The organism is Moorella sp. E308F (assembly GCF_006538365.1).
Lineage (GTDB): Bacteria > Bacillota > DSM-521 > Neomoorellales > Neomoorellaceae > Neomoorella.
In genome coordinates, this window is the sequence record NZ_BJKN01000002.1 from 1 (window position 1) to 115343 (window position 115343).

General features: G+C 57.1%; 121 protein-coding genes, 1 tRNA gene and 1 riboswitch (1 of these 123 running past the window's edge). Of the genes, 112 read left to right on the forward strand and 10 right to left on the reverse strand.

Features of this window, described 5'->3' with window-relative positions; genetic code table 11:
- From E308F_RS06385 to E308F_RS06530, 30 genes are all read left to right on the forward strand, one after another.
- Positions 1-431, forward strand: a 431-nt coding sequence (locus E308F_RS06385) for a PASTA domain-containing protein (RefSeq protein WP_141264134.1), incomplete at its 5' end; no start/stop codon positions are given.
- Between the two features lie 170 nt (positions 432-601).
- Entirely contained in the window at positions 602-2101 is a 1500-nt protein-coding gene (locus E308F_RS06390; RefSeq protein ID WP_141264135.1) for a UDP-N-acetylmuramoyl-L-alanyl-D-glutamate--2,6-diaminopimelate ligase, read from the forward strand.
- A complete protein-coding gene (locus E308F_RS06395) occupies positions 2095-3492 on the forward strand; it encodes a UDP-N-acetylmuramoyl-tripeptide--D-alanyl-D-alanine ligase (protein ID WP_141264136.1) in 1398 nt (465 codons plus the stop codon). Before E308F_RS06390 ends, E308F_RS06395 begins: the two co-directional genes overlap by 7 nt.
- Positions 3485-4441, forward strand: coding sequence for a phospho-N-acetylmuramoyl-pentapeptide-transferase (mraY, locus tag E308F_RS06400; protein ID WP_141264137.1), 957 nt, complete (start codon positions 3485-3487; stop codon positions 4439-4441). The genes E308F_RS06395 and mraY overlap by 8 nt, the downstream gene beginning before the upstream one ends.
- A 25-nt stretch (positions 4442-4466) precedes the next feature.
- Complete coding sequence (murD, locus tag E308F_RS06405; protein WP_141264138.1) at positions 4467-5873, forward strand: UDP-N-acetylmuramoyl-L-alanine--D-glutamate ligase; 1407 nt, start codon at positions 4467-4469, stop codon at positions 5871-5873.
- On the forward strand, positions 5848-6942 hold the full coding sequence (gene ftsW, locus E308F_RS06410; protein WP_141264139.1) for a putative lipid II flippase FtsW: 1095 nt from the start codon (positions 5848-5850) through the stop codon (positions 6940-6942). Before murD ends, ftsW begins: the two co-directional genes overlap by 26 nt.
- 36 nt (positions 6943-6978) lie before the next feature.
- A complete protein-coding gene (gene murG, locus E308F_RS06415) occupies positions 6979-8100 on the forward strand; it encodes an undecaprenyldiphospho-muramoylpentapeptide beta-N-acetylglucosaminyltransferase (RefSeq protein WP_141264140.1) in 1122 nt (373 codons plus the stop codon).
- Between the two features lie 147 nt (positions 8101-8247).
- The gene (murC, locus tag E308F_RS06420) at positions 8248-9654 is read left to right on the forward strand and encodes a UDP-N-acetylmuramate--L-alanine ligase (RefSeq protein WP_141264141.1); all 1407 of its coding nucleotides are present in this window, start codon (positions 8248-8250) and stop codon (positions 9652-9654) included.
- Between the two features lie 2 nt (positions 9655-9656).
- Complete coding sequence (gene murB, locus E308F_RS06425; RefSeq protein ID WP_141264142.1) at positions 9657-10565, forward strand: UDP-N-acetylmuramate dehydrogenase; 909 nt, start codon at positions 9657-9659, stop codon at positions 10563-10565.
- 18 nt (positions 10566-10583) lie between these two features.
- On the forward strand, positions 10584-11843 hold the full coding sequence (gene murA / locus E308F_RS06430; protein WP_141264143.1) for a UDP-N-acetylglucosamine 1-carboxyvinyltransferase: 1260 nt from the start codon (positions 10584-10586) through the stop codon (positions 11841-11843).
- A gap of 212 nt (positions 11844-12055) precedes the next feature.
- Positions 12056-12763 carry a cell division protein FtsQ/DivIB gene (locus E308F_RS06435; protein ID WP_216364480.1) on the forward strand — a complete coding sequence of 236 codons (708 nt, stop codon included), beginning with the start codon at positions 12056-12058 and terminating at the stop codon, positions 12761-12763.
- Positions 12764-12769: 6 nt separating this feature from the next.
- Positions 12770-13099 carry a small basic family protein gene (locus tag E308F_RS06440; RefSeq protein WP_141264145.1) on the forward strand — a complete coding sequence of 110 codons (330 nt, stop codon included), beginning with the start codon at positions 12770-12772 and terminating at the stop codon, positions 13097-13099.
- Between the two features lie 90 nt (positions 13100-13189).
- On the forward strand, positions 13190-14422 hold the full coding sequence (gene ftsA / locus E308F_RS06445; protein ID WP_141264146.1) for a cell division protein FtsA: 1233 nt from the start codon (positions 13190-13192) through the stop codon (positions 14420-14422).
- Between the two features lie 50 nt (positions 14423-14472).
- On the forward strand, positions 14473-15534 hold the full coding sequence (gene ftsZ / locus E308F_RS06450; RefSeq protein WP_141264147.1) for a cell division protein FtsZ: 1062 nt from the start codon (positions 14473-14475) through the stop codon (positions 15532-15534).
- A gap of 169 nt (positions 15535-15703) precedes the next feature.
- Positions 15704-16618 carry a sigma-E processing peptidase SpoIIGA gene (gene spoIIGA, locus E308F_RS06455; RefSeq protein ID WP_172613867.1) on the forward strand — a complete coding sequence of 305 codons (915 nt, stop codon included), beginning with the start codon at positions 15704-15706 and terminating at the stop codon, positions 16616-16618.
- 12 nt (positions 16619-16630) lie between these two features.
- Entirely contained in the window at positions 16631-17359 is a 729-nt protein-coding gene (gene sigE, locus E308F_RS06460) for an RNA polymerase sporulation sigma factor SigE (protein ID WP_141264148.1), read from the forward strand.
- A 131-nt stretch (positions 17360-17490) separates the two neighbouring features.
- Complete coding sequence (gene sigG / locus E308F_RS06465) at positions 17491-18261, forward strand: RNA polymerase sporulation sigma factor SigG (RefSeq protein WP_172613926.1); 771 nt, start codon at positions 17491-17493, stop codon at positions 18259-18261.
- A gap of 58 nt (positions 18262-18319) precedes the next feature.
- A complete protein-coding gene (gene spoIIR, locus E308F_RS06470; RefSeq protein WP_172613868.1) occupies positions 18320-18937 on the forward strand; it encodes a stage II sporulation protein R in 618 nt (205 codons plus the stop codon).
- A gap of 101 nt (positions 18938-19038) precedes the next feature.
- Positions 19039-19308 carry a PRC-barrel domain-containing protein gene (locus tag E308F_RS06475; protein ID WP_141264151.1) on the forward strand — a complete coding sequence of 90 codons (270 nt, stop codon included), beginning with the start codon at positions 19039-19041 and terminating at the stop codon, positions 19306-19308.
- A gap of 42 nt (positions 19309-19350) precedes the next feature.
- Positions 19351-20172, forward strand: coding sequence for a peptidoglycan editing factor PgeF (pgeF, locus tag E308F_RS06480; protein WP_141264152.1), 822 nt, complete (start codon positions 19351-19353; stop codon positions 20170-20172).
- Between the two features lie 5 nt (positions 20173-20177).
- On the forward strand, positions 20178-21149 hold the full coding sequence (locus E308F_RS06485; protein ID WP_141264153.1) for an HlyD family efflux transporter periplasmic adaptor subunit: 972 nt from the start codon (positions 20178-20180) through the stop codon (positions 21147-21149).
- Between the two features lie 77 nt (positions 21150-21226).
- Positions 21227-21913: a YggS family pyridoxal phosphate-dependent enzyme gene (locus E308F_RS06490; protein ID WP_141264154.1), complete on the forward strand. Its 687-nt coding sequence runs from the start codon at positions 21227-21229 to the stop codon at positions 21911-21913.
- Positions 21914-21938: 25 nt separating this feature from the next.
- Complete coding sequence (locus E308F_RS06495; RefSeq protein WP_141264155.1) at positions 21939-22382, forward strand: cell division protein SepF; 444 nt, start codon at positions 21939-21941, stop codon at positions 22380-22382.
- An 18-nt stretch (positions 22383-22400) separates the two neighbouring features.
- Positions 22401-23201 carry a pyrroline-5-carboxylate reductase gene (proC, locus tag E308F_RS06500; protein ID WP_141264156.1) on the forward strand — a complete coding sequence of 267 codons (801 nt, stop codon included), beginning with the start codon at positions 22401-22403 and terminating at the stop codon, positions 23199-23201.
- A 5-nt stretch (positions 23202-23206) separates the two neighbouring features.
- Positions 23207-23473, forward strand: a complete 267-nt coding sequence (locus E308F_RS06505; RefSeq protein WP_141264157.1) for a YggT family protein — start codon at positions 23207-23209, stop codon at positions 23471-23473.
- A gap of 12 nt (positions 23474-23485) precedes the next feature.
- Complete coding sequence (locus E308F_RS06510) at positions 23486-23992, forward strand: DivIVA domain-containing protein (protein ID WP_141264158.1); 507 nt, start codon at positions 23486-23488, stop codon at positions 23990-23992.
- Between the two features lie 9 nt (positions 23993-24001).
- Positions 24002-26782, forward strand: coding sequence for an isoleucine--tRNA ligase (ileS, locus tag E308F_RS06515; protein WP_141264159.1), 2781 nt, complete (start codon positions 24002-24004; stop codon positions 26780-26782).
- Positions 26783-26886: 104 nt separating this feature from the next.
- Positions 26887-27489, forward strand: a complete 603-nt coding sequence (gene pduL / locus E308F_RS06520; protein ID WP_141264160.1) for a phosphate propanoyltransferase — start codon at positions 26887-26889, stop codon at positions 27487-27489.
- Positions 27490-27597: 108 nt separating this feature from the next.
- A complete protein-coding gene (locus E308F_RS06525) occupies positions 27598-27849 on the forward strand; it encodes a DUF5665 domain-containing protein (RefSeq protein ID WP_141265199.1) in 252 nt (83 codons plus the stop codon).
- 16 nt (positions 27850-27865) lie between these two features.
- Positions 27866-28615, forward strand: a complete 750-nt coding sequence (locus E308F_RS06530; protein WP_141264161.1) for a TraR/DksA C4-type zinc finger protein — start codon at positions 27866-27868, stop codon at positions 28613-28615.
- Here E308F_RS06530 and E308F_RS06535 read toward each other — a convergent pair.
- On the reverse strand, positions 28612-28815 hold the full coding sequence (locus tag E308F_RS06535; RefSeq protein ID WP_172613377.1) for a DUF1540 domain-containing protein: 204 nt from the start codon (positions 28813-28815) through the stop codon (positions 28612-28614). The two genes, E308F_RS06530 and E308F_RS06535, sit on opposite strands and share 4 nt — an antisense overlap.
- Positions 28816-29190: 375 nt before the next feature.
- Here E308F_RS06535 and thiD point away from each other — a divergent pair, with 375 nt between their 5' ends.
- From thiD to E308F_RS06630, 19 genes are all read left to right on the forward strand, one after another.
- Positions 29191-29985: a bifunctional hydroxymethylpyrimidine kinase/phosphomethylpyrimidine kinase gene (gene thiD, locus E308F_RS06540; protein ID WP_141264163.1), complete on the forward strand. Its 795-nt coding sequence runs from the start codon at positions 29191-29193 to the stop codon at positions 29983-29985.
- Between the two features lie 2 nt (positions 29986-29987).
- Positions 29988-30440, forward strand: a complete 453-nt coding sequence (lspA, locus tag E308F_RS06545; protein WP_141264164.1) for a signal peptidase II — start codon at positions 29988-29990, stop codon at positions 30438-30440.
- Positions 30437-31375 carry an RluA family pseudouridine synthase gene (locus E308F_RS06550; RefSeq protein WP_253260421.1) on the forward strand — a complete coding sequence of 313 codons (939 nt, stop codon included), beginning with the start codon at positions 30437-30439 and terminating at the stop codon, positions 31373-31375. The genes lspA and E308F_RS06550 overlap by 4 nt, the downstream gene beginning before the upstream one ends.
- Position 31376: 1 nt before the next feature.
- Positions 31377-31616: a putative signal transducing protein gene (locus E308F_RS06555; RefSeq protein WP_141264165.1), complete on the forward strand. Its 240-nt coding sequence runs from the start codon at positions 31377-31379 to the stop codon at positions 31614-31616.
- Entirely contained in the window at positions 31606-32451 is an 846-nt protein-coding gene (locus E308F_RS06560; RefSeq protein WP_141264166.1) for a DNA methyltransferase, read from the forward strand. Before E308F_RS06555 ends, E308F_RS06560 begins: the two co-directional genes overlap by 11 nt.
- A 10-nt stretch (positions 32452-32461) precedes the next feature.
- Complete coding sequence (locus E308F_RS06565) at positions 32462-33400, forward strand: AEC family transporter (protein ID WP_216364481.1); 939 nt, start codon at positions 32462-32464, stop codon at positions 33398-33400.
- Between the two features lie 93 nt (positions 33401-33493).
- Positions 33494-34873 (forward strand): hypothetical protein, encoded by a 1380-nt coding sequence (locus E308F_RS06570; RefSeq protein WP_141264168.1) that lies wholly within the window; start codon positions 33494-33496, stop codon positions 34871-34873.
- A 4-nt stretch (positions 34874-34877) separates the two neighbouring features.
- Positions 34878-35888: an ABC transporter ATP-binding protein gene (locus tag E308F_RS06575; RefSeq protein WP_373995954.1), complete on the forward strand. Its 1011-nt coding sequence runs from the start codon at positions 34878-34880 to the stop codon at positions 35886-35888.
- A gap of 4 nt (positions 35889-35892) precedes the next feature.
- A complete protein-coding gene (locus E308F_RS06580; protein ID WP_141264170.1) occupies positions 35893-36654 on the forward strand; it encodes an ABC transporter permease in 762 nt (253 codons plus the stop codon).
- A 65-nt stretch (positions 36655-36719) separates the two neighbouring features.
- Positions 36720-36890, forward strand: coding sequence for a twin-arginine translocase TatA/TatE family subunit (gene tatA, locus E308F_RS06585; RefSeq protein WP_141265201.1), 171 nt, complete (start codon positions 36720-36722; stop codon positions 36888-36890).
- A gap of 31 nt (positions 36891-36921) precedes the next feature.
- Positions 36922-37992, forward strand: coding sequence for a DUF1786 domain-containing protein (locus E308F_RS06590; RefSeq protein ID WP_141264171.1), 1071 nt, complete (start codon positions 36922-36924; stop codon positions 37990-37992).
- Positions 37993-38125: 133 nt separating this feature from the next.
- Entirely contained in the window at positions 38126-38692 is a 567-nt protein-coding gene (pyrR, locus tag E308F_RS06595; RefSeq protein WP_141264172.1) for a bifunctional pyr operon transcriptional regulator/uracil phosphoribosyltransferase PyrR, read from the forward strand.
- 105 nt (positions 38693-38797) lie between these two features.
- Positions 38798-39721, forward strand: a complete 924-nt coding sequence (locus E308F_RS06600) for an aspartate carbamoyltransferase catalytic subunit (RefSeq protein WP_141264173.1) — start codon at positions 38798-38800, stop codon at positions 39719-39721.
- Positions 39721-41016 (forward strand): dihydroorotase, encoded by a 1296-nt coding sequence (locus tag E308F_RS06605; protein WP_141264174.1) that lies wholly within the window; start codon positions 39721-39723, stop codon positions 41014-41016. Before E308F_RS06600 ends, E308F_RS06605 begins: the two co-directional genes overlap by 1 nt.
- A gap of 106 nt (positions 41017-41122) precedes the next feature.
- Entirely contained in the window at positions 41123-42211 is a 1089-nt protein-coding gene (gene carA, locus E308F_RS06610) for a glutamine-hydrolyzing carbamoyl-phosphate synthase small subunit (protein ID WP_141264175.1), read from the forward strand.
- A gap of 1 nt (position 42212) precedes the next feature.
- Positions 42213-45428, forward strand: coding sequence for a carbamoyl-phosphate synthase large subunit (gene carB, locus E308F_RS06615; protein ID WP_141264176.1), 3216 nt, complete (start codon positions 42213-42215; stop codon positions 45426-45428).
- A 37-nt stretch (positions 45429-45465) separates the two neighbouring features.
- Entirely contained in the window at positions 45466-46188 is a 723-nt protein-coding gene (pyrF, locus tag E308F_RS06620) for an orotidine-5'-phosphate decarboxylase (protein WP_253260422.1), read from the forward strand.
- A gap of 4 nt (positions 46189-46192) precedes the next feature.
- On the forward strand, positions 46193-47080 hold the full coding sequence (gene hslO, locus E308F_RS06625) for an Hsp33 family molecular chaperone HslO (RefSeq protein WP_141264178.1): 888 nt from the start codon (positions 46193-46195) through the stop codon (positions 47078-47080).
- A 263-nt stretch (positions 47081-47343) separates the two neighbouring features.
- Entirely contained in the window at positions 47344-47970 is a 627-nt protein-coding gene (locus E308F_RS06630; protein WP_141264179.1) for a flavodoxin family protein, read from the forward strand.
- On the opposite strand, the gene E308F_RS06635 is transcribed toward E308F_RS06630, so the two are convergent.
- Positions 47967-49361, reverse strand: coding sequence for an aminomethyltransferase family protein (locus E308F_RS06635; RefSeq protein ID WP_141264180.1), 1395 nt, complete (start codon positions 49359-49361; stop codon positions 47967-47969). The genes E308F_RS06630 and E308F_RS06635 overlap by 4 nt on opposite strands.
- Before the next feature lie 397 nt (positions 49362-49758).
- Positions 49759-51513 (reverse strand): Rqc2 family fibronectin-binding protein, encoded by a 1755-nt coding sequence (locus E308F_RS06640; protein ID WP_141264181.1) that lies wholly within the window; start codon positions 51511-51513, stop codon positions 49759-49761.
- A gap of 130 nt (positions 51514-51643) precedes the next feature.
- On the opposite strand from E308F_RS06640, the gene E308F_RS06645 reads away from it, so the two are divergent.
- The 10 genes from E308F_RS06645 to E308F_RS06690 all read left to right on the forward strand — a co-directional run bounded on the left by E308F_RS06645 (position 51644) and on the right by E308F_RS06690 (position 61284).
- The gene (locus tag E308F_RS06645) at positions 51644-54415 is read left to right on the forward strand and encodes a cation-translocating P-type ATPase (RefSeq protein WP_141264182.1); all 2772 of its coding nucleotides are present in this window, start codon (positions 51644-51646) and stop codon (positions 54413-54415) included.
- Between the two features lie 76 nt (positions 54416-54491).
- A complete protein-coding gene (dapF, locus tag E308F_RS06650) occupies positions 54492-55337 on the forward strand; it encodes a diaminopimelate epimerase (protein WP_141264183.1) in 846 nt (281 codons plus the stop codon).
- A gap of 106 nt (positions 55338-55443) precedes the next feature.
- Positions 55444-56616, forward strand: coding sequence for an LL-diaminopimelate aminotransferase (locus E308F_RS06655; protein ID WP_141264184.1), 1173 nt, complete (start codon positions 55444-55446; stop codon positions 56614-56616).
- A gap of 12 nt (positions 56617-56628) precedes the next feature.
- Complete coding sequence (locus tag E308F_RS06660) at positions 56629-57507, forward strand: YicC/YloC family endoribonuclease (RefSeq protein WP_141264185.1); 879 nt, start codon at positions 56629-56631, stop codon at positions 57505-57507.
- 16 nt (positions 57508-57523) lie between these two features.
- Positions 57524-57799, forward strand: a complete 276-nt coding sequence (gene remA, locus E308F_RS06665) for an extracellular matrix/biofilm regulator RemA (RefSeq protein WP_141264186.1) — start codon at positions 57524-57526, stop codon at positions 57797-57799.
- Positions 57800-57881: 82 nt separating this feature from the next.
- On the forward strand, positions 57882-58085 hold the full coding sequence (rpoZ, locus tag E308F_RS06670; RefSeq protein ID WP_141264187.1) for a DNA-directed RNA polymerase subunit omega: 204 nt from the start codon (positions 57882-57884) through the stop codon (positions 58083-58085).
- Positions 58082-59314, forward strand: a complete 1233-nt coding sequence (gene coaBC / locus E308F_RS06675; protein WP_141264188.1) for a bifunctional phosphopantothenoylcysteine decarboxylase/phosphopantothenate--cysteine ligase CoaBC — start codon at positions 58082-58084, stop codon at positions 59312-59314. The genes rpoZ and coaBC overlap by 4 nt, the downstream gene beginning before the upstream one ends.
- 4 nt (positions 59315-59318) lie before the next feature.
- On the forward strand, positions 59319-60506 hold the full coding sequence (gene metK / locus E308F_RS06680) for a methionine adenosyltransferase (protein WP_141264189.1): 1188 nt from the start codon (positions 59319-59321) through the stop codon (positions 60504-60506).
- A 40-nt stretch (positions 60507-60546) separates the two neighbouring features.
- On the forward strand, positions 60547-61107 hold the full coding sequence (locus tag E308F_RS06685; RefSeq protein WP_141264190.1) for a YdcF family protein: 561 nt from the start codon (positions 60547-60549) through the stop codon (positions 61105-61107).
- A gap of 102 nt (positions 61108-61209) precedes the next feature.
- A tRNA-Thr gene (locus E308F_RS06690) sits at positions 61210-61284 on the forward strand.
- Positions 61285-61561: 277 nt separating this feature from the next.
- Here the strand turns inward: E308F_RS06690 and E308F_RS06695 are convergent.
- Positions 61562-61915, reverse strand: coding sequence for a hypothetical protein (locus E308F_RS06695; RefSeq protein WP_141264191.1), 354 nt, complete (start codon positions 61913-61915; stop codon positions 61562-61564).
- Between the two features lie 217 nt (positions 61916-62132).
- On the opposite strand from E308F_RS06695, the gene E308F_RS06700 reads away from it, so the two are divergent.
- From E308F_RS06700 to yfcE, 26 genes are all read left to right on the forward strand, one after another.
- Positions 62133-62381, forward strand: coding sequence for an AbrB/MazE/SpoVT family DNA-binding domain-containing protein (locus E308F_RS06700; RefSeq protein WP_141264192.1), 249 nt, complete (start codon positions 62133-62135; stop codon positions 62379-62381).
- Positions 62371-62808: a type II toxin-antitoxin system VapC family toxin gene (locus E308F_RS06705; RefSeq protein ID WP_141264193.1), complete on the forward strand. Its 438-nt coding sequence runs from the start codon at positions 62371-62373 to the stop codon at positions 62806-62808. Before E308F_RS06700 ends, E308F_RS06705 begins: the two co-directional genes overlap by 11 nt.
- A gap of 143 nt (positions 62809-62951) precedes the next feature.
- Positions 62952-64328, forward strand: coding sequence for an FAD-binding oxidoreductase (locus tag E308F_RS06710; protein ID WP_141264194.1), 1377 nt, complete (start codon positions 62952-62954; stop codon positions 64326-64328).
- 177 nt (positions 64329-64505) lie between these two features.
- On the forward strand, positions 64506-66944 hold the full coding sequence (gene priA, locus E308F_RS06715; protein WP_141264195.1) for a replication restart helicase PriA: 2439 nt from the start codon (positions 64506-64508) through the stop codon (positions 66942-66944).
- A gap of 19 nt (positions 66945-66963) precedes the next feature.
- Positions 66964-67431, forward strand: coding sequence for a peptide deformylase (def, locus tag E308F_RS06720; protein WP_141264196.1), 468 nt, complete (start codon positions 66964-66966; stop codon positions 67429-67431).
- A gap of 2 nt (positions 67432-67433) precedes the next feature.
- The gene (fmt, locus tag E308F_RS06725) at positions 67434-68369 is read left to right on the forward strand and encodes a methionyl-tRNA formyltransferase (RefSeq protein ID WP_141264197.1); all 936 of its coding nucleotides are present in this window, start codon (positions 67434-67436) and stop codon (positions 68367-68369) included.
- Positions 68360-69166, forward strand: coding sequence for a DUF116 domain-containing protein (locus E308F_RS06730; protein WP_141264198.1), 807 nt, complete (start codon positions 68360-68362; stop codon positions 69164-69166). The genes fmt and E308F_RS06730 overlap by 10 nt, the downstream gene beginning before the upstream one ends.
- Before the next feature lie 15 nt (positions 69167-69181).
- Positions 69182-70543 carry a 16S rRNA (cytosine(967)-C(5))-methyltransferase RsmB gene (gene rsmB / locus E308F_RS06735; protein WP_141264199.1) on the forward strand — a complete coding sequence of 454 codons (1362 nt, stop codon included), beginning with the start codon at positions 69182-69184 and terminating at the stop codon, positions 70541-70543.
- Positions 70544-70722: 179 nt separating this feature from the next.
- A complete protein-coding gene (locus E308F_RS06740) occupies positions 70723-71229 on the forward strand; it encodes a hypothetical protein (RefSeq protein ID WP_141264200.1) in 507 nt (168 codons plus the stop codon).
- Positions 71219-72082 carry a sensor histidine kinase gene (locus tag E308F_RS06745; protein ID WP_172613869.1) on the forward strand — a complete coding sequence of 288 codons (864 nt, stop codon included), beginning with the start codon at positions 71219-71221 and terminating at the stop codon, positions 72080-72082. The genes E308F_RS06740 and E308F_RS06745 overlap by 11 nt, the downstream gene beginning before the upstream one ends.
- 84 nt (positions 72083-72166) lie before the next feature.
- Positions 72167-72808, forward strand: coding sequence for an accessory gene regulator ArgB-like protein (locus E308F_RS06750; protein ID WP_141264201.1), 642 nt, complete (start codon positions 72167-72169; stop codon positions 72806-72808).
- A gap of 26 nt (positions 72809-72834) precedes the next feature.
- On the forward strand, positions 72835-72969 hold the full coding sequence (locus tag E308F_RS06755) for a cyclic lactone autoinducer peptide (protein ID WP_141264202.1): 135 nt from the start codon (positions 72835-72837) through the stop codon (positions 72967-72969).
- Positions 72970-73091: 122 nt separating this feature from the next.
- Positions 73092-74159, forward strand: a complete 1068-nt coding sequence (gene rlmN, locus E308F_RS06760) for a 23S rRNA (adenine(2503)-C(2))-methyltransferase RlmN (protein ID WP_141264203.1) — start codon at positions 73092-73094, stop codon at positions 74157-74159.
- Positions 74159-74908 (forward strand): FhaA domain-containing protein, encoded by a 750-nt coding sequence (locus E308F_RS06765; protein WP_141264204.1) that lies wholly within the window; start codon positions 74159-74161, stop codon positions 74906-74908. Before rlmN ends, E308F_RS06765 begins: the two co-directional genes overlap by 1 nt.
- An 18-nt stretch (positions 74909-74926) precedes the next feature.
- Positions 74927-75409: an FHA domain-containing protein gene (locus E308F_RS06770; protein ID WP_172613371.1), complete on the forward strand. Its 483-nt coding sequence runs from the start codon at positions 74927-74929 to the stop codon at positions 75407-75409.
- Positions 75363-76073, forward strand: coding sequence for a Stp1/IreP family PP2C-type Ser/Thr phosphatase (locus tag E308F_RS06775; protein WP_141264206.1), 711 nt, complete (start codon positions 75363-75365; stop codon positions 76071-76073). Before E308F_RS06770 ends, E308F_RS06775 begins: the two co-directional genes overlap by 47 nt.
- Entirely contained in the window at positions 76042-77322 is a 1281-nt protein-coding gene (locus E308F_RS06780) for an FtsW/RodA/SpoVE family cell cycle protein (protein WP_172613870.1), read from the forward strand. Before E308F_RS06775 ends, E308F_RS06780 begins: the two co-directional genes overlap by 32 nt.
- Positions 77319-78704, forward strand: coding sequence for a peptidoglycan D,D-transpeptidase FtsI family protein (locus tag E308F_RS06785; RefSeq protein ID WP_141264207.1), 1386 nt, complete (start codon positions 77319-77321; stop codon positions 78702-78704). The genes E308F_RS06780 and E308F_RS06785 overlap by 4 nt, the downstream gene beginning before the upstream one ends.
- 4 nt (positions 78705-78708) lie before the next feature.
- The gene (pknB, locus tag E308F_RS06790) at positions 78709-80556 is read left to right on the forward strand and encodes a Stk1 family PASTA domain-containing Ser/Thr kinase (RefSeq protein ID WP_172613369.1); all 1848 of its coding nucleotides are present in this window, start codon (positions 78709-78711) and stop codon (positions 80554-80556) included.
- A 10-nt stretch (positions 80557-80566) separates the two neighbouring features.
- Entirely contained in the window at positions 80567-81433 is an 867-nt protein-coding gene (gene rsgA / locus E308F_RS06795) for a ribosome small subunit-dependent GTPase A (RefSeq protein ID WP_141264208.1), read from the forward strand.
- A 3-nt stretch (positions 81434-81436) separates the two neighbouring features.
- On the forward strand, positions 81437-82090 hold the full coding sequence (gene rpe / locus E308F_RS06800; protein WP_141264209.1) for a ribulose-phosphate 3-epimerase: 654 nt from the start codon (positions 81437-81439) through the stop codon (positions 82088-82090).
- A gap of 44 nt (positions 82091-82134) precedes the next feature.
- Positions 82135-82252: riboswitch (FMN riboswitch) on the forward strand.
- Positions 82253-82336: 84 nt separating this feature from the next.
- Positions 82337-83467, forward strand: a complete 1131-nt coding sequence (gene ribD / locus E308F_RS06805; RefSeq protein WP_141264210.1) for a bifunctional diaminohydroxyphosphoribosylaminopyrimidine deaminase/5-amino-6-(5-phosphoribosylamino)uracil reductase RibD — start codon at positions 82337-82339, stop codon at positions 83465-83467.
- Complete coding sequence (locus tag E308F_RS06810) at positions 83452-84102, forward strand: riboflavin synthase (RefSeq protein ID WP_141264211.1); 651 nt, start codon at positions 83452-83454, stop codon at positions 84100-84102. Before ribD ends, E308F_RS06810 begins: the two co-directional genes overlap by 16 nt.
- 25 nt (positions 84103-84127) lie before the next feature.
- Positions 84128-85342 carry a bifunctional 3,4-dihydroxy-2-butanone-4-phosphate synthase/GTP cyclohydrolase II gene (locus E308F_RS06815; RefSeq protein ID WP_141264212.1) on the forward strand — a complete coding sequence of 405 codons (1215 nt, stop codon included), beginning with the start codon at positions 84128-84130 and terminating at the stop codon, positions 85340-85342.
- A 329-nt stretch (positions 85343-85671) separates the two neighbouring features.
- Positions 85672-86139 carry a 6,7-dimethyl-8-ribityllumazine synthase gene (gene ribH / locus E308F_RS06820; RefSeq protein ID WP_141264213.1) on the forward strand — a complete coding sequence of 156 codons (468 nt, stop codon included), beginning with the start codon at positions 85672-85674 and terminating at the stop codon, positions 86137-86139.
- Positions 86140-86148: 9 nt separating this feature from the next.
- Positions 86149-86712 (forward strand): phosphodiesterase, encoded by a 564-nt coding sequence (gene yfcE / locus E308F_RS06825; protein ID WP_141264214.1) that lies wholly within the window; start codon positions 86149-86151, stop codon positions 86710-86712.
- A 49-nt stretch (positions 86713-86761) separates the two neighbouring features.
- Here yfcE and rpmB read toward each other — a convergent pair whose 3' ends face one another.
- Positions 86762-86950 carry a 50S ribosomal protein L28 gene (gene rpmB, locus E308F_RS06830; protein ID WP_062282574.1) on the reverse strand — a complete coding sequence of 63 codons (189 nt, stop codon included), beginning with the start codon at positions 86948-86950 and terminating at the stop codon, positions 86762-86764.
- Positions 86951-87084: 134 nt separating this feature from the next.
- Here rpmB and E308F_RS06835 point away from each other — a divergent pair, with 134 nt between their 5' ends.
- The 4 genes from E308F_RS06835 to E308F_RS06850 all read left to right on the forward strand — a co-directional run bounded on the left by E308F_RS06835 (position 87085) and on the right by E308F_RS06850 (position 90347).
- Positions 87085-87321, forward strand: a complete 237-nt coding sequence (locus E308F_RS06835) for a DUF1858 domain-containing protein (protein WP_141264215.1) — start codon at positions 87085-87087, stop codon at positions 87319-87321.
- A gap of 6 nt (positions 87322-87327) precedes the next feature.
- Positions 87328-89370: an ATP-dependent DNA helicase RecG gene (recG, locus tag E308F_RS06840; protein WP_141264216.1), complete on the forward strand. Its 2043-nt coding sequence runs from the start codon at positions 87328-87330 to the stop codon at positions 89368-89370.
- An 86-nt stretch (positions 89371-89456) separates the two neighbouring features.
- A complete protein-coding gene (locus E308F_RS06845; RefSeq protein ID WP_141264217.1) occupies positions 89457-89852 on the forward strand; it encodes a hypothetical protein in 396 nt (131 codons plus the stop codon).
- 126 nt (positions 89853-89978) lie between these two features.
- Positions 89979-90347 (forward strand): alpha/beta-type small acid-soluble spore protein, encoded by a 369-nt coding sequence (locus tag E308F_RS06850; protein ID WP_141264218.1) that lies wholly within the window; start codon positions 89979-89981, stop codon positions 90345-90347.
- 37 nt (positions 90348-90384) lie between these two features.
- On the opposite strand, the gene gpr is transcribed toward E308F_RS06850, so the two are convergent.
- On the reverse strand, positions 90385-91362 hold the full coding sequence (gpr, locus tag E308F_RS06855) for a GPR endopeptidase (protein ID WP_141264219.1): 978 nt from the start codon (positions 91360-91362) through the stop codon (positions 90385-90387).
- A 118-nt stretch (positions 91363-91480) separates the two neighbouring features.
- Between gpr and E308F_RS06860 the strand changes: the two genes are divergently transcribed.
- The 5 genes from E308F_RS06860 (at position 91481) to E308F_RS06875 (ending at position 93688) form a co-directional block, all read left to right on the forward strand.
- Entirely contained in the window at positions 91481-91648 is a 168-nt protein-coding gene (locus E308F_RS06860; RefSeq protein ID WP_141264220.1) for a DUF2197 domain-containing protein, read from the forward strand.
- Between the two features lie 61 nt (positions 91649-91709).
- Positions 91710-91991, forward strand: coding sequence for a CC/Se motif family (seleno)protein (locus E308F_RS16725; RefSeq protein WP_277997636.1), 282 nt, complete (start codon positions 91710-91712; stop codon positions 91989-91991).
- Between the two features lie 19 nt (positions 91992-92010).
- The gene (trxA, locus tag E308F_RS06865) at positions 92011-92337 is read left to right on the forward strand and encodes a thioredoxin (protein WP_141264221.1); all 327 of its coding nucleotides are present in this window, start codon (positions 92011-92013) and stop codon (positions 92335-92337) included.
- An 11-nt stretch (positions 92338-92348) separates the two neighbouring features.
- Positions 92349-92537, forward strand: a complete 189-nt coding sequence (locus E308F_RS06870; RefSeq protein WP_141264222.1) for a hypothetical protein — start codon at positions 92349-92351, stop codon at positions 92535-92537.
- A gap of 116 nt (positions 92538-92653) precedes the next feature.
- On the forward strand, positions 92654-93688 hold the full coding sequence (locus E308F_RS06875) for a molybdopterin-binding protein (RefSeq protein WP_141264223.1): 1035 nt from the start codon (positions 92654-92656) through the stop codon (positions 93686-93688).
- 6 nt (positions 93689-93694) lie between these two features.
- Here E308F_RS06875 and E308F_RS06880 read toward each other — a convergent pair whose 3' ends face one another.
- Genes E308F_RS06880 through iorA form a run of 3 tightly spaced genes read right to left on the reverse strand, consistent with a single transcriptional unit; the run spans position 93695 to position 97317 of the window.
- The gene (locus E308F_RS06880) at positions 93695-94954 is read right to left on the reverse strand and encodes a phenylacetate--CoA ligase (RefSeq protein ID WP_141264224.1); all 1260 of its coding nucleotides are present in this window, start codon (positions 94952-94954) and stop codon (positions 93695-93697) included.
- Between the two features lie 2 nt (positions 94955-94956).
- On the reverse strand, positions 94957-95535 hold the full coding sequence (locus E308F_RS06885) for an indolepyruvate oxidoreductase subunit beta (RefSeq protein WP_141264225.1): 579 nt from the start codon (positions 95533-95535) through the stop codon (positions 94957-94959).
- Entirely contained in the window at positions 95536-97317 is a 1782-nt protein-coding gene (gene iorA / locus E308F_RS06890) for an indolepyruvate ferredoxin oxidoreductase subunit alpha (RefSeq protein ID WP_141264226.1), read from the reverse strand.
- 494 nt (positions 97318-97811) lie between these two features.
- Between iorA and rsmD the strand changes: the two genes are divergently transcribed.
- Positions 97812-98390: a 16S rRNA (guanine(966)-N(2))-methyltransferase RsmD gene (gene rsmD / locus E308F_RS06895; RefSeq protein WP_141264227.1), complete on the forward strand. Its 579-nt coding sequence runs from the start codon at positions 97812-97814 to the stop codon at positions 98388-98390.
- Positions 98368-98883 carry an ATPase gene (locus E308F_RS06900; protein WP_141264228.1) on the forward strand — a complete coding sequence of 172 codons (516 nt, stop codon included), beginning with the start codon at positions 98368-98370 and terminating at the stop codon, positions 98881-98883. Before rsmD ends, E308F_RS06900 begins: the two co-directional genes overlap by 23 nt.
- Here the strand turns inward: E308F_RS06900 and ylbJ are convergent.
- Complete coding sequence (ylbJ, locus tag E308F_RS06905; protein ID WP_172613872.1) at positions 98868-100100, reverse strand: sporulation integral membrane protein YlbJ; 1233 nt, start codon at positions 100098-100100, stop codon at positions 98868-98870. The genes E308F_RS06900 and ylbJ overlap by 16 nt on opposite strands.
- 169 nt (positions 100101-100269) lie before the next feature.
- Between ylbJ and E308F_RS06910 the strand changes: the two genes are divergently transcribed.
- From E308F_RS06910 to E308F_RS06985, 16 genes are all read left to right on the forward strand, one after another.
- Positions 100270-101466: an acetate/propionate family kinase gene (locus E308F_RS06910; RefSeq protein WP_141264229.1), complete on the forward strand. Its 1197-nt coding sequence runs from the start codon at positions 100270-100272 to the stop codon at positions 101464-101466.
- Positions 101467-101499: 33 nt separating this feature from the next.
- Positions 101500-102045, forward strand: coding sequence for a YceD family protein (locus E308F_RS06915; protein WP_172613366.1), 546 nt, complete (start codon positions 101500-101502; stop codon positions 102043-102045).
- Between the two features lies 1 nt (position 102046).
- Positions 102047-102232: a 50S ribosomal protein L32 gene (gene rpmF / locus E308F_RS06920; protein ID WP_141264230.1), complete on the forward strand. Its 186-nt coding sequence runs from the start codon at positions 102047-102049 to the stop codon at positions 102230-102232.
- A 128-nt stretch (positions 102233-102360) separates the two neighbouring features.
- A complete protein-coding gene (gene fapR / locus E308F_RS06925) occupies positions 102361-102954 on the forward strand; it encodes a transcription factor FapR (protein WP_253256519.1) in 594 nt (197 codons plus the stop codon).
- Between the two features lie 17 nt (positions 102955-102971).
- Positions 102972-103991 (forward strand): phosphate acyltransferase PlsX, encoded by a 1020-nt coding sequence (plsX, locus tag E308F_RS06930; RefSeq protein WP_141264232.1) that lies wholly within the window; start codon positions 102972-102974, stop codon positions 103989-103991.
- On the forward strand, positions 103976-104992 hold the full coding sequence (locus E308F_RS06935) for a beta-ketoacyl-ACP synthase III (RefSeq protein ID WP_141264233.1): 1017 nt from the start codon (positions 103976-103978) through the stop codon (positions 104990-104992). The genes plsX and E308F_RS06935 overlap by 16 nt, the downstream gene beginning before the upstream one ends.
- Positions 104993-104997: 5 nt before the next feature.
- Complete coding sequence (gene fabK / locus E308F_RS06940; protein ID WP_141264234.1) at positions 104998-105936, forward strand: enoyl-[acyl-carrier-protein] reductase FabK; 939 nt, start codon at positions 104998-105000, stop codon at positions 105934-105936.
- Positions 105937-105959: 23 nt separating this feature from the next.
- Positions 105960-106898: an ACP S-malonyltransferase gene (fabD, locus tag E308F_RS06945; protein WP_141264235.1), complete on the forward strand. Its 939-nt coding sequence runs from the start codon at positions 105960-105962 to the stop codon at positions 106896-106898.
- A 1-nt stretch (position 106899) separates the two neighbouring features.
- On the forward strand, positions 106900-107649 hold the full coding sequence (gene fabG, locus E308F_RS06950) for a 3-oxoacyl-[acyl-carrier-protein] reductase (protein ID WP_141264236.1): 750 nt from the start codon (positions 106900-106902) through the stop codon (positions 107647-107649).
- A 32-nt stretch (positions 107650-107681) separates the two neighbouring features.
- Positions 107682-107915, forward strand: coding sequence for an acyl carrier protein (acpP, locus tag E308F_RS06955; protein WP_062282528.1), 234 nt, complete (start codon positions 107682-107684; stop codon positions 107913-107915).
- Positions 107916-107973: 58 nt separating this feature from the next.
- Entirely contained in the window at positions 107974-109209 is a 1236-nt protein-coding gene (gene fabF, locus E308F_RS06960) for a beta-ketoacyl-ACP synthase II (protein WP_141264238.1), read from the forward strand.
- 60 nt (positions 109210-109269) lie between these two features.
- Positions 109270-109971 (forward strand): ribonuclease III, encoded by a 702-nt coding sequence (gene rnc, locus E308F_RS06965; protein ID WP_141264239.1) that lies wholly within the window; start codon positions 109270-109272, stop codon positions 109969-109971.
- Positions 109972-110077: 106 nt separating this feature from the next.
- Positions 110078-110338: a stage V sporulation protein S gene (locus tag E308F_RS06970; protein ID WP_141264240.1), complete on the forward strand. Its 261-nt coding sequence runs from the start codon at positions 110078-110080 to the stop codon at positions 110336-110338.
- 57 nt (positions 110339-110395) lie between these two features.
- A complete protein-coding gene (gene smc, locus E308F_RS06975) occupies positions 110396-113959 on the forward strand; it encodes a chromosome segregation protein SMC (RefSeq protein WP_141264241.1) in 3564 nt (1187 codons plus the stop codon).
- A 43-nt stretch (positions 113960-114002) separates the two neighbouring features.
- Entirely contained in the window at positions 114003-114560 is a 558-nt protein-coding gene (locus tag E308F_RS06980; protein WP_253256364.1) for an RNA polymerase sigma factor SigX, read from the forward strand.
- A protein-coding gene (locus E308F_RS06985) for an anti-sigma factor family protein (RefSeq protein ID WP_141264242.1) crosses the window boundary here: on the forward strand, positions 114523-115343 show its 5' portion. The gene runs 295 nt beyond the window's last position; the window shows 821 of its 1116 coding nt (coding positions 1-821); it begins with the start codon at positions 114523-114525; its stop codon lies beyond the right edge, outside the window. Before E308F_RS06980 ends, E308F_RS06985 begins: the two co-directional genes overlap by 38 nt.

Consider the following 115343-nt stretch of genomic DNA (forward strand, 5'->3'; position numbering starts at 1 on the left):
TACCGCCCCAGTATGACAGCGAGCAGAAGGACCAGGAAAAGCCCCCGGCGCCGGTTACCGTACCCAATGTCGTCGGCCTTGACCTTGCTGCGGCCCGGGCTGAACTGGATAAGGCCGGCCTGGCCGTTCGGGTGGAAGGCAGTGGAGGACAGGTAATTGCCCAGGTGCCTAAAGGAGGAGCCGTCGTCCCGGCGGGAACCCATGTGATCCTGTACCTACAGGGCGATCCCGACAGGCCCCGGGTACCGGATGTTGCCGGCCTGCGGATTAGCGAGGCGGCGGAAATCCTCGAGGCTTATGGACTGGGCCTGGTACCGGAAGGGACCGGCCAGGCGGCCGAGCAGGATCCTCCCCCGGGAACAGTTGTCTCCCATGGCACAAAAGTAAGGGTCAAGTTCTTTGAACCATCCCTGGAAGCACTGGGACCGTAGTATAATAGCCCGGCGCTTGCGGCGCCGGGCTAAAACCATTCCAAGGTTAAATTGCCAGCAGATGGTAAAAATATAGCTAAACCACTCAGGGCAGGTAGGGGCGGGGACATATCCCCGCCAGAAGGCACCATTTCTGGCAGAACCCTTTTTCCGAGGAGGAACATTTTGCAGTGACCTTGGAGGAATTAGTAGCTGCTATAGATGTTATAGATTGCGGCGGCGAACAGCAGGTTCCCCTTACCGGGCTCCATTATGATTCCCGGCAGGTGCAGCCTGGTTTTCTTTTCGTAGCCATCAAAGGCTTTAAGACTGACGGCCACTTATATATAAAGGACGCTATAGCTAGAGGCGCGGTAGCCATCGTCCTGGAGGAGGAAGTCTCCTTGCCACCCGGCGTGGCCTGGGCACGAGTAGGTAACAGCCGCCGGGCCTTAGGTATGCTTGCGGCCCGTTTCTACGGTTATCCCAGCCGGCGGTTGCGCCTTATCGGAGTAACCGGCACCAATGGCAAGACTACGACCACCCACCTCATCCAGGCTACGCTGGAGGGCGCCGGCCGGCCTACCGGTTTGCTGGGCACCATCGGCAATCGCCTGGGCGATAAGGTCTTGCCGGCCGCCCACACCACCCCGGAAGCCCTGGACTTGCAGGCCCTTCTGCACCAGCTGGTTAACCTGGGGGCTCAAGGAGTGGTCATGGAGGTATCCTCCCATGCCCTGGCCCTGCACCGGGTGGAAGGGGCTGAGTTTGACGTGGCGGTTTTTACCAATTTAACCCAGGATCACCTGGATTTCCACCGGGATATGGAGGACTATTTTAAAGTCAAAGCCAGTCTTTTCCAGAACCTGGGCCAGGGTGTTAAAGGAGGACCCAAATACGCCGTCATCAACGGCGATGACCCCTACAGCGCCCGCTTAAAAACCTTGATCCCGGTACCCGTGATTACTTATGGCTGCAGTCCTGAATGCCAGGTCCGGGCCCGAGATATAAATTTGACAGCGGGCGGTGCTACCTGCCGGGTGACCTGGCCGGAGGGAGAAACGGAACTCGAACTCCAACTTACCGGTCGCTTTAATATTTACAATGCCCTGGCGGCTTTTACCGTAGCCTGGCGGGAAGGCATTGACCACGTGGCGATTGTGAAAACTTTAGGAGAAGTCAAGGGTGTACCCGGCCGCCTGGAGCAAGTGCGCCAGGGTCAGCCCTTCAATGTAGTCGTCGATTATGCCCATACCCCCGACGGCCTGGAGAATGTCCTCCAGGCGGCCCGGCAGGTAACCAAGGGGGATTTGATTGTTGTTTTCGGTTGCGGCGGTAACCGGGATCGGGGCAAGCGTCCCCTGATGGGTAAAGCAGCCGTCCGATTAAGCGATTACTGCATTATTACGTCTGACAACCCCCGCGATGAAGATCCGGAGGCCATAATTGCCGATATTCTTCCCGGGGTAGAGGAAGTACCCGGCGCCAGCTACCAGGTGGTGGTGGACCGGCGCCGGGCCATTGCCGCGGCCCTGGCGCGGGCCCGGCCGGGGGATATGGTGGTTATTGCCGGCAAGGGTCACGAGACCTACCAGATCGTCAAGGGCCGGATCCTGCCTTTTGATGATCGCCAGGTAGCCAGGGAAGAACTGGCAGCCCTGGGTTATACCGGGGAGGGAAGTTCATGTTAGCGGCAAAGGCCGGGGAAATATGTGCCGCCGTTCAAGGCCGGCTGGTTGGCGGGGAAGTGACAACCACGGTCAGGGGCGCCAGCACTGATAGCCGTTCCATCAAGCCGGGGATGCTTTTTATCGCCCTTAAAGGGGAGCGCTTTGACGGCCATGACTTTATCGGGGCGGCCCTGGCCGCTGGAGCGGCGGCGGCCATAGGTGAACACTTCCCGGCGGAAATAGTGGCCGGCCGGCAGCCGGAACAGGTCCTGATTCAGGTGGAGGACACCCTTAAGGCCCTGCAACGGCTGGCCGCTTTCCACCGGCAGAAAAATTTTAACGGTCCTCTCATCGCCGTTACCGGCTCCAGCGGCAAGACCACGACCAAAAATCTGGTGGCCGCTGTGTTAAGTTCGGGAATGAAGGTTTTAAAGACCCCGGGCAATTTTAACAACGAGATTGGCCTGCCCCTGACCCTTTTGAGCCTATCACCTGAACACGAGACCGCCGTGGTAGAGATGGCCATGCGGGGCCGGGGAGAGATAGCCGCCCTTTGTGCTATCGCCCGTCCCACCATGGGCATCATAACCAATATCGGTACGGCCCACCTGGAACGCCTGGGTTCAGTGGCCAATATCGCCGCGGCCAAGGGGGAACTTCTGGCCGCCCTGCCCCCCGGAGGGGTGGCCATTTTAAACGGCGACGACGAATGGTGCCGTAAGCTGGCAGCTACCTGCCCCTGCCGGGTAATCTTTTACGGTATCAGGAGCCAGGCGGATGTCATGGCCCGGGACATTACCGTCCTGGGAGCGCAGGGCACGATCTTTACCGCCGTTTTTCCTGAAGCAGAGATCCGGCTGCAAATACCGGTGCCGGGCCTGCACAATGTTTACGATACCCTGGCCGCCCTGGCCGCCGGTTACACCTTAAACCTGGCTCCGGATACCATGACCGCGGGGCTGAAAAACTGGCCGGCTGAAAACTTGCGTCAGGAGATGCGGCCGGGACCGGGGGGCTGCCTGGTTTTTAACGATGCCTACAACGCCAATCCCGAGTCCATGCAGGCCGCCCTCCAGGTCCTGGCCGCTCTGCCGGGCCGCAAGGTGGCCGTCCTGGGGGATATGCGCGAACTGGGACCCATGGCTCCGGCCCTCCACCGGGAGGTGGGCAGGTTTGCCGCTGGATTAGGCCTTTTTCGCCTGGTTACCGTAGGGGAACTGGCCCGGGAAATAGCTGCCGGGGCAATAGCCGCCGGCATGCCGCCGGGACAGGTTTTCAGCTGCGCCAGTCACAGGGAAGCAGTGGGGCACCTGCTGGATCTAGGGGCCGGGGATGTCGTCCTTTTTAAGGGCTCCCGCCTGGCGGGGATGGAGCAGGTCCTGGCCGCCTGGGAGGGGGAGGCCGATGGCTGAGGCTTTAAAAGCCCTGGGCCTGGCGGCGGGGATTACCATAATCCTGGGGCCAGCGGTAATTGCTATTTTAAAACGTCTGAAGGCCGGGCAGACTGTTCGCGATGACGGCCCTCGCCGCCACCTGGCCAAAACCGGTACCCCGACCATGGGTGGCATCTTATTTTTAACCGGCTTGACCGCCGCTTCCCTGGTAATGGCCCCGGTTTCACCGTTAATGTTATCGGCTCTCATTCTAACCTGGGGTTATGCTTTGATTGGCCTTGCTGACGATGGCTTGAAGGTAGTTTGCCACCGCCCTTTAGGCCTTTATGCCCGCCAGAAGCTGGGCGGCCAGGTGTTCCTGGGCCTGGTAGCCGGCGTGGTGGCCATGCTCTGGCTGGGCCGGGGCAGCGCCCTCCAGGTGCCTTTAACCGGTTTAACCCTGGACCTGGGCTGGTCTTACCCGCTGCTGGCGGCCTTGCTCATGGTGGCTACAACTAACGCCGTTAACCTGACGGATGGGCTGGACGGCCTGGCGGCCGGCATTACCCTGTGGGTGGCCCTGGCCTATGGCCTTATAGCCCTGGCTGCCGGGCAGCGGGAGATGGCAATATTTGCTGCCGCCCTGGCGGGAGGATGTCTGGGTTTTTTAGCGTATAATTTCCATCCGGCGAAAGTTTTTATGGGTGATACCGGTTCCCTGGCCCTGGGGGCGGCCATCGGTTTCCTGGCCATCATGACCCGGACGGAACTGGTATTGCCGGTCCTGGGCGGGGTTTACGTTATCGAAGCCCTTTCGGTGATCCTCCAGGTAGCTTCCTTTCGCCTTACCGGCCGGCGCCTCTTTCGCATGAGCCCCCTGCACCATCACTTTGAACTGGCCGGCTGGCCGGAAACGAGAGTAGTGCTTTTTTTCTGGGTCCTGGCCATAGTTCTGGCTGCAGCCGGGCTTTATGTTTTAACTATTTAAAAGTGGACAGGAAGAAGGTAGAAAAATGTCCTGGCAGGGCAAGAAAGTACTGGTAGTAGGCCTGGGTAAAAGCGGCCGGGCGGCAGCAGCCGAATTGGCCCGCCTGGGCGCCAGGGTTACGGCCTGTGATCACAAATTGCTGGAGGGGGAAGAATTAGATGCTTTAAGCAGGGCCGGGGTGGAGCTTATCTTAGGCCGCTACCCGGAAGTAGCTTTGCTGCAACCCCACCTGGTGGTAACCAGTCCCGGTGTACCTTCCTGGGAACCGCCCCTGGCTGGGGCGCGGCAGCTGGGGATTCCCATATGGAGTGAACTGGAGCTGGCCTACCGCCTCCTGCCGCCGGGGGTAAAGATAGCAGCCGTTACCGGGACCAACGGCAAGACAACTACCACCGCCCTGTGCGGGCAGATCCTCCAGGATGCCGGCCTGCCGGTGGTAGTAAGGGGCAATATCGGCATTCCCCTGGTAAAGGAAATAAAGGAGATAGCTCCGGGAGGCTATGTCGTTTGCGAGGTCAGCAGCTTCCAGCTGGAGACCGTAGCCTCTTTCCGCCCGCGGGTGGCGGTGATTTTGAATATTACCCCGGACCACCTGGACCGCCATGGCGATTTAGCCGGCTATATAGCCGCCAAAGCTCGCCTCATGGCCTTCCAGGAGGCGGGAGATTTTGCCGTTTTAAATTACGATGATCCCTTAACCCGCGATCTGGCTGATAAGACGAAAGCCCGGGTATTATTTTTCAGCCGCCGGCAGCAGCCGGAGCCGGGTGCCTTTCTTAAAGACGATGTAATCTACGCCAACCTCGGGCACGGGGAAATCAGGTTGTGCCACCGGGCAGAGCTTTCTTTAAAAGGCGCCCATAACCTCGAAAACTGCCTGGCAGCTTCCCTGGTTGCCCTGGCTCTGGGGGTAAAGCCGGAACAGTTAATAGCCACTCTAAAAACCTTCCCCGGTGTTCCCCACCGCCTGGAACGGATAGCCGAAGTGGACGGTGTCCTCTATATTAATGACTCTAAAGGGACGAACCCCGAGGCGACCATGAAGGCTATTGAGGCCTATCCCAACCCCCTGGTCCTTATTGCCGGGGGGAGGAATAAAGGCAGTGACTTTACTCTGCTGGCTCAGAAAATGGCCGGCCGGGTCAAGTACCTGGTCCTGGTGGGCGAAGCGGCTTGCGACCTGGAGCAGGCTGCCAGGAGGGCGGGGATTGAGCATATCTACCGGGCCTCTGATTTTAAAGATGCCGTCCTTAAGGCAGCCCGACAGGCCTCCCCAGGGGACATCGTCATGCTCTCGCCGGCCTGCGCCAGCTGGGATATGTTTAAAAACTACGAAGAACGGGGCGACCTGTTCAAAAGTATAGTACGTGAACTGGCGGAAAACAGCTACGGAGGAGGTAACCATCATGCGCCGCAGGGCGGGGCCCGTTGATTTCTGGATCTTACTGCCATGTGTGCTCCTGCTCGGGATAGGGATTATCATGGTTTTTAGCGCCAGCGCCCTTACTTCCTCCTACAACTATGGCGACCCCTACTACTTTTTAAAACGCCAGCTGGCCTGGGCGGCTATAGGCCTGAGCGGGCTTTTTTTTACCATGCAGCTTGATTATATCTATTTGCGCCGCCTGGCAGCTCCTTTCCTGGGGTTGGCCGTTATCCTTCTGGTGCTGGTCCTGATTATCGGCACCGCTTCCCGGGGTTCGGCCCGTTGGCTGGGGGTGGGCTCCTTAAGTTTCCAGCCTTCGGAAACTATAAAACTGGCCATGGTCATCTTCCTGGCAAGCAGCCTGGCCCAGAACCGCCAGCGTCTCCATTCCCTGGTGCAAGGGATAGGACCTTATCTCGCCCTGATGGCCATGGTGTGTCTCCTTATCCTGGCCCAGCCCGACCTTGGCACAGCTGTGGCCGTGGCCGGGACCACCTACTTCATGCTCATGGTAGGGGGGGCGGATAAACGTTACCTGGCCCTGCTGGCGGTCCTGGGGGTGGCGGCGGTGGCCCTGGCCATTATCATTGCCCCCTACCGTATGGCCCGTTTTACCGCCTTTCTAAACCCCTGGGCCGACCCCCGCGGGAATGGCTGGCAGACGATCCAGTCCCTGCTGGCAATTGGCTCCGGCGGCCTCTTCGGTACCGGTCTGGGCCAGGGGCGGCAGAAGCTGTATTACCTTCCGGAAAACCACACGGACTTTATCTTCGCCATTTTAAGCGAAGAGCTGGGGTTTATCGGCGCCGCCCTGGTGGTAATCCTCTTTTTAATCCTGGTCTGGCGAGGGTTCCATACCGCTTTTAAAGCTCCCGATGCCTTTGGGAGCCTCCTGGCCGCCGGCCTGACCATAATGCTGGCCCTCCAGGCCCTGATCAATATGGGGGTGGTCACGGGGATGCTGCCGGTGACGGGCATCACCTTGCCCCTGGTGAGCTACGGGGGTTCTTCCCTGATTTTTACCTTGCTGGGTGTCGGTATTTTGCTCAATATATCCCGCTATGCCCGGCACTAACGCGGTGGCCGGTGCTGGTTTAGAGGTGAACTACCCTTGCGAATTATTATTACCGGCGGGGGGACCGGCGGTCATGTCTACCCGGCCTTGGCTATTGCCCGGGGCCTGCACCAGGTACGGCCGGAGATAGAATTATTGTATATTGGTACAGGTAGGGGGCTGGAAGCCGATGTCGTTCCCCGGGCCGGCCTGCCTTTTGCAACCATTACCGTCCAGGGGCTGGAACGGCGCCGGATCTGGAAGAACGTCCCCGCCCTGGCGAAAATAGCCCGGGGCCTGGGAGAAGCCTGGTTCCAGGTGCGGCGCTTCCGACCCGATCTGGTTGTAGGTACCGGCGGCTACGTTAGTGGCCCGGTGTGCCTGGCCGCTGCCCTGCAGGGCATACCGGTGGTTATCCATGAACAGAATGCCTTTCCCGGCCTTACCAACCGCCTGCTGGCCAACATGGCCCGGGCCGTTTGCCTCACCTTCCCCGAAGCGGCAGGAAGTTTCCCCCGCCGTGCCCGCCTGGTAACAACCGGCCTGCCGGTGCGGCCGGAAATTCTCCGGGCCGACCGCGGCGTTAGCCGCCGGCAGTTGGGCCTCCCAGAAAATCAGTTCTTCATAGTGGTTGTCGGCGGCAGCCAGGGGGCCCGGAGCCTCAATCAGGCCATGTTGCCGGTACTGAAAGAATTGGCCGGGCGGCCTGATGTGAGTATACTTCAGGTAACAGGGCGCCGTGACTATGAAGGATACCTGCAGCAGGTGCGGGAACGGGGAATAGACCTGGACAAATATGGAAATATTACCATCAAGCCCTATGTTTATGACCTGGAGCATGCCCTGGCGGCGGCTGACCTGATAATCGGACGGGCAGGGGCTTCTTTTTTGGCGGAAATACTGGCCAGGGGCTTACCTTCAATCCTGATTCCTTACCCTCATGCTGCCGCCAATCACCAGGAGTATAACGCCCGGGCTGTAGCCAGGAAAGGGGCGGCCATTCTCATCCTGGACCAGGAACTGAAAGGCGGACGTCTCCATCAGATAATTAACCATCTCCTGGCCGATCGCGGGCGCCTGCAGGCCATGGCAGCAGCAGCGAAGAGATTGGGCCGGCCTGATGCCCTGGAGGCCATATTAGAAATAATTTTAGCCGAGCTGGAAAGGTATAAACGTTAATTCTAACGCAGGACAAGCCTGTATCCCGCCCCGGGAGTTGTCCTCCCATGCTGGGAACCGGCTGCACTCTTCTCAGGCACCTGTTATGCAGGCCATGCATATGATGCAAATGTAGCAGCCAGGGCGGGAGCAGCTTCGCGGAGGGAGATGAAAGATTTGGAAGCAAGGGGGTGGACCCACTTCGTCGGTATTGGTGGGGTGGGTATGAGCGGCCTGGCCCAGCTGTTGCTGGTCCAGGGTTACCGGGTATCAGGCTCGGACCCCAAGGAAAATCAATTTACCCGGCAACTGGCAGCACAGGGTGCCGTAATCTACCATTGTCATGAAGCAGGGAATATAGCTCCGGAAGTGCAGGAGGTTGTTATCTCCTCGGCAGTGCCGCCGGATAATCCGGAAATTATTGCCGCCTGCAGCCGAGGTTTACCCGTTATCAAGCGCGGGGAACTGTTGGCGCGGTTATTTAACGCCCGGCGAGGTATTGCTGTGGCCGGCGCCCACGGTAAAACCACTACCTCTGCAATGGTAGCCCTGGCCCTGAAGGAAGCCGGCCTGGATCCAACAGCCGTTATTGGCGGTTATGTCCGTGAGTTTGATGGTAATACATTGCCGGGGAGGGGACCTTATTTCGTAGCCGAGGCCGATGAAAGCGACGGTTCGTTTTTATGGTTAAAGCCGGAAATCGCCCTGGTAACTAATATCGAGAGCGATCACCTGGATCATTACGGCAGCCTGGAAAGAATCGTCGCCGCCTTCGCCGCATTTTTGGACCAGGTCCGTCCGAACGGCAGGGCCGTTTTGTGTACCGAAGATCCCCGGGTGGCGCTGCTTGCCAGGGGATGCAGGCGGGCGGTAATTACTTATGGCTTTAATGGCGAGGCCGACTACCGGGCCAGCAAGGTAACCTTACAGGGCCTTGGGGGACGTGCTACCATATATTACCATGAACGCTACCTGGGAGAACTCGTTTTAAAGGTACCGGGGCGTCATAATATTTTGAATGCCCTGGGGGCCATTGCCGTAGCTCACCAGGTGGAAATACCCTTTCCGGTCATTGCCCGGGCCCTGGAGGCTTTTCGTGGTGCCGGCCGCCGCTTTGAGGTCCTCTGGGATGATGGTGCTATCCGGGTGGTTGATGACTATGCCCACCACCCGACGGAAATTGAAGCTACCCTGGCGGCGGCTAGCCAGGTGGGAGCGCGGCGGGTGGTAGCCGTCTTCCAGCCCCACCGTTATACCCGGACCTACCACCTCTACCGGGAATTCGGGCGTGCCTTTAACCGGGCTGATATTGTCATTATCAATGACATATATGCAGCCGGGGAAAAACCCATGGATGGGGTAACTTCCCGGCTTATCCTGGACGAAATCAAAAGAAACGGCCACCCGCAGGTTTATTACCTGCCTACCCTGGAAGAAACCATGGCTTTTCTAAAAGAATCCTGTACTGCCGGGGACTTGATTTTAACCATGGGAGCCGGGGATGTGTGGCAGGTAGGGGTTCAGCTGGCCCGCTTCCTGGCTGCAAAACAGGCTTTTTGCGAGGTGGGCGCTTGATCATGCATCTAGCGTCCCTGGCGCGAGAACTACAGCAGGGTTTACAGGGAGAAGTGTTGATCAACGAACCTCTGGCCCGCCACACGACCTGGCGCATAGGCGGGCCGGCCGATTTGCTCGCCCGGCCGGCAACCGGAGAAGAATTTGATTTCTGCCTGGATTTTGCGCGACGAAAGGGTTTACCCCTGCATATTATGGGTAACGGCTCCAATCTTTTAGTGCGGGACGGCGGTGTCCGCGGCCTGGTAGTCCAGACCAGAGCCTGGCGCCAGGTTGTGGTCCTGGACCAGGTCATAAAGGCCTGCGCCGGCGCTCTCCTTGCCCGGGTGCTGGAGATCGCCGTCCGGCATGGCCTGGGGGGCCTGGAGTTTGCCGCCGGTATTCCGGCCACCATAGGCGGGGCCGTGATCATGAATGCCGGTACTCCGGAGGGCTGCCTGGGAGATATTGTCCGCGGGGTGGAGGTAGTTGCCCCTGACGGCAGCCGGCGTTACCTGGAGGGCCAGGATATAACCTTTAGCTATCGTTCCACTTCCTTACGCCGGAATGAGACGGTTGTTGTTGTCGATTTGGCAATGACTGCCAGGGACCCCCGGCTTATCAAAGAAAGGGTGCAGGCAAATCTTGAGCGTCGGCGGGCCAGGCAGCCCCTGGAATGGCCCAATGCCGGCAGCGTCTTTAAAAACCCGCCGGGCTATTATGCGGGTCAGCTCATTGAAGAGGTGGGGGCCAAGGGGTGGCTGGCCGGCCAGGCGCAGGTGTCAACCAAACACGCTAACTTTATCATTAACCTGGGCCGGGCTACTGCTGCCGATGTCCTGGAACTCATAGCCAGGATCCAGGAGGCTGTAGCCAGGGCTTTCGGGATCAACCTGGAACTGGAAGTGGAAGTTTGGGGTGAAGGCCTGTAGCTAGGGGAGGGGTAGGCCTTGGAGGAGTGTCTGGTTATCAATGGGGGGCGGCGCCTGGAAGGGACGGTGACCGTCAACGGGGCCAAAAATGCGGCCCTCCCTATTATGGCGGCCATGCTCCTGGCGACAGGGGAGTGCACTTTGCGGCGCGTACCAAACCTCCAGGATGTTGCCGTGATGGCGGCCGTCATTCGCTCCCTGGGGCTAAAGATAGAACGAAGTAATACAGCCCTGCATGTGAGTCCGGCAACGGTAACCTCGCCCGAAGTAGCGGCAGAATTGATGCGGCAACTCAGGGCTTCCAACCTGGTTATGGGACCCCTCCTGGGGCGTTACCACTACTTCCGGGTTCCCTATCCCGGCGGCTGTGCCATCGGCTCCCGGCCCATGGATCTGCACCTGAAAGGTTTCAGGGCCATGGGCGCTGAAGTAACGGAAAATCAGGGCTACATTGAAGCCAGAACGACCGGCCTCCAGGGAACTTCCTTCTATTTGGACTTTCCCAGCGTCGGGGCGACGGAAAACCTGATGATGGCCGCCGTCCTGGCTGAAGGGGTTACCATCCTCCACAATGCCGCCCGGGAACCGGAAATCGTTGACCTGCAGAATTTCTTAAATAGCCTGGGAGCGCGGATTCACGGCGCTGGCCAGGATACCATCCGCATTGAAGGGGTTAAGGAGCTTAAGCAGGCAGACTATGAGATTATTCCGGACCGGATTGAAGCCGGCACCTTCCTGGCGGCAGCAGCCGGAGCCGGCGGCGATGTTTTTGTAAAGGATTGCCGGGCGGAACACCTTCTGGCCGTCCTGGCCAAGTTAACGGAGATGGGGGCGAAGATTACGGTTAAAAGGGACGGCATTCGCCTCAAGAGCCCGGCACGATTAAAGGCCGTCGACTGCAAGACTTTACCCTACCCGGGTTTTCCTACCGATATGCAGCCCCAGCTCATGGCGTTGATGACGGTAGCCAGCGGGACCAGCGTCCTGGTGGAGAGCATTTTTGAAAATCGTTTTAAACATGCTGCTGAATTGCGGCGCCTGGGAGCCGATATTAAAATTGAGGGGCGGGTGGCAGTAATCAACGGCGTCCCGGGTTTAAGCGGCTGTCCGGTGGAAGCTTCCGACCTGCGGGCCGGGGCGGCCCTGGTGATTGCCGGCCTCATGGCTGAAGGGCAAACCCGGGTAGAAGGCGTTGCCCACCTGGATCGGGGCTACGAACAACTGGAAGTACGCTTAAGCAGTTTGGGGGCGGATATCCGGCGGCTAGAGGGGAGGTGAGAAGTGGGAGATGGGAGGCAAAAAATTTGGAAGGAATTAGCTATGCCAATCCCTTCCATAAAATTCCACCTCTCACTTCCCACTTCTCACCTCCCCTTACTGGACAGGCCTGCATTTTCTGGTATAATGGCAGTAAATGAGGTGGGTAAATGGTTATCCAGGCCCATTCACCCCGCGTTTACCGGCGGCGCCGACAGCGGATGCGCCGAATATTGTTTTTCTTATTAACGGTAACGGCCTTATTTTATTTTATCCATTCTGGTTTCTTTAGCCTGGAAAACATAGAGATTAAAGGAAACGAGCATATCCCCAGGGTTGAACTGGAAAATTTAATAGGCGTGGCCAGGGGCATTAACCTCTGGCAGGTGGATACTTCGGCAATTGCCAAACGACTGGCCACCCATCCCCTGGTGGCCAGGGCCAGGGTGAGCCGTCACTGGCCGCGAACCTTGGTCGTTCAGATCGAGGAAAGGACACCGGTGGCTATCCTGGTGCAGGATGGCAGCTTTTTACTCGTTGATGGCAGTGGTGTAGTCATGGAAAGAATACCGCGCATAGGCCACCTGCAGCTGCCCCTCATTTCCGGCGTGGGCAAGCTGGAGAATACCGGCCCCGGCAGGGAGATTAATCACCCCGGCCTGCAGGCTGCCCTGGCAGTGGTCCGGCAGGTGCCACCTGACGATTTAAACCAGCTTCAGGAGATAATAGCCTCTTCCCCTGATAACCTGCAGTTGATCTGGGCGGGCAATATCCTGGTTAAGTTTGGCGACGAGCAACAGGTGGCGGAGAAGCTCAGCAGGCTCCATGAAGCCCTCCGGGGCCTTGCCGGCAGGGAGGCTGTTGAGTATATTGATGTTAGTTTTGCGGGACCGCCGGTAGTAAAATTTAATCAGGTTGAAAAACAGGAGAAGAAGGGATGAAAAAAGATGTGGATACCCTTAATCGGCCTTATCTTTGGGGTATTGATTGGCCTCATGATACCCGTAAAGGTACCGGTTGTCTACAGCAAGTATATGTCGGTGGCCGTCCTGGCAGCCCTGGATTCCGTTTTTGGGGGCATTAGGGCCAACATGGAGGATAATTTTGATAATGCCATCTTTCTCACGGGTTTTTTTTCCAATACTTTGCTGGCGGCCTTTTTAGCTTATATAGGTGATCAGCTGGGGGTTGAGCTGTATCTTGCTGCCGTTCTGGTCTTTGGCATGCGTTTATTCCAGAACCTGGCTATCATCCGGCGCCACCTGCTGAAAAAGTGAGAAAATCTATTTGCAAAAAAAGGGAAAGCGAAAGTTATGTTGAATTCTCCTTCTTAATAGAAGCCCCGGGGAGCCTGGAGGTGCCAGAGTTTGCCCAAGGATAACGTGGTGGTCGGTCTCGATATAGGCACCACCAAGGTGGTTGCAGTTGTGGCGGAAATCACGCTACAGGGCCGCCTGAACATCATCGGCCTGGGGGAAACACCGTCCGGAGGCTTGCGTAAAGGTATAATTGTGGATATAGAAAATACAGCCCGGGCCATTGAAAAAGCGGTGGAACAGGCCGAGCGCATGAGCGGTTGTCATATTTCTTCGGCCTTTGTTGGCCTGACAGGTCCCCATATTGGCTCCGTTAACAACCGCGGGGTAGTAGCCGTTACCGGCGAAGACGGTGAAGTAGGGCCCGAAGATGTGGAACGGGTCCTCCAGGCAGCCCGGGTAATCCCCCTGCCGGCCGACAGGAGGATTATCCACGTCCTGCCGCGCCAGTATATTGTTGATGGCTATGATGGCATCATGGACCCCATCGGCATGAGTGGTTCGCGCCTGGAAGTGGAAACCCAGATTGTCACCGCAGCCGGGGCCGCCGTCCAGAACACCATAAAAAGCGTGCAGCGAGCCGGCTTGGCAGTTGATGAACTGGTTTTGAATCCCCTGGCCTCGGCCGAGGCGGTACTCCAGCAAGCAGAGAAGGAGCTGGGTACCGTTGTGGTAGATATCGGCGGGGGGACGACGGAAATCGCCGTAATCTCCCAGGGGTGCCTGTGGTTTGCCGCTGTTCTGCCCATAGGGAGCGAGCATATAACCAGTGACCTGGCAGTAGGTTTACGCACCCCCCTCACTCAGGCCGAGATCATTAAAAAGGAACATGGTTGCGTCCTGGCGGAGCTGGCAGCGGAAAATGAATTTGTTGAGGTGCCGGCAGTAGGGGGCAAGGAGAAAAAGCGGGTACCCAGGAAGATGCTGGCGGCCATTATCGAGCCCCGGGTAGAGGAGATTTTTAACCTCGTTCGCCGGGAGATTGACGGCTCCCATTTCCAGGGCCTTTTACCGGGAGGAGTGGTTTTGACAGGAGGCGGTGCATTACTCGAAGGAATAACCCAGCTGGCAAGCGAAGCCTTAGCCATGCCGGTCCGCCTGGGCTGGCCAGAGAACAGCGGTGGGCTGGCCGATATGGTGGCTTCTCCGGCTTATGCTACAGCTGTAGGCCTGGTGAATTACGGCGCCGGTCGCCTGGCCCATACCCAGGCGGCCGCCGCACGCGAGGCTATCTGGGAGAACTTCTGGTCACGGCTAAAAAACTGGTGGCGGGAACTTTTTTAATAAAAACATGAAAAATATTATGGCCATATCGTGTTAAAGGAGGAGTTCGGGTGCTGGAATTTGAGGACGGTGATCTCAATCAATTTGCGGTCATTAAAGTGGTGGGGGTAGGTGGAGGTGGCAGTAATGCTGTTAATCGCATGATTGCTGCCGGCCTGCGGGGAGTAGAATTTATCAGCGTTAATACAGATGCCCAGGCACTGCGCCTTTGCCAGGCAGAACAGAAGATCCAAATTGGTGCCAAGCTGACCAAGGGCCTGGGGGCGGGGGCCAATCCCGAAATTGGTAAAAAGGCAGCTGAAGAAAGCCGGGAAGAGCTGGCCCAGCGTCTGCAGGCGGCTGATATGGTTTTTGTCACTGCCGGCATGGGCGGCGGTACAGGTACCGGGGCGGCCCCGGTGGTGGCCCAGATCGCCAAGGAGGCCGGGGCCCTGACTGTTGGCGTTGTTACCCGCCCCTTTAGCTTTGAAGGCCGGAAACGGGCCAAACAGGCGGAGGCCGGCATAGAGGAGTTAAAGACAAAGGTTGACACACTGATTATTATTCCCAACGACCGGTTGCTGCAGGTAGCCGATAAGCAGACCTCTATCCTGGAAGCCTTCCGCATAGCCGATGATGTGTTGCGCCAGGGCGTCCAGGGCATTTCCGACCTTATTGCCGTGCCCGGATTGATCAACCTGGATTTTGCCGATGTCAAGACCATTATGAGCGATGCCGGTTCGGCTCTGATGGGTATCGGTAGGGCTACTGGGGAAAAAAGGGCTGCGGAAGCAGCCAGGATGGCCATATCCAGCCCTTTGCTGGAAACCTCCATTGAAGGGGCTCGCGGTGTGCTGCTAAATATTACCGGGGGCACCAACCTGGGGCTCCTGGAAGTTAATGAGGCGGCGGAAATCGTGGCCGCGGCGGCCGACCCGGAAGCGAACATAATTTTTGGTGCCGTCATTGATGAAAGCTTGAAGGATGAAATCCGCGTTACCGTCATTGCTACCGGTTTTGAAACCGTGCCGGCAGCCCAGAAAGAGGCAGCGGCAGCCCGGGATGTGGATCTCAATATTAAGCCCTTTAATATTGACGACCTGGACATACCGGCCTTCCTGCGGCGCAGGTAATTGTCTTTTAAACCTGTTACCTTTAGGGTAACAGGTTTTTTATTACCCATTAAATGACAAAATTTTCCATGAGGAGGTTATATAATAAGTTATAGTTATGAAACTGCCATAATACTCATATCATGGTAATAATTAGCCTAACCTCCGGGAAAGGGAGGCTGATCTACCTGTGGTTTATTTAGATGTCCTGCTGGCCATTAACCTGGTAATGGATTACTTAATCCTCTGGACGACGGCCAGGCTGGGACAGTTGGCGACAACCGGCTGGCGGCTGCTCGCCGGAGCAGCGGTAGGAGCAGTTTATTCCCTGGTCATCCTGTTTCCCGGTGGCGAGTGGGGTCAGTCTCTGCTTGTTAAGATTTTATTTTCCCTCGTTATGGTCGTGGCAGCCTTTTATCCTTTAAACGGGCGGCGGTTTCTCCAGGCCCTGGTCTATTTTTACCTGGCGGCCTTTGCCATGGGAGGGGCGATGCTGGGGGCTATTTACCTAACCGGCGGTGAGGCGGCAACACCGGTGATGGGGGGAATGATGGTTCTGTCCCAGAATATCCGTTACCCGTGGCTGCTGGCGGCCGTGGCTGCTGCCGGGCTGCTGGCCGTTCTTGGGACAAACTGGCTTAAAAAAAACTTCTGGCAGCAGGTACTGCGCCTTAAGGTGATCATAACCTTTGCCGGCCGGCAGCGGGCCTTAAAGGCCCTGGTTGATACCGGCAACAGCCTGCGCGATCCCCTTACCCAGAGGCCGGTAATTATTGTCGAATACAGCGCCCTTCAGGGCCTTCTCCCGGAAGAAATTATTAAACACTACAGCAGCCAGGAGGAGACCGACCTGGAAAGCCTGGTAAAGTCCCTGGCCGGCTCGCCCTGGGCGACAAGGCTCCACCTGCTACCATATCATTCCCTGGGCCGGAGCCATGGTATGTTGCTGGGCCTTAGACCCGACGAAGTAATTGTCATCACTAACGAACGCATGATTAAGATAAAAAACGTCATTCTGGGCCTGTACAGGGAAAGGCTGTCCACGGAGGGGAATTATTGCGCCTTATTACACCCAGATTTGCTACAAGCCAGTATGGGCCTCTAGGGGGGAGAGCTCGTGCGGGAGCTGTTTGTAATTGCTAAATTAAAAATCCAGGCGTTTTACAGCCACCTGGTAGCCAGGTTGAAATGGTTGGGCGAAGTTTTTTATGTCGGCAGCAGTGAAACCTTACCGCCCCCCCTTTCCAGCGATGAAGAATCCGACCTTCTCCTGCGCCTGGAGGACGGCGACGCCGGTGTAAAAACCGTCCTTATCGAGCGCAACCTGCGCCTGGTAGTCTACATCGCCCGCAAATTTGAAAATACCGGCGTGGGGATTGAAGACCTGGTCTCCATTGGTACCATCGGCCTTATTAAAGCTGTCAATACCTTTGATCCCAAGAAGCGCATCAAGCTGGCCACCTATGCTTCCCGCTGTATTGAAAATGAAATTTTAATGCACCTGCGGCGTAACAATAAAACACGGGCCGAGGTTTCTTTTGACGAGCCGTTAAACATTGACTGGGACGGCAATGAGCTTTTGCTTTCCGATGTCCTGGGGACGGAAAACGATATTATTTATAAATCCATAGAAGAAGAGATCGACCGCAAGCTCCTGCAGATGGCCATGCGGAAGCTCTCGGCCCGGGAGCGCAAGATTATGGAATTTCGCTTTGGCCTCCTGGACGGCGTGGAAAAAACCCAGAAGGAGGTAGCCGACATCCTGGGCATCTCCCAGTCCTACATTTCCCGCCTGGAAAAACGGATTATCAAACGCCTGCGTAAAGAGATCGCCAGGATGGAATAAAATGTCCGCCCTACTTTTTCCGGGAGCTTAAATAGCTCCCTTTATTTTGCCCTTTTGCCGGTCCCGTATAAAAGCCGGGAGGCATGGTAATAATTATGCCAGAGCCACCGTCAGGAGGTTTCTCGCCAGTGATGCTCAATAAAGTAGAAATTTGCGGTGTGAATACCTCCAAGTTGCCCTTGCTGACCAGCGAGGAGATGCGGCAGCTTTTTGAGGCCATGCAAAGGGGGGAACCGGAGGCCCGTGAAAAGCTCATTAAGGGTAATTTACGCCTGGTATTGAGTGTAATCCAGCGCTTTACCAACCGCGGCGAGTATGTCGACGACCTTTTCCAGGTGGGCTGCATCGGCCTGATGAAGGCCATCGATAACTTTGATCTGAGCCAGAACGTCAAGTTCTCCACCTACGCCGTACCCATGATCATCGGAGAGATCAGGCGTTACCTGCGGGATAATAACCCCATACGGGTCAGCCGTTCTTTAAGGGATATTGCCTACAAAGCTCTCCAGATAAGGGATGCGCTGGTAAATAAACTGGCCCGGGAACCTTCGGTAGCGGAAATAGCCAGGGAAATCAATCTCCCCCAGGAAGAAGTAATCTTTGCCCTGGATGCCATCCAGGAACCGGTATCCCTCTTTGAGCCCATCTACCATGACGGCGGCGATCCCATATATGTTATGGACCAGATAGGTGATGAAAAAAACCAGGATGGCAGCTGGCTGGAAAACATAGCCATCCGGGAAGCCATGAATAAATTAAACCCCCGGGAGCGCCTGATTTTATCCCTGCGCTTTTTTGAAGGTAAAACCCAGATGGAGGTGGCCGATGAAATCGGCATCTCCCAGGCCCAAGTTTCCCGGCTGGAAAAAGCTGCCTTGCAACATATGCGCAAGTATATATAAGAAGCCGGCAGCCGGCGGTTCGATTTCCTATTTACGGAGGTGGCAAGGAGTGTCTTTATTGAAGAAGTCGATATTATTCTTTGTCCTGGCCGGCTTATTATTCCTCGGCGGGGACGCGGCCTGGACGGGCAGAAAGACAGCAGTACCGGCCTATAATTCCCATAACTTAATCCGGCTCCACGTCATTGCCAACAGCGATACCGTTGCCGATCAGGAGCTAAAACGCCATGTCCGCGACGCCGTTCTCACCAGTATAGGCCGGAACCTGGCGGTAGCCGGGGATATCGGCGCCGCCCGGCGGCTGGTGAGCAGCAATCTGGCTGCCATTACCGCTGCAGCCGAGACCCAAATCCGGCAGGAAGGACAAAATTATACCGTGAGGACGGAATTCGGGGACTTTGCCTTCCCCACCCGAGCTTACGGGGATATAACTCTCCCGGCGGGAAACTACGAGGCCGTTCGTGTGGTGATTGGCGCCGGGAAAGGGGAAAACTGGTGGTGCATCCTGTTTCCACCTCTCTGCCTGGTAGATGTCACCGGTAAAGTAAATGCCGGCTTCTTTACCAGCCGGCAGGTAATGGCCGGGGAGGAAGGCCCGCCAAAAGTCCGATTGGGCTGGAAAATCCTAGAGATATGGCAATCCTCACGCCACCGCCTGGCGGGATTGCGGCCTTAAACCAGCAATGCTGGTTTTTCTTTTTTGGCCTTCGAGCTATATGTAGCTCATATAATTAAATATAACAGGAAGGCCCCGGGCTACAGCCGGAGGTGGTGACCGTGATCCGGGTGACCGAACTGCGCCAGCGGGAGGTAATTAATGTCATTGACGGGCGGCGGCTGGGGACAATTAAAGATATTGACCTGGACCTGGAGGCCGGACGGGTAAAAGCTTTAATCGTACCTGGACAGGGAGGCAGGTTTTTTTTCTTTTTCGGCCGGGAAGAAGATTTAATTATCCCCTGGGAAAATGTGGTTAAAGTAGGAGTTGATGTTATCCTGGTAGAAAGTTATAGCTGTACATCCCCCGTGCACCGGGAAAAGGCTTAAGGAAGGGCGGCCTTATGTTATAATAAAGGCGGGGGGATTCTTTTGGCGCCCTTTATCAGGGAGAACAAGGAAGGAATTGGTTACTGGCGGGTTGCCTTTTTAGAAGAGCAGGCGCCGGTGAAGGCTTTTTATAGCAGTCGTGCCGGTGGTGTCAGCCAGCCGCCCTATAGCAGCTTGAACCTGGGCTTGCATGTTGGCGATGAACCGGCAGCAGTGCTGGTCAACAGGCGAAGGCTGGCAGGGGTCCTGGACCTGCCCCTGGAGGGCTGGGTTGTCGGTGAGCAGGTCCACGGCAACAAGGTGGCCCTGGTGGCCCGGCAGGACGCCGGTCGGGGTGCCGTGGAACTGGCGGCGGCCCTGCCGGGTGTTGATGCCCTGGTGACGGCTGCACCGGGGATTACCCTGGTTGGCTTTTATGCCGACTGCGTTCCCCTTTACTTTGTTGACCCGGTAAAGGGTGTTATCGGCCTGGCCCACGCGGGCTGGAAAGGGACAGTTTTACAGGTGGGGAGCAAGGTGGTGGCCAGGATGGCAACTGAATTTAACAGCAACCCGGCTGACCTCCTGGCAGCTATCGGTCCGGCTGTAGGGCCCTGTTGCTACCAGGTAGATACGCGGGTGGCTGATGCGGTCAGGGAGCACCTCCCCTGGGCCGCTGAAGTTTTAATCCCGGATGGACCCGGCCACTACCGCCTGGACCTTCCCCGGGCCAATTTTCTGGAACTCCTGGCCGCCGGACTAAAGCCGGAACATATTGCCATAGCCGGTCTCTGTACCTGCTGCCAGGCAGATGCTTTTTTCTCTTACCGGGCGGCCGGTGGCCCCACCGGGCGCCAGGCGGCTTTATTATCCCTCTTGAGGTAGATACTATGAAGACAGCTTACAGTCCAGGCCTCCCGGCCCGGCCGCGGCAGCGCCGGCGGTGGAGGCGTATTATCTTGCCGGTACTGGGCTTGCTTCTTTTTACCCTTGTGGCCTGGTTGGGTTTTAAGGAGGCCTTCCAAGCTATTGCCTGGCACCTTTTAAAGGTCGAACGAGTTGATTACGGCGTCCTGGAGGACAATCTCTCTCTGGAGGTTTTTATTGCCAGGGAAGAGCAAGTTCTGATAGCCCCGGCGACAGGAACCCTGGTCCCGGTAGTCCCCGAAGGGGAACGGGTCCCGGTGGGAGCTACCATTGCCCGGATATTGCCAGTAGCCTCCACTCCGCCGGGGCAGGAAACCCTGGAAATCGAAGCCCCCTTTCCCGGCCAGGTTTCCTACCAAACCGATGGCCTGGAAAAGGCCATCCAGCCCGCCACCATTGGCAATATACAATATCAGGAACTAAAGCGCCTGGTGGAACTAGCCGCCCCGGTGACGGCTGGGGGTCAGGTGAAAGCCGGTACGGCCGTTGGCCGTCTGGTCAATAACCTGGCTCCCCTGGTAGTATATGCCCCCCTGGAAGAGTTTCCACCTGGCTGGCAGGCTGGCAAAAGAGTAACTCTTAAACTGCCGGGGGACGGGGACGAGGTGCGAGCCAGCATTACCCGGTTGCAGGATGAAGGTGAGCAAAAGGCCGTTCTCATGACTATCACTTCCTGGGATGAGCGCTGGCTGACCCCCCGTCGGCTGGAAGTAGCTGTGGTATTAAACCGTTACCGGGGCACAATATTACCTGCGGCTGCTTTGATTAACGGGCCGGGAGGGGCAAAGGGGGTCTACCTTCTGGCAGCGCGGGGAATCAAATGGCAGCCAGTTACCATTACAGGTCGGGTAGGGGATAGGGTAGCCGCCCAGAACCTGGAAGCCGGCGCGGAAGTCATTGTCAACCCGGGTCTGGCCCGGTGGCTGGTAAAGTAGCGGTGTTACATTTCGCCAGTTCAGCAGGATTCATTATAAAGATGTAGAAATTAAAGAGGATTGACGGAGGAAAAAAGATGGTCAACCTGGCAGAAAATATCGCTTTGGTACGGGAAAGGATAGCCGCTGCCGCCCGCCGCAGCGGGCGGCAGCCGGAAGAGATAACCCTGGTGGCGGTGACCAAAACCATTTCCCCGGAACGTATTCAGGAGGCCGTAAGTTTGGGCCTCAAAGACCTGGGAGAAAACCGGGTCCAGGAACTCCTGGCCAAGCAGCCCTACATAAGCGGTGTCAGCTGGCACCTCATCGGTCATCTCCAGCGCAATAAAGCCCGCCAGGTATGGGATAAGGTAACCCTGATCCATTCGGTCGACAGCCTGGAACTAGCCCGGGAACTGGACAGGCGGGCCGCGGTTGCCGGTCGCCGGGTTAACATCCTCGTGGAGGTTAATGTGGCCGGCGAGGAGAGTAAATTCGGCCTGGCACCCGAGGCGGTAATCCCTTTCATCCGGGAGCTCACAGGGTTTACCGGCCTGCACGTCCTGGGCCTGATGACGGTAGCTCCCCTGGTAGATGATGCCGAAGAGGTGCGGCCGGTTTTTCGCCGACTGGCAGGCTTACGGCGGGAGGTGGAAGCCCTGCACCTGCCGGGAGTAGACATGCGTTACCTTTCCATGGGTATGACCAACGATTTTGAAGTAGCCATTGAAGAAGGAGCCAACATGGTGCGAATAGGCACGGCCATCTTTGGCGCCCGGGTATAATTAATCTGCGGCGGAGGTGAGGGATATGGCCTTTTGGGATAGTTTACTTAACTGGCTGGGTTACGGCCACGAAGAAGGTTCCCAGGGCACATACAATCAGGTCAAGGAATGGGAATTGCCCCCGGCCCCATCTAGCCCCGGTAAAGCTAAACTGGTAAGCTTGCCGACGGCGCGCCAAACTTTACGCTTGGTAATTGCCCGGCCCCAGTCCTTTGACCAGGCGGCAGCTCTGGCGGAAAACTTGAAAAACTACCGGCCGGTAATTGTCAATGTCGAAGCCCTGCCGGTTGACGAGGCGCGGCGGATTGTCGACTTTCTAAGCGGGGCTACCTATGCCCTGGGGGGACGGGTGCGCCGGGTAACGAGCGGCATCTTTTTATTTACTTCCAGCAATATTGATTTGAGCGGTGACCTGGAAGAACAGGTGGCGGGCGGTATCAGCTGGTTGGAAGCAGCTGGCCGTAAATAGCAGGGAGGATTAAATGTTATGGAGGGTAATATTGGCTTTCTGGGTGCCGGCGCCATGGGGGAGGCCCTGATTCGCGGCCTGTTGCAGAGCCGCCAGATACCTGCGGCAAGGATCCTGGCCTGGGACATCCGGCGGGAAAGGCTGCAGGAACTGGAGGGTACTTATGGCCTGCAGACCGTGGTCGGCAGGGAAGAGCTGGCAGCAAGGGCGGATATTCTTATCCTGGCTGTCAAACCACAAAACGTGAAGGAGGCCCTGGGTGGCCTTATAGTCGGAAAGGAAAAACTGGTAATATCGATCATTGCCGGCGTTACCCTGGCCAGGCTGGCCTCTTACCTTGGGGAAGTGCCGATAGTGCGGGTGGTACCTAATACCCCCGCCCTGGTAGGGGAGGGCATGACTGCCCTGGCGGCCAACAAATTTGTGCAGCCGGAAGCTCTGGAGAAAGCTCTGGCCATTTTCCGCTCCGTCGGCCGGGCTATAGTTTTACCGGAGGAACAGCTCAATGCCGTCACCGGTTTAAGCGGCAGCGGGCCGGCCTATATTTATATGCTTATTGAAGCCATGGCCGACGGTGGCGTGCGCCAGGGACTTGCCCGGTCGGTGGCTTTAGAGCTGGCGGCCCAGACCGTCCTGGGAGCGGCGCGGATGGTACTGGCCACCGGCGAGCATCCGGGGGTTCTGAAGGATAAAGTGACTTCGCCGGCGGGGACCACTATTGCCGGCCTGACTGTTCTGGAAGACCGGGGTGTGCGGGGAGCCATTATCCGGGCGGTAGAGGCAGCCACCTTGCGCGCCGAGAGCTTAAGTAAGGAGTAGAGTTCATGCAAACTTTATTACTGCTAATCCGAACTGCCTTTGAAGTACTAAATTGGCTGATTATTGCCCGTATCCTCATATCCTGGTTTCCCCATGACCCCTATCATCCTGTTATGCGCTTTATCTACGAAGTTACAGAACCGGTCCTGGCCCCCTTTCGCCGCCTCATGCCGCGTACCAGTATCCCCATTGACTTTTCCCCTATAATAGCGGTCCTGGTTTTACAGCTGGTAGAACGCTTGCTCATCAGTTTTATTCTGCACCTGGGATAGGAGGGGGATACAGTGCTGACGCCGCTGGACATCAACAAAAAAGAATTCCACCGCTCCTTTCGCGGCTACAGCTGCGAAGAGGTCGATGAATTCCTGGAACAGGTCTTGCGGGACTACGGCCAGGTTTACCGGGAAAACCAGGAGTTACGGGAGAAAAACCTGCGCCTGGCGGAGGAACTGGAGCGCTATAACAAACTGGAGCAAACCCTTAAAGATGCCCTGATCATGGCCCAGCAAACGGCCGATGAGATGCGCCAGAACGCCCAGCGGGAAGCCGGCCTCATTGTCCAGGAGGCGGAGAATAAAGCTAGGGAGATTTTAAACCAGGCCCGGCTGCAGGTGGAAAAGGCCGAGCGCTACCGGAGCGACCTGGAAGCTATGGCCGCAGCCTTTAAAACGCGACTGCGTTCTTTCCTTCAGGCCCAGCTGGAACTCCTGGCCGCTGAGGAGGCAGCAGCTTCTACTGTTGCTGATAGCCAACCGGGCGAGGAAACTATTTTTGAAGAGTTTAAGGAGTGACGACGTTAAGTGGATTATAGCAAAACCTTGAATCTTCCGCGGACCGATTTTCCCATGCGGGCCAACTTGCCCCAGCGGGAGCCGGAGATCCTCAAATTCTGGGAAGAACAAGATATTTACCGACAGGTACAGGAAGCCAACAAAGGCAAACCCAAATTTATTCTCCATGACGGGCCGCCCTATGCCAACGGCCATATTCATCTGGGGCATACTTTAAATAAAATCCTCAAAGACATCATCGTTAAATATCATTCCATGAACGGCTACGATGCGCCCTATGTCCCGGGATGGGATACCCACGGCCTGCCCATTGAGCAGCAGGCCATTAAAGACCTGGGGCTCAACCGTCGGGCCATTGATGTCGTAGAGTTCCGCAACCGCTGTCGCGATTACGCTTTAAAATACGTCAACATCCAGCGGGAGGAATTCAAACGCCTGGGTGTCCGGGGCGACTGGGAACACCCCTATCTTACCCTGGAGCCGGAATACGAGGCCATCCAGATCGGCGTCTTTGGGGAGATGGCCAAAAAAGGTTATATCTATAAGGGGCTTAAGCCGGTCTACTGGTGCACCGATTGCGAAACGGCCCTGGCCGAAGCCGAAGTCGAATACGGCGAGAAGCGTTCGCCCTCTATTTATGTCAAATTCCCCGTAATCGATGCCCGCGGCCTTTTTGAGGCGGAGGGAAGCTCTGTCGTCATCTGGACGACAACGCCATGGACCCTACCGGCCAATGTAGCCATTGCCCTGCACCCGGAATTCAAGTACGTCCTGGTCCAGGTGGGGGATGAACGTTACCTCATGGCAGAGGAGCTTTACCGCCAGGTATTTGAATTGCTGGCAATTAAAGATTACCAGGTGGTGGCTGCCTTCACCGGTGCCGAACTGGAAGGGGTCGTCTGTCGCAACCCCCTTATGGAGAGGGATTCGGTCGTTATCCTGGGCGAACACGTTACCCTCGAACAGGGTACCGGCTGCGTCCACACGGCCCCAGGCCATGGCCTGGAGGACTACGAAGTAGGCATGCGCTATAACCTGCCGGTGCTCTCACCCCTGGATGACCGGGGCTACTTTACCCCCGAAGCTGGACAGTTTGCCGGCCTGTTCATTGAAGATGCCAATAAAGCCGTGGTTAAGGAGCTGGAAGCCAGGGGGGCGCTGTTGCATTTCGCCTTTATCAAGCACCAGTACCCCCATTGCTGGCGCTGCAAGCATCCTGTTATCTTCCGGGCCACGGAGCAGTGGTTTGCTTCCATTGACGGTTTCCGCCAGCAGGCCCTGGCTGCCATTAAAGAAGTAAAGTGGATTCCGGCCTGGGGCGAAGAACGTATTTACAACATGGTGGCCGAGCGCAGCGATTGGTGTATCTCCCGCCAGCGGACCTGGGGCGTACCCATTCCTATCTTTTACTGCGTAGACTGCGGCAAAGAAATTATCAACGACGCCACTATCAGCCATCTACAGAAACTTTTCCGGGAATTCGGTTCCAATGTGTGGTTTGCCCGGGAGGCGCAGGAGCTGGTGCCGGAAGGGTTGAAATGCCCTGCCTGCGGTGGCCGTAAATTCCGCAAGGAAACGGATATCATGGACGTATGGTTTGATTCCGGTTCCAGCCACGCCGCCGTGCTCACCACCAGGCCGGAACTGGGCTGGCCGGCTGACCTGTACCTGGAGGGCAGTGACCAGCACCGGGGTTGGTTTAACTCCTCCCTGTCGACGGCAGTGGCCACCCGGGGCCGGGCTCCTTACCACCAGGTTCTGACCCATGGTTTCCTGGTAGATGAGGAAGGACGCAAGATGTCCAAATCCCTCGGTAACGGCATCGACCCGGCGGATGTCATCCGGGAAAAGGGGGCCGATGTCCTGCGTCTGTGGGTGGCTTCGGCCGATTACCGGCGGGATGTAGCTGCATCACCCGGCATCATGCAGCAGCTGACCGAGGCTTACCGTAAAATCCGCAATACCTGCCGGTTCCTGCTGGCCAATCTTTACGACTTTGATCCCGGAAAAGATAAGGTAAGCCGGGAGGAAATGCTGGAAATAGACCGCTGGATAATGGATAAACTCCAGCGCCTGGTGGCCAGGGTCACGCAAGCCTATGAAGATTATGAGTTCCACGTGGTCTACCATATCATCCACAATTTCTGTGCCGTAGATTTAAGTGCTATTTACCTGGATATCATCAAGGACCGCCTCTATACCTGGCCGGCCGCCTCAAAAGGGCGGCGTTCGGCCCAGACGGTCCTTTATGAAACCATTAACGTGCTGGTACGACTGTTAACGCCGATACTCGCCTTTACCACGGAAGAAATCTGGCGTTATCTGCCGGCAACCCCCGGCAAGCCCATCAGTGTCCAGCTGGCCGGCTGGCCGCAGGTGCAGGATGCATTCCTGGATGACGAGCTGCAGGCCCGGTGGGATAAGATTTTGCAGGTACGCGATGTTGTTACCCGCGCCCTGGAAAGAGCCCGCCAGGAGCAGGGCCTGGGCAATTCCTTAAATGCCGCCGTCCACCTTTACTCTGATTCCGGGTTGTACCGGTTCCTCCAGTCCCTGGAGGGGGAGCTGGCGACCATTTTCATTGTTTCCCAGGCCGTTTTGCACGCTCCGGGAGAAGAAGCTCCGGCCACGGCCTTTGCCGCCGAAGACCTGCCCGAACTCAAGGTCGTGGTCGAGAAGGCCCCCGGTGAAAAATGTGAACGCTGCTGGATGGTCAGCTCTACCGTAGGCCGGGATAGCGATCATCCCACTCTGTGCGAGCGCTGTGCAGCCGTTTTGCGCCAGGCTTAAAATACAGCCATAAAAACAGAAGAACTGGCTATACTAAAAAAGCGGTTAACTTGCTGCCCAAAGATCGAGGCAGAAGTAATAAGAGGAAAGGAAGGGCAGGGACGGTGAGGCTATTCCAGGCAGAAGACTTTTTGCCCGTGGAAGTTCCGGTGGGGGTTTCCGGCCGCCATATCCATCTCTGCCGGGAGGATCTCGAGGCCCTTTTTGGACCCGGTTATGAACTGACATTGTACCGGGAGCTCAGCCAGCGGGGGGAATTTGCCGCCAGGGAAACAGTTACCATCGTCGGCCCGCGCGGCGTTCTGGAGGGTGTACGGGTTTTAGGTCCGGTCCGGCCTTACTCCCAGGTGGAAATAGCTATGACCGACGGTTTCCGCCTGGGATTAAAGCCGCCAGTAAGGGAATCCGGCGACCTGGCTGATACGCCCGGCATAGCTGTGGTCGGTCCGGCCGGCGCCATCAACCTGCGCCGGGGGGTCATTCTGGCCGCCCGCCACATCCATATGGAAGAAGACCGGGCCAGGGCCCTCCACCTCCATGACGACCAGCTGGTCCGGGTTTGGGTGCCCGGGATAAGGGGCATGATCTTAGATAACGTTATTATCCGGACCAGCCCCCACTACCGCCTGGAGCTGCACCTGGATACCGACGAAGCCAATGCCGCCCTGCTGTCCGGCGGCGATAAAGTCAAAATCCTGCGTCCTTGAAGCAGGATTTTTTATTTTGGGTACGGGGAAAGCTATAAAGGAGTTTTTTAGGAGGAGTAAACCCTATTGGTTGATAATGAAAAGACAGCCGTTTTTCTGGCCGAAAAGATGCAGCAATTAATAACCGCCATAGAAAAAGCCAGCATCGCCGAGTGGATAGAACTCTACCGCCGGCCCTGGCGGCTCCTGTACCTCAACTTTGCCGCCGGGGTGGCCAGGGGCCTGGGTATAGCTGTGGGTTTTGCCATCCTGGGCGCCATTGTGATCTATATCATCCGCGAGCTGGCCCTGCTCAACCTTCCGGTCATCGGTAAACTCATTGCGGAAATTGTCCGCATGGTCCAGCAGGAGGTTTATTAAACTGGGAGGCTTTCATATGGATGCAAAATCCTTAAAGCATTTTCGCAGGAAATTGCTGGAAGAAAAGAAAAAGCTGCAGGAACAAATAGATTCCTTTAACAGCGGGGGATTGCGGGAGCCCCTGCTGGAGTCCACCCAGGAACTGTCCCGTTACGATAACCACCCCGGGGATCTCGGCAGTGAGGAATTCGAGCGCGGCAAAGACCTGGCTTTGAGGGATAACGCCCGTATCCAGCTGCAAAAGATAGACGATGCCCTGGAAAGCATCCAGGATGGGACCTACGGCTACTGCCGGGTGTGCGGTCGGGAGATACCCCGGGAACGGCTGGAGGCCATACCCGAGACAACCCTGTGTCTGGAGTGTCGTAAAAAAATGGAAGGGGCAGGAGACATCAACCATCGGCCCATCGAGGAGCAGGTTATCCTGCCTCCCTTTGGCGGCCAGGTCTCCGATCCCTATCAAAAGCACCCGGACGAGGAGGAAGCCCTCATGTATGATGGGGAAGATACCTGGCAGGACCTGGCCCAAACTATTGAACACGCCTCCGAATCCCGTAGCGGCGCCTACTTCGGCCCTCTGGATCTGGATGAAGACCAGGGCTATGTTGAGCCGGTAGATGGCATCCCCTATTTTAAGGGTGCCGAAGGTATGTTTTATGAAGATACCGGGGCCTACATTGATGATGAAGGGTCTCCGGAGGAAAAGGTAATTGGCGATGCTGGCTGGGACCGGGTGGTGCGTGATGGAGACGAAATAGATAGTTAGTCATAGGGTATAGTTTCCAGGGTATCATTGGCCTTGCCAAAGGAAAAGACGGTGGTGGTATCCTTTTCCGGCAGCAATCGTTGAAAATCGCCGCAGTTGGTATCCAGGCCGTTCCTGGTGATGTGAATGGTCTCCAGCTTGCAGAAACCGGCCCCATCGTGGTGGACGCAGATATCTACCTCACAGTATATGCGGAGCAAAGTAAATCCCTCCTCCGAAAATAACTCTATCGCAGGCTGGCATTGTCTCGCTCGCTACCTGTGCCCTTGTGGAGCGCTCAGCACTCACTAAACTCAGGTACCTCCAAAGGTAGTGCGACTGCAAAAACCCAAGAACTGGTTGCTGTAACTTGGTTACTGTGAGTGCTGGGCCGCTTATTCGGCATCCTTGCCTTTAGAACTCGGCCGAAGGCCTCTTTGTTTTCGGCCCCGCTTATCATCCCTGGAGCTTCGCCTGGGCTGCTTCGCCACTCGGTAGAAGCTCACTCGCTCCAGACAAAAGCCACCCCTCAAAAGTAGTTTACCCATAACGGCTGACGTGGTATGATAGAGAACTAGAGAATGGGGGAGAAGTTTATGCACAAGGCTTTGACCATTGCCGGATCCGATTCCGGGGGCGGAGCCGGTATTCAGGCCGACTTGAAGACCTTTGCCGCCCTCAAAGTTTACGGTTCCAGTGTGATCACTTCTGTGACGGCACAGAATACCTTGGGGGTGCAGGGGACCTTCGACCTGCCGCCGGAATTTGTCGGCCGGCAGATGGATGCCGTTTTAAGCGATATCGGTGCGGATGCCGCCAAAACCGGGATGCTGGCCAATGCCGGTATTATCGAAGTCGTAGCTGCCAAGGTTAAAGAGTACGGAATAAAGAATCTGGTCATTGACCCGGTAATGGTGGCCAAGAGCGGCGATCTCCTGCTGGCCCGGGAAGCGCGCCAGGTTTTGCAGAAAAAACTGTTTCCCCTGGCCCTGGTCATTACCCCTAACCTGGATGAAGCCGGCGTTCTCACGGGGCGCGAGATTAGCAGTGAAGATGAGATGGTAGCTGCAGCCCGGGAGTTACATGACCAGGGCGTACCCTATGTTTTAGTAAAGGGAGGGCACCTGGCCGGTGCGGCAACTGATATTCTCTTTGACGGCCGGGAAGTCCGGCGTTTTTCCGCTCCCCGCCTGGATAACCGCCACACTCACGGGACGGGCTGTACCCTGTCGGCAGCCATCACCGCTTTCCTGGCCCGGGGTTTGACGGTACCCGCAGCGGTAGCGGCGGCCAAGGAGTATATCCAGACGGCCATCAGCCAGGCCCTTGCCGTAGGTCAGGGCTGCGGGCCGGTACACCACCTGGCACCTTATTATTCCTGGGGGGATTGAGCGTGCCCTTTTTGTTGCTGGTAGCTCTGGTCCTGGGCATTGACCAGTTGAGCAAGTATATTATCCGGGTCAATTTCCAGCCCAATGAGAGCCTGCCGGTAATCAATTCAGTTTTTCATTTAACTTACGTCAATAATCCCGGGGCGGCCTTTGGCCTCCTGGCCTATAAAACACCGGTTTTTGTGACCGTGACCCTGCTGGTGGCGGTTGTCATCCTGGTGGCCTACCGCTTCCTGCCTCCGGACCGCATCCTCTTGCGCCTGGCCCTGGCCCTGATGCTGGGCGGCGCCCTGGGTAACCTCATTGACCGCCTGCGCTTTGGTTATGTAGTTGACTTCCTTGATTTCCGCATCTGGCCGGTTTTTAACCTGGCTGACATGGCTATCGTTGGCGGCGTTATTCTCCTCTGCTGGGAACTTTTGGGGCCGGCAGGTGAACAGGGGAAGAGCCTGTGAGCCGTCGCATAGAGCTGGAAGTCACCCCGGAAGACAGGGGAAAACGGCTGGATTCCTGGCTGGCCGGGAAGCTGGAAGGGGTATCCCGTTCCCGCGTCCAGCAACTGCTGGATGCCGGCAAGGTTGCTTTCTCCGGAGGGGGAAGGCCGAAAGCCAATTACCGCCTGCGGGGTGAGGAAAAAATCCAGGTCAACCTGCCGGAGCCGGTGCGGCTGGAGGTAAGACCTGAACCCATCCCCCTGGACATCCTGTACGAAGATGAGGATGTTATTGTCGTCAACAAGCCCCAGGGCATGGTCGTCCACCCGGCTCCCGGCAATGAACATGGCACCCTGGTCAATGCCTTATTGTACCACTGTGGTGATCTGTCGGGTATAAACGGCGTCCTGCGGCCGGGCATAGTCCACCGCCTGGATAAAGATACCTCCGGCATCCTGGTGGCAGCTAAAAATGATGCGGCCCACCTGGGCCTGGCGGCCCAGGTAAAGGCCCATAGCATGAAAAGGGTTTATCTGGCCCTGGTCCACGGGGTAGTAACCGAGCCCCGCGGCCGTATTGAGGCGCCCATTGGCCGGCACCCTGTCGACCGGCAGCGCATGGCGGTTACTGACAAAAATTCCCGGGAGGCCATCACCCATTACCGGGTTCTAGAGCAGTTTGACCGGTATACTTTGCTGGAGGCGCGACTGGAGACGGGGCGCACCCACCAGATCCGGGTGCACATGGCCTTCCTGGGTCATCCGGTGGTAGGTGACCCCAAGTACGGCCCCCGCCGCTGCCCCTTTGACCTGCCGGGGCAACTCCTGCATGCCGGTTGCCTGGGTTTTAACCACCCCGTACGAGGCGATTACCTGGAGTTTACGGCACCGCCGCCGCCGATTTTTTTACGGGTTCTGGAAAACTTAAGGCGGGAGAAAAGGGGAGAGGGTAGATAAGATGCCTGACGGATGGGTTACTGTGGCCGTGAAGGAGAGGGTAGAAGCCCTGATGATCCAGGGTTTACTGGCGGCCGCCGGCCTGCCGGTGCGCCTGCTGGGAGAGCCCTTGGGAAACATTTACGGTTTAAATATAGGCCCCCTGGGGCTGGTCCAGGTTCAGGTGCCGGCGGGGGCTGCCGGGCAGGCGCGGGACATCCTGGCGGCAAGATTCCGGGGTGAAGCAGCCCATGACCGGTAAACATCAGAACCGCCTCAACGACCTCGACGGCCGGGAATGGCTGTACTGGACCGACACCCTCTACATTACCACCTATCCCCCCGATGCTACCCATCCTTTACGCAAACAACACGGGGCTATGAAGCCACCGGAGGTCATGGCGGAAATTATCCGTTTTTTTACTAAAAAAGATGAACTCGTCCTGGACCCCTTTGCCGGCGTGGGGGGAACCCTCCTGGGGGCGGCCCTGGCCGGGCGGCCGAGTCTTGGTTTTGAACTCGACCCCCGCTGGGTAGCCATCTACCGGGCCATCCAGAGCGATTTTATCATTGCGAATGGGGTTATCTGTCGCCGGGAAGAGGCGGTTGCCGGTGGGGAACCCCTGACCGGGGAAATGCGCGAGGGCGACTGTCTGTCCCTGCTAAAGGAATTACCCTCCGCATCTGTTCCGGCGGTAATTACCGATCCTCCTTACGGGATTAACCATGGCGCTACAGGCTTCAGTAAGGAGACCAACTTTAATATGCTTTCTCCTTGGCTGGAAAATGACCTGGGCCGGGCCCCTGACCTGCCCAGTTTCCTGGGGCGCCTGCAGGAAATCGGGCAGGAGATCCGGCGGGTACTCATGCCCGGCCGCTACCTGGTCATGCTGGTGGGGGATCGTTACCAGCAGGGAGAATATGTTCCATTGGGCTTTTTAGTGGCCCAGGCCATGCGTGAGATCGGTTTCAAATTTAAAGGGCTGAAGATCTGGTCCAACAAGGCCACCCGCCGCCACCTTAAGCCCTATGCTATAAAATCAGTCTTCGTACCCAATATCACCCACCAGAACATCCTTATCTTGCGGAAGGAATGAAGCAAAGTTGATGCAACTACTGGCTGTCGGGGCCCAGGTGGGTGCCCTGTTTTTCTATGTCCTTTTGGGTTTCCTGGGGCGCCAGCGTAAGATTTTAACCGCCCAGGGCGACAAAGTCATTTCTGACATTATTTTTTACTTTACCATGCCTGCCCTTACCATCACCTCCATGAACCTCAAGGTTTCCGGCCAGGAATTAACAAACGCCTTTCTGATCCTGGCCGCCGCTGTGGTACTGGTCCTTGGATCCTACGCCTTGTGCGCCCTGGCAGGGGCCTGGCTGCGCCTGCCCTTAAAGACGAATTATGCCTTTCGCTTTACCACCGCCTTCGGCAATGTGGCCTACCTGGGCTTCCCGGTGGCCTACATTCTCTGGGGCCAGCTGGGGGTCTTTTATGCAGCCATGTATGCCCTGGGCCACAATGTCCTCTTCTGGACTTTAGGTGTCTGGTTAATGCAGGATCACCAGGAACACAAAGGCCTCGACTGGCGCCAGATTTTGAACATCAATGTCCTGGCCATTATCCTGGGCCTGGTCCTGGCCCTCTTCCATTTCCAGCTGCCGCCCCTTATTTTCCGTCCCCTGGATGGGCTGGGCCAGGCTACCATACCCCTGGCCCTCTTCCTGGTGGGTTCCATGCTGGCCGAATCTCCTATCCGTACCCTGGCCGGCAAAAAGATAGTTTACCTTATAGTGGCAGTCAGGTTGATAATCTTACCCCTCCTGGCCCTAGGGGCTATGTTCCTTGTCCCGGGCTGGGATAAGAATGTCCGCCTGCTGGTGATTATGGAGATGGCCATGCCAGCAGCTGCCATTGCCCCGGCTGTGGCGCGGAAGTATGACGGCGATTACAACCTGATCTCCGAAGGGGTGGTGGCTACCACCCTGGTTTCCCTGTTAACCATCCCTCTCTGGGCCTGGTTGTTAAATTACCATATATTGACATAAAGTTCCATTTTTCTGGCAGGAAAATCCAGCATGGGTGTCATATATTACCAGTTAAATAATGGTTAATACTAAAAACTGGAAGAGGTGACACCCGTGGCCAAAAAACCTAAAAATGCCCCGGCTCCCAAGATAACTAAAGTTAAAGTAACAGGAAAACTGGATTCCCTTACCGACCTGCTTAAATTACGTTTATTCGAGTACTCGCCCCAATCGATGGACGAGCTAGTCCAGGAAGCGCAGCAGCACCTGCTGACCAGCCATAATCTGGCCAAGATCCAGAAAAACGTGAACCGCTGCTTGACCAAGAACCCCTGCTTTCGCAGTGAAGGCAAGGGATTGTGGTGCCTGCGCCTGGACGGATTGAAGGAAAACGATGCCGCTCACCGCGTCCTTCAGGCCCATGGAGATGCCCTGCGTTTAAGTGAAATCAACGCGGAGTTAAAGGAAGCCGGCAAGCCGGAAGTACCGGGAGAACAAAAGCTGGTAGCCGATGGCCGTTTCTTGCGGCTAAAAGACGGCCGCTGGGGCCTCATCCACTGGGCCTATGTCGAACCGGAGCCGGCGGGAGATAAGTCCCCGCTCCAGCCGGTAAATGCGGCCGGGCCTACCGGTAACGGCCAGGAAACGCAGTCTCCGGGATCTCCAACCAGAACAGCGCCAGGCAAGGGCGGCAGTGGTCCCCAGTTAGTGGAAATGCCCCGGGCCGGCGAGCAGATTCTCCCCCTGGCCAAACCGGCACCAGCGGCTAAAGAAGGCGATTTTTGGGACAAGTTATTCCCCCTGAAGCACACCGGCGAGAAGGCGTCGCCACCGGCGGCCCCGAAATTTACGCCGGTAAAGAACGCCACCGTGGAACCGCCGGCCTGGGAGGAAATAGCCGCCGGGGCCGAAGCCGCCGCCCTCACTCTGGAAACAGAAAAGTTAACCCCGGCCCCCAAGGAATTTAGCCTCATTAACGGCGGTAAGGCTGCCGCCGGCCGCCAGGTGGAGCAAAAGGATGAAGAAAAAGAAAAGCTGCGCCAGGAAATAGAAGACCTGCGCCAGGAGAATAAAAACCTGTTAAGCGATCTGGAAAAACTCCACCGGCGTAAGGAAGAATTGCGCCAGGAGCTCACCCAGATAGAAGAACAGCTGGTAAACTTAAGGGTTGAGCGGGATACCTTGAAGAAAAGGGTCAGCCACCTGGAGACCCGCCTCATGCAGCTCCAGGGAACCCTCAATAAAACCGTCAGCGATGCCCAGGCCGAACAGGCGCGCCTGAAGCAACAGCTGCGGGAGCAGGAATACCGCCTCCAGACGACTCTCATCGCCAATGAAGACCTGGAACGGACGGTGGCCGACCTGCAGAAGGAACGGCAAGAGTTAAAACGCCAGCTCGCCTTCTGGCCGGTGCGCCTGGCCTTACGCCTGGCGGCTCTCTTCGGTTTTAGCCTGCCCCGGGAGAGGACGCGGGCCAGGGCCTACAGCCGCTAGGCCCTTGCTAAAAATGGCAATCATGGCTTATAATATTATTAAACTTCACCCCGGCGAAAGCGGGGTATTTTTATTGAGGCAGGGTGGATTGGCTTTGACGGATGTTGTCCGGGCGCGGGGCCTGGTAAAGAAATATAACGGTTTTACGGCTGTCAAGGGGATAGATTTTACGGTCCGTCCCCGGGAGTGCTTCGGCTTTTTGGGACCCAACGGCGCTGGAAAAACCACCACCATCAAAATGATCCATTGTTTTACCCCTGTGACTGCGGGTAGTTTGGAAGTGCTGGGCTATGACGTGCGCCGCCGGCCGCGGGAAATTAAGGCCCGGCTGGGGGTAGTATCCCAGGAGGATAATCTGGACCCGGAGTTAACAGTAAAGGAAAACCTGTTTCTCTATGCCGGCTATTTCGATATCCCCCGGGGGGAGGCCCACAAACGCGTCCAGGAACTCATGGCCTTTGCCGGCCTGGAGGAAAAGGCCCATATTGAGGTCGAGCACCTTTCCGGGGGTATGAAGCGGCGCCTGGCCATTGCCCGGGCCCTGGTAAATAAACCGCAGCTTTTAATTTTAGATGAACCCACCACCGGCCTGGACCCGGAAGCCCGCCACATGATCTGGGAGAAATTGCGCCAGCTAAAAGCGGCCGGTGTAACCCTAATTCTCACTACCCACTACCTGGAGGAGGCGGCCCAGCTGTGCGACCGGCTGGTCATTATGGACCGGGGGATAATCCTGGAAGAGGGGTCGCCCGGAGAGCTGGTCGAGCGCCATGTCGGCCGGGAAGTCCTGGAACTGGCACCGGTAGACGGCGAAGCCGGGTCCATTTTAACCCTGGTGGGTGGCAGCATCCTGGCCCACCAGACCATAGGCCGGACCCTGTATTTATATACCAGCGACGGCCGCGAAGTCTGGCGGCAGGTCCAGGGCTTAAACAGTAAATTCAGCCATATGAGGTTAAGGCCGGCGACCCTGGAAGATGTTTTCCTTAAGCTAACCGGGAGGGGCCTGAATTAATAAGATGGATATCTCTTACCGTGCCTGGAAAGTTTTCTGGCGTAATTTTGTCGTCTTTCGCAAAACATGGCTGACCAATATTATGTTCAATTTCCTGGAACCACTCCTTTATCTTGCAGCCATGGGTTACGGTATGGGCTATTACATTCCGGCCATCAATGGTATGAGCTACCTCCAGTTTCTAGCCCCGGGGCTGATTGCCTCTTCGGCCATGTGGGCTACGGCCTCCGAGTGTACCTATGACAGCTTTGTCCGCATGAAGTTTCAAAAGACCTACCATGCCATTGTGGCGACCCCGGTGAGCTTGGATGAGGTAGTGGTGGGGGAAATGCTTTTTGGGACCTTTAAGAGTGTCCTCTATGGTACGGTAATTTTACTGGTGATTTCCCTTCTTGGCCTGGTGCAATCGCCAGCGGCCTTGCTGGTGCCCCCGGTCCTGGTGTTATGCGGCTTTGCCTTTGCCGAACTGGGGATGATCTGGACCGGCCTGGTACCTAAGATTGATACCTTCAGCTACTTTTTCACCCTGATTATTACCCCCATGTTTCTTTTTGCCGGAGTTTTCTTTCCCCTGGATGCCCTGCCGTTAATCGTCCAGCGTCTGGCCTGGCTGATCCCCCTTTACCATGTGGTGGAGCTGGTACGGCCCCTGGTCCTGGGGCAGTTAAGTCCGGAACTCCTGGTCCATGTAGCCTGGCTGGTAGTTTTTATTGCCATTTTTTTCTACCCGCCCCTTTACCTCTTGCGTCGGCGTTTAACGGGCTAGCAGGTTGTCCCGGAAGGGAGAATATGTTATCCTGGGTATAAGGTTAAAAAAGGGGGGCAATAACCATCGTAACCCTCGGCACTTTATTCAGCCCTTACGCATGGATACTCATTATCCTGGCGGCGATAATCATCTTTGGTCCCAAAAGGTTGCCGGAACTCGGTCGCGGCCTGGGCCGGACCATCAACGAATTTAAAAAAGGCCTCAAGGCTGACGACAATCCGGAGAAGAAATAGGGCATCCCATCCCCTGTACGGAGGTGGCAAAATGCTAAGCCGGCCTTTACTGGCCATAGACATCGGCGGCGGCACCCAGGATATCCTGCTCTACCGTCCGGACCAGCCCCTGGAAAACTGCGTCCAGCTCATTTTACCCTCGCCAACAGTAATCTGCGGCCGGCAGGTGGAGGCAGCCACAGCCGCCCGCCGGGACGTCTTCCTTACCGGTTACCTTATGGGTGGTGGAGCCCTGGTAGGAGCTTTGCGCCGCCACCTGGCTGCCGGTTTAAAAGTCTATGCTACGGCCGCAGCAGCGCGGACGGTTTATGACGACCTGGATAGGGTGCGGCAACTGGGCATTGAAATAACCGAAGAACCGCCCGGGGATGCAGTAACCATTAAGACGGGCGATGTTGATCTTGATACCCTGGCCGGTAGCCTGGCTCCCTATGGCGTCAGCCTTCCAGCGGAAGTGGCCATAGCCGTCCTGGATCACGGCGAGGCGCCGAAAGGCACGAGCGACCGCTTCTTTCGTTTTCAGCACTGGCAGCGCTTTGTTGCCGGCGGCGGCCGCCTGGCAGACCTGCTTTACCGGGAGCCGCCGCGTTATCTAACCCGGATGCAGGCCGTACAGGAGCAGGTACCGGGGGCCTGGCTCATGGACACCGGCGCGGCCGCCCTGTGGGGTGCCCTGTGCGATGCCAGGGTAGCGGCCCATAGCAAGGAAGGGTTGATCGTTGTCAATTGCGGCAACCAGCACACCATTGGGGTTCTCCTCCAGGAGCAGCGGGTATGGGGCCTGTTTGAGCATCATACCAGCTGTTTAAGCGGCCACAAGCTGGCTAGTTTTGTTGAAAAGTTGAGGGCCGGGGAGCTTACCAATGAGGAAATCTTTAATGACGGCGGCCACGGATGTTATATTGATCCCGGTTACCGGCCGGGTGGGGGCTTCCGTTTCGTTGCCGTAACGGGTCCGCAGCGCCGGCTGACCATACACCAGGATTACTACTGGGCCGCTCCTTATGGTGACATGATGCTCAGCGGTTGCTTCGGCCTGGTGGCCGCGGTGGCCGGTGACATCGGTAAAATTGCCCTTGACAGGGGACAAACTTTGGGCTAAACTACCATCTTGAAGGTCCTTTTAAGTTAGTCCGGTGAGGCTAGCAAGGGAGTAGTATAGGTATACTAGTGGTATGCTAAGCCTGCGCCAACCTTCATGCGCAGGTTTTTTAATGCCCGGAGGAGGGGTTAAGATGGAGCTGGCGGTCAAAGCCAGGATCATGGATGCCGATAAGCTGCGCCGGGCCCTGACCCGCATAGCCCATGAGATCCTGGAGCGCAACCGCGGGACAGGAAACCTGGTCCTAATCGGCATCCGGCGGCGGGGCGTGCCCCTGGCCGAACGCCTGCAGAAACTCATTGAGGAGATTGAAGGGGTGAAGGTACCCTTAGGTATTCTCGATATCACCCTCTATCGCGACGATCTCACTACTTTGAGCGTCCAGCCGGTCGTTCACCGTACTGAGATCCCCTTTAATATCAACAGTAAGAAGGTGGTCCTGGTGGATGATGTCCTTTTTACCGGCCGGACGGTCCGGGCGGCCCTGGATGCCCTGATGGACCTGGGCCGGCCGCAGAACATCCAACTGGCAGTAATCGTTGACCGGGGGCACCGGGAATTACCAATTCGCGCCGATTATGTGGGGAAAAATGTCCCGACTTCCCGTAAAGAAGAGATAGCCGTTCAACTTAAGGAAATCGACGGTGTCGACCAGGTGTTGATCAGGGAACTGCCTCAAGCAGCCGATGTCAGTCCTTGAAATTAGTCCCGCGAGGCTAATAAGGACGGGCGGGAGCAGTCCTCCTTATTAGCCAGTAAGCTGATAAGGAGTTTTTTTATGCCCGGGAAACGGAGGGATTTTGCTATGCGGTTACAACATAAAGACCTGCTGGGGTTAAAGGACCTTACAGCGGAAGAAATTGAACTCATCCTGGAGACAGCAGCCCCTATGAAAGAGATTCTCGGCCGCGATATTAAAAAAGTCCCTACTCTCAGGGGCAAGCTGGTTGTCACCCTTTTCTACGAACCCAGCACCAGGACGCGGACTTCCTTTGAACTGGCCGCCAAGTACATGGGCGCCGATACGGTGAGCATCGCTACCGCCACCAGCAGCATCCAAAAGGGCGAGTCTTTAAAGGATACGGCCCGCACCTTGGCGGCCATGGGAACCGACGCTGTCATCATCCGCCACAGCGCTGCCGGCAGCCCGGCGCTTTTGGCCCGTACCATTGAGGCTTCGGTTTTAAATGGGGGTGACGGCATGCACGAGCATCCTACCCAGGCCCTGCTGGACATGTTTACCATCAAAGAAAAACTGGGCGGCTTTAAGGGCCTAAAGGTGGCCATCCTGGGGGATATCCTTCACAGCCGGGTGGCCCGTTCCAACATCTGGGGCCTGACTAAAATGGGAGCGGAAGTCCGGGTAGTCGGCCCGGCGACCCTGATGCCCCCCGAGGTGGAAAAGCTGGGTGTTAAAGTGTATTACAGCGCCGAAGAAGCTCTCAAAGACGTGGACGTCATTAACGTCCTGCGTATCCAGAAGGAGCGGCAGAAGAAGGGCCTCTTCCCCTCGCTCCGGGAATATGCCCGCCTGTATGAATTAACTCCCCAGCGCCTCAAACTCGCCCGGCCCGGCGCCTTGGTGCTGCACCCCGGTCCCATGAACCGCGGCGTGGAGATTGCCCCGGCGGTAGCCGACGGCCTGCAAGCGGCCATTAACGAACAGGTTACCAACGGCGTGGCCGTACGCATGGCCCTGCTTTATCTGCTGATTGGAGGTGCCAACTGATGGCTATTTTAATCAAAGGCGGGCGCGTAATTGACCCGGCCCAGAATCTGGACGCCCGGCGCGACCTGCTCCTTGAAGGAGATAAAATCGTTGCTCTGGAAGCCGACATCACCCCCACAGCGGGTACAGAGGTAATTGCGGCAGAGGGTAAAATTGTTACCCCCGGCCTGATTGATATGCATGTTCATTTACGTGAGCCGGGGTACGAGCAGAAGGAGACTATTGCCACCGGTACCCGGGCAGCGGCTGCCGGGGGGTTTACGGCTGTGGCCTGCATGGCCAATACCAATCCTGTGGCCGACAGCGCCAGCGTCATAACCTTTATCAAAGAAAAGGCGCGGCAGGAAGGGGTAGTCCGGGTTTATCCCGTAGGTGCCCTGTCCAAAGGGCTGGAAGGTAAGGAGATAGCGGAAATCGGGGAACTGGCGGCGGCCGGCGCAGTAGCTATTTCCGACGACGGCCACCCGGTAATGAACGCCCTGGTCATGCGGCATGCCCTAGAGTATGCCAAAATGTTCAACCTGCCGGTAATTAGCCACTGTGAAGATACCAATCTGGCTAACGAAGGTCTCATGCATGAAGGCATTTTGTCTACTATCCTGGGCCTTCGGGGGATACCGGCGGCGGCGGAGGAGGTGATGGTCGCCCGGGATCTTATCCTGGCGGAAATTACAGGAGGAAGGCTGCACCTGGCCCACGTCAGCACGGCAGGTTCCGTCCGTCTCCTCAAAGAAGCCAGGATGCGAGGTGTTAAAGTAACGGCTGAAGCTACCCCCCATCACCTCTGCCTGACGGACGAACTGGTCCAGAGCTATGACACCAGCACCAAGGTCAACCCGCCCCTGCGGCCGGCGGACCACGTGGCGGCCGTCGCAGCGGCCCTGGCGGCCGGGGAGATTGATGCCATCGCTTCCGACCACGCTCCCCATGCCGATGAGGATAAAGATGTAGAATACGATTACGCTCCCTTCGGTATGGTAGGCTTAGAGACGGCCGTGCCTCTGGTGGTGACGGAACTGATTCTGCCCGGCAAATTGACCTGGCTGCAGGCGGTACAGGCCTGGACGGTAAATCCGGCCCGGATTTTAAATGTACCCGGGGGCAGCCTGGCGCCGGGAGGGGTAGCCGACGTGACCATCATTGACCCGGAGTTGGAGAAAGAAGTCAATGTCAACGAATTTTACTCCCTGGGTCATAACTCGCCCTTGCATGGCCGCAAGCTAAAGGGCTGGCCGGTAGCGACCATCGTCGGCGGCCGCATCGTTATGGAGCAGGGGAAGGTCATAGAGGATTGACTTATGAGGGCCAACAACCCCGCCACGAAGGCAAATAATTTGGCGAAAGAACCTAACCTCTCCTGCAAGAAGATATCGAAACGTTATTTTAGAGGAGTGAACGCCGGTGCAAGGTTTTTTGGTGCTGGCAGACGGTACGGTTTTTACCGGCGAGGCCTTTGGCTATCCCGGCTACTGCCATGGCGAAGTAGTTTTCAATACCAGCATGACCGGTTACCAGGAAATCCTGACCGATCCCTCTTACTGCGGCCAGATTGTTGTCCTCACCTATCCCCTTATTGGTAACTACGGTATTAATGCTGAGGATTGGGAATCCGAAGGCCCCCGGGTGGCTGGCTTTATCGTCCATGAAGCCTGTCCCCGGCCCAGCAACTGGCGGGCCACCGGGGATATCGACCATTATTTAAAAGAAAACCGCATCCCGGCCCTTCAGGGGGTAGACACCCGCGCCCTTACCAGGCACCTGCGTCGCCATGGTACCATGCGGGGCATCCTGGCCACAGGAGAAGTTGACGTGGAGGAGCTAAAGACCCGGGCCGCCATGGAGCCACCTTTAAGCGGCCCCAAACTGGTGCCGGCCGTGACCAATAAGGAACCTTTTACGGTTGAAGGCGGCGAGCGCCGCATCGTCCTCTATAATTTCGGTGTCAAGGAGAATATCATCCGCTGGCTCCATCGCGTGGGCTGTACGGTCATGGTCATGCCGGCCCGGAGTACGGCGGCTGACATCTTAGCCACCCGGCCCCACGGGGTGGTCATCTCCAACGGCCCGGGCGACCCCAAGGATGTACCTTACGGCGTGGCTACCATCCGGGAACTCCTGGGCAAAGTACCTATGATGGGCATCTGCCTGGGCCATCAGCTTCTGGCCCTGGCCCTGGGGGGTGATACCTATAAGCTCCCCTTCGGTCACCGGGGCGGCAACCACCCGGTCAAGGATTTAAGTACCGGCCGGGTCTACATCACCTCCCAGAACCACGGCTACGCCGTCCGGGCTGAAACACTACCGGGAGAAGTGGCCGTCTCCCATATCAACCTTAATGACGGTACCGTTGAAGGCTTGCGTCACCGGCAGTTGCCTATCTTTTCCGTCCAGTACCACCCCGAGTCTTCTCCGGGCCCGACGGATTCCGAGTACCTTTTTCATGAATTCATTCAGATGGTAGATGGCAATCGGAGAAAGGAGGGCCACTGAGATGCCGGTTAAACCCGGGTTAAAAAAGATTATGGTCATCGGTTCCGGGCCCATTATCATCGGCCAGGCGGCGGAATTTGATTACGCCGGTACCCAGGCCTGCCGGGCTTTAAAGGAAGAAGGAATGGAGGTTGTCCTGGTCAATTCCAACCCGGCCACCATCATGACCGACCGGGACATGGCCGACCGCGTTTACCTGGAACCCCTGACCCTGGATTTTGTAGCCAAGATCGTCCGTAAGGAGCGGCCCGACGGTCTGATCCCCACCCTGGGGGGGCAGGTAGGGTTGAACCTGGCCCTGGAGCTGGCCGAAGCCGGCGTCCTGGAGGAAACCGGGGTAGAGCTGCTGGGAACGTCTTTAAAGGCCATCCAGCGGGCTGAGGACCGGGAGCAGTTCAAGGCCATGATGCTGGAACTGGGGGAGCCGGTACCCGAGAGCCGGATTGTCAACACCGTCGAGGAAGCCCTGGCCTTTGCCGGGGAAATCGGCTACCCCGTCATTGTGCGGCCGGCCTATACCCTGGGCGGTACCGGCGGCGGGGTGGCCCGGAGTGAGGCGGAGCTGGAGGCCATCGCCCTGAAGGGCCTGAAGCTAAGCCTTATCAAACAGATCCTGGTGGAGCGCTCCGTCGCCGGCTGGAAGGAGATCGAGTACGAAGTCATCCGCGACGGGGCCGATAACTGTATTACCGTTTGCAATATGGAAAATATTGACCCGGTAGGCATCCATACCGGCGACAGCATCGTCGTCGCCCCCTCCCAGACCCTCTCCGACCGGGAGTACCACCTGCTGCGCCGCTCGGCCCTCAAGATCATCCGCGCCCTGGGCATCGAAGGGGGCTGCAATATCCAGTTCGCCCTGGATCCCGGCAGCATGCGTTATTACGTCATTGAGGTCAATCCCCGGGTCAGCCGCTCCAGCGCCCTGGCTTCTAAGGCTACCGGCTATCCTATTGCCCGGGTGGCCACCAAGATCGCCTTAGGTTTAACCCTGGACGAGATTCCCAATGCCGTCACCCGGGAAACCAAAGCCTGCTTTGAACCGGCCCTGGATTATGTCGTCGTGAAAATCCCGCGCTTTCCCTTTGATAAATTCTCCCTGGCCGAGCGCCTCCTGGGCACCCAGATGAAGGCCACCGGGGAGGTAATGGCCATTGACCGCACCTTCAGCGGCGCTCTCTTAAAGGCCATTCGTTCCCTGGAATTAAAGCTTGATGGTTTAAGGGTACCGGCCTTCCAGCGTTTCAGCGACGGCGCCCTGCGCCGCAAAATGGCCGAGGCCGACGACGAGCGCCTGTTTGTTATTGCCGAAGCCCTGCGCCGGGGCTGGACCATTGCATCAATCCATGAAATCACCGGCATTGACCCGTATTTTTTAGGCGAGATTGAAGCCATTGTTGCCATGGAAGAAAAACTCATAGCGGCAGGCCCTACCCTGGATGGGGCCACCTTAAGGCGTGCCAAGGCTATGGGTTTCAGCGACGGCGAGATTGCCAACTTTACCGGTCTGCCGCCGGCGGCCATAGCCCGGCAGCGGCGGGAAGAGGGGATCAGGCCCACCTTTAAAATGGTGGATACCTGCGCAGCCGAGTTTGAAGCCGTTACGCCCTATTATTATTCCAGCTACGACGTTGAAGACGAGGTCCGGCCCCTGAACGGCCGCAAAGTTGTGGTCCTGGGGGCAGGGCCCATCCGCATCGGCCAGGGGATCGAGTTCGACTACTGCTCGGTCCATGCCGCCTGGGCCCTGCGCCGCGCGGGTGTACACCCCATAATGATCAATAACAACCCGGAAACGGTCAGCACCGATTTTGATACCTCAGACCGCCTTTACTTTGAGCCCCTGACACCGGAAAATGTCTTAAACGTCCTGGAACAGGAGCAGCCGGAAGGGGTGATTGTCCAGTTCGGCGGCCAGACGGCCATCAACCTGGCCAGGGTAGTGGCTGATGCGGGCTTTAAGGTCCTGGGTACTACGGTGGCCGATATTGACCGGGCCGAAGACCGGGAAAAGTTTGACGCCCTGTTAAATGAACTCCAGATCCCCAGGCCCCGGGGCGGAACGGCGACTTCCGTAGCCGGGGCGGCGAGGATTGCCAAAGAACTCGGCTTCCCGGTGCTGCTGCGGCCTTCCTACGTCCTGGGCGGCCGGGCCATGGAGATCGTCCACAGCGAGGGCGAGCTCCTGGAGTATGCCACCACCGCCGTGCGCGTCGCCCCGGAACACCCCATCTTGGTGGATAAATACCTGCCGGGGACCGAGGTAGAAGTGGACGCCGTCAGTGACGGTGAGACAGTCCTAATCCCCGGCATCATGGAACACGTCGAGCGGGCCGGCGTCCATTCCGGTGACAGCATTGCCATTTATCCGGCCCACAGCTTACCAACGGGAGTGGCCGAAAAAATTGTTGCTTATACCCAACAGCTGGCCCGGGCCCTGCGCGTTCGCGGCCTCCTCAATATCCAGTTCGTAATTCACCAGGGAGAAGTTTACGTCCTGGAGGTCAACCCCCGTTCCAGCCGGACGGTACCGTATCTTTCCAAGATTACCGGCGTGCCCATGGTGGCCCTGGCCACCAACGTCATGCTGGGCAAAAGCCTGCCGGAGCAGGGCTACCGGGGCGGCTTAATGCCGCCGCCGGATTTTACCGCCGTGAAAGTCCCCGTCTTTTCCTTCGGCAAGCTCCTCCAGGTGGATACTTCCCTGGGACCGGAGATGAAGTCCACCGGCGAAGTTATGGGTATTGATCCCGTCTATGAGAGGGCCCTTTACAAAGGCTTGCTGGCTGCCGGTTGCGCCATCCCCGGCCGTGGGACCCTTCTGGCTACCATTGCCGATAAGGATAAGGCGGAAGCGGTCTCCATTATCAAGGGCTTTGCCGAACTGGGCTTCAAAGTGGTGGCTACGGCCGGTACGGCCGGTGCCCTGGCCGCGGCCGGGCTCTTCGTGGAAAGGGTGGGTAAGATCCGCGAAGGTTCGCCCCACATCCTGGATTATATCCGCGAAGGGAAAATCCACTTCGTCCTCAATACCCTGACCCGGGGCAAGATGCCCGGGCGGGACGGCTTTAAGATCCGCCGCGCCGCCGCCGAACTGGGCATCCCCTGCCTTACCTCTCTGGACACGGCTCGGGCCCTGCTTAAAGTCCTCCAGTCTCTGAAATCCGGGGATGAATTTGAACTTAAACCCCTGCAGGAGTATGTATCCCGCCCTTAACCAATAAAGTGAGATTGCCGGACAGGAGATGATCTTTATGCCAGCCAGAGATAAAATAATCGTGGCTTTGGATGTTGCCAGCCTGGCGGCCGGGGAAACGCTGGTAGACCAGCTTTTCCCTTACGTCGGCATGTTTAAAGTAGGCCTGGAGTTTTACACGACCGCCGGGCCGGCGGCCATCCGCATGATTAAAGAGCGGGGCGGTAAAGTCTTTGCCGATCTGAAGCTTCATGACATACCCAACACCGTGGCCGGGGCGGCCCGGGCCCTGGTGCGCCTGGGGGTGGACATGCTCAACGTCCATGCCGCCGGCGGCAGGAACATGATGGAGGCGGCCGCTGCCGCCGTCCGGGAGGAGGCCGCGGCCCTGGGCTGCCAGGTGCCGGCACTTATCGCGGTTACCGTTTTGACCAGCCTTGACAGGAAAGCCCTGCAGGAAGAGGTGGGCATTGAACGGGAAGTAGAGGATCAGGTGGTCCGCTGGGCCAGGCTGGCTAAAGAAGCGGGGCTGGACGGGGTGGTGGCTTCGCCCCGGGAGATACGGGCCATCCGGGAAGCCTGCGGTCCGGAATTTCTCATTGTAACGCCGGGAGTGCGTCCGGCGGGAGCCGACCGCGGCGACCAGCGCCGGGTTATGACCCCGGCCGCGGCACTGCAGGAGGGGGCTTCTTACCTGGTAATCGGCCGCCCCATTACCGCTGCTCCCGACCCGGCTGCCGCCGCCAGGGCCATCGGGGAAGAAATGGAGGGCGTTATATAACGTTATGAAGGATTACCTGGTGCGGGCTACGGCGGGCGAGGGCCAGATCCTGGCCATAGCGGCGCAAACTACCCTGCTGGTGCAGGAAGCGAAGGACTTGCACAACACTTCGCCGACGGCGACGGCGGCCCTGGGTCGGGTGTTGACCGGGGCAGCCCTGATGGCGGCAACCCTCAAGGAAGGTCAGAGTATTACTGTACGCATCCTGGGTGACGGCCCCCTGGGCAGCATTGTGGCTGTGGCTCGCCCGGGGACGGTGAAAGGCTATGTGGCGGAACCGGGGGTAGACCTGCCTTTGAGGCATGACGGCAAGCTGGACGTCGGCCGGGCGGTAGGCAGGGGAATGATGTATGTGGCTAAAGACCTGGGGTTGAAGGAGCCTTACAACGGCAGCGTGCCGCTTGTTTCCGGCGAGATCGGGGAGGACCTGGCCTACTATTTTACCGCCTCCGAACAAAAACCTTCAGCCGTGGGGTTAGGAGTCCTGGTAGAACCCGGCGGAAAGGTGGGGGCTGCCGGCGGTTATCTTTTGCAGCTTCTGCCGGGATCGGCCGAAGGAACAGCTGCAACCCTGGAAAAAAATATTGAGGCGGCAGGCCCGGTGAGCCGCCTCATCGCCCGGGGGCACACGCCGGAAGATATCCTGGCCCTGCTTCTTAAAGGATTTTCCCTCAAAATCCATGAGCGTCGGCCTTTACACTACGCCTGCGATTGTTCCCGGGAGCGCTTGCAGGATATTCTCCTGGCTTTAGGGCCGGGAGAACTACAAAAGCTCCTGGAAGAACAGGGTGGTGCCGAGGCCCGGTGCGCCTTCTGCAGCCGGACATATCGTTTCAGCCGGGAGGAAGTGGCGGAACTTCTCGCTGCCCTTCCAGGGCAGGAAGAATCATGACCCTCCGGAGCATTAGCAGCTTAATTTACCGGCGAAGGGGAGTTATTTCCTGCCAACACGGGAAAAATAACAATATAACTTACAGCGCGCAAATTAGTGCACCTGTTTGAGGCTCTGCTGCGCAGCAACCAGTTTTACATGCCCTAAGGGATTAAAGAGGGATTAGTTTAGCACTACTTATTGCCATTAATATTTGGTAATGAGATGGTTTTTATTGTCTTTTCTTAATCTAAACAGATTACCCTTTTACCGAGGTGATGTTTATGAAAATTCTTGGCGTGGTCGGCAGTAATAGGAAACATGGCAATACATCCGGTTTGGTGAAGGCAGCCTTGCAGGCTGCTGAAAAAGAGAATGCAGATACTGCGCTAGTTTTTCTAGGAGATTACTCAATTCAGGACTGCGTAGGATGTGAAGGCTGCAAAGATACAATGCGGTGTGTCATCAAGGATGATATGCAGAAGCTATATCCCCTTTTATTGGAAGCTGACGGGATTATTCTGGGGTCTCCGACTTATTTTTATAATATTACCGCTACTATGAAGGCTTTTATTGACAGGTGCTACTGCTTTGAAGCGTTTGCAAGGGATGATCGGGCCAGTTGGGTGGGGCTTCATGAAGCCTTAGGCATTAAGTATGCTGTTGTTATTGCTGTGTGCGAGCAGCATGATGAAGCAGATATGGGTTTTACCGCTGAAGCCATGATAAAACCCCTGGAAGCCTTAGGATACAGAATCATCAGCACTATAAAAGCGATTGGTTATTTTAAGGCGGGAGAAGCTTTGCAGGACGAAAGGGCTGTGGAGAATGCCCGGAATGCCGGAAAAAAGCTGGCAAGAACCATCAGCCTTCGTAAGGAGGTAGAAAGAAAAATGCAGGAAATAATCTAAAAGAGAAAGTATTTCCTGTAACGCGGAATCGTCTCCACATCCCGGTGTTCATTGCGGATTAGATCAATATACGGGTAGCGGGCAACTTTAACGCGAATCTCCTTCTGCGGCGTACCCGGGGTTCCCCAGATCAAGGTTAGCTCTTTTCCTACCTCTGCATACCTGGGGTCAATAAACCCGAGAGATATCATCCTGTTGTAGTAATAGCTGCAAATTCGGCCGGTGCTGATGCCGACCATCTTTCCATCCGCCATGACCTTGTCCGCGCGGTAAATAAATCCTTCGTCGGGCCATCCGGCAATATTTTCCTGATAAGCTATATCTAGCGGCTCAGCATCAATTCTTTCGCAGGGTTCCACTTCCCTGCCCCGGAACTGAGTGGCATACACAGCGGCGATATCCTCTGCGTTCCACTCCAGGGTGACTACAGTCCGCGGGGGATTTTGAGCAATCTTCTCCAGGGCCTTCCTGCCGGGAAATTCATGATTGAACTTTACAAGGTGTCCCCAGCCGACATCGTAAGGTGTCACAAAGCGGACGTCCAGGTCGTCCCCAACGCTTCCCCGCAGCCGGCGGTTTATATTATAAATAGCAATATCAGGACGGTCTTTTAGGTAGACAGAGAGCCCCCCGTCAACCGCATAACGGCCCTCATCAGATTCAAACCAGGGGAGGGGATAATGAATATGGATGTTAGGGAACCCGCCTTCGGTATGGCTCAGGCAATAAGCATGGAAACCGAGCTTTTTCGCCCCAAATGACCTGCCTGACTCCCAGATCCGTTGATAGACCTCTTCAAAATCTTCCATGGGGTCGTGGACTTCATAGGCCAGATTTCCGGTCATACCCAGCCTGATTACCCTCATATCCTTGCCGTTGATTTTTGTCATGCGGTGGGTGGCGAATTTGATGTCGTGCAGGTCACACTCGCAGGCCTTCTCCAGGATTTCCAGCGATTTTTCCCCTGCGATCTGGATAAAGTATTCTCGTCCGGTGATGTCTTCGCCTTCTACGTCCATACCGCTTGTTTTAACGAGATAATCAATGGGAGGATTCAGCCAGTAGGTGCGGAAGGTATCCTCCGCAATTTTAATCACCACGCCGTCTGTCAGGATCTGCCCTTTTTCATTGCAAATGACGGCATGCCGGATTCCTTTTTCACCTAGATTGGCAAAATCGTTAACACAGACAGAGTTCAAAAAATTCACCGCATCAGGGCCTTTTAAGTCATAAACCGGCGAGTTCATTAGACTGAGTCCGATCCAGGCGGTGGTTTTTGAGGCCAAAATCTCCTCTTTGTATCCTGTGTATTCAAAGGGAACAATCAGTCCTGGACCCAAAGGAAATAATAGAGTGGCACCCTCATACACCGGACTGTTTGGTGAATACATAATCCCATCTCCTTTTTAGGATAAATTAAATAAATTCACACCTCTGGCCTGGAGCAACCCGGATATCCGGTTTATGTTGTATCATCGAATAGCTCCACCTACCCACGCCACAAACTGGTTTGTCTTCCGCTCTCCTGTCGAAAAACTAAGGTAAATCCGACTTTCCTCCTCCTGTTTCCGGTTCGGCCGCGGCCGGTCTGTCTTCCGGTCTATATCTATCAAAACACTGCCCGTGGTCCCGGATCATCGTCAGTATGATCAGAAACCGAGCTCGTTTTTTCGTCATTTTTGCACAAGGCATCAACAAAAAGGGCAACGCCGGGATAGACGGGGCACTGGCAGCCACAAATATCACCCGGGGGAATAAAGCTACGTCAGCGGGGCGGCTCGTGCTTATTTATTCCGCTGGCGTTACAAAAACCGTCCGCTGGTGGTCGTAAATGACCATGCCGGGCCTGGCGCCGGCGGGTTTGCGGACGTTTTTCACCAGGGTGTAGTCGATCGGCACCCGGCTGGATTGGCTGGCACGGCTGTAGCGGGCCGCCAGGCGGGCGGCCATTTCCAGGGTGGGGGCGGGCACTTCCCGGCCTCCGGTGCGGATAATCACATGGGAGCCGGGGATGTCCTTGGCATGGAGCCAGAGGTCGCTTGAAGCGGCATATTTTAAGGTCAGCCAGTCGTTCTGGCGATTATTTTTGCCGACCAGGATTTTAAAACCATCGGGTGAAGTAAATTCCAGGGGCCGGGAGGGCCGGGCGGCATCTTTTTTATCACCCTTTTTTCCCGGCTTTTCTTTTTCCTTTTCTTCCGGCAGATACCCTGCCTGACGCAGCTCCCGCCGAATTTCCGCTAGGTCGTCGAAGTTTACAGCCATGCTCAAGGCCTGGGCGATGCTTTCCAGGTAAGCTATCTCGGCGCGGGTTTGTTCCAGCTGCTCTTTAGCCAGGCGGGCGGCATTTTTGGCCTTGTTGTAGCGGTGGAAATACATCTGGGCGTTTTCGGCCGGTGTCAGAGACGGGTCCAGCTCGATGGTTACCATTTCGCCCGCCGGATCATAGAAGTTGGGGGCCGTTAAAGTAGACTGCCCTTTTTCCAGACGGTAGATATTGGCTGTTATGATTTCCCCGGCCAGGCGGAATTTTTCCGCGCCGGCAGCCTCAGCCACCGTAGCCGCCTGCAGTCCTTCTTTTTTATAGCAGCGTTTCAATTCCCGATCGAGGATATGCTCCAGGCTGCGCCGGGCTCCTTCCAGGAGCTGCCGTTCCCGCCGGGCTTGATAAAAACTGTCGCAGGCGGCCGAGGGGGTTGGAAAAGGCTGCCGTGGTAATCCCTCGTACTGGTGTAGTTCAAAGGCGGCAAAGGCCAGAGGCTGCCGTTCCTGGCCCATGACGACGACCGGTTGCCAGGCCTCAGGGCTGGCAGCCGCCACAACTTCCCGGAGGGCCTGATAAATACGGGCCAGTTCGTATTCGCCGCAGCTTTCCATGGTTGTTCCGGCCGGCAGGCCGGCGCGGCAGACGACTTCCCGGGCGGTTTCCGGTCCTAATCCTGCGAGTTTTTCCACCAGCAGGCGCTCCAGGGGTGTATCCCAGGGGCTTTCCCACAGGAGGCGGGTAAAGGCTTCGGCATCAAGGCCGCGGGGATCGGCCTTAACCTGAGCCGGCGGCGGGACATAAGGGCGCCCGGGCAGGACTTCCCGGTGGCGGCTGACGGCGTGGGTGTAACGGCGGGCAGCGTCAATAATGCTGCCCTCGGGGTTAAGGAGAATAATGTTGGAGTGCTTGCCCATGATTTCAGTTACCAGTTGCCGCGTCGCCGGCCGGCCCAGTTCATCGGTCGTATGAAAATGGAATAACAGGACTCGCTCCAGGCCCGGCTGCTCGACGGCCGCCAGGGTTCCACCCTCCAGGTGCTTGCGCAGGACCATGCAGAAGAGGGGTGGTGTGACGGGATTGGTAAAGCCGGCCGCCGTTAGATGCACCCGGGCCTGGTCGGCCAGGCTGCAGAGGAGGAGTTTTTTGGTGTCGCGACCTTTACGCAGGTGGAGAATGATGGTTTCTTTTTCAGGTTGAAAGATGCGGTCAACACGGCTGCCTATCAGCCCGGTTAATTCTTCCTTGATGGCAGCAAGGAAAAGACCATCAAAAGCCATTACATCTCGCCCCTTCCCCCATAGTATACCATGCCCCCCGCTGACTGGAAACTCCCTGCCCGGCTGTTCTTTTCTTCCAGGGACAGGCATAGACTGATGGTGATTCTGGAAGAAAGAAGGGACGAGGGGAATGCAGTCACGTCTTTGGTACCAGATGAGTCCTGACGAAGCCTTGCAGGTTTTGCAGTCAGACGGCCAACGGGGCCTGGCAGGGGCGGAAGCACGCCGGCGCCTGGAGGAAGCCGGTCCCAACCAGCTAAAGGCCAAACCGAAGGTACCGCCTTATATAATCTTCCTGAACCAGTTTCAAGATTTCATGGTCCTGGTGTTACTTGCGGCTACTGCTGTTTCGGCCTTTCTTGGGGAAATAGCCGATGCGATAACCATTGTGGCCATTGTGGTTATCAATGCCATCCTGGGCTTTATCCAGGAATACCGGGCCGAACGTTCCCTGGAAGCTTTAAAAGAAATGGCGGCGCCGGAGGCCCGGGTGCGGCGGGATAATGAGGTGCGGCGGGTACCGGCACGGGAGGTTGTCCCCGGCGATATTTTGCTCCTGGAAAGCGGCGACCGGGTGGCGGCCGATGCCCTGCTCTTAAAAGCCGTTAACCTCCAGGCCGATGAGGCGGCCCTCACCGGCGAGTCGGTTCCGGTCCATAAAGTGCCCGGTCCTCTGCGAGGACCGGTAGCCGTCGGCGACCGGCGCAATATGGTCCACCAGGGGACGGTGATCACCTGCGGCCGCGGTGAGGCTGTAGTGGTAGCCACAGGAATGAACACGGAAGTAGGAAAGATTGCCGGCCTGCTCCAGGAAGTGGAAGATGAAGATACTCCTTTACAAAAGCGCCTGGCTGCCTTAGGCCGCTGGCTGGTGCTGGCCTGCCTGGCTATCTGCGCTGCTGTGGTTAGCATCGGTACCTTCCGGGGCGAAGAATTGTATAGTATGTTCCTGGCCGGCGTAAGTCTAGCCGTGGCAGCCATCCCCGAGGGCCTGCCGGCCATTGTCACCGTATGCCTGGCCCTGGGGGTACAAAAGATGGTGCAGCGCCAGGCCATCATTCGCAAGCTGCCGGCCGTAGAGACCCTGGGATGTGTTACGGTGATTTGCTCGGACAAGACCGGGACCCTCACCCAGAACCAAATGACCGTGCGCCGGGTCTGGGCCGGCGGCAGAAGCCTAATGGTGAGCGGAACTGGATATATTCCCCAGGGTGAATACCTGGACCAGGGCCGGCGGGTGACCGTGGCAGGCGACCTTAAAATGCTGCTCAGCATTGCCGCCCTGTGCAACAACGCCGTCCTGCAGAAGGCCGGCCTGACCATTGGCGGCTGGCTGCGCCGGAACGGCGGCCGGGAGAGGGCCGGTGAGGGACCAAAGAACCGCAACAGCGGCAGCTGGAGTATCAGCGGCGATCCTACGGAAGGCGCCCTGCTGGTGGCAGCTGCCAAAGGTGGTCTCTGGCGGGAACGGCTGGAACGGGAAGAACCCCGGGTGGCCGAAATTCCCTTTGATTCCGGCCGCAAGCGCATGAGCGTCATCTGCCGGGCCGGCCGGGGCTTACGGGCTTATGTCAAAGGGGCCCCGGATGTGATCCTCGACCTCTGTGACCGGATCCTCGTGGACGGCAGGGTCCTGCCCCTGGATGCCGCCCGGCGCGAGCTCATCAGAGCCGAGAATGAGGCTATGGCCGGGCAGGCCCTGCGGGTCCTGGCCCTGGCTTACCGCGACCTGGAGGCGGGAGCGGAATTAAATGGAGAAACGGTAGAAAAGAACCTTATCCTGGTGGGCTTAATGGGTATGCTGGACCCGCCGCGGCCGGAAGCGGCAGCGGCCATCCGCGTCTGCCACCAGGCGGGAATTAAAGTGGTTATGATTACCGGCGACCACCAGGTAACGGCGCGGGCCGTGGCCAGGGAACTGGGACTGCCGGCAGGAGAAGGTCAGGTTTTAAACGGCCGGGAACTGGAAACGATGACCGATGCCGAGCTGGCCGGGGTGGCCCCGGAAATCAATGTTTACGCCCGGGTTTCGCCCCACCACAAGCTGCGCATCGTCCGGGCTTTAAAGGCCGGCGGCCATATTGTGGCCATGACCGGGGACGGGGTCAACGATGCTCCGGCCATTAAAGAGGCTGATATCGGCATTGCCATGGGCCGCAGCGGCACCGACGTGGCCAGGGAAGCCGCCGCCATGGTCCTGGCCGACGATAATTTCGCCACTATTGTGGCCGCCGTGGAAGAGGGCCGCGGCATTTATGATAATATCCGTAAATTTATCCGCTACCTGCTGTCCTGTAATATCGGGGAAGTATTTACCATGTTCGTGGCGGTTGTCAGCGGCCTGCCCCTGCCCCTCTTACCCATCCAGATTCTCTGGATGAACCTGGTTACCGACGGCCTGCCGGCCATGGCCCTGGGGGTGGACAACAAGGAGCCGGGCTTGATGCAGCGGCCGCCCCGACCGCCCGGAGAAAGTGTTTTCGCCCGTGGTTTGGGCAGGGGCATGGCCGTCCTGGGTCTCCAGATCGGCCTGGCCACCCTGGCCGTATTTATCCTGGGCCTGTACCTGGGCGATGGCGATTTACTCACCGCCCGCACCCTGTCCTTTACCACCCTGGTCATGGCCCAGCTCTTCGCCGTCTTTGAATGCCGTTCCGAACACCTTTCCCCCTTTGCGGCAGGCTATTTTTCCAACCCCTACCTGGTGCTGGCCGTAGCCTGTTCAGCCGCCATGCAGCTCCTGGTACTTTACATACCCCTGCTCCAGGCCGTCTTTAAAACAGTACCTTTGAACTCCTTCCACTGGGGTATAGTTATCCTGGCAGCCGGATGGCGCACCATCCTCCAGGCCATATATTACTACCTGTTGGCCCCGGCCAGGCGCCTGGTGTGGCAGAGATAAAATAAAGGTGGTAAAAATTAAAGGGTAATGTTAAAATAAGAGCATCAAATGCCGTGAAAGATAAGGGTGATTGCCGTTGCATTTTGTCAAGATGCATGGCCTCGGGAATGATTTTGTCCTGGTAAACGCCCTGGAAGAAAAATTGCCGGGCGATTTAGCCGAACTTGCCCGGCGGGTCTGCCATCGCCGTTTTGGTATTGGCGCCGATGGCCTTATCCTGGTATTGCCTTCAGTCCGGGCGGACTTAAGGATGCGCATTTTTAATCCCGACGGCAGTGAGCCGGAGATGTGCGGTAATGGCATCCGCTGTTTTGCCCGCTATGCCTATGAAGCAGGGCTGGTCCGGGGACCGGAAATCCAGGTGGAAACCCTGGCCGGGATTATAAAGCCCCGGCTGATCCTCAAGGACGGTAAAGTAGCCGGCGTCCGGGTAGACATGGGCGAGCCCCGCCTGGAGCGGAGCCAGATTCCCATGGCCGGGGAAGGTTCCCCGGTGCTGGACGAGCCGGTGACGGTGGCCGGTACCACCTGGCGGGGAACCTGCGTGTCCATGGGAAACCCCCACTGCGTTTTTTTTGTTGCGGATGTGGAGGAGGCTCCCGTGACTACGGTAGGACCGGCGGTAGAAAACCATCCCCTCTTTCCCCAGCGCACCAACGTCGAGTTCATTGAGGTCCTGAACACCGGCGAGCTAAAAATGCGCGTCTGGGAGCGGGGGGCCGGGGAGACCATGGCCTGCGGTACCGGCGCCTGCGCCGCTGCTGTTGCCGGGGCCCTCACCGGCCGCAGCAACCGGGAAGTGACGGTCCACCTGGCTGCCGGCGACCTGCAGATAGAATGGTCAAAGGATAATAATCATGTCTACATGACCGGACCGGCAGTAGAAGTCTTCCGGGGTGATTTCCCCCTTTCTGAGGACTAAAACCGCCACTGCAGGTGGCAGGTAATATCGTTTACCGAGGCAAAGCTTTTGAGCGGTGGGTGGCCCCCGCTTAAAAGATGCTATTCTGGTAAGGAGGATAAAATTAATGCAAGAAGCAAGGCGTATCCGTGAGTTACCACCCTATTTATTTGCCCGCATTGAGAAAAAAATAGAAGAAGCCCGGGAACGGGGAGTTGATATCATCAGCCTGGGTATCGGCGATCCTGATATGCCCACCCCGGCCCATGTCATAGAAAAACTGGTGGAGCAGGCCCATAACCCCGAAAACCACCGCTATCCCACTTCGGTAGGGATGCTCTCTTTTCGCCAGGCCGTGGCCGATTGGTATCGTAAACTTTACAATGTGGACCTTGATCCCCGCCGGGAAGTAGTAACCCTCATTGGGTCCAAAGAGGGTATCGCCCATATCTCCTTCTGCTACGTTGACCCCGGCGATATCAATCTGGTACCCGACCCCGGCTATCCCGTCTACAATATCGGCACCCTGCTGGCCGGCGGGGAATCCTACTTTATGCCTCTCACGGCAGCCAACGGCTTTTTACCCGATCTCAGGGATATTCCTAGCGATGTCGCCCGCCGGGCCAAGCTGATGTTTATCAATTACCCCAATAACCCTACCGGCGCCGTAGCAGACTTAAAATTTTTCCAGGAAGTGGTTGAGTTCGCTAAAAACTATGATCTTATTGTCTGCCATGATGCCGCCTATAGCGAAATTACCTACGACGGCTACCGCGCCCCTTCCTTCCTGCAGGCTCCCGGAGCTAAAGACGTCGGTATTGAGTTTAACTCCGTATCCAAACCCTATAATATGACCGGCTGGCGGCTGGGCTGGGCCTGCGGCCGCGCTGATGTCATCGAAGCCCTGGGACGGCTCAAGTCCAACATTGACTCCGGGGTCTTCCAGGCCGTCCAGTATGCCGGCATTGCCGCCCTGACGGGGCCCCAGGAAGGTCTTGACGAGGTACGGCGCATTTACCAGGAGCGGCGGGACATCATCGTTGACGGTCTTAACTCCCTGGGCTGGCAGCTTGAAAAGCCCAAAGCTACTTTCTATGTCTGGGCGCCGGTACCCAGGGGCTATACTTCGGCCGAGTTTGCCGAGATGGTCCTGGAGAAGGCCGGCGTGATCATAACCCCGGGTAATGGCTATGGCAGCTATGGCGAAGGTTATTTCCGCATTGCTTTGACTATCAGCAAAGAACGCATGCAGGAAGCCATTGAACGCCTGCGGCGGGCTTTAGGTAAAGTAGAGTTTTAGAAGGAGCAGGCCATGCTGAACAGTATGACTGGTTACGGCCGGGGTGAAGCCAGGGGCGCCGGCAGGACGGTTACCGTAGAGATCCGGGCCGTAAACCAGCGTTTCCTGGATGTGGTAATCCGACTGCCCCGCCTTTATACAGCCCTGGAAGAAAAGATACGCCAGGTTATTAAAAATAGCCTCAGCAGGGGCCGCGTCGAAGTAATGGTGAGCATTAGCGAAGAAAATGGGGAGAAACGGCCGCTAACCGTTGACATGGGCCTGGCAATGGCGTATTATAATGCCTTGAAGGAATTGGCGCAAAATCTGGCTATTCCGGCGGATATTACCGCCGAAAAGCTGTTAGCTATACCAGAGGTCGTTAAAGTTGCCGAACCGGAATGGGACGAGGCCACCCTCTGGCCGGTAGTAGCCGGGGCTTTAGAAAAAGCCGTAGAGAACTTGCTGGCCATGCGGCGGGCCGAAGGGCAACGCCTGCAGGCCGACCTGGAAGAACGGGTGGCGTATGTGCGCCGGCAGGTGGAAGCCATCCGGGAACGGGCGCCGGAAGTACCTCGGGAGTATGCCCGGCGTCTTAAAGAGCGGGTTGCCGAACTAAGCGGGGGCATAACCCTTGATCCCGGGCGCCTGGAGATGGAGGTAGCCCTGCTGGCCGAAAAGGCCGATATCACCGAGGAAATCGTCCGCCTTTTAAGTCACCTGGAGCAAATGGCCACGGCCATGGCCGGTACGGAACCGGCCGGGAGGCGGCTGGATTTTATCCTGCAGGAAATGTGGCGGGAAATAAATACCATCGGATCCAAGGCCGGTGATCTGGCCATAAGTAACCTGGTAGTAGCGGTTAAGGGCGAACTGGAGAAGATGCGCGAACAGGTCCAGAACGTGGAGTAGGTAAAGGAGGGGGAGTATGGACATCAAATTAATTAATATTGGCTTTGGCAACATTGTTTCCGCCCGGCGCATAGTAGCAATTGTCAGCCCCGAGTCCGCACCCATTAAACGAATTATCCAGGAAGCCCGCGACCGCGGCAGGTTAATTGATGCCACCTATGGCCGCCGGACCAGGGCGGTGATTATCACTGACAGCGATCATATCATCCTGTCGGCAGTCCAGCCGGAAACAGTGGCCCATCGCCTTTCCTCCCGGGAAGCTATCAATACAAGTGATGAAGCGGAAGAGTAAGCTTGTATTTACCGGGAGGCCTGGTTTTCTATAAATAAGTATTTCCCGGCAGGTGTTTTTATCTTTTCAGGAGGAAGGAATATTGAAACAGCCATCCCTGGATAAACTGGAAAAGAGAGTTGGCAGCAAATACGCCCTGGCGGTCCTGGCCGCCAAGAGGGCGCGGTCGCTGACAGAAGGACAATTTGCCGATTTGTACCCCAAGGGGACCAAGCCGGTAACGGTAGCCCTCATGGAAATTGCTGAGGGCAAAATAAAATACGAGTGGGGTAAAAAGAAAGCGTGAAGTTTTTAGAGGGGAAAACCATCCTTCTGGGAGTCTGCGGCGGCATTGCCGCCTACAAGGCAGCCGAGCTCTGCCGGCTTTTGGTTCAGGAAGGAGCTACCGTACGGGTGATCATGACGGCAGGGGCAAGGGAGTTTATTAGCCCCCTGACCTTCAGCACCCTGACGGGGCAACCGGCCCTGACGGCAATTTTCGGGGCCGGGAGCGATGGTCCCTTGACCCATATTGATCTGGCCAACAAAGCGGATCTTTTTGTCGTCGCCCCGGCGACGGCCAACATCCTGGCCAAGCTGGCCGCCGGCCTGGCTGATGATCTCCTGAGTACAACGGCCCTGGCCGTGAACTGTCCCACCCTGGTGGCTCCGGCCATGAATGTCAACATGTATGCTAAAGCCGCCGTGCAGGAAAATCTGGCGACATTAAAACGGCGCGGCTGGGGCATTATTGAACCCGAGGAAGGCTTCCTGGCCTGCGGTACCACGGGAAAAGGGCGACTGGCCAGTTTAGAGCGTATTGTCGCGGCCTGCCGGCGAGCCCTGGCACCTCAGGATTACCAGGACCTGGCAGTATTGGTGACTGCCGGCGGTACGAAGGAACCCCTGGACCCGGTAAGGTACATAGGTAATTATAGCTCCGGTAAGATGGGCTATGCCCTGGCCCGGGCAGCCTGGGAGCGGGGTGCCAGGGTGACGCTGATCACTGCCAGCCCGCTGCCCCCACCACCTGAGGTAAAAGTCGTACGGGTGCAGACGGCGGACGAAATGCTGGCCGCTCTGGAGGAGCGTTTTAAGGGAGCAGATATAGTCCTGAAGGCTGCCGCGGTTGCCGATTTCCGGCCGGTGGCTCAAGCAGCGCAGAAGATCAAAAAAGGGTCTAAAAAGAAACTAACCCTTGAGCTGGAACCGACGGTCGATATCCTGGCTTCCTTAAGCAGGATGAAAGAAAGACAAATATTGGTCGGTTTTGCCGCGGAAACTGAGGACCTGCTGGCGAACGCCAGGCAAAAGCTCCAGAGCAAGCAGTTAGATTTAATCGTAGCCAATGATGTTACCCGGCCCGGGGCAGGATTTGACAGCGAAACAAATATTGTCACTCTGCTTTTTCCTGACGGGGGCAAGCAACAATTACCGCAGCTGTCCAAGCTGGAAGTGGCCCACCGCATCCTGGATGCTGTCAAAACCCTGCCACGCTTTCAGGGAAGGGGAACAGGGCCGGAAAGGGAGGAATGAAGAAATGGCACGCAAGTTATTTACTTCCGAATCGGTAACAGAAGGGCATCCTGATAAAATAGCCGACCGTATTGCCGACGCCGTCCTGGATGCCATTTATGAAAAGGATCCCCTGGCCAGGGTGGCCTGTGAGTGTCTGGTCAGTACTGGCCTGGTTCTGGTGGCCGGGCAGATAACAACCGATTGCTATGTGGATATACCGAGGGTGGCCCGGGAAACCATCCGCGAGATTGGCTACACCAGAGCGAAATTTGGCTTTGACTGCGATACCTGTGCCGTGATCACCTCCATTGATGAGCAGTCGCCGGATATTGCCATGGGCGTCAATGAAGCCTGGGAGAAAAAGGAGGGGGTGGCCAGGGATGAGCTGGAGACTCTGGGTGCAGGTGACCAGGGGATGATGTTTGGCTATGCTACCCTGGAGACACCGGAGTATATGCCCATGCCCATTGCCCTGGCCCATAAACTAACACGCCGGCTGGCTGAGGTGCGCAAAGAAAGGATCTTGCCCTATTTACGGCCGGACGGCAAGGCCCAGGTGACGGTGGAGTATGAAGACGGCCGGCCGGTAAGGGTGGATACGGTTGTTATTTCTACCCAGCACCGACCCGATATCGATATGGCGGCCTTAAGGGACGACATCCTGGAAACCGTCATCAAACCGGTTATTCCGGCGGAGATGCTGGATAACCGGACGAGATACTTTATTAATCCCACGGGACGTTTTGTCATCGGCGGTCCCCAGGGCGATACGGGCCTCACCGGCCGCAAGATTATTGTCGATACCTATGGTGGCATGGCCCGCCATGGCGGGGGTGCCCTTTCCGGCAAGGATCCCACCAAGGTGGACCGCTCGGCTGCCTATGCCGCCCGCTATGTGGCCAAAAACGTGGTGGCAGCCGGACTGGCCGAACGCTGCGAGGTGCAGGTGGCTTATGCCATCGGTGTGGCCCGGCCGGTATCCATCAGCGTGGAAACCTACGGGACCGGCAGAATCAGCGACGAGCGGCTGGTGGAATTGATCCGGTCTCACTTTGACCTGCGGCCGGGGGCCATTATCCGCGACCTGGATTTACGCCGGCCTATCTACAAGCCAGTATCTGTCTACGGCCATTTCGGCCGGTCTGATCTGGACCTACCCTGGGAACGCCTGGACAAGGTAGAAGCCCTGCGGGAGGCTGCCGGGCTATAGCCACGGTCCCCGGCCTTGTTCACCGGGAGCAGGTCCGTCAATGCTTAAAAGGATAATCATTACTGCAGTTTTGGTAGTTATTATAACTACAGGGTTGATGTACGGTTACATTGAGTGGTATGGGCGAAACTTAGAGGCCGAAAGTGCCGATGTGATCATCGTGCTGGGTGCCGCCGTTTGGCAGAATGGTCCCAGCCCGGCTTTGCTGGAACGGATTTCCCTGGCCGAAGATCTCTTTCGCAGGGGATATGCGCCGGCGATAATAACGACGGGCGGTACCGGTACCTTTAATCCAACACCCGAGGGTACCGCCGCCCGCTTAACCTTAATCGCCCGCGGCGTACCCCCTGAAGTAGTTCATGAAGAAGTTAAATCACGTAATACCAGAGAGAACCTCGACGAGGCCAGAAAAATCATGCTCAGGTACGGGTGGCAGAAAGCTATTATTGTCACCCACGATTACCACTTGCTGCGAGCAATCACCGAAGCCCGGCGGCTGGGCATAGAGGCTTCAGGTGCCGGGGTTCACAGGACGACCATGTTTCGACCACCGCTTGTGTTGCGGGAGGTACTAGCAAATCTGGTAAGATTGATTGTCTGAGGCAGAACCGCCTGTGCTGGTATCAGGCCGGACAGGGTGCGTGAAAAGGATGCAGTATTGATTTCCCGGCTTGGCGGTGTTATAATATCACCTGTGATAAATGCTGATGTGGCTCAGTGGTAGAGCAGCGCACTCGTAATGCGCAGGTCGAGGGTTCGAATCCCTCCATCAGCTCCAGGAATATCAAGGCCTCCGAGGTTTGACCCGGAGGCCGTTTTCCTAATCGTTGCCTTTCTTTTTCATTACCCCGATCTTGCGGCCGACAACAGTCGGCCAGGATCCCACCATATGCCTTGTATAGTTTGGGTAACAAAACATCTGCCGGGGTAAGCTACATCTTAAGTGATCCCAGTAGCAGTTTTTTTGCCATGAAAAAGGCTGTTGACCCACTATTTGTCAACAGCCTTTGATGTGTTTGCAATGCTAAGTGATACCCATGGTCATGATATTCAAGTTAGGGGTCCACTTGCACCGGTTCAATTTCAATAGCACAAATACGGCCTACAGGAATTATGATTTTCCTCATGATCTGTTTATCAACGAGTTGACCACCGCTGAAAACCTTCATGAAGAGGCAATCGCCCGGCGCTGGAAGCAGAACTGCAAAATTAAAGACAAAAAATAATTTGGATCCGTTTATAACTTTTTTGCAACAATCTCCACACTCGAATTCAATGCCAATTTTTTTGTCTCCGTTGAGTTGCATTTCGTTGAGGGCGGCCTCCAGCCCTTCCAATGCGGGGTCCTTTTCGGATGAACCCTCTTTAATCTTGTCAAAAATTGTGTTCAACTCAGCTTCTTGAGACATGGGGATCGCTCCTCCTTTTATTCTTTGATAAATATATTATGGCTTCATACGAAAAAGGTTCCATATTAAGCCAAATAAATTAGGCTAGGTTTGCCAGAAGCTTAGATCGTCCGAAAGGAAAAATTATGCAAATTCTGCCGATAGATCTAAGGTTGTATTTTCCATCATTAAGTTTTACAATAAGGTTAGAGGTAAAGCAAAAGAAAGGTGAGGGTTAATGCCGACGGTGAAGATTTCCGCTAAGGGGCAAGTGGTTATCCCTGCTCATTTACGCCAAAAATATGGCCTGCAGGCGCCGGGACGGGCCATAATCACAGAGAAGGAAGGTCAAATCATTATTACCCCTGCCCCGGCCGACCCGGTTAGAGGTGCGCGAGGCATGTTGAAAGCAAAACAATCATTGACAAAAACCCATGCTGCCTATAAGCGGGAAGAACGTAAATTAGAGGAAGACCATGAACGGTAGTTCCCATAAAAATTTTGTCCTTGACGCTTATGCCGTCATTTGTTACCTGGAAGACGAAATCGGTGCTGAGGAAGTAGCTCTGCTGCTAAAAAAAGCCGGGGATCACACTGTGCGGCTATTCATGACGTGGATAAATTTAGGTGAAGTATATTACCGGGTACACCGGAAATATGGGGAAATAGAAGCTGAAAGGGTACTGGAAACGGTTAAAGACTGGCCGGTAGAGTTTTTGGCAGGTGACGAAGATTTAACGCTGGTGGCCGCCAGAGTAAAGGCTTCGTATGCACTGTCTTATGCCGACGCCTATGCCATTGCTGCGGCGTTAAAAAATAATGCTTCTATAGTGACGGGTGATCCGGAAATTAAGAATGCCAGTGTTAAAATGGGTTTTCCTTTAACTTGGCTGGGACAGGGTAATCCAGAGTAATCCCTTACCCCTTGTTAGGGTTTTAGCTTATAAAGTTATACTGAACTCGTAATGCCCAGGTCAAGACGTGGGAGCAGGAAAAATATGGCCCGGTGCCGAACTAACCTTGAACAGAAAGGCAAGCGGTTGAAGAGGCGATAGATTTGCAGGCTTCCCTACTGCGAGAGCTGGCAAGGATTGTCGGGAAGGAGCGGGTGCAGGCGTCACCGGAAGACCTCCTTTGTTATTCTTACGATGGTACCTTTGTGGCCTGCAGGCCGGATGTCATGGTTAAACCGGTTAGTACCGAACAGGTGGCCCGGGTCTTGGAATTTGCTTACCGGGAGGGGATCCCGGTCCACCCCCGCGGCGCCGGCACGGGCTTGAGCGGCGGGTCGGTGCCCCGGGGCGGGGGCATAGCCCTGGTAATGACGGCTATGAACAACATTTATGAGATTAACCCCGAGGACATGCTGGCCGTAGCAGATCCGGGGGTAATTACCGCTCAACTGCACCGGGCGGTAGAAGAAAAGGGGCTTTTCTATCCCCCGGACCCCGGCAGCGCGGAAGTTTGCACCCTGGGTGGCAACGTTGCCGAGTGCGCGGGGGGGCCCCGCGCCCTCAAGTATGGCGTCACCAGAGACTACATCCTGGGCCTGGAAGTGGTGCTGGCCGGCGGCCGGGTAATCCGTCCGGGAGGCCGGACCGTTAAAAACGTCACCGGCTATGACCTTTGCCGGCTGTTTACCGGCTCTGAAGGGACCCTGGGGGTCATCACCAAAATTACCCTGCGTCTTATACCCAAGCCCCCGGCCGTCAAAACCATCCTGGCAGCCTTTAAAGACCTGGTGCAGACAGGTGAAGCAGTAAACGCTATCCTTAGCGCCGGCATCATACCGAGGACCCTGGAGATTATGGACAGTATATCCATCGCCATTGTAGAACAGTTCAGCCCGTGCGGTTTACCCCGGGAAGCAGCAGCCGTGCTCCTTATCGAGACTGATGGAGACAGGGAGCAGGCTCAAAGGGACGCTGAAAAGGTGGTAGCGGTTCTGGAAGAAATAGGAGCTACTCAAATCAGATTGGCCGCTGATGCCAGGGAAGCAGGAGAATTATGGCGGGCACGACGGGCAGTTTCCCCGGCCATAACCCGGATTAAACCCACCAAAATTTCTGAGGATGCTACTGTCCCCCGCAGCCAGGTGCCGGCCATGATCCGGAGGCTGGGACAAATTCGGGAAAAATACCAGATTGACCTGGTAATTTTTGGCCATGCCGGTGACGGCAACCTCCACCCCAACATAGCCTGCGACAGCAGGGATGCCGGAGAAATGCTGCGGGTGGAAAAAGCTATTGCGGAAATCTTCCAGGCCGCTTTAGAACTGGGGGGAACCCTTTCGGGAGAACACGGCATCGGCCTTCTCAAGGCACCTTTTCTTATGACAGAACTGGGAGAGGCCGGCTACCAGGTCATGCGGGATATTAAGAGGTCGCTGGATCCGAAAAACATCCTGAACCCCCACAAAATTTTCTCCGGGTGAAAGGCCAACTCTGGTGCGGCTCCTTATGGGATACTGCAAATCTTAAATCATGTTTAACCCCAGCTGCTCCAGGGAGGTTTGAATGGGGGAACGACCGGCTCTAAATCATGCATTCACCAAGGGGAACAAATCTGCTATAATGTCTGCGGTGGATCAGTTAACCAGGAGGGGGTCGAGTTGGCGAATTTGCTGGTAGAAGTAGCCGTCAGCTCGGCCCCTGTTTACACCCGGCTTCCATGCTGGGCGAGGATGGAAAATAACAATGGAACACTAACCTACCAGGTGTCGCCGGAGCTGTCTTCCCAGGTAAAAGAAGGCTCCCTGGTCCTGGTCACGGTGGGCAAGCAGCTGGCCACAGGAGTGGTAGTCGCCCTGCCTGATAAAGCGAACCGGACCAGGTTAAAAGCCATCAAGGCAGTCCTGGAAAGGGATTTTCTGCCGCCGGGGATGATAGAACTTGGCCGCTACCTGGCCGAGCGTTATTTCTGTTCCCTGGCTGCGGCTATCAATGCCCTCCTGCCGCCGACGACAGGCCGGCGCTTAGAGCGCCGGTGGTGCTGGCTACCAGCTCCGGGAGGCGAAACGGAAGAGGCGTTAAACCTGGCTAACTGCCTGCCTGCGCCGGCCGGAGCCGTGGCCGCCTACCTGGCCAGCCGCCGGGAAGCCGGGGAAGGCCAGTTACAGCAGTTTGGCCGCCGGCAGGAGCTTAGCGGAGTTTTAACCGCTTTAAAATCCCACGGCCTGATCCGGGAAGAGTGGTCCTGGCGCGGGGCACCCCGCGAGAGGCGGACCCGGTGGGTAGCAGCCGGGGAAAGAGCGGCAGCGGGAATAGAAGCTCTGATAAAAAAAGCACCGCGCCAGGCGGCCATCCTGAAGGCCCTCCTGGACGGCGGCCCCCAGCCGGTTGCCAGCCTTGCTGCCGGGGGAGGATATGCGGCCCTCAAGCGCCTGGAAGAACAAGGTTTAATTGAAATTACCCCGTCACCACCCGGGGATAAGAAGGAGACATGTCCTCAAATCAAACTTAATGCGGCTCAGGAAGAAGCCGCAGGGATTATCAATGCCGCCCTGGGACGGGGGGGAACCTTTTTACTCCACGGTGTTACCGGTAGCGGCAAAACCGAGGTTTACTTGCGCTGTGCCGCAGAGGCCCTGGCAAAGGGTTACCAGGTCTTGTTCCTGGTTCCGGAACATTCCCTGATCCCCCAGATGGTGACCCGGATAAGGCAAAGGCTGGGGGAGAAGGTGGCCGTTGTTCACGGGGAACTGGCTGCCGGTGAAAGGGCGACCGTTTGGGAGCAGGCCCGCCGGGGGGAAATCCAGATTATCACCGGTAGCCGGTCGGCCCTTTTTACCCCCCTGCCGCGGCTGGGGCTCATCATCGTTGATGAAGAACACGCCGGCAGTTACAAGCAGGATACCGCGCCCCGCTATGACGCGCGCGAGGTCGCCATCAAGCGGGGGCAGTTGGAAGGAGCGGTGGTGGTTCTGGGGAGTGCCACCCCCAGTACTGAGATATTTTACCTGGCCCGGCAGGGGAAAATACAGTTGTTACAGCTGCCCCGGCGGGCGGGGAATGTAAGCCTGCCCCGGGTGGAAATAGTTGATTTGCGGGCTGAATTCCGGGCCGGCCATCAGGGTATTTTAAGCCGGCGGCTGGAAGAGGGGATAACTACCGCCCTGGCAGCGGGACAGCAGGCCATTCTCTTTTTAAACCGCCGGGGCTATGCCCACCATATCCTTTGCCGCCAATGCGGCCATGTTCCTTTATGCAGGCACTGTGCCGTGGCCCTGACCTATCACCGGGACGGTACCCTGCGCTGCCATTATTGCGGCTATGTGGAAAAGGCATTAGCCAGTTGCCCGGTATGCGGTAGTACCCTGGTACGTTTAGGTTCCGGCACCCAGCGGGTGGAAGAAGAAGCGCGAGCTTTATGGCCCGGGGCCAGAATCTTAAGGGCCGATGGAGATACTACAGCCAGGAAGGGCCAGTGGGAAAAGATCTACCGCACCTTTGCTGACGGACAGGCCGATATTCTTATCGGTACGCAGACCATTACCAAAGGTATGGATTTTCCTGGTGTTACCCTGGTGGGTGTGGTTAACGCCGATTTATCCCTGTACCAGCCGGACTTTCGCGCCCGGGAACGTACCTTTCAGCTGTTAACCCAGGTAGCCGGCCGGGCTGGCCGCCGGACCGGCATAGGGGAAGTCATTATTCAAACTTATAACCCCCACGACCCGGCCATTACCCTGGCCGCGACCCAGGATTATCACAAGTTTTACGAACAGGAGATAGCTATGCGCCGCAGCTTAAGCTATCCTCCCTTTATAAAATTGGTGCGTCTGGGTTTTACCGGTCCGGACGAAGCCAGGGTTATAGAAACCGCCCATGAGGTGGCCGGATTAATTAACAGTAAAGGCGGCAAGATCCAGGTTCTGGGTCCGGCTCCGGGGTACCCGTCCCGGGTTAAGGATCATTACCGCTGGCAGCTGATGCTCAAGGTGCCCGGCTGGTCGCGGTATAAAGGCCACCTGGCTGCAAGCCTGGCGGCATACCGCAACCGCCATAATGTCCGTATGATAGTAGATGTAGGACCCATTAATCCTTGGTAAAAGGCAGGAGGCAAAGAGGTTGGCAATTCACCAGATTTTAGTCCACCCTGACCCCATCTTGCGGGAAAAGTCGCAGGCGGTAAAAAAAATTACCCCTAATATCTGGAAACTTTTGGATAACCTGGCCGATACCATGTATGATGCTCCCGGGGTGGGCCTGGCGGCCCCCCAGATTGGCGTCTTAAAGCGGGTTATTGTCGTTGACGTAGGGGAAGGGTTGATCGAGCTGATTAATCCGGAAATAATAGCGGCCAGGGGAAAGGATGTAGGCCCGGAAGGGTGTCTGAGCGTCCCCGGGGCCCAGGGGGAAGTACCACGGGCGGCCGCCGTAACCGTGCGGGGTCTCGACCGTCATGGCCGGGAGAGGGAAATCAAAGCGGAAGGTCTCCTGGCGCGTGCCCTGCAGCACGAGATTGACCACCTGGACGGGGTGCTCTTTATCGATAAAGTCGTGCGTTGGCTGGAAAATAATCCTGAGGAGCGGTAAACATGCGCCTTGTATTTATGGGTACGCCCGAATTTGCCGTACCATCCCTGAAAGCCCTGCTTAATTCCGGTCATGAAATCACCGGGGTGGTTACCCAGCCAGACCGTCCCCGGGGCCGGGGGAAAAAACTCCAGCCCCCCCCGGTTAAAGAGGCAGCGGCAGCAGCGGGACTACTGGTAAGCCAGCCAGTAAATATGAAAGAAGGGGAATTCTTAACCAGGCTCAAGCAGTGGCAGCCCGAAGTCATTGTGGTCGTTGCCTTTGGTCGTATCCTACCGCGGGAGATTTTGGACCTGCCATTGAAGGGTTGTATCAACCTGCACGCTTCCCTCTTACCTCGCTACCGGGGGGCAGCCCCCATCCACCGGGCGGTAATGAACGGTGAAACAGAAACCGGCGTCACCACCATGTGGATGGCACCCCAATTAGACGCCGGTGACATTATCCTCCAGGAGAAGCTACCCATTGGGCCGGATGCTACCACCGGGGAAATCCACGACCGGCTGGCCGTCATGGGTGCAGAGCTCCTGGAACATACTCTGGACCTGGTGGCCGCCGGCCGGGCTCCCCGGCAGCCCCAGGATGAAGCCCTGGCCACCTACGCGCCCCCCCTTAAACCGGAAGAAGAGATGATTAACTGGGCGCAGCCGGCAGATAATATCTATAACCTTATTCGCGGCTTGAACCCCTGGCCGGGGGCCTACACCCTGCGGGCCGGCGAACGCCTGAAGGTATATGGTGCCAGGATTTTAGATGCAGCAACTACCGGAGTACCGGGCCGGGTGGTGGCGGTAACGGGTGAAGGTTTTGTCGTTCAAGCGGGTAGAGGCAGGCTTCTCATTACCGCCGTCCAGCCCCAGGGCAAAAGGATTATGCCGGCGGATGCCTACCTGCGGGGTTATCCCCTGGCCACGGGGGAGGTGCTGGGATGCGTATAAAAAAACGCCTTTTTATCGGTCTCCTGGCCCTGAGCCTTTTATTTATAACTGCCGTGCTGGCAGGTAGCTGGTATCTCCTGGTTAACCATACCAGTTTTCTCAATCGTCTCCTTCTAGTGCTGGGTTTTTTTACCCTGGCAGTCCTCTTCCTCATCATTGCCCTGGGAATCGGCGGGCTGGTATTGATCCTCTGGCAGGAACGCAGCCGGCCCTTCCTCCAGCGCCTGGGCTTAATAGCCGTCAATACCCTTTTTCCCGTGGCCCTGGCCCTGGGCAGGCGCCTGGGGGTTAAGGCAGAAACCATTAAAGCCTCGTTTATTGAGATGAACAACCAGCTAGTACGCCTGCAGGGTCTCCTGATCGAACCCGGGAAGATCCTCCTCCTGGCTCCCCACTGCCTGCAGTGGAGCGGTTGTCCCCATAAAATCACAGTTGACGTCTATAACTGTCGCCGCTGTGGCCGCTGCCCCATTGATTCCCTTCATGCCCTGGCCGAAAGATACGGTGTCCGCCTCGCCGTGGCTACCGGAGGTACTCTGGCCCGGCACTTTGTTAAACAGTACCGGCCGCGGGCGGTAGTGGCCATTGCCTGCGAGCGTGATTTAACCAGTGGCATCCAGGATACCCAACCTATGCCTGTCCTGGGGGTTTTAAACTCAAGGCCCCACGGCCCCTGCCTCAATACCCAGGTTAATTTAAACCAGGTAGAGCAAGCCATCCAGTTTTTCCTGTACGGCAAAACAATCAGCCAGCCCCAGGTACGCAGTGAAGGCTGGGGAGTTGGTAGCAGTGTGTAGAGGAGGTAACAGAAAGTGAAACTCAGGCCGGCTGCTTCGGCCCGGGAGGCGGCCCTGCAGGTCATTTACCGGGTGACGGAAGAAGGGGCCTTTACCAGCCTGGCCCTGAATGAAGTCTTGCAGGCCTCCAACCTTGAGGGCCGTGACCGCACCCTGGCCACGGAGCTGGCCTACAGTGCCGTCAAGGCCTGGCAAACCCTGGACTGGGCCCTGAGTCTCTTTTTAAAATACCCCCTGGCCAAACTTCCGCCATGGATTCGCTGCCTTTTACGTCTGGGAGGGGCGCAGCTCATGTATTTACCGCGGATACCCGCGCGGGCGGCCATCTATGAAACGGTGGAACTGGCCAAAAAATATGGTCACCGGGGCACGGTGGGCCTGGTAAACGGCATCCTGCGCAACCTGGAACGCCGCAAGGAGAATTTACCTTACCCGGAACCGGGGAGTGATCCTGCCGGCTACCTTTCCTTGCGTTATTATCATCCCCGCTGGCTGGTAGAGAAATGGCTGGCGCAGTTTGGCTATGAAGAGACGGAAGCCCTCTGCCGGGTGAATAATGGACCGGCGCCCATGGCGATCCGCGTCAATACCCTGAAGACGACAGTGGCCGGCCTGACAGCGCGCCTCCAGGACGAGGGAGCTTCTGTCAGGCCGGCCCCCTATGCCCCGGAGGGCCTTATAGTTGAAGGCCTGGGGGCGGTAGAGGCCAGCCCTTCCTTCCGGGAAGGGTTGTTCTATGTCCAGGATGAAGGTTCCCAGCTGGTTGGTCATGCTTTAAAACCCGAACCAGGGTCTTTTGTTATTGATGCCAGTGCCGCCCCGGGCGGCAAGACGACGCACCTGGCCCAGCTTATGGCCAACAGGGGCACGATTCTGGCCTGCGATGTCCATCCTTCTCGCCTGGAGTTAATTAAAGAAAACTGCCGGCGCCTTGGCGTAACTTGCGTACAAACGGCCCTGGCGGATGCCCGTGAACTTGGGAAACGTTATCCGGGGATAGCCGATTATCTGCTCATTGATGCGCCCTGTTCAGGGCTGGGGGTGTTACGCCGCCGGCCCGATGCCCGCTGGCGCAAGGAACTGGCCGGGATTAAGGAACTGGCCCGGCTGCAGCTGGAAATTCTCCAGGGAGCCAGACGGGCTTTAAAGCCGGACGGGGTTTTAGTCTACAGCACCTGCTCCCTGGCCCCGGAAGAAAACCAGGAAGTTATCCGGCAATTCCTCGACCAGGCGCGAGAATTTTCCCTTGTTACCCTTAAACCGTGGCTGCCGGTCGTACCATCTGACCTGGAAGCCGCGGCCCGTCAGGGCTGGGTGCAGTTTCTACCCCAGCGCCACGGTACCGACGGCTTTTTCATAGCGCGCTTAAAAAGGTAAACCCTAAAGGATTTTACCCCTTTATGCAGAATAAAGTTAGGTGGATAATTTGCGCTAAGCGTTAAAAAACGTTGTAAAAACTATTAAAGAAAACCTGCAGCGGCAATCGCTAGCCGGGTGTTGAGAAGGGTACCCATTTTTTGAAAGGGATCTCCTTGTTCGTATAAGGGGGGAAATATATGGATGTTATGCCCTGGACGGCACTGTTCTTTCAGTCCATACCGGAGGAAATAATTTTAGTTACTTTAGGTCTGGCGCTAATTGGCGAGTATCCGGGGATGAAAGGGATTGTTGCGGTTGGGATAAGCGGAGCGGTGTTTTCCTTTTATTTCCGCCATTTATCCCTGCCTTTTGGAATTCATACTTTAGCTTCGATTGTTGTATTGGCCCTGGCAATGTGGCTGTTATTACGGGTTAATTTATTTAAAGGGCTTTTAGCTGCTTTCCTAGGTATTGTGAGTTTAGGTATTATTGAAAGCATATCTTTCCCTCTTATTTCCTTATTAACCGGCTTGAGTTTTGAAGCGGCTCTTCAAGATCCTTTATTAAGAATCCTTTTCCCCCTCCCTGATGAAATAATTCTGGGCCTGTTTGCTTATTTCTGCCGGCGCCGGCGTTTGTCCTTAATTAGTACCGGAAAACTCATATCAAATAATGCCCGGAAGGATAACGAGGATGAAAAGTAGAAATTTCACCTGGATTATTATAACCCTGGTCCTGCTGCAAGCTTTGTTGATTATTATCCTCAATTTAAGCCATTATGCCCGTGAAACTTTTCCTATTTTTTATCCGGAAAAGAACCCGACGTCTTATTTTATGATTTCATTTTTATTCTTATTAACCTATGTTGGTATAATTTATATTTTATTTTCTGCCGCCCGCCGGGATATGCAGCTATTGCAGCAGGAACTGTACATCGAAAATTTAAAGGAGAGCCTGAAAAATTTACGCGCCCAGCGCCATGATTTCATCAGCCACCTGCAGACGGTCTACGGCCTGCTGCAGATGGAGATGGCTGACGCTGCCCTGGAATACATAACCTCTGTTTGCAACGAGGTGCGCCAGCCCACCCGCATCATCGAAGTCAACCAGCCGGTACTGGCGGCCCTTTTCCAGACCAAGGCTGCCGCAGCGGAAGCCCGGGGGATAAGCTTTCAATATGAAATAAACAGCGATTTAAAGGGGTTTCTGCTGCCCCAGACGGATGCCACCAGTATCTTTGGCAACCTCCTGGACAACGCCATCGAAGCCGCCCTGGCCGCCCTGCCCGGTGTGGAAAAGCGCATCTGGCTGCGGATCTTTAATGCCGACAACTACTACTGCTTTGAGGTGGGCAACACCGGCCCGGCCATTCCCCTTGAGCTGCAGAAAAAAATTTTTGAAAGGGGTTTTACCACGAAGAAGGTCGATGAAGAGAACCACGGCCAGGGACTACACATCGTCCAAAAGCTGGTGGCAGCCCATAACGGCCAGATCAAGGTATACAGCAGCGACCAGGGGACGGTCTTTACGGTGAGATTTCCCGTTTTATCAACATAATTTGCCATGGTGGCAGGAATCTATGAAAATTTGTAGAAAGAATAATATGGAAGAATTAGCAAACATTTATGGAGCAGGCAAGCCTTGCTAAGCATTCACCGTTTAGCCCGAAGCAGTGCCGCGTACCTGGTGGCCAGGTTACCGGATGGTCAAAATAAACCGGAGGTAGAAGTAGTAGCCTTTGGCCTGGAGGTGGCCCTGGGAGCCAGCGTGCAGCTGCTTGTTTTTATGGCCACTGCCTGGTATTTGGGCCTGCTGCCGGAGATGATGGCAGCCCTCATAACCATGGCCACTTACCGTCTGCTGGCCGGCGGCGTGCACTGCAGCGCCTATTACCGCTGTCTGATTTTGTCATTGTTAACCCTTATCATTCTGGCCCACCTGGGCCGCTGGCTGGCAGGTGCTCTGGGAGGAAGTTTGCCGGTGGTTGTGCTGCTGGTATTTGCAGCCAGCCTGGTAATTGCCTGGCGCCGGGCACCGGCGGAATCGGCGGCGGCCCCCATTATCAACCCGGTGCGCAGGTCCAGGTTAAAGAAAGCCTGTTATTTATGGTTAGTTCTATGGCTGGCAACCGTTATGCTGGGTTATCACCTGGGGTGGCGCAGCAGCCTCCTGGCCAGCAGCCTGCTGGCTCTAGTTTTCCAGGACTTGGCCCTGACACCTTTTGGCTTTGCCGCCGTGGGGCGGGCAGACGGCGTGTTAAAACGCCTCCTGCCCCTGGGATAAAACTGGAGAAAAGGAGGTGAAGTTTCATGTTGAAGAAACTGGCGGCCACGGTAGTATCCCTGGGCGTGGCCCTGGCCGTCCTGGTGGCCAATAGCAGCGTATGGCCGGCCAGTGTCTTGTTGTGGCACCAGCCGGAAGTCCCGGCCAGTTTAAGGAAGTAGCGTAAGGGATATTAGATAGCTAAGGGAGGTTCACTCCCTTTTTTTCTTTATCTTGACCCCGGCCGGGGACAATGTGGTATATTATGGTATAGCTTCATTCATAATAATGCCAGGGGATGGTTATGACTACCAAGATTGACCTGCGGGGCCTGCTGCCCGAGGAACTGGCTCAACTGGCGGCAGAACTGGGTGAAGCGTCCTACCGCGGTCGGCAGCTTTTCCACTGGCTCCACCGCCGCCGGGCTACCAGCCTGGAGGCAATGACCGAATTGCCCGGGGCTTTCCGGGCCCGGCTGGCCGGTCAGGCTGTCCTGCCACCGGTAGAGGTCATAAACCGGAGGGTGGCGGCCGGCGGCCTGACCCGGAAGTTATTGCTGCGCCTGGCGGACGGTGAGCTGATTGAATGTGTACTTATGTCTTATGAAGATGGCCGCCGGCGGCAGACTGCCTGCCTGTCCAGCCAGGTGGGCTGCGCCATGGGTTGCACCTTTTGCGCCACCGGGCAGGGCGGCTTCCGCCGCAACCTCACGCCGGGGGAAATTGTCCTCCAGGCCCTGGCCCTGGTGAAAGATGTGCAGCTGCGGGACCCTGAGGCTCGCTTGAGCAACATCGTCTTTATGGGCATGGGCGAGCCCCTGCTTAATTACCGGGCCGTCTTAAAGGCGGTGCGTATCTTTGAACACCCGCAAGGGTGGGGTATAAGTCACCGGCGGATAACCATATCTACCTGTGGCCTGGTGCCCCAGATCAGGCAGCTGGCCGGGGAGAAGCCGCCCCTTGAACTGGCCGTTTCCCTCCATGCCGCCACCAATGAGCTGCGGGAGCGGTTAATGCCCATTAACAGACGGTATCCCCTGGAAGAGCTGATTCCGGCCTGCCGCCACTATGGCCGGATAACGGGGCGGCGGGTTACCTTTGAATATGCCCTCATTGCCGGTGTCAATGACCGCCGGGAAGACGCCGGGCGCCTGGTCGAGTTGCTCCAGGGGGTGCTGGCCTTTGTCAACCTGATCCCCTTAAACCCGGTTCCCGGCAGCCCCTACAAGGGTGTAAGCCGGGCGAAGGCGTGGCTTTTTGCCTCCTGGTTGCAAAAGGCCGGCCTGGCAGCTGCCGTGAGGGAAAGCCGGGGACAGGATATCGCCGCCGCTTGCGGCCAGCTTCGCAGTAACGCCGGCCGGGAGGTGTTTTAATGGATTGGCTGGAAAAAAACGAGCGTTTCTGGCAGCGACTCTTTGATAGCCTATTCCGCCGCGGAGTCGATGTCCCCCTCCAACCTGTGGAGATTGCCAAAAAACTGGCTAAAACTATGGTTGCCCAGCGCACGGTAAGCGTCAGCCGTGTCTACGTCCCCAATATTTACCTGGTTCATTTAAATCCCAAGGATTTTGAACGCCTGTCGGCCTTTGAACATGCCCTGGCTAGGGAACTAGCCGGCTACCTAGAGAAGAAAGCGGCCGAGCAAAATTTAACCATGGTCGGCGAACCCCGGGTAGAGCTGGAGGTAGAAGACGAACTGGCCCCGGGTGAGGTGCGTATCCACGCCCGCATGGAAGAAGGGCGGCCGGAGGAAGAGGGGAACGCCCATGTTGAAAGCGATACGTTAATTTACAAGGCCATCGATGCGGAGGAAGATGACCGGCCAGGCCGGCCCTCCTTAAAGCTAACCGTTATTGCCGGGCCGGATGCGGGGCGTACGTTTCTCCTGCGGCCCGGGAAGCAGGTCCTGGGGCGCCAGCCAGTCTGCGATTTTATCCTGACCGACGAGCAGGTTTCCCGGCGCCACTGCCAGCTGGAAGAAAGCCATGACCGGGTCCTGCTGGTGGACCTGGGCAGCCGCAACGGCACTCTGGTTAACGGGAAGAGGGTGGAACGGGCCTTTTTGAACCCCGGCGACCGTATGCAGGTGGGCCGGACTGTGTTAGAATTACAGATAAGCTAGCCGGAGCGGGTGGTTACGTTGGCGGAAATTTTGCTGGCCGGGTTGAGATTTGTTTTTGTAATTTTAATCTACCTTTTCCTGTGGCATGTCTTAAGGCTCATGTACCTGGAGCTGGCGCCGGGTCATCACATTAAGCGTACCCGTGGCACCGCTGGCCGGCCGGTTTTAACTGTCCTGGAAACAAAAAACGCAGGCATAAAAAAAGGAGAAAGATATCTCCTCGGCGAAAATATTACCATTGGCCGCGATCAACATAATGATATTGTAATTAACGACTTTCACGTTTCGGCCCGTCACGCTGTAATTACCCGTCGCGGCGAAGAATGGCAGTTAGTTGACCTGGATAGCACCAACGGGACTTACGTCAACGGCCACCTACTAACCGGCCCGCAGAGTTTACGGCCTGGCGATGAAGTACGGATTGGCGGCGTGACCTTTAAAGTGGGGTGGGAAGATGCGAGCCGAGGCCCTTTCCCATACCGGACTGGTGCGGCCCGGTAATGAAGATTATTTTATTAGCGACGTTGAACGGGGGCTTTTCGCCGTAGCCGATGGTATGGGCGGGCACCAGGCCGGGGAAGTTGCCAGCCACCTGGCTCTACGGGCCCTGCAGGACAGGCTTTTTTACGGGACAGCGGGGGAACCGTTGCCCCGGTTGCTGGCCGCGGCAGAATTTGCCAACGAGATAGTTTACCGGTGCTCCCTGTCCAGCCGGGAACGGGCGGGGATGGGCACAACCATGACGGCCGTCTGGATAGTGGGATCAAGGGGTTTCCTGGTCCATATCGGCGACAGCCGTGCTTACCTTTTTCGGGACGGACAGTTACAGGTATTAACTAACGATCATTCTTATGTCGGCGAACTAGTCCGCTGCGGCGGCCTGACGGCGGAAGAGGCCCGTCTGCATCCCCAGCGCAATATCCTTACCAGGGCACTGGGGACGGGGAATACGGTTGATATTGACAGCCGAGAAATTGAGCTGAAGCCGGGAGACCGGTTGCTATTATGTACCGACGGCCTCTATGAGGTCATTCCCGATCAGGAGCTGGCGGACATCATGAACCGCCACCAGGAACTGGCTGGAGCTACCCGGCAATTGTTGCGACTGGCCCTGGAGCGGGGAGGGCCGGATAATGTTACGGTGGTGTTGGCCCTTTATGAGTAGTGGCGGTACCAGTACAAACCGGGGACAGGAGATGGCCCTGCTAATCTGGCCGTCTTTAATCCTGGCTGCCGGGTACGGTTATATGGTAACTTTTGCCTCCCGCCAGCCCGGCTGGCATCCGGGCTATGCTCTGGCCCTGCTGCTGGGGGGGTTCTGGGGGGCGCACCTGATTTTAAGGGCTACCCGCCATGGTGGCGATCAGTATCTCCTTCCCCTGGCGGCCACCCTAACGGCCCTGGGTCTTACCTTTTTGTTCCGACTGGACCCCGGACTCGCTTACCGCCAGATTATCTGGACCATAATGGGGCTTTTAGTCCTTATAGTCGTTGCTGTTGGTTTCCGGGATTACCAGCGCCTGGAACATTATCCCTACCTCTTTTTATCCCTGGGGCTTTTTTTCCTGCTTATTACCGTCCTGCTGGGGACGCGCATCGGCGGGGCCAAGAGCTGGCTGACCCTTGGTTCATTCCGTATGCAACCGGTAGAAGCTGTCAAGGTCCTCATGGTTATGTACCTGGCCGGGTATTTAAGCGACAAGAGGGAGCTGCTGATCCAGGGAGCCGGGCGTTTATCCTGGGGCCCCCTCCTGGTGGCTGTAGCCCTGGCCGTTTTATTGCTGGTCCTGCAGCGTGACCTGGGTTCAGCCCTGATTCTCCTCATTACTTTCCTGGCCATGCTCTACCTGGCCACCGGGAAATTACGCTTTTGTGTGGCAGGGGGAGCCTTATTTAGTCTGGGAGCGGTACTGGCTTACCTGGTCTTCCCCTATCTCCGGGCGCGCATTGCCGTCTGGATCAACCCCTGGGCAGATTATAGCGGGGCCGGTTACCAGGTTGTTCAGGCCCTGATCACCCTGGGGAGCGGCGGTATCTTTGGTACCGGCCTGGGCCTGGGTTATTCCGAGGTGATCCCGGCTGTTGCCACCGACTTTATCTTTGCCACCATGGGCGAGGAAATGGGATTAATGGGCAGCCTGGGGGTTATCCTTCTCTACCTGCTGTTTGCCCTGCGAGGTTTCCGTGCCGCCCTCCGGGCCCCCGAGGAGCAGGGCGTACTGCTGGCTGGCGGGTTGACCGTACTCTGTACCTTCCAGGCCCTGATCATTATGGCCGGGGTTAGCAAGCTCCTGCCCCTGACGGGGGTAACCCTGCCGTTTGTCAGTTACGGCGGCAGTTCCCTGGTGATCAGCTACCTGTTGCTGGCTTTACTCCTCAATGTCAGCGCTGCCGGCCGGGAGGCAAAACCATGAAAACCGGGGTGCGCCGCCTGGCCCTGGCGACAGGTGTATTTTTCGTCATTCTCATTGTGTACCTGACCTACATCCAGGCCATAGCCGGGGAGAGGCTCTATTTAAACCCCCTGAACCCGCGTTTGAACCTGGTTGAGCAGCAAACCGAGCGCGGGACGATTTATGATCGCGCCGGCAGGGTCCTGGCCCGGACGGTGGGGAACCCGGGCCAGTTCCAGCGCCAGTATCCCTACGGCCAGGCGGCGGCCCAGGTGGTGGGGTATGTTTCCGGGCGCTTTGGCAGCAGTGGCCTGGAAGCCAGCCGGGATGGCGATCTCCTCGGTCTTACCGGCTGGCAGCAGCTGGTCAATAAAGGCCGGCGTTTAATAGGCCAGGCGGCCCGGGGGAATGATCTGCACCTCACCCTGGATGCCGATTTACAAAGCCTGGCAACGAACCTGCTGGCCGGCCGGCGGGGAGCGGTTGTCGCCCTGGACCCGCGCACCGGTGCCGTCCTGGCCCTGGCCAGCAGCCCGGCCTTTGACCCCAACCGGCTGGAGGAGGAATGGCAGCGGATTAATAGCCCCGGCGCCGGCAGTCCCCTCCTGAACCGGGCCATCCAGGGTCTCTATCCCCCCGGTTCGATTATGAAGCTGGTAACGGCCACCGCGGCCCTGGAAGCCGACCCCGGTATTTTGCAGCGTGATTTCTACTGCCCGGGTTACCTGGAGGTCCAGGGCTGGAAGCTTACCTGCCCCCGGCCCCATGGCCACCTGAATTTCCAGCAGGCCATGATGTATTCCTGCAATGTTACCTTTGCCACCCTGGCCCTGGAAGCCGGGGCGGATAAATTCAAAGAAACGGCAGCCCTGTATGGCTTTGATAAACCTTTAAAGTTCGACCTGCCAGTCGAGGAATCCCGGGTGCCGGGCCGCCTGGATGCCAGCGCCCTGGCAGGGAGTTCCATTGGCCAGGGGGCCGTACTGGCAACGCCCCTGCAAATGGCCATGGTCACGGCCGCTATTGCCAATAAGGGTATCTTAATGCAGCCTTACCTGGTCGAGAAGGTAACGGCAGCAGGTGGCCGGCTCCTCTGGCAGGCTGTGCCGCGGCCTCTCCAGGTGGTAACCGGGGCCAGAGTAGCGGCGGATATTAAAAATGCCATGGTGGCTACAGTAAACGGTGGGACAGCTACGGCTGCAAGCTTACCGGGGACTCAGGTGGCGGCCAAAACAGGCTCCGCCCAGAATCCCGGGGGCGAAACCCATGCCTGGCTGGTGGCTTTTGCTCCGGCGGAAGAACCGCGGATTGCTGTAGCCGTTGTCGTGGAAAATGCTGGTGCGGGTGGCGCGGTAGCAGCCCCCATTGCCCGGGAAATTATGGCGGCAGCCTTGAGGCGGTGACTCAATGGATAAAATGATTGGTAAAATCCTGGAAGGTCGTTATGAGATAATTGATGAACTGGGAGGCGGGGGCATGGCCCGGGTCTACCGGGGACAGGACCGCCTGCTGCACCGTTATGTGACCATCAAAATTTTGCGGGAACAGTATGCCAGCGATAAGGACTTTTTAACCCGCTTCCACAGGGAAGCCCAGGCTGTAGCCAGCTTGTCCCATCCCAATGTGGTCAGCATCTATGACGTTGGCCAGGAAGACGGCATCCATTATCTGATTATGGAGTATGTTGAAGGCCGGTCCTTAAAGGATCTTATTAAAGAACGAGGGCCCCTGCCGCCCTTGGAGGCTATCGATATAGCCCTGCAAATTTGTGACGCCCTGGAACATGCCCATGAAAATGGCGTTATCCACCGGGATATTAAACCCCATAACATCCTCATTACCCGCAATGGCCGGGTCAAGGTAACCGATTTTGGTATCGCCCAGGCCGTCAATGAAGCAACCATGTCTTACAGCGGTACCATGGTCGGTTCTGTTCATTACCTGGCACCGGAACAGGCCAGAGGCGGGGTTACCGGCGCGGCGGCCGATATTTATTCCTTTGGTATTGTCCTCTACGAAATGCTGACCGGGGATCTTCCCTTCCACGGTGACACCCCGGTAGCCGTGGCCATCAAGCATATCCAGGAATCCCCCCGGCCCTTGCGGGAGATAAACCCCAGTGTTCCGGCGGCCCTGGAGCGTATTGTCATGCGCACCCTGGAAAAGGAGCCGGAACGACGCTACCCGTCGGCGACCGCCTTACGTTCGGACCTGTTGGCGGTAAGAAATGCCCTGGCGGAAGATACCTTTGCCACCCAGGTCCTGCCGGCGGTGGAGGCTCCCGACCCTCCGGCCAGTCCCACCCGGCCGCGCCGGCGGCCGCGGGTGTGGGCCTGGGTTTTAATGGTTCTCCTCTTTTTAGGCCTGGCCGCCGCCGGTCTGTGGGCTGGATTTCGTTATTACCTGCTTGTCGGCGAGACAGTGGTACCACCTGTAACTGGCCTTACTGAAGGCCAGGCCCTGGACCGGCTGGCGGCAGCCGGTTTGCGGGGCCAGGTGGGCAGCAGGCAGTATAATGCCGAGGTACCGGCGGGACAGGTTATGGCCCAGGAGCCCGCAGCCGGGGAACGGGTCCGCCGCGGCCGGGTCGTGACCCTGACCGTCAGCCAGGGCACTCGCATGGTTACGGTTCCTCCAGTTATTGGGCTTACGGAGCGAGATGCACGCCTGCGGTTGGAAAATGAAGGCTTACGGGTTGCCGGCGATTCGCTGAAAGTATATCATCCCAGTATCCCCGCAGGTTCAGTAGTGGAACAAAATCCTCCCGGTAACAGCAAGCAGCCAGAGGGTACCGAGGTCAGGTTGATTGTCAGCAAAGGCCCGGAGCCCCAGCTGATTCCTGCCCCCAGTCTGGTTGGCAAATCCCTGGCCGAGGCCCAGCAGCAGCTGGCGGCGGCGAAGCTGCAGCAGGGGACTCTTACTTACAAGCGGAGCGAGGAGCAATTCCCGGGGATAGTCATTGACCAGGACCCGCGACCGGGGTCCAGTGTCCTGCAGGGCAGTGCCATCAATTTAGTTGTCAGCCAGGGGCCGGGGCCGGCCCAGAAACAAGTGGGCGTCACTGTACCTCCGGCTCCGGATGATAAAGAACACGAGGTGCGCATCGTTGTTACCGATGCCAAAGGGACCAGCGAGGTATTGAATAAGAAACAGGAGCAAGGCCAGCAAATCCAGACCGTGATAACGTACTTTGGTAAGGGTAAGCTCCAGGTCTTCCGCGATGGCAATCTAATTTACGAGCGGGATTTACCGTAAGGAGGATGGTATGGAAGGCATCCTTTTACGGCGTTACGGCGGGTTTTACTATGTAGAAACCGGAGGCCAGGTCTGGACCTGTCGCCTGCGGGGCCGTTTCCGGCGCGAGGCCGACCTTCTGCCAGGTGACCGGGTGGAAATGGTGCCCCTGGGTCCCGGGGAAGGGGTGATTGAAGCTGTAAAACCCCGGCGTACCCTCCTGGAGCGCCCGGCCGTGGCCAATGTGGAGCAGGCTATTATCGTTTTTTCCTTAAGCACGCCGCCCCCGGACCTGGAACTGCTGGACCGCCTGCTTTTTTTAAGCAGCGTTAAGGATATTCGGGCCATTATCGTCTGGAATAAAGTCGATGTCGGCCAGGAGAAGTACCTCTATTTACCCGCTATTTACCGGCAAATCGGCTACCCGGTTTTAATCGCCAGTGCCCGCACCGGCCAGGGCGTAGAGAAGCTCAGGGAGATCCTGGCAGGGAGGCTCAGTACCTTTGCCGGCCCCTCCGGGGTGGGCAAGTCCTCCCTCCTCAATGCCCTCCAGCCGGAACTAAACTTGCGGACGGGCGAAGTGAGCGCTAAAGGGGGCCGTGGCCGCCATACCACCCGCCATGCCGAATTAATCAGTCTCCCGGGCGGGGGCTGGGTAGCCGACACCCCGGGTTTCAGCCGCCTGGACTTACCACCCCTGGACAGGTTGGAGGTAGCCGGCCATTTTCCGGAGATGGAACCCTTAATAGGACGCTGCCGTTTTAATTCCTGCCTGCACCGGGGCGAACCCGGTTGTGCCGTGGCCGCGGCCGTAGAGGCCGGGGAAATTGCCGGGCACCGCTATGAACATTACCTTAATTTTCTAGATGAGGTTATTGCCAGGGAAAGGAGCTATTAATCTTTGACCATTATTGCCCCCTCACTGCTGGCTGCCGACTTCAGTAACCTCCAGGCTGAAATAGAAGACGTCGCTGCCGCTGGAGCCGACTGGCTACACCTGGATATTATGGACGGCCATTTTGTCCCCAATATCACCTTCGGGCCGGACCTGGTGGCCGCCTTACGACCTAAAAGCCAGCTGGTTTTTGATGTGCACCTGATGCTTTCCCGGCCGGAAGACTTTATTGCCCCCTTTGCCGCGGCAGGCGCCGACTATATTAGCGTCCACGCCGAAGCTTGTACCCATCTCCACCGAGTGTTGCAGCAAATCCGCGCCGCCGGCTGCCGGCCGGCAGTAGCCTTAAACCCGGCCACACCATTGTCAGTCCTGGATCATATCCTGGCTGAAGTGGATATGATTTTATTGATGACGGTAAATCCCGGCTTTGGCGGCCAGGAGTTTATCCCGGCCATGCTGCCGAAAATAGCCTCCCTGTCCGCCATGTTGCGCCAGCGTAAATTGGACATTTTGCTGGCGGTGGACGGTGGAATTACCCCGGTCACAGCCCGACAGGCCTGCCGGGCCGGAGCCAACGTCCTGGTAGCCGGTTCGGCCATCTTTGGCCGCCCGGACCGGGCGGCAGCCATTAACGCTTTGCGCGCGGCAGAAGACTAGCACCTGCTCCTTGACGCCTGCAGGTTACAGGTCTATAATTACAGTAACGTCCTTCGGGGTTAGGTGCAATTCCTTACCGGCGGTAATAGCCCGCGAGCCCTAAAGGCAGACCCGGTGCAATTCCGGGGCCGACAGTGACAGTCTGGAAGGGAGAAGGCGTTGTGTATCCTTTGCCCTTTCTAACCCCGGAGTACGACCCCGGGGTTTTTTAATGCCTTGAAAAGAAATTAATAGGAGCAAGTGGAAATGCCTCCAGAGGATGTCGAGTACATGCGCCGCGCTCTGGAACTTGCCCGGCTGGGCCTGGGCCGCACGAGCCCCAACCCGGCCGTGGGCGCCGTGATTGTCCGGGATGGCCGCGTGGTAGGTGAAGGTTACCACCAGAGGGCGGGTACTCCCCATGCCGAAATTCATGCCCTGCGGGCGGCGGGTGAGGCAGCTAAAGGCTCTACCCTCTATGTTACCCTGGAGCCCTGCTGCCATTATGGCCGCACGCCGCCCTGCACGGAAGCCATTATAGCTGCCGGTATCCGGCGGGTGGTGGCAGCTATGGCCGATCCCAACCCCAAAGTGGCCGGTGGCGGCTTCCAGGCCCTTCGCCGGGCCGGGATTGAAGTGGAGACAGGCCTCTTAGAAGATGAAGCCCGGCGGCTGAATGAAGCCTTTATCAAGTATATTACCACCGGGCGGCCCTGGGTGACCCTCAAGATGGCCCTGACCCTGGACGGTAAAATCGCCACCCGTACTGGTGCTTCCCGCTGGATTACTGGCCCGGCAGCCAGGCAAAAGGCCCACGAGCTCCGTGATACCCACGACGCCATCCTGGTGGGAATCGGCACCGTCATGGCCGATGACCCCGAGCTCACCACCCGCCTGCCGGGGGGCAAGGGTCGGGACGCCGTAAGGATAATCCTGGACAGCTATTTAAGGATACCTTTAACGGCCAGGGTGTTGAACCTGGCTTCCCCGGCGCCCACCCTGGTGGCCACCACCGCGGCAGCGCCGGTGGAAGCCCGGCAGCAGCTGGCTGCCAGGGGCATCGAGGTCATAGTCTTACCGGCAGAAGACGGCCGGGTGGCTTGGCAGCCCCTGCTGGCTGAACTGGCCCGACGCCAGATTATGAGTATCCTGGTGGAGGGCGGGGCCGGGGTAAATGCTACCGCCCTGGCCGCCGGGGTAGTAGATAAAGTGGTAGCCTTTATTGCTCCCAAGATCTTTGGTGGCATGGCTGCTCCGGGACCGGTAGGAGGGGCCGGGGTAGCGAGCCCTCAAGAAGCCTGGCAACTGGAAAAAGTAGAGGTGGCGACCTGTGGTGAGGATATTATGTTAAGCGGTTATCTGGGCAAAAGAAGGGGAGAGGCGTGTTTACCGGTTTAGTTGAAGAGATAGGGGTTGTCCGCAGGGTAGAAACTGTTGGCCAGGGAGCCCGTTTAACCATTGCCGCCCGGAAGGTCCTGTCCGGTACCCGCCGGGGTGACAGTATAGCCGTTAATGGTGCCTGCCTGACGGTAGTTGAATTAACGCCAGCCGCCCTGGTAGCCGAGGTTATGGCTGAAACTTTAAGGGTTACTACCCTCGGTTCTTTAAAAGCGGGGGATCAAGTCAACCTGGAACGGGCCCTGCAGCTGGGCGAGCGGCTGGGCGGCCACCTGGTCAGCGGGCACGTGGACGGCGTGGGGGAAATTAAAACGAAAAGGCAGACAGGCATCGCCTGGGAGCTGGCGGTTGCGGTACCTCCCGGCCTGGAACGCTATATTGCTCCTAAAGGCTCCCTGGCCCTGGATGGTACGAGTCTGACGGTCATTACCGTAGATGGGAACATGGTAACAGTTGGCATCATTCCTCATACGGCCCGGCATACCATCCTGGGGACCAAGGGGCCGGGAGACAAGGTAAATATTGAAGTCGACCTGCTGGCCCGTTACCTGGAAAGGCTCCTCACTGGGCCCCAGGAGGAGACTGGTCGGAAGGGTTTGACCGTGGAGTTCCTCGCCGCCAATGGCTTTATTTAATATGAGGGGAAGAAGGTGATTCGCCATGGGCGAAGAAAAAATTAAATTTAATACCATTGAAGAAGCCCTTGACGATATACGGGCCGGGCGTATGGTGGTGGTGGTGGATGACGAGGACCGGGAGAATGAAGGCGATTTGATTATCGCTGCCGAGAAGGTTACGCCGGAAGCCATCAACTTCATGGCTACCTATGCCCGTGGTCTCATTTGCGTACCCATGGAGGGACAGCGTCTGGATGAACTGGAATTGACTCCCATGGTCACGCAAAATACGGAATCGATGGGGACGGCTTTTACAGTCTCCGTCGACGCAGCTGAAGTTACCACAGGTATTTCCGCTTTTGAAAGGGCTATTACTGTTAAAAAGCTTATTGACCCCCGCACCCGTCCTGAAGACCTGCGCCGGCCGGGGCATATATTCCCCTTGCGGGCCAAACAAGATGGGGTGTTGCGGCGGGCCGGGCATACAGAAGCCGCTGTGGATCTCGCCCGCCTGGCCGGCCTCTACCCGGCCGGGGTAATTTGCGAAATCATGAATCCAGATGGGACCATGGCCCGGGTGCCCCAGCTCTATGAATTCTGCCGGGAACATGGTTTAAAGCTTATTACCGTCGCCGATTTAATCAAATACCGCCGCCGGACGGAGAAACTGGTCCGCCGGGTGGCCGAGGCCGACTTGCCCACCGCTTACGGCCATTTTAAAGCCGTCGCCTATGAAGAAGTAATGAGTGGCAAGGGTCACCTGGCCCTGGTGAAGGGAGATATTGCCGGTAGCCAGCCGGTACTGGTCCGGGTTCACTCCGAATGCCTGACAGGGGATGTTTTTGGCTCCTTACGCTGCGACTGCGGCGAGCAGCTCCAGCAGGCCATGGCCATGATAGAAGCGGAAGGCCGCGGTGTTATCCTCTATATGCGCCAGGAGGGGCGGGGGATAGGCCTCCTCAATAAAATCAAGGCGTACAGGCTTCAGGAAGAAGGCAAGGACACGGTGGAAGCCAACGAAGCCCTGGGTTTCCCGGCCGACCTGCGGGACTATGGCATCGGCGCCCAGATCCTGGCCGACCTGGGCGTCCGCCAGATCCGGCTCCTCACTAATAATCCCAAAAAGATTGCCGGCCTGGAAGGATATGGCCTTAAAGTTGTCGAAAGGGTTCCCATCGAAATGTGCCCCAACCGGGTCAACAGGCGTTACCTGAAAACGAAGAAGGAAAAAATGGGCCACCTGCTGCAGATAAGTTGAGAAAAATCCAGGTGTTATTACAAAGGGTAGGGTATGTCACTGCGCCGCTCAGGAGCTACGCGCCGACAGGACAACGGCTCGGTTCGGACCGTTGCATGCCGCCTGTGGATTGCCAATGAAAAGGCTCCGGGTTCCGCAAGCTTTGATCCTTCTATGAGGTTGTGCTTGTTTCCTTGCAAAGGTGCGCTCAGGCGTCCTCGGCGGCAGCAACGGTTAACCTCACCTCGCCTGTCCTGTTGCCGGCGCTCCGCTATTCGCGGCTCCGTGACATACCCTACCACAAACGAGTATTGCAGAAATTACCACAAAGCGAAGGAGGCCTTTTTCCCATGCCCAACATCTTAGCGGGCCAGCTGCAGGCCCGGGGATTGAAATTCGGTATTGTCGTCAGCCGTTTCAACGAGTTTATTACCTCCAAACTGCTGGACGGGGCCCTGGATGCCCTGACCCGCCACGGCGCCGACCCCGCGGCCATTGATGTGGCCTGGGTGCCGGGAGCCTTTGAAATCCCCCTGGCGGCGCAAAAAATGACGGCCCGGGGCTACGACGCCGTCATTTGTCTGGGTGCCGTCATCCGCGGGGCCACCCCCCACTTTGAATATGTAGCCGCCGAGGTGACCAAGGGCATTGCCCAGGTAAGCCTGAATAGCGGCGTACCGGTAATCTACGGGCTGATAACTGCCGACAATATTGAGCAGGCTATAGAGCGGGCCGGTACCAAGGCCGGCAATAAAGGCTTTGATGCCGCCATGGCCGCCATGGAAATGGCCAATCTCTTTAAAACAATGGCAGGGTAGGGATATAAGATGAGGGTAGGTATCATCAGCGATACCCATGGCGACGGCGCCGCCTGGGAACAGGCCCTGGCCAACTGCTTTCAGGGTGTAGACCTGATCATCCATGCCGGCGATGTCCTTTACCACGGCCCCAGGAATCCCATTGTGGCTGCCTATGCTCCTAAGGATCTGGCCGGGCTCTTGCAACAGTCTCCGGTACCCATCTTGATTGCCCGGGGGAATTGCGATGCGGAAGTAGATGCCATGGTCTTAAATTTACCAATAACGGAACAGGTAGTAGTCCAGATGGGCAAGCGCCGTCTCATCGCCCAGCACGGCCACCGTTTAGGTGAAGGCGACGCGGAACACCTGGCCGCCTATTACCAGGCCGACCTGTGGATAACCGGCCATACCCATGTAGCCATGCTGGCTGCCAGGGACGGGCGCCTTTTCGTTAACCCGGGCAGTCCCAGCCTGCCCCATAGCGGTCCTTTGGGCAAGTTAAAAACAGTAGCCGTAGCTGATGACACTGGCGTTAAAATCCTGGCCCTGTTAACTGGCGAAGTCCTGAAGGAGATGCCATGGCCGGCATAAAGAGGACAAAACCCGGGGTTTATTCACCCCGGGTTAATTTAAATGCCTTTTAGACGGCTCGCTGTACCTTGCCTGAACGCAGGCAGCGGGTACAGACGTAAACCTTTTTGGGGGTACCGTTTAAAATAATCTTGACCCGCTGGAGATTAGGGGACCAGGTGCGTTTGGTCTTAATATTGGAGTGGCTGACCTGATTGCCGGTAGTCGTCCTTTTGCCACAGATGCTGCAGACGGCCATTTGTTTCACCTCGCTTTTCAACCCTACGGCGATATTTTACCAGAGAAAGGGTTAGAAAGCAAGGAAATAAATTTCTCCTGCCGGGCAGGGAGTTACCGGGGCTTGTTGAAAATAATAATCAGGTGGTGAAGGGAATGAGCGGCCAAGAGAAAACTAACGTCGTTCCTTTGCAAATAACCCCAGACCTCTCCATTTTGGAAGTATTGCAGGCCTATCCCCAGGTGCGGCAGGTATTTTATCGCTATGGCATGGGCTGCCTGGAATGCATGGGTGCTATTAATGAAACCATTGCCAGCGGCGCCCGCAGCCACGGCGTTAACCTGGAAAACCTGTTGAAAGACTTGAATAAAGCCATTAGAAGCCGGGGATGAGCCTGAATGTACGACCGGCCGGTGAAAGTGTTAAAATATGTAGGTCCCCAGAAAGCAGCCTGCCTGGGCAAGCTCGGCATCCAGACGGTGGGCGATCTCCTCTGGCATTTTCCCAGGCGTTATGAAGACCGACGCCAGTTAAAGGGACTGGCTTCGGCAGCGGCCGGAGAAATAATTACCGTCCAGGTAACCATCAAAGCCTGGGAAGAAAGAGAACTGCGTCCAAATTTGCGCCTCTTCCGGGCCCTCATCCAGGACAGGCAGGGGACAGGCTATGCCCTCTGGTTTAACCAGCCCTACATAAAGCGCCAGCTACGTGTTGGAAGCGAGGTCGTCCTTACCGGGAAGGTAAATTACCGGGGTTATGTTCCCGAAATCCAGGTCAGTGACTATGAATCCCTTAGGGAAAGAGACAGCGGCCTTCATACGGGACGTATTGTACCCTTTTACCCCCTGACGACGGGCTTAAGCCAGCGCTGGCTGAGGCTGATTGTCCACCAGGCCCTGGAAGAAGTTCAGGGAGAATTGCCTGAGCTTTTACCCCTCCCTTTATGCCAGCGTTATCGCCTTTTACCCCGCTACCAGGCCTTGAAATATATTCACTTCCCCCCCGATCCTGCCGCTCTGCACCAGGCGCGGCGGCGCCTTAAATATGAAGAACTTCTAGTCTGGGAACTGGCTTTAACTTTAAACCGCTGGCAGCGTGAAGCAGGCGTTAGGGGCATTGCCCATACACCGGACAACGGACTGGTGCGGCAATTAATTGCTACCCTGCCCTTTAAACTGACTCGGGCCCAGGAAAGGGTGCTGGCCGAAATCCTAACCGATATGGAAAACCCGCGGCCGATGGCCCGCCTGCTCCAAGGGGATGTCGGTTCGGGTAAAACCGTAGTGGCGGCAGCAGCCATGGTTAAGGCTGTGGCTGGTGGCTGGCAGGCTGCCTTGATGGTCCCTACGGAAGTCCTGGCCGAGCAGCACGGGCAAACCCTCCAGAAAATCCTCGCGCCCTTAAAAGTACCGGTAGCCGTCCTGACGGGCAACACTTCCCGGCCGGAGCGGGAAGTTATCCTGGCCGGCCTGGCCACCGGCCAATTACCCCTGGTAGTAGGTACTCATGCTTTGATCCAGGAAAATGTAAGCTTTAAGGCCCTGGGACTGGTCGTTATCGATGAGCAGCACCGCTTTGGCGTTGACCAGCGGGCCGCCTTGGAGGCCAAGGGGCAGGCTCCCGACCTGCTGGTTATGACGGCCACACCCATTCCCCGTACCCTGGCCCTGGCAATATATGGTGACCTGGATGTGTCCCTTCTGGACGAACTACCACCGGGGCGGCAACCGGTAACTACCCGCATTTTAACGGAGAAACAGCGCGCAAAAGCATACCAGTTAATCCGCCGGGAGATTGAGAGTGGCCACCAGGCCTATGTTATCTGTCCCTTAATTGATGGAAGCGACAGCATAGCTGCGGAAGCCGCCATCGCCATGGCGAAAAAGCTACAGGAAGAAGTCTTTCCTGAATACACGGTGGGGCTGGTTCACGGGCGCCTTAAACCTGCTGAAAAGGAGGAGGTAATGAAGGCTTTCCGGGAGGGTAAAATCGCCATCCTGGTGGCAACGACAGTCGTTGAGGTAGGAGTCGACGTGCCCAATGCTACGGTAATGCTAATCGAAGGGGCGGAAAGGTTGGGCCTGGCCCAACTACACCAGCTGAGGGGCCGGGTGGGGCGCGGTACGTCACCGGCCTATTGTTTGCTCATCACCAGTAGCAACAAGGCAGCCCGGGAGCGGCTGGCTATCCTGGCCTCCAGCCAGGACGGCTTTGCCATTGCCGAAGCCGACCTGCGCCTCAGGGGTCCCGGGGAATTCTTTGGCACCCGCCAGCACGGTTTGCCGGAATTTCGCCTAGCCAGGCTACCCGAGGATAGCCGCATATTGGAACAGGCCCGCCAGGACGCCCGCCTGATTTGTCGGGAAAACCTCTGGCAGCAGCCGGAATACCGCCAGCTTTACCTGACGGCCAGGAAAAAAATGGCAAGTCTGTTATTATAATAAGAGAAAATTTACCAAAAACAAAGGGTATGTTTAAATTATTTTTCAGCCACACTAAGCTTAAAAATTGGCACGCAGGTGATTCTATGCGATTAGAAAAAGATGAGTGTTCCTTATTGGCTTCTTTTTCCAGCAGCACCCGGGCCCAGGAAGCCATCAATGCCCTGAAAGCGGCTGGTATAACAGAAGTTCAGTTTGACCGGGTGGGACGTTTTGGCACCCGCTATAATGACCAGTACAATAATCCCCTGGCCAACCAGGCCAATACCATTACCGGCTTGACCCTTTATTCCGCTGATATTAACCCCCTGGTAAAAACCGATACCAGAGCCCTGCTGGCCGCCGACCCTTCTGTCAGCGGTGTGGGTTTAAAGGATTACGGGGTGGCCGGCAACGAGGGTTTTTTAGTTACCGTAGTAACGAAAGCGACCCGGGTGAAGGAAGCCCGGGAAATTCTTGAGGCCCACGGTGGCAGACTTTAAATAAGCACCCTTCAGAGGTTTTTTTGCAATATTAATGCAAAATTACGCTAGCCAAATAATACTAAGCATAAAAAAAGGTCGCCGGCTAATACTAAGACTGCATAAAGGTAAAGGAGGTGAAACTGAATGCCGCGTGGAGGAAGGACCAACCGTCTCCTGATCCCCCAGGCCCGCGGCCAGATGGAAAGGTTCAAGCAGGAAGTGGCCAGCGAACTGGGGATCTCCAATTACGACGGTTACCTGGGTGACCTGCCCTCCAAGGTTAACGGTTCTGTAGGGGGGCTCATGGTCAAAAAGATGATCGCTGCTTACGAGCAGACCCTGAGCAATCAGGCAGCCGGCGGCCTTGGTGGTGCAGATGTTGAACTGGGTGCCGCCCAGAACGTTACCGGTCGCATCAGCGGGCCTAACCCCGCTTATAATGCCGGTGGACAAAAGTTAAACATTAATGCCCAGCAATACAACCCCGGTGGACTGGGTGGATTGACTCAGTAACGGCAATTCCGGATGGCGGGTTTAACCCGCCATCTTTTTAATGTAAGGGTATGGCCGCCCTGGCCTGCAGTAAAGCGCTATGCAGAGTCCTGTTGAGGGCATTGCCAATAACCCAGGCCAGGTTATGCACCAGGTCGTCAACTTCTTTGGGGGTTACGGTAAGGTTACCGCCAAATGGTGCCAGGACATTGCGGGTAAGGTTCTGGGCCACGGCCTGGTCAAGCTGCAGGTTGACATGGGGAAAAGCCTGCTGCATTTGGTTAAGGGCTTCATAAATAATTACGCCGGCATGAACCACGGTAGGAATACCGATGGCAATGACGGGAACACCCATAGTTTGCCGATTGATGCCGACACGCTGATTGCCCACCCCTGAGCCGGGACTAATACCGGTATCAGTAATTTGAATACTGCTGCCTATACGCTGCAGATCGCCGGCGGCCAGGGCATCGATGGCAATCAACACCCGGGGCCGGGTTTTTTCTACTACACCCTTGAGGATTTCCGCTGTTTCAATACCGGTGGTACCCAGGACACCGGGGGCCAGGGCGCTGACGGGCCTGGTTCCTGGGGGCATATTTTGCGGGGCAAATTTTAGTAAATGCCTAGTGACTGTAAACTGGTTGATTACTTTTGGACCCAGGGAATCCGGTGTGGCTTCCCAGTTTCCCAGGCCCACCACCAGCACCGAGTCGGTAGGACCGACATTCCATTTTTCTAACAACAGGTTGAGCTTCTGGGCCAGGAGCCCCGCTATTTCTTCATGGACGGGCGGGTTTTCAAAGCGGAGGGCCGGGGCATCAATGGTTATGTAAGTTCCTAGGGGCTTGCCCATGGCCTGCTCGCCGGTGGCATTCATGATCGTAATGGTTGTAACCGTAGCGTTGGGATACTGTTCTTTATCTTCCTTTACCCCTGGCACTTCCTGCCGGGTAGCCCCGCGTAATAGAGCATGAGCTTCTACCGCCAGGTCCAGGATTACCCCTGAAAGCCGGTAAAATTCGGCGCGCTCCAAGGTCGTTTCCTCCTTTTTAAGCCCTGCCTTCAGGTTATCCATAATGAAAAAAAATATACATCGAAAAGGAAAACTTTCTTTGCATGTTGAATATTTGCCCTCAGGGAAGGTGAGACTGATGGAAGTAAAATGTTCCCTCTGCGGTCGTAAAGAGGAGCTTACCAAAGTACATAAGGATTACCGTAAATTAGCCAGGGACAAGAATGCCGTCTACACCTGCGAAACCTGCCGTGCCCGCCTGCGCTACCAGGCCCTGCAGGCGCAAAGACCAGAAAAACCATTATAAATAACATATTGACAGCGAAAAATATGTACAGTATAATCATAAAAAGAGAGGAGGAAGAAAGATGGAAATTCGTATTAGCCCGAAAGCAGAACAATATATCAAAGAAAAATCCGATACCATTACCATTAAACTGGAGATGTGCGGCGGTTGAGCGGGTATATCCATTCGTCCTGCCGTGTATGCAGGCGCGCCGGCCGACGTGAAAAACTTTATTTTCCAGCAGCTAAACGGTTTGAAGGTATACCTGCAAAAAGGAATCAAGGCTTCCCGGGGCCTGGATGTGGACCTGGTAGGCTTTGGCCCCTTTAAACAGCTCGTTGTTGATGGAGTGCAAAATTATTAAATTGGGGAGGTAGTAAAATATGAGCAAGCCCGTTAATGTGGATAGCAGCGCCTTTGAAGCTGAAGTATTGTCAGCACCACTGCCGGTAGTAGTTGATTTCTGGGCCGTCTGGTGCGGTCCCTGCCGGATGATGGCCCCGGTACTGGACCAGCTAGCCGAAGACTACGCTGGTAACGTTAAATTTGCCAAGGTAAATGTTGACGAAAACCAGGAACTGGCCGCCCGATATGGTATTATGAGTATACCTACCCTGGTTATCTTTAAAGACGGCCAGGAAGTGGGACGGGTCATCGGCTATATGCCCAAGGAAAAGCTAAAGGAACAGCTGGAAGCTGCTATACATTAAGGGGAGATTACATGGCCCGCCAAGCCTTTATTGATGCCAACCTCTGTGACGGCCGGGCCGATTGCCAGGCCATGAGCGCCTGCCCTACTAAATCCTTCCTGCGCGAAGAAGAGAGCGAACCCTGGTTTATTGGCCCTACCTGCCTGGGTTGCGGCCGCTGTGTAATGGCCTGTGACCGGCAGGCCATCCGCCTGATTTAGCGAGGGTCACCGGTTAAAGCCGGTGGCCTTTATTATTTTCTTTATCAAAATTTGCTTTGTTAAGGCAGGCTTTTGTCGGGGCACGTTGAATTATAACCTCGAAGGAGGTAGACCAGATGCTCCGGAAAGTCCGGGTAGAAGACAGCGTGGGCACGGTCCTGGCCCACGACCTGACCAAAATCGTCCCCGGCGAATTCAAGGGAAGGCGATTTAAGAAAGGACATATTATTCAGCCGGAAGATATACCGGAACTGTTGCAGATGGGCAAGGAGCACCTATATGTCCTGGCCCTGGGGCCGGACGAGGTGCACGAAGACGAAGCCGCCATTCGCCTGGCACGGGCGGCAGCCGGCGACGGCGATCACGGCCTTGAATTTAGCGAGCCACAGGAAGGCAAGGTAAACCTTATCGCCGCCAGGGACGGCCTGTTGAAGGTAAATCTTCCGGCCCTGCAGCAAGTTAATGAAGGGGCGGATATCGTCCTGGCCACCCTGCACAACAATTACCCGGTTACGGCAGGCCAGGTGGTGGCCGGCACCAGGTTGATCCCCCTGCTGGCACCGCGGGCGGTGATTGAAAGGGTGGAAGCCATTTGCCGCCAGGCCGGTGGTATAGTCCGCATAGCACCCTACCGCCGGTTGCGGGTAGGCTTGATTACCACCGGGAGCGAAGTTTACAAAGGGCGGGTAAAAGATGCCTTTGGCCCGGTGGTCCGGGCCAAGATTGCCAGTTATGGATCAGAAGTAGTGCGGGAAGAGGTCGTACCGGATGATGCCGAGGCAATCCGGCAGGCTATCGCCGCCATGTTAACTGCCGGCATGGAAATGGTGGTGCTGACGGGGGGCATGTCGGTAGATCCTGACGACGTGACTCCGGAAGGGATCCGCCGCAGCGGGGCGGAAGTCGTCACCTACGGCGCCCCGGTGCTGCCAGGGGCCATGTTTATGCTGGCCTACCTGGGAGAGGTGCCTGTTATGGGCCTGCCGGGATGTGTCATGTATTACCGGGCCACCATTTTTGACCTGGTCCTGCCCCGGGTTTTAACGGGGGAAAGGATACAGCGCAAAGATATAGCCGGGCTGGCGGCCGGCGGCCTCTGCCAGGGCTGCCTGGAATGCCGCTACCCGGCCTGTTCCTTCGGTAAAGCTTAAAGGTTTTTAATTATCCCGGTAATCGTAGACGCGCCGGGTTTTCTTTTCGCTGCGGGGCAAAGTCCCTAAAGGTACCGCCTCCACGTCGGCCAGGATGCCGATGCGGTTTTTAATCTGGCGCCGGCACTCGGCGGCGACGGCATTGCTCTCATGGCCGGGAAGGTACTCGATCTTTACCAACAGCCGGTCCTTGCCCTGCTCACGAGTTAAGATGAGCTGGTATTCGCTGCCGGCCCCCGGCGTGAGTTGCAGGACATGGTCGACCTGACCCGGATATATATTGACACCCTTAATTTTAACCATGTCATCGGTCCGGCCCAAAACGCGCTCGATCATGGGGAAGGGTGAACCGCAGGAACAAGCTTCCACCTTCAAGCAGGTAAGGTCATGGGTACGATAACGTAGTAAAGGCATGCCTTCCTTGGTCAGGGTGGTGATGACCAGTTCCCCCGTTTCGCCAGGCGGCAGCTGCCTGCCCGTTGCCGGGTCAATAATCTCCAGCAGCAGGTGATCGGTCCAGATGTGGATCCCTTCATGGGCCGGGCAATCAAGGCCGATGCCGGGGCCGTAAATTTCCGTAAGCCCGTAAATATCAAAGGTTTCAATCCCCAGGAGCTCTTCAATGCGCCGGCGCATTTTTTCGCCCCAGCGTTCGGAACCCAGGAGGCCAACCCGCAGGGCCAGCCGGTCCTTCAGGCCCCGGCGTTCGATTTCTTCGCCCAGGAAAAGGGCATAGGAAGCAGTGGCCGTCAGGACGGTAGCCTGGAGGTCGACCAGCATTTCCAGCTGTTTTTCCGTATTGCCGGCACCGGTGGGAATGGCCATGGCGCCCAGGTATTCAACCCCGGCCTGGAAACCGATGCCTGCTGTCCAGAGGCCGTAACCGGGGGTGATCTGCACGCGGTCGCGGTTGGTTACCCCGGCCAGGGCAAAACAGCGGGCCATCATTTCTGCCCAGGCAGCCACGTCACCGGCGGTGTAGGGAATGATAATGGGCTTACCGGTGGTTCCTGAGGAGGAATGAATCCGGACGACTTTTTCTTCCGGAACGGCCATCAGTTCCAGGGGCCTGCCGTTGCGCAGCTCCCATTTATCGGTCAGGGGGACCGCCGCCAGGTCGGCTACGGTCCTGATATCACCCGGCCTGATCCCGGCGGCCGTAAGTTTTACGCGGTAATAGGGTGAGCTGTCAAAAAGGCGCTGTACCAGGGCTTGCAGGGCCGGAGCCTGCTGCCGGTAGAGTTTTTCGTAATCAAATTGCCCCATAATTACACCTCCAGGGCGCGCCGGCCCAGTTCAAAGGCGCGGCGATTCATGTCATGGACGCTGGCCGGCAGGAGCTTTAGAGCTTCGGCCAGCAGGACATCGGCGGGGAAGGGTAAACCGAAGTTCACCAGGCAACCCAGCATGACCAGGTTTAGAGTCCGGGGGCTGCCGGCTTCCCTGGCCAGGGCCAGGGCGTCCAGGCAGCGGCAGCCGGGCAGGTTATCTTGCAGGTAGGCCAGGATATCCTCCAGGGGATAGGGGCTGCTCCCCAGGGCGGCCAAAACCGGTATTACCGGTGCCGTAGAGACCAGGGCCCTGCCTCCGGGGCGTAAATACTTTAAGTTGCGGCAGGCCTCGGCCGGCTCCAGGGCCAGAAGGATGTCTGCAGCTCCAGCAGGGATGAGGGGGCCGGCCTCCTGCACTCCCAGGCGGACATGGCTGACGACACTGCCCTCCCGCTGGGCCATGCCAATGGTCTCGGCCGTACGTACCGGCAGGCCCGCTGTAACGGCAGCCGAGGCAAGGGCCCGGGAGGCGAGGATTATTCCCTGGCCGCCCACACCGGCAATGAGAATATCCATCTAGACCACCTCCTCCATGGCTGCCGCCGGGCACACTTTCGCACAGAGACCGCAGCCGGTACAGGTAGGATTAATCATTACTGCGCCGTCAGCCGGCACCAGGGCCGGGCAGCCCAGCTCGTCAATACAGGTACGGCAGCCGGTGCAGGCGTCGGCATTGACCCGGTAGCGGGTGGCAGGTTTGGTTATCTGGGGGCAGGGGTGACGGAGGATTACCACCGCCGGTCCGGAAGCAGCCAGGGCCTGGCGGGCAACTGCCATGGTGGCCTCCAGGTCCAGGGGATCGGCGGTGAGGACTGTTTCTACACCGCAGGCCCGGGCCACCCGGGCGATATCAACGGCCCGCTGCCCGGTGCCGGTGGCCAGTCCCGGGTGTGACTGGTGCCCGGTCATGGCGGTAGTTTCGTTGTCGAGAACTACGACTACCAGGGGTGTCTGCTGGTGGACGGCATTGACCAGGGGCGGCAGGCCGGCGTGGAAGAAGGTCGAGTCGCCGATAAAGGCTACCAGCCGGGTGCCGGGCTGGACCCGGGCCAGGCCCTGGGCCAGGCCTAAACTTGCTCCCATGCAGAGGCAGGTATCCATGGCGGCCAGGGGTGGCGCCGCCCCCAGGGTATAGCAGCCGATGTCACCGGTAAAAATTACTTCCTGATCCCGGGCCGCCTGTTTAAAGGCATAGAAGGAGCCCCGGTGGGGGCAACCGGCGCAGAAAAGGGGCGGCCGCGCCGGTAAAGGCGGCAGCGCCGGGAGGCTGGGTGCCGGGTTTTCCTGCTCCGGCTTTAAGAAGCGGGCCAGGGCTGCGGCTACCCTGTCGACGTTAAATTCGCCCTCCCGGGGCAGGTAGCCATCATGTTTGCCAGACAGTTCTACCGGGAGGCGGTTGCGCCAGGCCAGGCTGATGACCTGGTCTTCGACAACTGGCTCCTGCTCTTCGACGATGAGGACCCTTTCCATGCGGCTTAAAAAGTCTTTTACCGGTTCTTCCGGCAGGGGGTAGGGAGTGCCGATTTTTAGCAGGGATAGTTTTACTCCCAGGCGTTTCAGCGCTTCGGTAACGTAAAAGTAAGAAGGGCCGCCGGCTATGACCCCCACAGGGCCTTCCAGTTGAACGGCATTAAAGGGGCTGGCCGCAAACTCAGCCCGCGCCCGGTCCTGCTGTTTATTCAACCAGACATGCTGGCGGGCCGCCAGGGAGGGCATGATGACCCAGCGGGGGTCTTTAACAAACCCCGGCACCGGCGGCCGCGGCGGGATGGTACCCACATCCACCTCCTGGCAGGCGTGGCTGACGCGGGTAGTGGGGCGGACGATAACAGGGAGGTTTAAAGTTTCCGAAAGCTTAAAGGCATATTTTGTCATTTCATAAGCTTCCCGGGGACAGGAGGGGTCCAGGACGGGCAATTTGGCAAAGCGGGCAAAAAGGCGTGTGTCCTGCTCCGTCTGGGAACTGTGGGGGCCGGGGTCGTCGGCTACCACCAGGACCAGGCCGCCTTTTACGCCGATATAGGCCAGGCTCATGACGGCATCGGCGGCGACATTTAAGCCCATCTGCTTCATGCTCGCCAGGGCACGGGCGCCGGCATAGGCGGCCCCGGCGGCGATTTCCACGGCGACCTTCTCATTGACCGACCATTCGGTGTACACCCCTGCTTCCGGGCCGAAATGCATCAGTGTAGCCATTATTTCGGAAGCCGGGGTACCGGGATAAGAAGTAGCAACCCGGATACCGGCCTCCAGGGCTCCCCGGGCGATGGCTTCATTACCCATCAGCAATACTGGCACGATTTCCCTCTCCTTTGGAGACTAAAAGGCACAAAAAACCGGGCCGCAGCCCGGTCATAGCTTGCCTGCTACCCTCGGCTCTGCTAGCGCTAATCAGGCTGAACTAAGCTCCCAGCTTAAAAAATTGTTTTGCAAAAAGTATAGCATATCGCCTGGCGGCGGTCCAGAGAAATTTCAGCTTGCGTTATAACGACGAACCGGAAGGGAAGCTAGGGACAAAAAAATGCCGTTCCAGAGGAACGGCCAGAGTTCGGCCGCCGGCGGGTAACCGGCGGCTTGGGAGAGGAGAAACCGGAGGAAGAGCTCATGGGGGAGGGTTAATAAAATAACCCTAAGCTCTTCATGGTAAATCTGGAAATCAGATTTACCAGTTATTATTATGACTGTCGTTAGGGAGGTTTATACATATCCGGGAAAAATTTTTTACATAGTAACTTGGATAGTGGAAGGTAAAGGGGCATTTCATGCTATAATAACTTCAGCGAGGGAATTTTATGGTAAGAATAATTGCCGGCCAGGCTCGCGGCCTCCGCTTGCGTACCCCAAAGGGCCGCAGTACTCGACCTACAAGTGACCGGGTGCGGGAGGCCTTGTTCAGCATCCTGGGATCAGGGGTTATTGACAGCCTGTTCCTGGATCTTTTTGCCGGATCGGGAGCGGTGGGGCTGGAAGCTTTGAGCCGCGGGGCCAGGGAGGCCGTTTTTGTAGAAAATAACCGTCAGGCCCTGGCATGCCTGGCTGCCAACCTGGCCGCAACTGGCTTTAAAGATAAGGCCCAAATCATAGCCGCTGATGCCCGCCGGGCCCTGGCAGAATTGAGAGGGCGCGGCCTGGCCTTTGACCTAATTTATATCGATCCACCTTATCGGCAGGGATGGGGTGATATAATCTTGCCGGCAGTTGTTCCTTTGCTGTCACTGGATGGCCTGGCCGTCCTGGAAACGGCAACTTCTGAAGCAGCGCCGGAAACAGCCGATATGGTATTGATGGCCAGGAGGGTTTATGGTGATACAGCTTTAAATTTCTATCAAAGGGCAGGAGGGCATACTGATGGAGTTCATGACCCTGATTGAGGAAATGGAAAAATTGATCGAAAAGAGTCCCCATATTCCCCTGACAGGCAGGGTTTTTCTTGATGGTGACCTGTTCCTTGATTACCTGGACCGGTTGCGGACGGTATTACCCGAGGAAGTGCGCCAGGCCCAGTGGATACGCCAGGAGAAGGAGCGTTTACTGGAAGAAGCCCGCCTGAAGGCCCAGAACCTCCTGGCCGAAGCGGAGAAGCGGGCAGAAATGATGGCCGGGGAAAACGAGCTGGTCCGTAAAGCCAGGGCCCAGGCCAGCGAAATTATGGCCCGGGCTCAGCGCCTGGCGGAAGAAATGAAGGCTGGAGCTTTAAGTTATGCCGACGGCCTTTTGGGCCAGCTGGAGGCGAGCTTAAATCAGGCCCTGACCCAGGTGCGCCAGGGCCGCCAGGAACTCCAGGCCTATCCGGCCGGAGGAAGTGCGGGCCGGGAAGTGGCGGCAACAACGCCAGACAAGACAGAGGCTCAGGACCGCCGGTAAAGGAAGTAGCGAGCGCTCAGCGCTAGCCCGGCCAGGAGAAAAAGGACGGTCATCAGGATAAAGGCAAATCCTGTATAGTGTAACCACAATGTAAACCATGGTGCCCTGGGGACCATGGTTATTTCCGGGGCCAGCAAGAGCAGGACGGGCCGGGCCGGCCCCTGGCAGAGCCGGACCAGCGCGGCAGCCAGAAAGCCGTGAAGGAGGCGGGCAACGATAAATGGACCCAGGCGTAGATCAGTATGGCTGACCATGGCCGCCACCTGGCCGAGTATAGAGAGCCCGGCCCAGCCCATAATAAGGCTGATGGCCACCAGCTGCTCGGTTATCGGGATGGCTGCTTCGCTGGCAAATTTAGCGCCCATGGTCATTTCAAAGAGGCCGGCAGCCAGGGCCGGGGATGCCTCCCGGCTTAAACCGAACGGACTGCCGGCATAAAGAAGGATTCTAGCCAGGGGTTCCAGCAAACCCAGGATGGTGGCTACCTGGATGATGACGCTAAATAAGATAATAAAACCGCCAATGGTAATCAGGGTCTGGAAGGAACGGCTGACGGCATCTCCCAGGAGCTGCCCCAGGGGCCGGCCGTCCCTCTGCTGGGCCTGGAGCATGGCCTGCCAGGCCCGCCGGGGTAAAGCCAGGAGGGGGTAGCTTGCCGGCGGGGAGGCCGGTTGCCGGCGGCCGTAAAAGCGAAACAGGATACCCAGGCAGAAGTTGGCCCCGTAATGGGCGCCGGCCAGGACTGGCCCCAGGGCCGGGCTTTGGAGCATGCCTACGGCCACGGCTCCCAGCATAAAGAGGGGGCTGGCATTGTTGGTAAAGCAAATTAACCTTTCCCCTTCAACCCTGGTGACCAGGCCCTGCTGGCGCAACTGGGCTGTAAGCATGGCACTGATGGGGGAACCGGAAGTGTACCCCATAGCCATGATAAAGGCGCCGCTTCCCGGTACATTAAAAAGGGGCCGCATAACCGGTTCCAGGAGTACCCCGAGGAAATGGACAATACCCAGCCCCATGAAAAGCTGGGATATAATAAAGAAAGGGAGAAGAGCCGGAACGACAATTTCCCACCAGGCCTTAAGGCCGCGCAGGGCTGACTGAAAAACCGGCTGGGGGAATAAGATAATGGCCAGGGCCAGGACCATCACGGCGACGACGGTCAGGAGGGGTCCCAGTCCCCTGGTAATGATAAGTACCTGGTGGCGCACGGGGGTCACCTCAAAGGGACATCCTGTTATGCAATATACGCGGCAGCCGGTGTTTTAGAAGTAAAGTTTGTCGCATAGATCGAAAACTATGTGCAAACTTTAACAAGAGCATTGACTTTTGCAGCTTAAAAGTATTATTGTAGTTAATGGGCAATATTTGCAGGAGGTACTTTAATACATGAAGATTTTAGTTTTAAACTGTGGTAGTTCTTCAGTTAAATACCAGCTTTTTGATATGGCCCATGAGGCGGTCCTGGCTCGGGGGCTGGTGGAAAGAATTGGTATTCCTGGTTCAGTCCTGACCCACCGCCCGGCCGGCAAAGATAAACTGGTGCGCGAAGCAGAGATTCCTGATCACAAGGTGGCCATACGCCTTTGCTTGGAAGCTTTAACCGATCCTCAATATGGCGTCATAAAGGATTATAAGGAAATAGGGGCAGTGGGGCACCGGATTGTTCATGGTGGTACCTTTCCCCATTCCGTCCTGGTTGATGCTTCCACGAAAAAAGCCATTGGCGAATTAGAAGCGCTGGCTCCATTACATAATGGTCCAGCCCTCCGGGGGATTGAAGCCTGTGAAGCTATCCTGCCTCATACTCCTCAGGTAGCCGTCTTTGATACGGCCTTTCATCAAAGCATGCCACCTCATGCATATACCTACAGCCTTCCTTATGAACTCTGCCAGCGCCATCATATCCGGCGCTATGGATTTCATGGTACCTCCCATAAATACGTGGCTTTGCGGGCAGCCAATCTCGTTAACAAACCTCTGGCAGAACTAAAAGTAATTACCTGCCACCTAGGTAATGGCTCTAGTATTACCGCTATCAAAGATGGCAAATCGTGGGATACCAGTATGGGCTTTACTCCCCTGGCGGGCCTAACCATGGGTACCCGCTGCGGCGATATTGACCCGGCCATTGTTACCTTCCTCATGGAAAAGGAAGGTTTTACGCCGGCTGATATGGACCGCCTCATGAACCGCCAGTCAGGTGTGCTGGGCGTTTCCGGGGTGAGCAGCGATTTCCGGGATATTGAAGCCGCCATGGCCGAGGGCAATGAGCGTGCTCGCCTGGCGTGGGATATCTTTGTCCATACCGCGAAAAAATACATTGGTGCCTATGCGGCTGTTTTAAACGGCCTTGATGTCCTGGTGTTTACGGCCGGGTTGGGAGAAAATTCTCCTGCGGTCCGGGAAGCCATCTGCCGGGATATGGATTACCTGGGGATCAAGATCGATCCCGAAGAAAACCAGGTTCGGGGCCAGGAAAGGGAAATTACCGCCCCCGGGGCCAGGGTACGCACCTTTGTTATTCCCACCAACGAAGAATTAATGATCGCCCGAGAAACCATGGCCCTTGTCCAGGCCGGTTGACACCCGGCCGGCCTTTCCGGTATAATCTACACGGTGAATGTGGTGAAAATTGGCGTTAGCGATTTAAAAGCCAGGCCGGGCGGCGAACTCGAATTTAAAGCCCAGGAAAAGTGGTCCTATTTAGCTACAGCTACCGGCAACATACCTATCGTAGCACCGGTACGTGTGGGCGGTACGGTTACCAATACCGGGAAGATCCTGCTTGTTAAAGGACAGGTAGCCACCACCCTGGAATTAACCTGTGATCGCTGCCTGGAGAAGTACAGGTATCCCGTAGTGGCAGCCCTGGAAGAAGAATATGCCGGGGCGGCCGCAGTTCAAACCGTGGCTGGAGAAGAAGGGGAGCCTATTGAAGTGCGGCCCCTGGAAGGAGATTTTATCGACTTAAAGCCGGCGATAGAAGAAGCCCTTATCCTGGCGCTGCCCATGAAATGGCTTTGCCGGGAAAGCTGCCGGGGCCTGTGTCCCCATTGCGGCCAGAATTTAAATGAGGGACAGTGCCAGTGCGATACCCGGCCAGTAGACCCGCGCCTGGCTGTATTAGGAGAATTGCTACGCAAAAGGGAAGGAGAGAACTAGCTTGGGAGTACCGAAAAGAAGAGTTTCCAAGGCCCGGAAAAATAAACGCCGCTCCATCTGGAGCCAGATGACCCCTCCCTCCTTGGTGGAATGTCCCCAGTGCCACCAGTTAAAGCTCAACCACCGGGTCTGCCCCAGGTGTGGTTACTACAAGGGGCGGGAAGTTATCAAAGTAGCAGAGCAATAAAATTTTTGATAAACGGCAGCCGGCAGTTATTGCCGGTTTTTTTTGCTTGCATAAATCTGCCATGACCGTTATACTAATACTATGGCCTGGTAATATTATTTGGTACCAGGTATGAGGTGAGATTTTTGGTGCGCCGGAAAGGCAACAAGGAAGAGCGCCAGGAGGCCCTGCGCCGCTACCTGCGCAACAACCCTTTCGCCACCGATGAAGAGCTGGCGGAAAAATTTAAAGTCAGCATACCCACCATACGCCTTGACCGCCTGGCCCTGGGGATCCCCGAGGTCCGGGAGCGCATCATGGCCATGGCCCGGGAAGCCAGGTCGCGGATGCGGGGAGTGACGGCGGAAGAGCTGGTGGGTGATCTGGTGGAACTGCAACCGGGAATAATGGGCATTTCTATCCTGGAGGTCACCCCCCAGATGCTGGTTCAGCCGGCCGGCGTTGCCCGCGGCCATTATCTTTTTGCCCAGGCCCATTCCCTGGCCCTGGCGACGGTTGGCGCCGAGGTCGTCCTTACCAGCAGCGCCAGGGTGCGCTACCGGCGGCCGGTATATGCCGGCGAGAGGGTTATTGCCAGGGCCATGGTCAAGGTTAAAAAGGATTCAACCTGCCTGGTATCAGTTCATTCCCGGGTTAATGGGGAGATTGTCTTTAAAGGCCAGTTTATAATTATAACTCCGGAGAATATAAAAGGAAGCCAGCGTGAGGCGCCGACAATCTAATACGGAGGCGGGACTGATTGCAAATAGCCGTTGATGCTATGGGGGGCGATCATGCTCCCGGGGAAATTGTCCGGGGAGCGGTGGCCGCTGCCAGGGAAAAGATAGCCGATATTATCCTGGTAGGAGATAAAAGGCGGTTGGAACCGGAACTTAACCCCTTACATCCCCCCGCCAATTTAGAAATTGTCCATACCGAACAGGTTGTGGCCATGGATGAACAGCCGGCCCTGGCATTGAGGCGCAAGCGGGAAGCGTCAATAATAGTCGCTACCCGTCTGGTCAAGGAAGGGCGGGCGGCAGCCGTTGTCTCGGCGGGTAGTACCGGGGCCCAGATGGCAGCAGCCCTCCTGATTTTAGGCCGCAGCGGCAAAATCCAGCGACCGGCCATTGCCACCATTATCCCTACCCTAAAAGGGCCCAAACTTTTACTCGACGCCGGGGCGAATGTCGACTGCCGGCCCGAACACCTCTATGAGTTTGCTTTAATGGGTAATGTTTATGCGGCCAGGGTAATGGGTATCCGCGAGCCCCGGGTGGGACTGCTCAATATCGGCACCGAAGCTTGCAAGGGAAATGAACAGACCCTGGGAGCTTATAACCTGTTAAAGGATGCGCCCTTAAACTTTATCGGCAATATTGAAGGCCGGGATATTTTAGCCGGCGACACGGATGTCATCGTCTGCGACGGGTTTGTAGGTAATGTTCTGTTGAAATTTGGTGAAGGGATGGCCCAGGTCCTCTTTACCATGATCGGTCGGGAAATTAAAAACAGCTTCCGGGCCAGGCTCGGGGCGGCTCTGGTATTACCTGCTTTACGAGGCTTGAAAAAACAAGTGGATTATACCGAATACGGCGGTGCTCCCCTCCTGGGCGTCCAGGGCGTTAGCATCATCTGCCACGGTAGTTCCAACGCCCGGGCCATAAAAAACGCCATCAAGGTCGCCGTTCGCTGTGTCGAACAGGGACTGGTAACAGGTTTGGGGCAGTTACCGGGTTTGAGCGGTGACGGGGAGGTAGTTAAATGCCAGCCCTATTAAGGCCCGTCGGTATTGTCGGGACGGGGTCCTGCCTGCCGGAACGCGTCCTGACCAATACCGAACTGGAGCAGATGGTGGATACAAGCGATGAATGGATTCGCACCCGGACCGGTATCCGGGAACGGCGGATAGCAGATCAGGATACAGCTGCTTCCGACCTGGCCGTCCCGGCGGCGGCAAAAGCCCTGGCCATGGCCGGGCTACCGGCAGAAGCTGTGGATTTAATTATTGTTGCTACCGTAACTCCTGATACCCTTTTTCCGGCTACGGCCTGCCTGGTTCAGGAGCGCCTGGGAGTTAAGGGCGCCGCCGCCTTTGACCTTTCAGCCGGCTGTAGCGGTTTTATCTATGCCCTGGCAGCCGCCAGCCAGTTTATAGCTACCGGGGTTTACCAGACGGCCCTGGTGATCGGTGTCGAGATTCTGAGTAAGATTATCAACTGGCAGGACCGCAGTACCTGCGTCCTCTTTGGGGACGGCGCCGGCGCTGTTGTCCTTAGGGCCGTGCCGCCGGGGGAAGGCATCCTGGGCCTGCACCTGGGAGCCGACGGCAGCGGGGGTTCCCTTCTCACCCTCCCGGCGGGGGGATCGCGCCTGCCGGCCAGTTCCAGTACCGTCGAGAAGCATCTGCATACCATCCATATGAACGGGCCGGAAGTGTTCAAATTTGCTGTACGGGTCATGGGAGAGGCTTCCCTGAAGGCCCTGGAGCAGGCGGGTTTAAGAAAAGAAGAGGTAGACTTTTTGATTCCCCACCAGGCCAACATGCGCATTATCGAAGCAGCCACCAAACGCCTGGGCCTGGCGCGGGAGAAGGTTTACGTCAATCTAGACCGTTATGGTAATATGTCCAGCGCTTCCATCCCGGTGGCCCTGGATGAAGCCTGCCGGGAAGGCAGGCTAAAGCGCGGCGATAAAGTAGTGCTGGTGGCCTTTGGCGCCGGCCTCACGTGGGGGGCCGCCGTATTGAGTTGGAGCCTGACAAGCCCGGAAAGGAGTTGAGTTTTATGCTGCGGACTGCCCTTTGCGATCTCCTGGGGATTTCCTATCCCATTATCCAGGGCGGTATGGCCTGGGTAGCTACCGGCGAGCTGGCGGCAGCAGTTTCCGCGGCCGGTGGTCTGGGGATTATTGGTGCCGGCAATGCGCCGCCGGAAGCAGTACGCCAGGAAATTCGCAAGGTACGGGAACGGACGGATCGTCCCTTCGGCGTTAATATTTACTATATGTCGCCCTATGTGGAAGAACTCATTGATCTGGTCTGCGCCGAAAAGGTGCCGGTGGTTACTACCGGTGCCGGCAATCCCGGCAAACACCTGCCCAAATTAAAGGCCGCCGGCGTTAAAGTAATCCCGGTAGTAGCTTCCGTGGCCCTGGCGAAAAGGCTGGAACGGCTGGGGGTGGATGCCCTGGTAGCCGAAGGCATGGAGTGCGGCGGCCATATCGGGGAAATCGCCACCATGCCCCTGGTGCCCCAGATTGTTGATGCCGTACATATTCCCGTAATTGCCGCCGGCGGTATTGCCGACGGCCGCGGCCTGGCGGCAGCCCTGGCCCTGGGGGCGGCCGGCGTACAGATGGGGACCCGCTTTATCTGCACCGAGGAGTGTACCGTCCATCCTAATTATAAAGAGGCCGTCTTAAAGGCCGGGGACCGGGACGCCGTCGTTACCGGCATGCCGGGGCACTATGTCCGGGTGCTGAAAAATAAATTAACCCGACAGTTTGAAGAGCTGGCCGCCAGGGGTGCCTCCTGGGAAGAGATGGACCGCCTGGGTGCCGGCAAGCTCCGGGCGGCGGTCGAAGGCGATGCGGAGTACGGCTCCCTCATGGCCGGCCAGAGTGCGGCCCTGGTGCGGGAAATCAAACCCGCAGCGGCGATAATTGAAGAAGTAATGGCGGAAGCAGAAGCGATCATCTCCCGCCTCGGCAAGCTGGTGAGGTAAAAATATCTTCGGAGGAGTTCTTTATGTCAGGCATAGTCTTTGTCTTCCCCGGCCAGGGGTCCCAGTATGTAGGTATGGGGCAGGAGCTGGCCGAACGGTATCCTGAGGCAGCTGCCGTCTTTCAAGAAGCGGAAGCCGCCCTGGGGTGGCCGGTGGATAAACTCTGCTTTACAGGGCCGGCGGAAGAACTCACCCGGACGGAAAACACCCAGCCGGCAGTGCTTACGGTAAGCATTGCCTGCTACCGCGTCCTGGAGGCCCACGGGCTCAAGCCCGGGGCAGTAGCCGGCCACAGCCTGGGGGAGTACAGCGCCCTGGTGGCAGCCGGCAGCCTTACCTTTAGCGAAGCAGTCAAGCTGGTGGCCAAACGGGCGCAGCTAATGGCCACGGCTGTACCGGCCGGCCGGGGCGGTATGGTGGCCGTGCTGGGCCTGGAAGCAGAAAAAGTAGCCGCCCTTTGCCGGCAGGTAAAGGAAGGCATAGCCGAAGCGGCGAACTTCAACGCCCCGGGCCAGGTGGTAGTTGCCGGTGACCGCGAGGGGCTTGCGGCCCTATCTTCCCTGGCTAAAGAAGCAGGAGCTAAAAGGGTAGTACCCCTCCAGGTGAGCGGCCCCTTCCATTCCAGCCTGATGGCACCGGCCGCCCGGGAACTGGCCGCTGTTTTAAACCAGGTTCCCCTGGCCGATCCCCTGGTGCCCCTGGTAAGCAATGTAACGGCCGGCTATGTTTACACAGCAGCCCAGGTCAGGGAGAATCTGATTAAGCAGGTAGCCAGCCCGGTGCGCTGGGAGGAGAGTATCCGCCGCCTGCTGGCCGATGGTTACCGCACTTTTATCGAAGTAGGACCGGGCAATGTTTTAAGCGGGCTCATCAAGCGCATCGACCGCCAGGCTACCATCAGCCAGGTAGAAAATATTCAGACGCTGGATAAAACCCTTGCTTTACTTCAGGAGGCTAAATAAAATGGAATTGCAGGATCAGGTAGCAATTGTCACCGGAGCCTCCCGGGGGATAGGCCGGGCTACGGCCCTGCGTCTGGCCAGGGCCGGTGCCAGGGTGGTGGTCAATTATGTCCACCAGGCTGAGGCGGCGGCAGAGGTAGTGGCCGCTATCGAGGAGGGCGGTGGCCAGGCCATTGCCGTTGCCGCTGATGTGGGCGATTACGAAGCGGCCAGGAATTTAATCCAGGCAGCCCTGGATCATTTCGGCCGGCTGGATATCCTGGTCAACAATGCCGGTATAGCCCGGGATAACCTGGCGGCCCGCTTGAAACCGGAAGATTGGGCTGCCGTTCTCCAGACCAACCTGACCGGAGTTTTCAATTGCTGCCAGGCCGCCTTGAAGCCAATGCTCCGCCAGCGCCAGGGACGGATTATTAACCTGACTTCGGTCGTAGGCTTGCGCGGTAATGCCGGCCAGGTGAATTATGCCGCAGCCAAGGCCGGGATTATCGGTTTTACCAAATCACTGGCTAAAGAGGTGGCCTCGCGGGGCATCCTGGTCAATGCCGTCGCTCCGGGTTTTATCACTACGGAAATGACAGCGGCTTTAAACGAGGCGGCCCGGGAAGAATTTTACCGCCATATACCCCTGGGGCGCCCCGGCGAGCCGGAGGAAGTAGCCGAGGTAATTTTTTTCCTGGCTTCGCCAGGGGCCAGGTATATTACCGGTCAGGTGCTTACTGTTGACGGGGGGTTAACTCTGGCCCTGTAAGCAGGTTTAACCAAGGGAAGGAGGTGAGGCCAGTGGAGGTTTTTGAAAAGATCAGGGCTATTGTGGCTGAACAGCTCGGGGTCGAGGAAGACGAAATTACGATGGAAACTTCCTTTGAAGATTTAAATGCCGATTCCCTGGATATCGTAGAACTTATCATGGCCCTGGAAGAGGAATTTGACCTGGAAATTCCCGACGAAGATGCTGAAAAGCTGACGACAGTAGGGGCCGCGGTAGCCTATATTAAAGAACATACCAGCAAGTAAAACCTGAAAAGGAAGTCCCGTGCTTCAACGGGACTTCCCCTTAGAATGGGGGATAGCTTTGCAAAAGCGTGTCGTCATAACCGGCCTGGGAGCCATCACCCCCGTGGGTACCGGAAAAGATAAATTCTGGCAAGCCCTGGTGGCGGGACAGCCGGGCATTGGCCCCATTACCCGCTTTGATGCCGGGGAAATGGCCGTCCGTTTTGCCGGTGAAGTAAAAGATTTTGACCCGGGAGCCTTCTTTGATCGCAAAGAAGCCCGGCGCATGGATCGTTTTACCCAATATGCGGTAGCTGCAGCCCGCATGGCGGTAGAAGACGCAAAGCTCGACCTGGAAAAGGAGGACCGGGACCGGATAGGGGTTATCTTTGCCACGGGTATCGGTGGTATGGAAACCTTTGAAGAACAAACCCGGGTTCTCCTGGAAAAAGGCCCCAACCGGGTCAGCCCCTTTTTTGTCCCTATGATGATCGCCAATATGGCCGCCGGACAAATATCTATTAATTTAGGTGTCCGCGGGGTAAACTTTACGGTAGTCAATGCCTGCGCTTCCGGGGCCAATGCCATCGGCGAGGCCTTCCGCACCCTGCAGCGGGGCGATGCTGATGTAATTATCACCGGTGGCAGCGAGGCCAGTGTAACACCCCTGACCGTGGCCGGCTTTGCTGCCATGAAGGCGCTGTCTACCCGCAATGAAGAGCCGGAAAAGGCCAGCCGCCCCTTTGACCGCGGCCGGGACGGCTTTGTCCTGGGCGAGGGCGCGGGGGTAATGGTCCTGGAAACCCTGGAACATGCTGCAGCCCGGGGCGCCCGCATCTACGCGGAAGTGGCCGGCTATGGTTGCACGGCTGATGCCTATCATATTACGGCTCCGGCCCCCGATGGAGCAGCGGCCAGCCGCGCCATGGCCCTGGCCCTCCAGGATGCAGGTTTGCAGCCGGCGGATATCGATTACATCAATGCCCACGGTACTTCTACCGAGCTCAACGACCGCCAGGAAACCCTGGCCATTAAAAAAGTCTTTGGTGACCATGCCTACCGGCTGGCCATTAGTTCGACCAAGTCAATGACGGGCCATCTCCTGGGGGCTGCCGGGGCCATTGAGCTGGTGGCAACGGCTCTGACCGTTTACACCGGTGTCATCCCACCGACCATTAATTATGAAGAGCCCGACCCCGACTGCGACCTGGACTATGTACCCAATGTAGCCAGGGAGCGGCAGGTTAGCGCGGCTATTTCCAATTCCTTTGGCTTCGGTGGTCATAACGTCGCCGTCGTACTGCGCAAACTTTAGCAATGGTGGCCCCCATAGTGTCTGGGCGATGGTTTTTGCGAATAAGGCAGGGTAAAAAGATTGGATAACAAAAGACGGGAGCAACTGCAGCAGTTTTTACACCGTTTTCACCTGGACATTGACGGACTGGAAGGTCTAAATACGGCCCTGACCCATCCGACCTACGCCTATGAACACCAGCTGCCCCACGACAACCAGCGGCTGGAGTTCCTGGGCGACGCCGTCCTGGGGCTGGTGATTACTTCCTATCTTTACGGGGAATTTCCCCACCTCCCGGAAGGGGATTTGACCCGCATGCGGGCGGCCATTGTCTGTGAGGCGAGTCTTGCTAAAGTTGCCCGGCAGATCGAACTGGGTGAATTGCTCCTTCTGGGGCAGGGAGAAGAAAACAGCGGCGGCCGCCAGCGCTCTTCCAACCTGGCCGATGCCCTGGAAGCAGTGATTGGGAGCCTCTACCTGGCCGGGGGGTTAAAAACGGCTCGGGATTTTATCCTGCAGATTTTTACCCCTGCCCTGGAGGTACTTAAAGATACCAGCGTCATTGACAGCAAGTCGGCCCTGCAGGAGTTGATCCAGAAGCGGGGACCGGACAATGTGACCTATAAAATTCTGGAAGAATGGGGGCCGGACCACGCCAAGCACTATAAGGCCGGCGTATTTTTCCAGAACCGCCTCCTGGCTACCGGCGAAGGGAGCAGCAAGAAAGAGGCCGAACAGGAAGCCGCCCGGGCCGCCCTGGCATTAATAAAGATCCAGGGATAATTTGCAATTTAATTTTTTCAGTTCATTCTTTCAGGAAGGAATTGGTGGCTCTTATGGCGAATAACATAGAGGTTCAAAGGGCGGTAAAGACAGGGAGGAGGAAGCAATGGAGGTCCTAAAGGTTTCGGCCCAGTCCAATCCTAAAGCCGTAGCTGGAGCCCTGGCAGCCGTATTCCGTCAATACGGCAAGGCCGAAGTCCAGGCCGTTGGGGCAGGAGCTGTTAACCAGGCCGTCAAGGCCATAGCCATTGCCCGGGGTTTTATTGCCCCCAATGGTATCGACCTGGTAATGATTCCTGCTTTTACCGAAATTAATATCAATGGTGAAGAAAGAACCGCAATTAAATTTATTGTCGAACCCCGCTAAAGGGTCACGGCAAACTGCTCTCCGAGCAGTTTTCTTTATTTATTTTTGGAGGCCGAAATGAATCTTAAAGTTGTGGAGATCCAGGGTTTCAAGACCTTTGTTGACCGGGTTAAACTGGAGTTTGGCCCCGGTTTAACGGCCATTGTCGGGCCTAACGGCAGCGGCAAAAGCAACATTGTCGATGCCATTCTCTGGGTCCTGGGCGAACAGAGCGCCAGGACTTTACGCGGGGCGCGCATGGACGACGTGATCTTCGCCGGTAGTGAAAAACGACGGCCGGTGGGTATGGCGGAAGTAACTTTACACCTCGATAACAGCGACGGCAGCCTGCCCCTGGCGTACCAGGAAATAGCCGTTACCCGGCGTTTTTTTCGTTCCGGCGAGGGCGAGTATTATATCAACAAAGTTCCCTGCCGGTTGCGGGATATCCAGGAGCTGTTCTTAGACACCGGTTCCGGCCGGGGGAGCCTGGCCATTGTCGGCCAGGGCCGCCTGGAAGAGATCCTCTCCGCCCGGCCGGAGGAGCGGCGGGCGGTGCTCGAGGAGGCGGCCGGTATTGCCCGCTACCGCTGGCGCAAAAAAGAAGCGGAGCAGCGCCTGGAAAGTGTCGAGCAAGATTTATTACGCTTACATGATTTAATCGCTGAGCTAAAGGAACAGCTGGGGCCGGCGGCGGCCGAAGCGGTCCGGGCGCGACGTTACCAGAAGTTAAGCCGGATTTTAAGCCTCGTGGAATTGCTCCTCAAGGCCGGGGAAATGGAAGAAACCAGGCGCCGCCACCGGCGCAGCCAGGAACGTTTACAGGCCCTGGCGGCCGCCCTGGAGGAAATAAAGGCTTCAGAACAGCAGCTCCAGGCAAAAGCCAGGGAACTGCAGGAACAGCAGCAGAGGTACCTGGCCGAGAGGCAACATTACCAGCAAGAACTCCAAAGTTTAAGGGAACGGCTGGTCAGTACCCGGGGGGAAATAAGCCTGGTCCGGGAAAAGCTGGCCGAACTGGCCCGGCAGCAGGAGGAAGATTCTAACCGGCAGCGGCAGCTGGAGGAGGAAAAAGCCGGTTTAGCAGCCGCCCTGGCCGCGCTGACCCGGGAAAGGGAGGAGAACAATCAGGAGCAAGCCCGGCTGGAGCAGGAGATAATAAAAGGCCGGGAGAAACAGGAAAAACTCCAGGCGGAAGCCCGGGAGCTGGCCGCAGCGATAGAAAAAGTAAGGAACAACCTCTATCAAGTAGCCCATGAACGGACCGGCTGTCATAATGAACTGGTGCGCCTGGAGGAAAAGCGGGCGGCTATAGAACGGCTATCAGAGCACAAACGGCGCCAGCTCCAGGAATGGCAACAGGAAAGGGAGCACTTACTGGATCACCTGCGAGCCGGGCAGGAAGAACTGCAGCAGCTGGAAGAGGAATTAAAAAGGCTGGAAGAGAAAAAAGCCGGCCTGGAAATGGAGGTGCAGCTAAAGGAGGAAGAACTCGCCGCCTGCGAAAAGGAACTGGCCGGCTGGAAAGAACGTCAACGTGCCCTGGCCGTACAATTAAAGGTTTTACGTCAATCCCAGGCCGACTATGAAGGTTTCGCCGAAGGCGTGAAGTTTATCCTGCAAGCCAGGAGCAGGGGCGAGGCTGCCTGTGCCGGTGTCCTGGGAGTAGTGGTGGAAAAGCTGGCGGTACCGGCCGAACTCACCCGGGCCGTAGAAGTAGCCCTGGGCGGGGCGGCCCAGCAGGTCCTGGTACGGACGGCGGCCGAAGCGGAAGCAGTTATCCAGTTCCTTAAAGCCCGGGGCCGGGGGCGGGTCACTATCTTACCCCTGGCCTGGCTGGAGCCGCGCCGGTGGCCGGCCTGGGCCGGTTGGGTTTTAAAAGAGCCCGGCGTCCTGGGGATAGCGGCCAATCTTGTCCAGTGCGAGGCGGAAATACGACCGGCGGTGGAATACCTCCTCGGACAGGTCCTGATCGTAGCCGACATCCGCCGCGCCCTGGCCCTGGGGGAGCGCCTGCGGCCGCCCGTGCGTCTGGTCACCCTGGAAGGGGAAGTAATCCAGCCCCGAGGACCTGTAACGGGCGGGGTGGCCAGGCAGCAGGGCGGTTATCTCCAGCGGCGCCTGGCTATCCAGCAGGGTGAGGCCGAACTGGCCAACCTGGCAAACAGAATAAAGCAGGCCCGGGAGCAGCAGGAAGAGCTGCAAAAAACGCTGGCCGGGAACCGGCAGGAGTACCACCAGGTGACGGAAGGGCTTCTTACCTGCCGGGGCCGGCTCCATAATCTACTGCAGCGCCTGAGCGAGCGGAAAGAAGACCTGGCCCGCCTGGAAGAAAAGATTGCTGTCCTTGAGGAAGAGCTGGCCCAGAGCACCGGCGGTTCCCTGGACCTGGGCAAAGAGCGGGCGGAAAAGCAAGAGCTTCTGGAACGGCTGGCAGACCTGGAAGGCCAGTTAAACCTCCAGTTGAGCGGCCTCCAGGAACGAGCGGCGGCTTGCCAGCAGCAGATCGCTTCCTGCCGGCAGGAACTGGCAGTCAATGAAGCCCGCCTCCAGGCATTGGTCAACGCCCGGGAACAGTTAAATCTCCGGGAAAGGGAACTGGCCCGGCAGCAGGAAAAATGGCAGCGGCAACAGGAAGAACTGGCTGCCCGCAGGGCGCCGGCAGCTGCCCTGGAAAATGACCTTAGAGCCAACCTGGAAAAGCTGGCCGGGGAAGAAGACCGGCTCCAGGAGGCCTGCCGGCAGGCCATGGCAATATTGACACGCCTGGAAGATGAAACCTCTGCCCGGGTTGGCAGGCAGGAAGAACTGGCCCGGGAACTGGAAAGGCTACAGGCGCAGAAAGATAAAACGCTCGCCCGCCGGCAGCAGGAAGAGATCAATTTAGCCCGCCTGGAAACGACCATGGCCGCCGGTCTCGCCGAGCTGGAGGAACGCTTTGGTCCCCAATGGGAAGCGGAATTGCAAAAACCCCGGCCTCACCTGCAAAAAAGAGCGGCGGCTGTACGGGAACTCATAAAGGAAAGGCTGGTAAGCTTAGGGGAAGTTAACCCCGGAGCCATTGAGGCTTACGAACGCTTAAAGGCCCGTGTTGATGAACTGGAGCAACAGAAAAAGGACCTGGAGGAAGGCCGGGCGGCCCTGCACCAGGTAATTAACGAGATGGAACGATTAATGGCCCGGCAGCTCAAAGCCACCCTGGCTGCCGTCCAGGAACACTTTGCCGCCATCTTCCAGGAACTTTTCGATGGCGGTGAAGCCCGCCTGGAGCTGACCGGCAGCCAGGATATCCTGACTGCCGGCCTGGAGATCGTTGCCCGGCCGCCGGGCAAGAAGCCCCAGCACCTGGCCCTTCTCTCGGGCGGGGAAAAGGCCCTGACGGTGGTAGCCTTTATCTTCGCTCTGTTAAAGGTCAAACCCAGCGCTTTTTGTATCTTTGATGAGGTGGACACGGCCCTGGATGAAGCCAATGTGGAGCGCTTTGCCCGGCTGTTGCGCCAGTTTGCCGCCCGGACCCAGTTTATCGTCATCACCCACCGCCAGGGCACTATGGCCGCTGCCGACGTCCTTTACGGTGTGACCATGACGGAACAAGGCGTCTCCCGCCTCGTTTCGGTACGGCTGGAGCAACTGCCGGCCTGATGTCACAAAACCTCCCCCGGCGGTGTTATATAGATAGCAGGGGTTGCAGGGAGGGGGATGGACCATCAAACCTACTGAATTTGAAGCGCTGTTTCAAACCTACTATCCCCGGGTATACCGCCGCCTCTATTATCTCCTGGGAGAGCGGGCGGCAGCCGAGGACTTGACCCAGGAGGTCTTCCTCAAGCTGTACCACCAGCCGCCCCGGGATAAGAGCAACCTCGGTGGGTGGCTCTTGCGGGTGGCCGCCAACCTGGCCTATAACCACCTCCGCGGCGAAGAGCGGCGCCGCCGCCGCGAGGAGGAGCGGGTGCAGGAAACCTCCAGCGTTATACCTCTGGAAGAAGCAGTCATCCGCGACCAGGAAGCCCGGCAGGTCCATATCTGCCTGGCCCAGCTGCCACCCCGGGACCGCCTCTGCCTGCTGTTAAAGAATATAGGTTACAGCTACGCCGAGATTGCTGCGGTTATCCAGGTGGATAAAAATTCAGTGGGAACCATCCTGGCCCGGGCCCGGCGGCATTTCGCCGCCCTGTATAAGGAACTGGAGGGGAGGGACGACCATGTGCCCGGAAGAGGGCATTCTCCAGGCTTATCTTGATGGGGAATTGGATACGGCCATGACAGCTAGGGTGGCCGGCCACTTGGCCGGGTGTGCCGCTTGCCGGCAGCGGCTGGCTGCTTTAGAGGAATTAGCTGCCGGCGTGGCTGCACCCCTGCAGGCCTACCAGCAGGGGACGGAGGCCGTAGCCCGTCTTTTACGGGTGCCCCGGACCGGGCCGGCGGCCTCCCAGTACCAGCCCCTGACTAAACTAAAGGGGATAGGAAACATGCTCCGGCAGCACAAATGGTTTTCCGGTGTGGCCGCGGCCGTCGTGGCCCTGGCCATCTTTTTAAGCTGGGCCCCGGGCCGTAGCCTGGCCGCCCAGTTCCTGAACATCTTCCGCATGGAAAAGATCCAGGTGGTCAAGATCACCCCCGAAGATATGGCCCAGCTGGATAAACTCTTTAACGGCCAGGGGGGCGAGGTGGACATCAGGAACTTCGGCCGGGTGGAGGTCCGGCGGCCGGCAGAGCCGCGGGTTGAGGTAGACCCGGCCCAGGTGGAGGCCCTGAGTGGTATTAAACTGGACCTGCCTGCCACCCTGGCCGGGCGGGCAAGGGCGGCCGTATACATTGAGCAGGCCCCGACCATCACCTTCACCCCCGATGTGGAAAACCTCAACAGCTATCTCCGGAAACACGGCGGCGTCCCGCTGCCTGATGAACTTGCGGGCAAGTCCTTTACCCTGAACATCCCTCCCCTGGTCATAGCCGACTATGGCCAGCCGGGCAAAGGTTTTACCCTCTACGCCGCCCGCGACCTGACCATTGATGCGCCCCA

Excerpts from the sequence above, each read along its gene's own strand:
- E308F_RS06395 (WP_141264136.1), top strand. The coding sequence starts at position 2,095 with ATGTTAGCGGCAAAGGCCGGGGAAATATGTGCCGCCGTTCAAGGCCGG.
- mraY (WP_141264137.1), top strand. The coding sequence starts at position 3,485 with ATGGCTGAGGCTTTAAAAGCCCTGGGCCTGGCGGCGGGGATTACCATA.
- murD (WP_141264138.1), top strand. The coding sequence starts at position 4,467 with ATGTCCTGGCAGGGCAAGAAAGTACTGGTAGTAGGCCTGGGTAAAAGC.
- ftsW (WP_141264139.1), top strand. The coding sequence starts at position 5,848 with ATGCGCCGCAGGGCGGGGCCCGTTGATTTCTGGATCTTACTGCCATGT.
- murC (WP_141264141.1), top strand. The coding sequence starts at position 8,248 with ATGAAAGATTTGGAAGCAAGGGGGTGGACCCACTTCGTCGGTATTGGT.
- murB (WP_141264142.1), top strand. The coding sequence starts at position 9,657 with ATGCATCTAGCGTCCCTGGCGCGAGAACTACAGCAGGGTTTACAGGGA.
- E308F_RS06440 (WP_141264145.1), top strand. The coding sequence starts at position 12,770 with ATGTGGATACCCTTAATCGGCCTTATCTTTGGGGTATTGATTGGCCTC.
- sigG (WP_172613926.1), top strand. The coding sequence starts at position 17,491 with ATGCTCAATAAAGTAGAAATTTGCGGTGTGAATACCTCCAAGTTGCCC.
- E308F_RS06485 (WP_141264153.1), top strand. The coding sequence starts at position 20,178 with ATGAAGACAGCTTACAGTCCAGGCCTCCCGGCCCGGCCGCGGCAGCGC.
- E308F_RS06490 (WP_141264154.1), top strand. The coding sequence starts at position 21,227 with ATGGTCAACCTGGCAGAAAATATCGCTTTGGTACGGGAAAGGATAGCC.
- E308F_RS06495 (WP_141264155.1), top strand. The coding sequence starts at position 21,939 with ATGGCCTTTTGGGATAGTTTACTTAACTGGCTGGGTTACGGCCACGAA.
- proC (WP_141264156.1), top strand. The coding sequence starts at position 22,401 with ATGGAGGGTAATATTGGCTTTCTGGGTGCCGGCGCCATGGGGGAGGCC.
- E308F_RS06505 (WP_141264157.1), top strand. The coding sequence starts at position 23,207 with ATGCAAACTTTATTACTGCTAATCCGAACTGCCTTTGAAGTACTAAAT.
- E308F_RS06525 (WP_141265199.1), top strand. The coding sequence starts at position 27,598 with ATGCAGCAATTAATAACCGCCATAGAAAAAGCCAGCATCGCCGAGTGG.
- E308F_RS06530 (WP_141264161.1), top strand. The coding sequence starts at position 27,866 with ATGGATGCAAAATCCTTAAAGCATTTTCGCAGGAAATTGCTGGAAGAA.
- thiD (WP_141264163.1), top strand. The coding sequence starts at position 29,191 with ATGCACAAGGCTTTGACCATTGCCGGATCCGATTCCGGGGGCGGAGCC.
- E308F_RS06555 (WP_141264165.1), top strand. The coding sequence starts at position 31,377 with ATGCCTGACGGATGGGTTACTGTGGCCGTGAAGGAGAGGGTAGAAGCC.
- E308F_RS06560 (WP_141264166.1), top strand. The coding sequence starts at position 31,606 with ATGACCGGTAAACATCAGAACCGCCTCAACGACCTCGACGGCCGGGAA.
- E308F_RS06565 (WP_216364481.1), top strand. The coding sequence starts at position 32,462 with ATGCAACTACTGGCTGTCGGGGCCCAGGTGGGTGCCCTGTTTTTCTAT.
- E308F_RS06580 (WP_141264170.1), top strand. The coding sequence starts at position 35,893 with ATGGATATCTCTTACCGTGCCTGGAAAGTTTTCTGGCGTAATTTTGTC.
- E308F_RS06590 (WP_141264171.1), top strand. The coding sequence starts at position 36,922 with ATGCTAAGCCGGCCTTTACTGGCCATAGACATCGGCGGCGGCACCCAG.
- pyrR (WP_141264172.1), top strand. The coding sequence starts at position 38,126 with ATGGAGCTGGCGGTCAAAGCCAGGATCATGGATGCCGATAAGCTGCGC.
- E308F_RS06600 (WP_141264173.1), top strand. The coding sequence starts at position 38,798 with ATGCGGTTACAACATAAAGACCTGCTGGGGTTAAAGGACCTTACAGCG.
- E308F_RS06605 (WP_141264174.1), top strand. The coding sequence starts at position 39,721 with ATGGCTATTTTAATCAAAGGCGGGCGCGTAATTGACCCGGCCCAGAAT.
- carB (WP_141264176.1), top strand. The coding sequence starts at position 42,213 with ATGCCGGTTAAACCCGGGTTAAAAAAGATTATGGTCATCGGTTCCGGG.
- pyrF (WP_253260422.1), top strand. The coding sequence starts at position 45,466 with ATGCCAGCCAGAGATAAAATAATCGTGGCTTTGGATGTTGCCAGCCTG.
- hslO (WP_141264178.1), top strand. The coding sequence starts at position 46,193 with ATGAAGGATTACCTGGTGCGGGCTACGGCGGGCGAGGGCCAGATCCTG.
- E308F_RS06630 (WP_141264179.1), top strand. The coding sequence starts at position 47,344 with ATGAAAATTCTTGGCGTGGTCGGCAGTAATAGGAAACATGGCAATACA.
- E308F_RS06635 (WP_141264180.1), bottom strand. The coding sequence starts at position 49,361 with ATGTATTCACCAAACAGTCCGGTGTATGAGGGTGCCACTCTATTATTT.
- E308F_RS06640 (WP_141264181.1), bottom strand. The coding sequence starts at position 51,513 with ATGGCTTTTGATGGTCTTTTCCTTGCTGCCATCAAGGAAGAATTAACC.
- E308F_RS06645 (WP_141264182.1), top strand. The coding sequence starts at position 51,644 with ATGCAGTCACGTCTTTGGTACCAGATGAGTCCTGACGAAGCCTTGCAG.
- E308F_RS06655 (WP_141264184.1), top strand. The coding sequence starts at position 55,444 with ATGCAAGAAGCAAGGCGTATCCGTGAGTTACCACCCTATTTATTTGCC.
- E308F_RS06660 (WP_141264185.1), top strand. The coding sequence starts at position 56,629 with ATGCTGAACAGTATGACTGGTTACGGCCGGGGTGAAGCCAGGGGCGCC.
- remA (WP_141264186.1), top strand. The coding sequence starts at position 57,524 with ATGGACATCAAATTAATTAATATTGGCTTTGGCAACATTGTTTCCGCC.
- metK (WP_141264189.1), top strand. The coding sequence starts at position 59,319 with ATGGCACGCAAGTTATTTACTTCCGAATCGGTAACAGAAGGGCATCCT.
- E308F_RS06685 (WP_141264190.1), top strand. The coding sequence starts at position 60,547 with ATGCTTAAAAGGATAATCATTACTGCAGTTTTGGTAGTTATTATAACT.
- E308F_RS06695 (WP_141264191.1), bottom strand. The coding sequence starts at position 61,915 with ATGTCTCAAGAAGCTGAGTTGAACACAATTTTTGACAAGATTAAAGAG.
- E308F_RS06700 (WP_141264192.1), top strand. The coding sequence starts at position 62,133 with ATGCCGACGGTGAAGATTTCCGCTAAGGGGCAAGTGGTTATCCCTGCT.
- E308F_RS06705 (WP_141264193.1), top strand. The coding sequence starts at position 62,371 with ATGAACGGTAGTTCCCATAAAAATTTTGTCCTTGACGCTTATGCCGTC.
- fmt (WP_141264197.1), top strand. The coding sequence starts at position 67,434 with ATGCGCCTTGTATTTATGGGTACGCCCGAATTTGCCGTACCATCCCTG.
- E308F_RS06730 (WP_141264198.1), top strand. The coding sequence starts at position 68,360 with ATGCGTATAAAAAAACGCCTTTTTATCGGTCTCCTGGCCCTGAGCCTT.
- E308F_RS06740 (WP_141264200.1), top strand. The coding sequence starts at position 70,723 with ATGGATGTTATGCCCTGGACGGCACTGTTCTTTCAGTCCATACCGGAG.
- E308F_RS06745 (WP_172613869.1), top strand. The coding sequence starts at position 71,219 with ATGAAAAGTAGAAATTTCACCTGGATTATTATAACCCTGGTCCTGCTG.
- E308F_RS06755 (WP_141264202.1), top strand. The coding sequence starts at position 72,835 with ATGTTGAAGAAACTGGCGGCCACGGTAGTATCCCTGGGCGTGGCCCTG.
- rlmN (WP_141264203.1), top strand. The coding sequence starts at position 73,092 with ATGACTACCAAGATTGACCTGCGGGGCCTGCTGCCCGAGGAACTGGCT.
- E308F_RS06765 (WP_141264204.1), top strand. The coding sequence starts at position 74,159 with ATGGATTGGCTGGAAAAAAACGAGCGTTTCTGGCAGCGACTCTTTGAT.
- E308F_RS06775 (WP_141264206.1), top strand. The coding sequence starts at position 75,363 with ATGCGAGCCGAGGCCCTTTCCCATACCGGACTGGTGCGGCCCGGTAAT.
- E308F_RS06780 (WP_172613870.1), top strand. The coding sequence starts at position 76,042 with ATGTTACGGTGGTGTTGGCCCTTTATGAGTAGTGGCGGTACCAGTACA.
- E308F_RS06785 (WP_141264207.1), top strand. The coding sequence starts at position 77,319 with ATGAAAACCGGGGTGCGCCGCCTGGCCCTGGCGACAGGTGTATTTTTC.
- pknB (WP_172613369.1), top strand. The coding sequence starts at position 78,709 with ATGGATAAAATGATTGGTAAAATCCTGGAAGGTCGTTATGAGATAATT.
- rsgA (WP_141264208.1), top strand. The coding sequence starts at position 80,567 with ATGGAAGGCATCCTTTTACGGCGTTACGGCGGGTTTTACTATGTAGAA.
- ribD (WP_141264210.1), top strand. The coding sequence starts at position 82,337 with ATGCCTCCAGAGGATGTCGAGTACATGCGCCGCGCTCTGGAACTTGCC.
- E308F_RS06815 (WP_141264212.1), top strand. The coding sequence starts at position 84,128 with ATGGGCGAAGAAAAAATTAAATTTAATACCATTGAAGAAGCCCTTGAC.
- ribH (WP_141264213.1), top strand. The coding sequence starts at position 85,672 with ATGCCCAACATCTTAGCGGGCCAGCTGCAGGCCCGGGGATTGAAATTC.
- yfcE (WP_141264214.1), top strand. The coding sequence starts at position 86,149 with ATGAGGGTAGGTATCATCAGCGATACCCATGGCGACGGCGCCGCCTGG.
- rpmB (WP_062282574.1), bottom strand. The coding sequence starts at position 86,950 with ATGGCCGTCTGCAGCATCTGTGGCAAAAGGACGACTACCGGCAATCAG.
- E308F_RS06835 (WP_141264215.1), top strand. The coding sequence starts at position 87,085 with ATGAGCGGCCAAGAGAAAACTAACGTCGTTCCTTTGCAAATAACCCCA.
- recG (WP_141264216.1), top strand. The coding sequence starts at position 87,328 with ATGTACGACCGGCCGGTGAAAGTGTTAAAATATGTAGGTCCCCAGAAA.
- E308F_RS06845 (WP_141264217.1), top strand. The coding sequence starts at position 89,457 with ATGCGATTAGAAAAAGATGAGTGTTCCTTATTGGCTTCTTTTTCCAGC.
- E308F_RS06850 (WP_141264218.1), top strand. The coding sequence starts at position 89,979 with ATGCCGCGTGGAGGAAGGACCAACCGTCTCCTGATCCCCCAGGCCCGC.
- E308F_RS06860 (WP_141264220.1), top strand. The coding sequence starts at position 91,481 with ATGGAAGTAAAATGTTCCCTCTGCGGTCGTAAAGAGGAGCTTACCAAA.
- trxA (WP_141264221.1), top strand. The coding sequence starts at position 92,011 with ATGAGCAAGCCCGTTAATGTGGATAGCAGCGCCTTTGAAGCTGAAGTA.
- E308F_RS06870 (WP_141264222.1), top strand. The coding sequence starts at position 92,349 with ATGGCCCGCCAAGCCTTTATTGATGCCAACCTCTGTGACGGCCGGGCC.
- E308F_RS06875 (WP_141264223.1), top strand. The coding sequence starts at position 92,654 with ATGCTCCGGAAAGTCCGGGTAGAAGACAGCGTGGGCACGGTCCTGGCC.
- E308F_RS06880 (WP_141264224.1), bottom strand. The coding sequence starts at position 94,954 with ATGGGGCAATTTGATTACGAAAAACTCTACCGGCAGCAGGCTCCGGCC.
- E308F_RS06885 (WP_141264225.1), bottom strand. The coding sequence starts at position 95,535 with ATGGATATTCTCATTGCCGGTGTGGGCGGCCAGGGAATAATCCTCGCC.
- rsmD (WP_141264227.1), top strand. The coding sequence starts at position 97,812 with ATGGTAAGAATAATTGCCGGCCAGGCTCGCGGCCTCCGCTTGCGTACC.
- E308F_RS06900 (WP_141264228.1), top strand. The coding sequence starts at position 98,368 with ATGGAGTTCATGACCCTGATTGAGGAAATGGAAAAATTGATCGAAAAG.
- E308F_RS06910 (WP_141264229.1), top strand. The coding sequence starts at position 100,270 with ATGAAGATTTTAGTTTTAAACTGTGGTAGTTCTTCAGTTAAATACCAG.
- E308F_RS06935 (WP_141264233.1), top strand. The coding sequence starts at position 103,976 with ATGCCAGCCCTATTAAGGCCCGTCGGTATTGTCGGGACGGGGTCCTGC.
- fabK (WP_141264234.1), top strand. The coding sequence starts at position 104,998 with ATGCTGCGGACTGCCCTTTGCGATCTCCTGGGGATTTCCTATCCCATT.
- fabD (WP_141264235.1), top strand. The coding sequence starts at position 105,960 with ATGTCAGGCATAGTCTTTGTCTTCCCCGGCCAGGGGTCCCAGTATGTA.
- fabG (WP_141264236.1), top strand. The coding sequence starts at position 106,900 with ATGGAATTGCAGGATCAGGTAGCAATTGTCACCGGAGCCTCCCGGGGG.
- E308F_RS06970 (WP_141264240.1), top strand. The coding sequence starts at position 110,078 with ATGGAGGTCCTAAAGGTTTCGGCCCAGTCCAATCCTAAAGCCGTAGCT.
- smc (WP_141264241.1), top strand. The coding sequence starts at position 110,396 with ATGAATCTTAAAGTTGTGGAGATCCAGGGTTTCAAGACCTTTGTTGAC.